This window comes from Streptomyces sp. NPDC050856 (assembly GCF_040653855.1).
Taxonomy (GTDB): Bacteria; Actinomycetota; Actinomycetes; order Streptomycetales; family Streptomycetaceae; genus Streptomyces.
In genome coordinates this window covers 56,702-167,365 of sequence record NZ_JBFAGV010000005.1, presented here as the reverse complement: position 1 = coordinate 167,365, position 110,664 = coordinate 56,702, and the positions used below count along the sequence as shown (strand labels likewise).

At 74.7% G+C, this 110,664-nt stretch carries 107 protein-coding genes, 1 tRNA gene and 3 pseudogenes (2 of these 111 only partly in view); 54 read left to right on the top strand and 57 right to left on the bottom strand.

The features are described from left to right. The 5 genes from AB0H53_RS07045 to AB0H53_RS07025 all read right to left on the bottom strand — a co-directional run. Window positions 1–12 carry the beginning of a condensation domain-containing protein gene (locus AB0H53_RS07045; protein WP_362108343.1) on the bottom strand. Its footprint begins 1,344 nt before the window's first position, so only the first 12 of its 1,356 coding nucleotides appear in the window; the start codon lies at window positions 10–12; its stop codon lies off the left edge, out of view. Window positions 13–19: 7 nt separating this feature from the next. Then, window positions 20–715 (bottom strand): alpha/beta fold hydrolase, encoded by a 696-nt coding sequence (locus AB0H53_RS07040; protein WP_362108341.1) that lies wholly within the window; start codon window positions 713–715, stop codon window positions 20–22. A 73-nt stretch (window positions 716–788) separates the two neighbouring features. Continuing rightward, a complete protein-coding gene (gene asnB, locus AB0H53_RS07035; protein ID WP_362108339.1) occupies window positions 789–2,618 on the bottom strand; it encodes an asparagine synthase (glutamine-hydrolyzing) in 1,830 nt (609 codons plus the stop codon). Further along, the gene (locus AB0H53_RS07030) at window positions 2,618–4,084 is read right to left on the bottom strand and encodes a hypothetical protein (RefSeq protein ID WP_362108337.1); all 1,467 of its coding nucleotides are present in this window, start codon (window positions 4,082–4,084) and stop codon (window positions 2,618–2,620) included. Before AB0H53_RS07030 ends, asnB begins: the two co-directional genes overlap by 1 nt. Further along, window positions 4,068–5,738 (bottom strand): aromatic amino acid ammonia-lyase, encoded by a 1,671-nt coding sequence (locus AB0H53_RS07025; protein WP_362108335.1) that lies wholly within the window; start codon window positions 5,736–5,738, stop codon window positions 4,068–4,070. The genes AB0H53_RS07030 and AB0H53_RS07025 overlap by 17 nt, the downstream gene beginning before the upstream one ends. A gap of 183 nt (window positions 5,739–5,921) precedes the next feature. Here AB0H53_RS07025 and AB0H53_RS07020 point away from each other — a divergent pair, with 183 nt between their 5' ends. Further along, window positions 5,922–6,179, top strand: coding sequence for a phosphopantetheine-binding protein (locus AB0H53_RS07020; RefSeq protein WP_362108333.1), 258 nt, complete (start codon window positions 5,922–5,924; stop codon window positions 6,177–6,179). 7 nt (window positions 6,180–6,186) lie between these two features. Then, window positions 6,187–6,999, top strand: a complete 813-nt coding sequence (locus AB0H53_RS07015) for an alpha/beta fold hydrolase (protein WP_362108331.1) — start codon at window positions 6,187–6,189, stop codon at window positions 6,997–6,999. Window positions 7,000–7,038: 39 nt separating this feature from the next. Here the strand turns inward: AB0H53_RS07015 and AB0H53_RS07010 are convergent, their stop codons facing one another. The 11 genes from AB0H53_RS07010 to AB0H53_RS06960 all read right to left on the bottom strand — a co-directional run bounded on the left by AB0H53_RS07010 (window position 7,039) and on the right by AB0H53_RS06960 (window position 17,568). Then, window positions 7,039–8,271 (bottom strand): ATP-grasp domain-containing protein, encoded by a 1,233-nt coding sequence (locus AB0H53_RS07010; protein ID WP_362108329.1) that lies wholly within the window; start codon window positions 8,269–8,271, stop codon window positions 7,039–7,041. Between the two features lie 115 nt (window positions 8,272–8,386). Next, window positions 8,387–9,772 (bottom strand): methylaspartate mutase, encoded by a 1,386-nt coding sequence (locus AB0H53_RS07005; RefSeq protein WP_362108327.1) that lies wholly within the window; start codon window positions 9,770–9,772, stop codon window positions 8,387–8,389. Next, window positions 9,769–10,260 (bottom strand): cobalamin-dependent protein, encoded by a 492-nt coding sequence (locus AB0H53_RS07000; RefSeq protein ID WP_362108325.1) that lies wholly within the window; start codon window positions 10,258–10,260, stop codon window positions 9,769–9,771. The genes AB0H53_RS07005 and AB0H53_RS07000 overlap by 4 nt, the downstream gene beginning before the upstream one ends. Window positions 10,261–10,301: 41 nt before the next feature. Beyond that, window positions 10,302–10,820, bottom strand: a complete 519-nt coding sequence (locus AB0H53_RS06995) for a hypothetical protein (RefSeq protein WP_362108323.1) — start codon at window positions 10,818–10,820, stop codon at window positions 10,302–10,304. Window positions 10,821–10,852: 32 nt separating this feature from the next. Further along, on the bottom strand, window positions 10,853–12,118 hold the full coding sequence (locus AB0H53_RS06990; protein ID WP_362108321.1) for an ATP-grasp domain-containing protein: 1,266 nt from the start codon (window positions 12,116–12,118) through the stop codon (window positions 10,853–10,855). Beyond that, the gene (locus AB0H53_RS06985) at window positions 12,115–13,491 is read right to left on the bottom strand and encodes a TrpB-like pyridoxal phosphate-dependent enzyme (protein ID WP_362108319.1); all 1,377 of its coding nucleotides are present in this window, start codon (window positions 13,489–13,491) and stop codon (window positions 12,115–12,117) included. The genes AB0H53_RS06990 and AB0H53_RS06985 overlap by 4 nt, the downstream gene beginning before the upstream one ends. Window positions 13,492–13,508: 17 nt before the next feature. Then, complete coding sequence (locus tag AB0H53_RS06980; protein ID WP_362108317.1) at window positions 13,509–14,216, bottom strand: transglutaminase-like domain-containing protein; 708 nt, start codon at window positions 14,214–14,216, stop codon at window positions 13,509–13,511. Between the two features lie 12 nt (window positions 14,217–14,228). Further along, the gene (locus AB0H53_RS06975) at window positions 14,229–15,389 is read right to left on the bottom strand and encodes an acyl-CoA dehydrogenase family protein (protein WP_362108315.1); all 1,161 of its coding nucleotides are present in this window, start codon (window positions 15,387–15,389) and stop codon (window positions 14,229–14,231) included. Between the two features lie 9 nt (window positions 15,390–15,398). Further along, window positions 15,399–15,776, bottom strand: coding sequence for an ectoine synthase (locus AB0H53_RS06970; protein WP_362108313.1), 378 nt, complete (start codon window positions 15,774–15,776; stop codon window positions 15,399–15,401). Window positions 15,777–15,814: 38 nt separating this feature from the next. Next, a complete protein-coding gene (locus tag AB0H53_RS06965) occupies window positions 15,815–16,072 on the bottom strand; it encodes an acyl carrier protein (protein ID WP_362108311.1) in 258 nt (85 codons plus the stop codon). Continuing rightward, complete coding sequence (locus AB0H53_RS06960; protein ID WP_362108309.1) at window positions 16,069–17,568, bottom strand: AMP-binding protein; 1,500 nt, start codon at window positions 17,566–17,568, stop codon at window positions 16,069–16,071. The genes AB0H53_RS06965 and AB0H53_RS06960 overlap by 4 nt, the downstream gene beginning before the upstream one ends. A 283-nt stretch (window positions 17,569–17,851) precedes the next feature. Here AB0H53_RS06960 and AB0H53_RS06955 point away from each other — a divergent pair, with 283 nt between their 5' ends. From AB0H53_RS06955 to AB0H53_RS06925, 7 genes are all read left to right on the top strand, one after another. Further along, on the top strand, window positions 17,852–19,057 hold the full coding sequence (locus AB0H53_RS06955) for a cytochrome P450 (protein ID WP_362108307.1): 1,206 nt from the start codon (window positions 17,852–17,854) through the stop codon (window positions 19,055–19,057). 142 nt (window positions 19,058–19,199) lie between these two features. Beyond that, window positions 19,200–19,430, top strand: coding sequence for a hypothetical protein (locus AB0H53_RS06950; RefSeq protein WP_362108305.1), 231 nt, complete (start codon window positions 19,200–19,202; stop codon window positions 19,428–19,430). A 23-nt stretch (window positions 19,431–19,453) separates the two neighbouring features. Further along, a complete protein-coding gene (gene pabB, locus AB0H53_RS06945; RefSeq protein ID WP_362108303.1) occupies window positions 19,454–21,592 on the top strand; it encodes an aminodeoxychorismate synthase component I in 2,139 nt (712 codons plus the stop codon). Window positions 21,593–21,897: 305 nt separating this feature from the next. Further along, window positions 21,898–22,731, top strand: coding sequence for a M55 family metallopeptidase (locus tag AB0H53_RS06940; RefSeq protein WP_362108301.1), 834 nt, complete (start codon window positions 21,898–21,900; stop codon window positions 22,729–22,731). Continuing rightward, window positions 22,724–24,061, top strand: coding sequence for a M20/M25/M40 family metallo-hydrolase (locus AB0H53_RS06935; protein ID WP_362108299.1), 1,338 nt, complete (start codon window positions 22,724–22,726; stop codon window positions 24,059–24,061). The genes AB0H53_RS06940 and AB0H53_RS06935 overlap by 8 nt, the downstream gene beginning before the upstream one ends. Before the next feature lie 11 nt (window positions 24,062–24,072). Further along, entirely contained in the window at window positions 24,073–26,064 is a 1,992-nt protein-coding gene (locus AB0H53_RS06930) for a prolyl oligopeptidase family serine peptidase (RefSeq protein WP_362108297.1), read from the top strand. Next, window positions 26,061–26,996, top strand: a complete 936-nt coding sequence (locus AB0H53_RS06925; RefSeq protein WP_362108295.1) for an LD-carboxypeptidase — start codon at window positions 26,061–26,063, stop codon at window positions 26,994–26,996. Before AB0H53_RS06930 ends, AB0H53_RS06925 begins: the two co-directional genes overlap by 4 nt. Before the next feature lie 60 nt (window positions 26,997–27,056). Here AB0H53_RS06925 and AB0H53_RS06920 read toward each other — a convergent pair whose 3' ends face one another. Both AB0H53_RS06920 and AB0H53_RS06915 read right to left on the bottom strand, forming a co-directional pair. Next, on the bottom strand, window positions 27,057–28,151 hold the full coding sequence (locus AB0H53_RS06920) for an adenosine deaminase (RefSeq protein ID WP_362108293.1): 1,095 nt from the start codon (window positions 28,149–28,151) through the stop codon (window positions 27,057–27,059). Between the two features lie 126 nt (window positions 28,152–28,277). Then, window positions 28,278–29,030, bottom strand: coding sequence for a GntR family transcriptional regulator (locus tag AB0H53_RS06915; protein WP_362108291.1), 753 nt, complete (start codon window positions 29,028–29,030; stop codon window positions 28,278–28,280). Window positions 29,031–29,292: 262 nt separating this feature from the next. Between AB0H53_RS06915 and AB0H53_RS06910 the strand changes: the two genes are divergently transcribed. The 3 genes and pseudogenes from AB0H53_RS06910 to AB0H53_RS06900 all read left to right on the top strand — a co-directional run bounded on the left by AB0H53_RS06910 (window position 29,293) and on the right by AB0H53_RS06900 (window position 32,076). After that, a complete protein-coding gene (locus AB0H53_RS06910; protein WP_362108289.1) occupies window positions 29,293–30,753 on the top strand; it encodes an MFS transporter in 1,461 nt (486 codons plus the stop codon). Window positions 30,754–30,880: 127 nt separating this feature from the next. Next, a complete protein-coding gene (locus AB0H53_RS06905; RefSeq protein WP_362108287.1) occupies window positions 30,881–31,441 on the top strand; it encodes a GNAT family protein in 561 nt (186 codons plus the stop codon). 91 nt (window positions 31,442–31,532) lie between these two features. After that, window positions 31,533–32,076, top strand: a pseudogene (locus AB0H53_RS06900) (arginase family protein). Window positions 32,077–32,144: 68 nt separating this feature from the next. On the opposite strand, the gene AB0H53_RS06895 reads toward AB0H53_RS06900, so the two are convergent. After that, a complete protein-coding gene (locus AB0H53_RS06895) occupies window positions 32,145–32,492 on the bottom strand; it encodes a VOC family protein (protein WP_362108285.1) in 348 nt (115 codons plus the stop codon). Window positions 32,493–33,190: 698 nt separating this feature from the next. Between AB0H53_RS06895 and AB0H53_RS06890 the strand changes: the two genes are divergently transcribed. The 11 genes and pseudogenes from AB0H53_RS06890 (at window position 33,191) to AB0H53_RS06840 (ending at window position 40,776) form a co-directional block, all read left to right on the top strand. Next, on the top strand, window positions 33,191–34,597 hold the full coding sequence (locus tag AB0H53_RS06890; RefSeq protein WP_362108283.1) for an NAD(P)/FAD-dependent oxidoreductase: 1,407 nt from the start codon (window positions 33,191–33,193) through the stop codon (window positions 34,595–34,597). A 1-nt stretch (window position 34,598) separates the two neighbouring features. Beyond that, window positions 34,599–36,449, top strand: coding sequence for a transketolase (locus AB0H53_RS06885; RefSeq protein ID WP_362108281.1), 1,851 nt, complete (start codon window positions 34,599–34,601; stop codon window positions 36,447–36,449). 222 nt (window positions 36,450–36,671) lie between these two features. Beyond that, window positions 36,672–37,332: pseudogene (locus AB0H53_RS06880) on the top strand (hypothetical protein). A gap of 63 nt (window positions 37,333–37,395) precedes the next feature. Next, a complete protein-coding gene (locus tag AB0H53_RS06875; protein ID WP_362108279.1) occupies window positions 37,396–37,725 on the top strand; it encodes a gas vesicle protein in 330 nt (109 codons plus the stop codon). A gap of 50 nt (window positions 37,726–37,775) precedes the next feature. Next, a complete protein-coding gene (locus AB0H53_RS06870) occupies window positions 37,776–38,198 on the top strand; it encodes a gas vesicle structural protein GvpA (protein ID WP_362108277.1) in 423 nt (140 codons plus the stop codon). Continuing rightward, a complete protein-coding gene (locus AB0H53_RS06865; RefSeq protein WP_362108275.1) occupies window positions 38,195–38,911 on the top strand; it encodes a GvpL/GvpF family gas vesicle protein in 717 nt (238 codons plus the stop codon). The genes AB0H53_RS06870 and AB0H53_RS06865 overlap by 4 nt, the downstream gene beginning before the upstream one ends. A 6-nt stretch (window positions 38,912–38,917) precedes the next feature. Next, window positions 38,918–39,154: a gas vesicle protein GvpG gene (locus AB0H53_RS06860; RefSeq protein WP_362108273.1), complete on the top strand. Its 237-nt coding sequence runs from the start codon at window positions 38,918–38,920 to the stop codon at window positions 39,152–39,154. Next, window positions 39,151–39,465 carry a gas vesicle protein gene (locus AB0H53_RS06855; protein ID WP_362108271.1) on the top strand — a complete coding sequence of 105 codons (315 nt, stop codon included), beginning with the start codon at window positions 39,151–39,153 and terminating at the stop codon, window positions 39,463–39,465. Before AB0H53_RS06860 ends, AB0H53_RS06855 begins: the two co-directional genes overlap by 4 nt. Continuing rightward, a complete protein-coding gene (locus AB0H53_RS06850) occupies window positions 39,462–40,304 on the top strand; it encodes a GvpL/GvpF family gas vesicle protein (protein ID WP_362108269.1) in 843 nt (280 codons plus the stop codon). The genes AB0H53_RS06855 and AB0H53_RS06850 overlap by 4 nt, the downstream gene beginning before the upstream one ends. Continuing rightward, window positions 40,301–40,501 (top strand): gas vesicle protein, encoded by a 201-nt coding sequence (locus tag AB0H53_RS06845; protein ID WP_362108267.1) that lies wholly within the window; start codon window positions 40,301–40,303, stop codon window positions 40,499–40,501. The genes AB0H53_RS06850 and AB0H53_RS06845 overlap by 4 nt, the downstream gene beginning before the upstream one ends. After that, a complete protein-coding gene (locus AB0H53_RS06840; RefSeq protein WP_362108265.1) occupies window positions 40,498–40,776 on the top strand; it encodes a gas vesicle protein K in 279 nt (92 codons plus the stop codon). The genes AB0H53_RS06845 and AB0H53_RS06840 overlap by 4 nt, the downstream gene beginning before the upstream one ends. A gap of 93 nt (window positions 40,777–40,869) precedes the next feature. Here the strand turns inward: AB0H53_RS06840 and AB0H53_RS06835 are convergent, their stop codons facing one another. Both AB0H53_RS06835 and AB0H53_RS06830 read right to left on the bottom strand, forming a co-directional pair. After that, window positions 40,870–41,016, bottom strand: a complete 147-nt coding sequence (locus AB0H53_RS06835; protein ID WP_362108263.1) for a hypothetical protein — start codon at window positions 41,014–41,016, stop codon at window positions 40,870–40,872. Between the two features lie 75 nt (window positions 41,017–41,091). Continuing rightward, window positions 41,092–41,625 (bottom strand): hypothetical protein, encoded by a 534-nt coding sequence (locus AB0H53_RS06830; RefSeq protein WP_362108261.1) that lies wholly within the window; start codon window positions 41,623–41,625, stop codon window positions 41,092–41,094. Window positions 41,626–42,721: 1,096 nt separating this feature from the next. Here AB0H53_RS06830 and AB0H53_RS06825 point away from each other — a divergent pair. Beyond that, window positions 42,722–43,516: a L,D-transpeptidase family protein gene (locus AB0H53_RS06825; protein ID WP_362108259.1), complete on the top strand. Its 795-nt coding sequence runs from the start codon at window positions 42,722–42,724 to the stop codon at window positions 43,514–43,516. A gap of 124 nt (window positions 43,517–43,640) precedes the next feature. Here the strand turns inward: AB0H53_RS06825 and AB0H53_RS06820 are convergent, their stop codons facing one another. Both AB0H53_RS06820 and AB0H53_RS06815 read right to left on the bottom strand, forming a co-directional pair. Continuing rightward, on the bottom strand, window positions 43,641–45,140 hold the full coding sequence (locus tag AB0H53_RS06820) for a phosphatase PAP2 family protein (RefSeq protein WP_362108257.1): 1,500 nt from the start codon (window positions 45,138–45,140) through the stop codon (window positions 43,641–43,643). A gap of 54 nt (window positions 45,141–45,194) precedes the next feature. Next, window positions 45,195–46,343, bottom strand: coding sequence for a Vms1/Ankzf1 family peptidyl-tRNA hydrolase (locus AB0H53_RS06815; RefSeq protein WP_362108255.1), 1,149 nt, complete (start codon window positions 46,341–46,343; stop codon window positions 45,195–45,197). A 226-nt stretch (window positions 46,344–46,569) separates the two neighbouring features. Here AB0H53_RS06815 and AB0H53_RS06810 point away from each other — a divergent pair, with 226 nt between their 5' ends. Further along, window positions 46,570–47,142 (top strand): TIGR03086 family metal-binding protein, encoded by a 573-nt coding sequence (locus tag AB0H53_RS06810; protein ID WP_362108253.1) that lies wholly within the window; start codon window positions 46,570–46,572, stop codon window positions 47,140–47,142. A gap of 124 nt (window positions 47,143–47,266) precedes the next feature. On the opposite strand, the gene AB0H53_RS06805 is transcribed toward AB0H53_RS06810, so the two are convergent. From AB0H53_RS06805 to AB0H53_RS06795, 3 genes are all read right to left on the bottom strand, one after another. Next, window positions 47,267–47,812, bottom strand: a complete 546-nt coding sequence (locus tag AB0H53_RS06805) for a type 1 glutamine amidotransferase domain-containing protein (RefSeq protein WP_362108251.1) — start codon at window positions 47,810–47,812, stop codon at window positions 47,267–47,269. A gap of 49 nt (window positions 47,813–47,861) precedes the next feature. Then, entirely contained in the window at window positions 47,862–48,314 is a 453-nt protein-coding gene (locus tag AB0H53_RS06800; RefSeq protein ID WP_362108249.1) for a CBS domain-containing protein, read from the bottom strand. 75 nt (window positions 48,315–48,389) lie between these two features. Continuing rightward, window positions 48,390–48,755: a DUF2795 domain-containing protein gene (locus tag AB0H53_RS06795; RefSeq protein WP_362108247.1), complete on the bottom strand. Its 366-nt coding sequence runs from the start codon at window positions 48,753–48,755 to the stop codon at window positions 48,390–48,392. A 233-nt stretch (window positions 48,756–48,988) separates the two neighbouring features. On the opposite strand from AB0H53_RS06795, the gene AB0H53_RS06790 reads away from it, so the two are divergent. After that, window positions 48,989–49,207 (top strand): hypothetical protein, encoded by a 219-nt coding sequence (locus tag AB0H53_RS06790; RefSeq protein ID WP_362108245.1) that lies wholly within the window; start codon window positions 48,989–48,991, stop codon window positions 49,205–49,207. Window positions 49,208–49,353: 146 nt separating this feature from the next. On the opposite strand, the gene AB0H53_RS06785 is transcribed toward AB0H53_RS06790, so the two are convergent. Together AB0H53_RS06785 and AB0H53_RS06780 are read right to left on the bottom strand one after the other, a co-directional pair. Beyond that, a complete protein-coding gene (locus AB0H53_RS06785) occupies window positions 49,354–49,872 on the bottom strand; it encodes a hypothetical protein (RefSeq protein ID WP_362108243.1) in 519 nt (172 codons plus the stop codon). 150 nt (window positions 49,873–50,022) lie between these two features. Continuing rightward, the gene (locus AB0H53_RS06780; RefSeq protein WP_362108241.1) at window positions 50,023–50,802 is read right to left on the bottom strand and encodes an SDR family oxidoreductase; all 780 of its coding nucleotides are present in this window, start codon (window positions 50,800–50,802) and stop codon (window positions 50,023–50,025) included. 475 nt (window positions 50,803–51,277) lie between these two features. Here AB0H53_RS06780 and AB0H53_RS06775 point away from each other — a divergent pair, with 475 nt between their 5' ends. Beyond that, window positions 51,278–52,069: an RNA polymerase sigma factor SigF gene (locus tag AB0H53_RS06775; protein WP_362108239.1), complete on the top strand. Its 792-nt coding sequence runs from the start codon at window positions 51,278–51,280 to the stop codon at window positions 52,067–52,069. Here the strand turns inward: AB0H53_RS06775 and AB0H53_RS06770 are convergent. Further along, the gene (locus AB0H53_RS06770) at window positions 52,050–53,204 is read right to left on the bottom strand and encodes a PAS domain-containing protein (RefSeq protein WP_362108237.1); all 1,155 of its coding nucleotides are present in this window, start codon (window positions 53,202–53,204) and stop codon (window positions 52,050–52,052) included. The genes AB0H53_RS06775 and AB0H53_RS06770 overlap by 20 nt on opposite strands. A gap of 91 nt (window positions 53,205–53,295) precedes the next feature. On the opposite strand from AB0H53_RS06770, the gene AB0H53_RS06765 reads away from it, so the two are divergent. The 3 genes from AB0H53_RS06765 to AB0H53_RS06755 all read left to right on the top strand — a co-directional run bounded on the left by AB0H53_RS06765 (window position 53,296) and on the right by AB0H53_RS06755 (window position 56,684). Further along, window positions 53,296–54,006 carry an ANTAR domain-containing protein gene (locus AB0H53_RS06765; RefSeq protein ID WP_362108235.1) on the top strand — a complete coding sequence of 237 codons (711 nt, stop codon included), beginning with the start codon at window positions 53,296–53,298 and terminating at the stop codon, window positions 54,004–54,006. 499 nt (window positions 54,007–54,505) lie between these two features. Then, window positions 54,506–55,666 (top strand): aminotransferase class I/II-fold pyridoxal phosphate-dependent enzyme, encoded by a 1,161-nt coding sequence (locus tag AB0H53_RS06760; protein ID WP_362108561.1) that lies wholly within the window; start codon window positions 54,506–54,508, stop codon window positions 55,664–55,666. Between the two features lie 13 nt (window positions 55,667–55,679). Continuing rightward, window positions 55,680–56,684, top strand: a complete 1,005-nt coding sequence (locus AB0H53_RS06755) for an MBL fold metallo-hydrolase (protein WP_362108233.1) — start codon at window positions 55,680–55,682, stop codon at window positions 56,682–56,684. On the opposite strand, the gene AB0H53_RS06750 is transcribed toward AB0H53_RS06755, so the two are convergent. Then, window positions 56,655–57,293: a VTT domain-containing protein gene (locus AB0H53_RS06750; RefSeq protein WP_362108231.1), complete on the bottom strand. Its 639-nt coding sequence runs from the start codon at window positions 57,291–57,293 to the stop codon at window positions 56,655–56,657. The genes AB0H53_RS06755 and AB0H53_RS06750 overlap by 30 nt on opposite strands. Beyond that, on the bottom strand, window positions 57,293–58,066 hold the full coding sequence (locus AB0H53_RS06745) for an MBL fold metallo-hydrolase (RefSeq protein ID WP_362108229.1): 774 nt from the start codon (window positions 58,064–58,066) through the stop codon (window positions 57,293–57,295). The genes AB0H53_RS06750 and AB0H53_RS06745 overlap by 1 nt, the downstream gene beginning before the upstream one ends. 91 nt (window positions 58,067–58,157) lie before the next feature. Here AB0H53_RS06745 and AB0H53_RS06740 point away from each other — a divergent pair, with 91 nt between their 5' ends. From AB0H53_RS06740 to AB0H53_RS06730, 3 genes are all read left to right on the top strand, one after another. Beyond that, on the top strand, window positions 58,158–58,562 hold the full coding sequence (locus tag AB0H53_RS06740) for a hypothetical protein (RefSeq protein ID WP_362108227.1): 405 nt from the start codon (window positions 58,158–58,160) through the stop codon (window positions 58,560–58,562). A gap of 165 nt (window positions 58,563–58,727) precedes the next feature. Next, the gene (locus AB0H53_RS06735) at window positions 58,728–60,797 is read left to right on the top strand and encodes a phage holin family protein (protein ID WP_362108559.1); all 2,070 of its coding nucleotides are present in this window, start codon (window positions 58,728–58,730) and stop codon (window positions 60,795–60,797) included. 65 nt (window positions 60,798–60,862) lie between these two features. Further along, on the top strand, window positions 60,863–62,209 hold the full coding sequence (locus AB0H53_RS06730; RefSeq protein ID WP_362108225.1) for an amino acid permease: 1,347 nt from the start codon (window positions 60,863–60,865) through the stop codon (window positions 62,207–62,209). A 10-nt stretch (window positions 62,210–62,219) separates the two neighbouring features. Here AB0H53_RS06730 and AB0H53_RS06725 read toward each other — a convergent pair whose 3' ends face one another. The 4 genes from AB0H53_RS06725 to tdh form a co-directional block, all read right to left on the bottom strand. Beyond that, window positions 62,220–62,657, bottom strand: a complete 438-nt coding sequence (locus AB0H53_RS06725; RefSeq protein WP_362108223.1) for a VOC family protein — start codon at window positions 62,655–62,657, stop codon at window positions 62,220–62,222. A 71-nt stretch (window positions 62,658–62,728) separates the two neighbouring features. After that, on the bottom strand, window positions 62,729–63,634 hold the full coding sequence (locus AB0H53_RS06720; protein WP_362108221.1) for a LysR family transcriptional regulator: 906 nt from the start codon (window positions 63,632–63,634) through the stop codon (window positions 62,729–62,731). Further along, window positions 63,631–64,812 (bottom strand): glycine C-acetyltransferase, encoded by a 1,182-nt coding sequence (locus AB0H53_RS06715; protein WP_362108219.1) that lies wholly within the window; start codon window positions 64,810–64,812, stop codon window positions 63,631–63,633. The genes AB0H53_RS06720 and AB0H53_RS06715 overlap by 4 nt, the downstream gene beginning before the upstream one ends. Before the next feature lie 23 nt (window positions 64,813–64,835). Continuing rightward, a complete protein-coding gene (gene tdh / locus AB0H53_RS06710; RefSeq protein WP_362108217.1) occupies window positions 64,836–65,864 on the bottom strand; it encodes an L-threonine 3-dehydrogenase in 1,029 nt (342 codons plus the stop codon). Window positions 65,865–66,026: 162 nt separating this feature from the next. Between tdh and AB0H53_RS06705 the strand changes: the two genes are divergently transcribed. The 3 genes from AB0H53_RS06705 (at window position 66,027) to AB0H53_RS06695 (ending at window position 68,251) form a co-directional block, all read left to right on the top strand. Then, complete coding sequence (locus AB0H53_RS06705) at window positions 66,027–66,941, top strand: alpha/beta hydrolase (protein WP_362108215.1); 915 nt, start codon at window positions 66,027–66,029, stop codon at window positions 66,939–66,941. Beyond that, window positions 66,938–67,678, top strand: a complete 741-nt coding sequence (locus AB0H53_RS06700; RefSeq protein ID WP_362108213.1) for a histone deacetylase — start codon at window positions 66,938–66,940, stop codon at window positions 67,676–67,678. The genes AB0H53_RS06705 and AB0H53_RS06700 overlap by 4 nt, the downstream gene beginning before the upstream one ends. 153 nt (window positions 67,679–67,831) lie before the next feature. Continuing rightward, window positions 67,832–68,251, top strand: a complete 420-nt coding sequence (locus AB0H53_RS06695) for a hypothetical protein (protein ID WP_362108211.1) — start codon at window positions 67,832–67,834, stop codon at window positions 68,249–68,251. On the opposite strand, the gene AB0H53_RS06690 is transcribed toward AB0H53_RS06695, so the two are convergent. Continuing rightward, window positions 68,248–69,048, bottom strand: a complete 801-nt coding sequence (locus tag AB0H53_RS06690) for a helix-turn-helix transcriptional regulator (RefSeq protein ID WP_362108209.1) — start codon at window positions 69,046–69,048, stop codon at window positions 68,248–68,250. The two genes, AB0H53_RS06695 and AB0H53_RS06690, sit on opposite strands and share 4 nt — an antisense overlap. Before the next feature lie 153 nt (window positions 69,049–69,201). Between AB0H53_RS06690 and AB0H53_RS06685 the strand changes: the two genes are divergently transcribed. Together AB0H53_RS06685 and AB0H53_RS06680 are read left to right on the top strand one after the other, a co-directional pair. Next, window positions 69,202–69,507: a 4a-hydroxytetrahydrobiopterin dehydratase gene (locus tag AB0H53_RS06685; protein ID WP_362108207.1), complete on the top strand. Its 306-nt coding sequence runs from the start codon at window positions 69,202–69,204 to the stop codon at window positions 69,505–69,507. Window positions 69,508–69,633: 126 nt separating this feature from the next. Then, window positions 69,634–70,530: a class I SAM-dependent methyltransferase gene (locus tag AB0H53_RS06680; protein ID WP_362108205.1), complete on the top strand. Its 897-nt coding sequence runs from the start codon at window positions 69,634–69,636 to the stop codon at window positions 70,528–70,530. 18 nt (window positions 70,531–70,548) lie between these two features. Here the strand turns inward: AB0H53_RS06680 and AB0H53_RS06675 are convergent, their stop codons facing one another. Continuing rightward, window positions 70,549–71,025, bottom strand: a complete 477-nt coding sequence (locus tag AB0H53_RS06675; RefSeq protein ID WP_362108203.1) for an RICIN domain-containing protein — start codon at window positions 71,023–71,025, stop codon at window positions 70,549–70,551. 86 nt (window positions 71,026–71,111) lie between these two features. Continuing rightward, window positions 71,112–71,672, bottom strand: coding sequence for a phosphatase PAP2 family protein (locus tag AB0H53_RS06670; RefSeq protein WP_362108201.1), 561 nt, complete (start codon window positions 71,670–71,672; stop codon window positions 71,112–71,114). A 120-nt stretch (window positions 71,673–71,792) separates the two neighbouring features. Here AB0H53_RS06670 and AB0H53_RS06665 point away from each other — a divergent pair, with 120 nt between their 5' ends. From AB0H53_RS06665 to AB0H53_RS06655, 3 genes are read left to right on the top strand one after another with little or no spacing between them, the layout of a single operon-like run. Beyond that, a complete protein-coding gene (locus AB0H53_RS06665) occupies window positions 71,793–72,599 on the top strand; it encodes a hypothetical protein (RefSeq protein ID WP_362108199.1) in 807 nt (268 codons plus the stop codon). A 3-nt stretch (window positions 72,600–72,602) separates the two neighbouring features. After that, a complete protein-coding gene (locus AB0H53_RS06660; RefSeq protein ID WP_362108197.1) occupies window positions 72,603–73,085 on the top strand; it encodes a phage holin family protein in 483 nt (160 codons plus the stop codon). Continuing rightward, window positions 73,061–73,747 carry a DUF3618 domain-containing protein gene (locus AB0H53_RS06655; RefSeq protein WP_362108195.1) on the top strand — a complete coding sequence of 229 codons (687 nt, stop codon included), beginning with the start codon at window positions 73,061–73,063 and terminating at the stop codon, window positions 73,745–73,747. Before AB0H53_RS06660 ends, AB0H53_RS06655 begins: the two co-directional genes overlap by 25 nt. A gap of 155 nt (window positions 73,748–73,902) precedes the next feature. Here the strand turns inward: AB0H53_RS06655 and AB0H53_RS06650 are convergent, their stop codons facing one another. Beyond that, window positions 73,903–77,100: an amidohydrolase family protein gene (locus AB0H53_RS06650; RefSeq protein WP_362108193.1), complete on the bottom strand. Its 3,198-nt coding sequence runs from the start codon at window positions 77,098–77,100 to the stop codon at window positions 73,903–73,905. A 303-nt stretch (window positions 77,101–77,403) separates the two neighbouring features. Between AB0H53_RS06650 and AB0H53_RS06645 the strand changes: the two genes are divergently transcribed. Then, window positions 77,404–77,910, top strand: coding sequence for a GNAT family N-acetyltransferase (locus AB0H53_RS06645; RefSeq protein WP_362108191.1), 507 nt, complete (start codon window positions 77,404–77,406; stop codon window positions 77,908–77,910). 95 nt (window positions 77,911–78,005) lie between these two features. Here AB0H53_RS06645 and AB0H53_RS06640 read toward each other — a convergent pair whose 3' ends face one another. Next, window positions 78,006–78,839 carry an aldo/keto reductase gene (locus AB0H53_RS06640; RefSeq protein WP_362108189.1) on the bottom strand — a complete coding sequence of 278 codons (834 nt, stop codon included), beginning with the start codon at window positions 78,837–78,839 and terminating at the stop codon, window positions 78,006–78,008. A gap of 549 nt (window positions 78,840–79,388) precedes the next feature. On the opposite strand from AB0H53_RS06640, the gene AB0H53_RS06635 reads away from it, so the two are divergent. Next, the gene (locus AB0H53_RS06635) at window positions 79,389–80,009 is read left to right on the top strand and encodes a hypothetical protein (protein WP_362108187.1); all 621 of its coding nucleotides are present in this window, start codon (window positions 79,389–79,391) and stop codon (window positions 80,007–80,009) included. A 12-nt stretch (window positions 80,010–80,021) separates the two neighbouring features. Here the strand turns inward: AB0H53_RS06635 and AB0H53_RS06630 are convergent, their stop codons facing one another. Together AB0H53_RS06630 and AB0H53_RS06625 are read right to left on the bottom strand one after the other, a co-directional pair. Then, window positions 80,022–80,249, bottom strand: coding sequence for a DUF5133 domain-containing protein (locus AB0H53_RS06630; protein ID WP_362108185.1), 228 nt, complete (start codon window positions 80,247–80,249; stop codon window positions 80,022–80,024). An 86-nt stretch (window positions 80,250–80,335) separates the two neighbouring features. Beyond that, entirely contained in the window at window positions 80,336–82,135 is a 1,800-nt protein-coding gene (locus AB0H53_RS06625) for an AMP-binding protein (protein WP_362108184.1), read from the bottom strand. 491 nt (window positions 82,136–82,626) lie between these two features. Here AB0H53_RS06625 and AB0H53_RS06620 point away from each other — a divergent pair, with 491 nt between their 5' ends. Continuing rightward, window positions 82,627–83,013 carry a (2Fe-2S) ferredoxin domain-containing protein gene (locus AB0H53_RS06620; RefSeq protein ID WP_362108182.1) on the top strand — a complete coding sequence of 129 codons (387 nt, stop codon included), beginning with the start codon at window positions 82,627–82,629 and terminating at the stop codon, window positions 83,011–83,013. A gap of 12 nt (window positions 83,014–83,025) precedes the next feature. Here AB0H53_RS06620 and fdhD read toward each other — a convergent pair whose 3' ends face one another. Further along, the gene (fdhD, locus tag AB0H53_RS06615) at window positions 83,026–83,874 is read right to left on the bottom strand and encodes a formate dehydrogenase accessory sulfurtransferase FdhD (protein WP_362108180.1); all 849 of its coding nucleotides are present in this window, start codon (window positions 83,872–83,874) and stop codon (window positions 83,026–83,028) included. A 258-nt stretch (window positions 83,875–84,132) separates the two neighbouring features. Between fdhD and AB0H53_RS06610 the strand changes: the two genes are divergently transcribed. Then, window positions 84,133–85,071: a beta-ketoacyl-ACP synthase III gene (locus tag AB0H53_RS06610; RefSeq protein ID WP_362108178.1), complete on the top strand. Its 939-nt coding sequence runs from the start codon at window positions 84,133–84,135 to the stop codon at window positions 85,069–85,071. A gap of 286 nt (window positions 85,072–85,357) precedes the next feature. Continuing rightward, window positions 85,358–85,445: transfer RNA gene (locus AB0H53_RS06605), tRNA-Leu, on the top strand. Between the two features lie 366 nt (window positions 85,446–85,811). On the opposite strand, the gene trxA is transcribed toward AB0H53_RS06605, so the two are convergent. From trxA to AB0H53_RS06550, 11 genes are all read right to left on the bottom strand, one after another. Then, on the bottom strand, window positions 85,812–86,138 hold the full coding sequence (gene trxA / locus AB0H53_RS06600) for a thioredoxin (RefSeq protein ID WP_362108176.1): 327 nt from the start codon (window positions 86,136–86,138) through the stop codon (window positions 85,812–85,814). Window positions 86,139–86,206: 68 nt separating this feature from the next. Continuing rightward, window positions 86,207–86,872 carry a metalloregulator ArsR/SmtB family transcription factor gene (locus AB0H53_RS06595; RefSeq protein ID WP_362108174.1) on the bottom strand — a complete coding sequence of 222 codons (666 nt, stop codon included), beginning with the start codon at window positions 86,870–86,872 and terminating at the stop codon, window positions 86,207–86,209. Window positions 86,873–87,206: 334 nt separating this feature from the next. Continuing rightward, the gene (locus tag AB0H53_RS06590) at window positions 87,207–87,434 is read right to left on the bottom strand and encodes a hypothetical protein (protein ID WP_362108172.1); all 228 of its coding nucleotides are present in this window, start codon (window positions 87,432–87,434) and stop codon (window positions 87,207–87,209) included. A gap of 120 nt (window positions 87,435–87,554) precedes the next feature. Continuing rightward, complete coding sequence (locus AB0H53_RS06585) at window positions 87,555–90,410, bottom strand: NHLP bacteriocin export ABC transporter permease/ATPase subunit (RefSeq protein ID WP_362108170.1); 2,856 nt, start codon at window positions 90,408–90,410, stop codon at window positions 87,555–87,557. Between the two features lies 1 nt (window position 90,411). Continuing rightward, complete coding sequence (locus tag AB0H53_RS06580; RefSeq protein ID WP_362108168.1) at window positions 90,412–92,709, bottom strand: NHLP family bacteriocin export ABC transporter peptidase/permease/ATPase subunit; 2,298 nt, start codon at window positions 92,707–92,709, stop codon at window positions 90,412–90,414. Continuing rightward, on the bottom strand, window positions 92,706–93,512 hold the full coding sequence (locus AB0H53_RS06575) for an HlyD family efflux transporter periplasmic adaptor subunit (protein WP_362108166.1): 807 nt from the start codon (window positions 93,510–93,512) through the stop codon (window positions 92,706–92,708). Before AB0H53_RS06575 ends, AB0H53_RS06580 begins: the two co-directional genes overlap by 4 nt. Before the next feature lie 133 nt (window positions 93,513–93,645). Next, window positions 93,646–93,870, bottom strand: coding sequence for a type A2 lantipeptide (locus AB0H53_RS06570; RefSeq protein ID WP_362108164.1), 225 nt, complete (start codon window positions 93,868–93,870; stop codon window positions 93,646–93,648). A gap of 492 nt (window positions 93,871–94,362) precedes the next feature. Beyond that, window positions 94,363–95,004 carry an LUD domain-containing protein gene (locus AB0H53_RS06565; RefSeq protein WP_362108162.1) on the bottom strand — a complete coding sequence of 214 codons (642 nt, stop codon included), beginning with the start codon at window positions 95,002–95,004 and terminating at the stop codon, window positions 94,363–94,365. After that, a complete protein-coding gene (locus AB0H53_RS06560; RefSeq protein WP_362108160.1) occupies window positions 95,001–96,416 on the bottom strand; it encodes a lactate utilization protein B in 1,416 nt (471 codons plus the stop codon). The genes AB0H53_RS06565 and AB0H53_RS06560 overlap by 4 nt, the downstream gene beginning before the upstream one ends. Further along, window positions 96,413–97,123, bottom strand: coding sequence for a (Fe-S)-binding protein (locus AB0H53_RS06555; RefSeq protein ID WP_362108158.1), 711 nt, complete (start codon window positions 97,121–97,123; stop codon window positions 96,413–96,415). The genes AB0H53_RS06560 and AB0H53_RS06555 overlap by 4 nt, the downstream gene beginning before the upstream one ends. Window positions 97,124–97,183: 60 nt before the next feature. Continuing rightward, window positions 97,184–97,675: a MarR family transcriptional regulator gene (locus tag AB0H53_RS06550; RefSeq protein WP_362108156.1), complete on the bottom strand. Its 492-nt coding sequence runs from the start codon at window positions 97,673–97,675 to the stop codon at window positions 97,184–97,186. Window positions 97,676–97,851: 176 nt separating this feature from the next. On the opposite strand from AB0H53_RS06550, the gene AB0H53_RS06545 reads away from it, so the two are divergent. From AB0H53_RS06545 to pcaB, 5 genes and pseudogenes are all read left to right on the top strand, one after another. Next, window positions 97,852–98,607: a CoA transferase subunit A gene (locus AB0H53_RS06545; RefSeq protein ID WP_362108154.1), complete on the top strand. Its 756-nt coding sequence runs from the start codon at window positions 97,852–97,854 to the stop codon at window positions 98,605–98,607. Further along, window positions 98,608–99,231: pseudogene (locus tag AB0H53_RS06540) on the top strand (3-oxoacid CoA-transferase subunit B); the annotation flags it as partial. Between the two features lie 160 nt (window positions 99,232–99,391). Then, window positions 99,392–100,171 (top strand): protocatechuate 3,4-dioxygenase subunit beta, encoded by a 780-nt coding sequence (gene pcaH, locus AB0H53_RS06535; RefSeq protein ID WP_362108152.1) that lies wholly within the window; start codon window positions 99,392–99,394, stop codon window positions 100,169–100,171. Further along, window positions 100,168–100,749 (top strand): protocatechuate 3,4-dioxygenase subunit alpha, encoded by a 582-nt coding sequence (gene pcaG, locus AB0H53_RS06530; RefSeq protein WP_362108150.1) that lies wholly within the window; start codon window positions 100,168–100,170, stop codon window positions 100,747–100,749. Before pcaH ends, pcaG begins: the two co-directional genes overlap by 4 nt. Then, window positions 100,746–102,002, top strand: coding sequence for a 3-carboxy-cis,cis-muconate cycloisomerase (gene pcaB, locus AB0H53_RS06525; RefSeq protein ID WP_362108148.1), 1,257 nt, complete (start codon window positions 100,746–100,748; stop codon window positions 102,000–102,002). Before pcaG ends, pcaB begins: the two co-directional genes overlap by 4 nt. A gap of 130 nt (window positions 102,003–102,132) precedes the next feature. Here the strand turns inward: pcaB and AB0H53_RS06520 are convergent, their stop codons facing one another. Then, the gene (locus tag AB0H53_RS06520) at window positions 102,133–102,576 is read right to left on the bottom strand and encodes a hypothetical protein (RefSeq protein ID WP_362108146.1); all 444 of its coding nucleotides are present in this window, start codon (window positions 102,574–102,576) and stop codon (window positions 102,133–102,135) included. A 175-nt stretch (window positions 102,577–102,751) separates the two neighbouring features. Between AB0H53_RS06520 and AB0H53_RS06515 the strand changes: the two genes are divergently transcribed. Continuing rightward, window positions 102,752–107,329, top strand: a complete 4,578-nt coding sequence (locus tag AB0H53_RS06515) for a cation-translocating P-type ATPase (RefSeq protein WP_362108144.1) — start codon at window positions 102,752–102,754, stop codon at window positions 107,327–107,329. Between the two features lie 66 nt (window positions 107,330–107,395). Next, complete coding sequence (locus AB0H53_RS06510; protein ID WP_362108557.1) at window positions 107,396–107,794, top strand: protein-tyrosine phosphatase family protein; 399 nt, start codon at window positions 107,396–107,398, stop codon at window positions 107,792–107,794. A gap of 373 nt (window positions 107,795–108,167) precedes the next feature. Here AB0H53_RS06510 and AB0H53_RS06505 read toward each other — a convergent pair whose 3' ends face one another. Both AB0H53_RS06505 and AB0H53_RS06500 read right to left on the bottom strand, forming a co-directional pair. Continuing rightward, window positions 108,168–109,373 carry an ABC transporter substrate-binding protein gene (locus tag AB0H53_RS06505; protein WP_362108142.1) on the bottom strand — a complete coding sequence of 402 codons (1,206 nt, stop codon included), beginning with the start codon at window positions 109,371–109,373 and terminating at the stop codon, window positions 108,168–108,170. Between the two features lie 158 nt (window positions 109,374–109,531). After that, window positions 109,532–110,482, bottom strand: coding sequence for an NADP-dependent oxidoreductase (locus AB0H53_RS06500; RefSeq protein WP_362108140.1), 951 nt, complete (start codon window positions 110,480–110,482; stop codon window positions 109,532–109,534). Window positions 110,483–110,552: 70 nt separating this feature from the next. On the opposite strand from AB0H53_RS06500, the gene AB0H53_RS06495 reads away from it, so the two are divergent. Beyond that, window positions 110,553–110,664: the start of a helix-turn-helix domain-containing protein gene (locus AB0H53_RS06495; protein WP_362108138.1), read on the top strand. Its footprint extends 857 nt past the window's final position; 112 of the gene's 969 nt are visible here — the first part of the coding sequence; its start codon is at window positions 110,553–110,555; its stop codon lies off the right edge, out of view.

The window sequence follows — 110,664 nt, the reverse complement described above, 5'->3', positions numbered from 1 at the left end:
GTCACGTCCCATGCCGCCGTCAGTACCAGCCCTTCAGCGCCGCCTTGAACCCGTCGAAGTCCTCGTTGTGCACCACGTGCCCGGTGCCCGGCACCGTCCGCACCTCGAACCCCTCGCCGCGCAGCCGCTCCGCCCGCCGCGGCGGGATGTTGTGGCTGGGATCGGCCAGGACCAGCAGGGCCGGAGCGGTGGGGCCGGGGGGCTCGTACCCGGCGAACCCCTCGAAGGAGGACACCGTCTCGGGGTCCCAGCGGTCCAGCGCGGCGCGCTTGTACCGCCGCGCCTCCGGTTCCCACCGGGGGAGCGCCGCCGTGATCTGCTCCATGTCCCAGTCCTTCTGGGCGCGCAGTGCCCGGGCCATGGCGCCGCCGTCGGCGGGCGGCGCCGCCCAGGCCGGGTCGACGTACACCACCCGCCCCGGCTCCAGCCGCTCGCAGGCCCGCGCCAGCAGCAGCGCCCCGAGCGAGTGCCCCACCGCCAGGGCCGGCCGCCGGGGCAGCGCCTCGACGAGCGCGTCGGTCATGGCGTCCAGCGAGTACGTCTCCCAGCGCGGGCTGCGCCCGTGGCCGGGCAGGTCGGGGGCCAGGACGTGGAACCCCCTGCCCGCCAGCTCCGGGCCGGTGCGCCACCAGCTGCTGGAGTCGGCCGTGATGCCGTGCACCAGTACGGCCGTACGGTCGCCGCTGCCCCACTGCTCCACGTGCAACTGTGTCATCGCCGTTCTCCTCCTGGGTGTTGCGACGGAATGCGTGACATCGGTCTGTCGGGCCCGTGGCCGGGCCGCCGGGTCACAGGACGACCGCGACCCGGTACTCGCGCAGCCACTGGTCGAGCTGGATGACGCGCGGCAGCCAGGGTGGCGGCGTGAACGTACCGCTGAACCAGGCGTCGCTGTCCACCATGGAGCGCACCGCGCGGGCGTCGACGAGCCCGAGCACCGGGGACGACGGATCGTCGACGATCTCCCGGACCGCGCGCCGGACGCCCTCCAGGTACGCCGGGCTCTGCCCGACGGGGAAGCCGCTCTTGGGCCGCTCGACCACCTCCGGGGGCAGCAGGTCGGCCACCGCCGAGCGCAGCAGCCCCTTGTCCCGGCCGCCCGCCCGCTTGAACTCCCAGGGCACGTTCCACAGGTACTCCACCAGCCGGTGGTCGCAGAACGGCAGCCGCACGGCCAGCCCGTTGGCCCGGCTCATCCGGTCCTGGCGGTCCAGCAGGAAGGGCAGGAAGCGGGTGAGCTGGAGGTGGAACACCTCGCGCAGCCGCCGGTCCGCGCCGCTCTCGCCCTCCAGCCGCGGCACCTCCGCGAGCGCGTCGGCATAGGTGTCCGCCACATAGGCGTCCAGGTCGAGGACGGCCCGCAGTTCCGGCGAGAGCTGGGCGTTGCGGTCGGTCACCCCCCGCGACCAGGGGAAGTTGGTGGTCGCCCGCTCCGCCTCGGCACGGAACCAGGGGTATCCGCCGAAGAGGTCGTCGGCGCCCTCGCCCGAGAGAGCCACAGCGGCGTGCTCGCGCACCTCGCGGAAGAGGAGCAACAGGGAGACGTCGAGGTCGCCCACGCCCGGCATGTCCCGGGCGCGCAGGGCGCTGCCCAGCTCGTCCACCAGCGAGGGCGCCGCCACGACGACCTCGGTGTGGTCGGTGCCCACGTGGTCGGTGACGGCGCGGACGAAGGGCGCGTCCCGGCTCGCATGGAGGGCGTCGGGCCTGAAGTCCTCCTCCCCGCCGGCGAAGTCCAGCGAGTAGGTGGCCAGCCTGCCGCCGCCCCGGGCGGCGGCCCGGCGCGCGGCGAGCGCGACGATGGCGCTGGAGTCGATGCCGCCGGACAGCAGCGCGACGAGCGGCACGTCGGAGACCAGTTGCTCACCGATCGCCGCCCCCAGGAGGCGCCGCACCTCGGCGACGGTGGCCGGCAGGTCGTCGGGGTGCGGCTCGGCGCGCAGCCGCCAGTACCGCCGCTGCCGCGCGCCCGCGCGGTCGACGCGCACGACATGGCCGGGCCGCACCTCGGCCAGGTCGCGGTAGACACCGGCGCCCGGAGGCTTGATGGCCACGGTGAACAGCGCGGCCAGGCCCTCCGCGTCCACCTCGGCGGGGAAGAGCGGGTGCGCCAGGACGGCCCTGGGCCGGGACCCGAACAGGACCCGGCCGTCCCGGCGCGTCCAGTACAGCGGTGTGATCCCGAGGCGGTCGCGCACCAGCAGCAGCGCCTGCGAGCGGGTGTCCCAGACGGCGAACGCGTACATCCCGGCGAACCGGTCGAACGCCCCCTCGCCCCAGGTCAGATAGGCCCGCAGCACCAGCTCGGTGTCCGAGGCGCCGCGGAACACGCAGCCGCGCCGCTCCAGTTCCGAGCGGAGCTCACCACCGTTGTGGATCTCGCCGTCGAAGACCACCACGGCCGGCTCCGGGCTGCCGGGGCCCGCTTCCGTCACCGCCCCGTCGCCGCCGCTCCGGCGGCCGGCCGGCCCGCACTCGCCGAGCGCGGCGCGCGGCGACAGCAGGTGGCGGGGGACGTCCGTCCCCGGGCAGGCCATGGTGCCGACCATCGACGCGAGCGTCGCGCCCCGGGCCGTCAGGTCGGCCTCCCAGTCCACCCATCCGGCGATCCCGCACATCAGGCCGCTCCGCCCGCGCCACGCGGGGGCTGCCCGCCGGGCTCAAGCTGCCGCAGCGACTCGGCCACCAGGGCGCGGATCGGCTCGGGCAGCCGGGCCCAGTTGCGTTCGTCGTTCAGGTCCAGCACCCGGGACAGCTTCCACCCGAGGTACTGGCCGAGCGAGGCCAGCGGCGGCAGCGTCCCGACCACGCGGACGGCGACCGTCATACCGGGGAACAGCGGGTCCAGCCGCCCCGACACATGCGCGAACCACTCCGGGCCGGGGTCGCCGTCCGTGGTGACCAGCAGCACCACCCCCCGCTCCCGCACCACCAGCATGTAGTTGAACACCGTGTGGTCCGGCAGCGGCTCCGACCACAGGGCGGCCTCCAGGTCGTTCTGACGGACGCCGTTCGTGGCGAGCGTGACCACGTCCTGCTCCCGGCCGAGGGTGCGCAGCACCGGGGTGCGCACCCCGCACGGGCAGTCGGTGCCGGTGATCTCGACGCGGTCGCCCGTCCGGTACCGCAACAGGGGCCTGGCGGGCAGGTCCAGCGTGGTGACCACCAGCTCGCCCCGGTCGGGCGAGCCGTCGATCCGCCGTGTCCCGGAGTCGTCCGTGAGCTCCAGCAGGTAACTGTGCGTCTGCAGGTGCAGGTTGCGCTCGCGGCACGTCACGGCCGTGGTGCCGGTCTCGGACGACCCGTAGGAGCACACGTACGCGACGCCCCCGGTCAGCCGCTCCAGGTGCCGGACGAAGCTGGGACCGGTCTGCTCGGCCATCAGCAGCAGACGGTCGAACCCGGGTGCCGCCAGGCCCTCGCGGTGCGCGAACTGGATCATCTCCAGCAGCCGGGACGGCGGGCCGACGAACACATTGGCGCGCAGGGACTCGACCAGCCGCAGCACCCTGCCGTAGTCACCGGTGATGTTGTCCACCCAGGGGCGGAAGGACATCACTCCCAGGTACTCCAGCACCTTCTCGAACTGGTAGGCCGCCGGGGCGAAGGGAGCGTTGATCAGGATCAGCGCCACGTCCCGCTCCCGCAGCAGCTGCGCCCACAGCGAGCCGATGTTGATGGTGTTGACCACCAGGTCGTCGGCGGCCTTCGGCGCCGCCACCGGGTCACCGGTGGTCCCCGAAGACTCGTAGTAGTGCAGGAACTCCGCCAGCGGCCTGGTGAACGCCTCGTCGCCGTACGCGGCGAGGTCCTGCTTGTTCAGCAGCGGCAGCCCGGGGAAGATCTCCTCCAGCGCGGTCCGCGGGTCGATTCCCGGCCGCGTGACCGCCTCCCGCAGGGCGTCGTCGTAGATGTGCCGGTAGAGCGAGCTGCGGGCCGCCGCCGCCAGTGTGGTGGCGAGCTTCCCGGCGTGGACGGCGGTGAGGTCCACCTCGCCGCTGTGGACGCTGTGCACCAGGGAGGTGTGGTCGTCCGCGAGCCGGCCGAGGGCCGCGCTCCGCGCACTGTCACGCAGCAGCAACATCCGCCAGCCTCCTTCCTGCGATGAAGTCGGTGTCGGGGAGGCCGGCCGCACGGCGCAGCGCCCCGCTCTCGATCAGTCCCACGACCGCCGCCACGTCGTGGTCGAGCCTGCGGTCGCGCGCCACGAACGCGGAGTGGTCGCGGATGAGGGCGTGCACCGCCCGGACGGCGGGCGCCGCCCGCTCGGTCCCGCGCAGCTCGATCGCCTGGGCCAGCGCCAGCAGATGAATGGCGGCGGCCTCCCGCACCAGGCCGTTGACGGTGCGGGCGTCGCGGGCCGCGATGGTGCCCATGCTGACCTTGTCCTGGTTGTGCGCCTCGGTGGACCGGGAGAACACCGAGGCGGGGCCGGTGTTCTTCAGCGCCTCGGCGGTGACCGCCGAAGCGGCGATCTGCATGCCCTTGAAGCCGTGGTGCAGGCCGGCCTCGGGGTCGACCGGCTCGCGCGGGACGATCAGGTTGGGCGGCAGCCCGTTGTTGAACTTCTCGTCCACGACCAGGGCGAGCTGCCGGTCGAGCAGGTCCGCGAGCCCGGCCACCGCCACCTTCAGGCTGTCCATGGCCTGGCCGACGTGGCCGGCGTAGAAATTGCCCCCCAGGTGCAGGCCCGGCTCCTCGGCATCGAACAGCGGGTTGTCGCTGGAGGAGTTGATCTCGACACCCAGCCAGCGCTCCACCCAGTCCAGCGTGTCGTGCGTGACGCCGATGACCTGCGGGGCACACCGCACCGAGTACCGCTCCTGGACCGGGTCGCCCAGCCGCAGGAATCCCCGCCCGTTCAAACGCTCCCGGCGCAGCAGGACGTCCTCGAAGGACGTCGCCAGCCGGGAGCCCGCCAGCAGCGCCCGTACGGTGGCGGCGCTCCGCACCTGCCCGGGGTGCGGCTTGTTCTCGTGGACGAAGGAGTGCATCGCCGAGGCGTTCCCGCGCAGGGCCTCCAGCGTCATCGCGGTGGCCAGCTCGGCGACGAAGGCCAGTTCCCGCGCGTCCCAGGCGGCGAGCACCCCGTAGGCGGCGGTGAAGGAGGTGCCGTTGATGAGGGCGATGCCCTCCTTGGGCTCCAGGACCAGCGGCGCCAGCCCCTCGTCCCGCAGCGCGTCCGGCGCCGGGCGGACCCGGCCCCGGTGGCTCACGTCGCCCTCGCCGATGAGCGCGGCGGCCAGGTAGCACAGCGGGACCAGGTCGCCGCTGGCGCCGAGCGACCCGCGCTCGGGGATCAGCGGCAGTACGTCCCTGGCCAGCAGCTCCAGCAGGGTGTCCACGACCTCCGGGCGCACCGCGGAGGGGCCCCGGGACAGCGCGTTGGCGCGGATCAGCATGGTCGCCCTGGCCACGTCGGAGGTCGCCGCCGGGCCCACCCCGTTGAGGTGGTACAGGACCAGGTTGCGCTGGAGGGCCGCGGCCTTGTCCGGGGAGATCTGCCGGACGCAGCTGTCGCCGAAACCCGTGGTGACCCCGTAGACGGGGACCTCCCGCTCCAGCAGGGACCACTTCAGCCCGAGGGAGCCCCGCATCCGCTTCCTGGCCTCGTCGGTGATGAACGCCCGTGCCGCGGGGGCGCCGCCGCGCGCGGCCCAGGCCACCTCGTGGGGCGAGAGCGACGCGCCGTCGAGCGCGAGACCGCGGGGGGCGCGTGTGTGGGGTATGCCCGGCACCTCGTGTCCTTTCCAGGAGGGCTGGAGAGAAGGACAGCGTCCCGGACCCGGGCCCTCGCGGGCTTCGGCCCTATGACCTGTTGCCTACCTGTCCGTTGGGCGGGCCCGCGCGGGGCGGGTGGCGGGCTAGCATCCAGCAGCCACCAGCCGGATTTCCGTACCGGCCATGGACCCGGGAGAGGCATGACCGCGGCAGAGCGCACGACCGAGGAAGTCCTGAGGATCCTGCGGGAGATATGGGAGGACGTCCTGGAGACCCCGGTGGAAGGGCCCGACCAGGACTTCTTCGAACTGGGCGGTGACTCCCTGCTCGCCCTCATCGTCGCCAGCCGGGCCGAGGAGGCCGGCCTGTCGATGCCGCCGTCCGGGGTGCTCCGGCAGCCGACGCTGCGGGGACTGGCCGAGGCGGTCGTGGACCCGGCCCGGTTCGAGAGCTGGTAGGGATCCCGTGGCCCGCCCCGCAGACCTGCTCCACCACCGCACGGAGGGCCCGGCGGACGCCCCGCTCCTGGTCCTCGGCCCGTCGCTGGGCACCTCCACGGCCGTCTGGGAGCCCCATGTGGCGCGGCTGGCGGGCCAGTACCGCGTCCTGCGCTTCGACCTGCCGGGGCACGGCGGATCGTCGGCCGCGCCGCTTCCCGACCCCCGGCCCGGCGGCACGTCCATGGCGGACCTGGCCCGGCTCGTGCTGGACCTCGCCGACCACCACGGGCACCACGCCTTCCACTACGCGGGCATCTCGCTGGGCGGGGCGATCGGGGCGCACCTCGCGGTGCACCACCCGGACCGGATCAGCTCCCTCTGCCTGATCAGCAGTTCCGCCCGGTTCGGCGATCCGGCCCACTGGCGCGACCGGGCGGCCGAGGTCCGGCGCCGGGGCACCGCACCGCTCCTGAAGGCCGCTGCCCAGCGGTGGTTCGCCGACCCGGCCACGGCGGCCACCGCCCGGGGCGCCGCCCTGCTGCGCGACCTGGCCGGGGTCGACCCGGCCGGTTACGCGGCCTGCTGCGACGCCATCGCCGGCCACGACCTGCGGGCGGACCTGCCACGGGTGACGGCGCCGGCCCTGGTCGTCGCCGGCGCGCGCGACGTGGCCACACCGCCGAGCCAGGCCGAGGAGCTGGCACGGGGGATGGGACACGCCGCCCTGGTGACCGTCGACTCGGGGCACCTGGCCGCACCCGGGGAGACGGCCGCGGTCACCGACGCGCTGCTGGCCCATCTGGCCGCGGTCGCCGGACAGGGCGCCCGGCGGCCGTAGGCACACCGGGGGCGGCACCGAAGCGCCGCCGGTGGCCGGTCAGTCGGTGAGGATCCGGAGCTCGGCCAGCGACCGCCGGCAGTGCGCGATGGCGGAGGTGGTGTCCTCCGCCCGGCTGGCGACGTGTCCCAGGCCGTCCCACTGGCCGTCGAAGGACCGGACCGTGTCGCCCGGCCCCACCCACAGGTCGACCCCCAGGGTGTCGGGCCGGGCCAGCACCGTGTCCAGGCCCTGGATCTCGCGGACCGTGCCCGGCCGGGCGACGACGAGCCAGCTCGCGGCGGCTCCCCGGGGCGCCGGGCGCTCCCCGGGCGCCTCCGCGAGGCCCAGCGGCCAGCCGAACGCCAGTTCCTGGAGGTCCAGGCCGTAGACCGTCTCCATCAGGTCCCCCAGCAGGGCGCCGCCCACCCTGGTCTGCGACTCGATGACCACCGGCCCCTCGGGCGTCAGCTTGAACTCGGTGTGCGTGGGCCCGTCCCGGAAGCCCATGGCGTCGAGGAAGGCGGCCGTCACCCGCACCACGTCCGCCTCGACACCGGAGTCCACCCGCGCCGGGAGGGCGTGCCCGACGTGCACGTGGTTGCTCTGCTCGGTGATCGCCTCGGTCACCGCCACCACCACGTGGCGCCCGTCGAAGCTGAAGGTCTCGGCGCTGCACAGCGGACCGTCGACGTACTCCTCCATGAGGAACTCGTCCAGGTCGTAGGCGTGGACCAGGGGATGGCCGGAGTCGCGCAGCCGGCCCACCTCCCGCCAGGCCGCCTCCGTCTCCTGCTCCGAGTCGACCTTCAGTACGCCGAAACTCGCCGTCCCGCACGTGGGCTTCACGATGAAGGGGTAGCCGTGGTCGGCGCCGAACCGGGTCAGGCTGTCACGGCCGGCGACCAGCGCGGCGGCCACCGCCCGGACACCGGCGGGCGCGGTCCGGGCCAGGTGGGCGCGCATCCGCGACTTGTCGGTGAACCGGTGGGTCACCTCGTAGCCCGTCCCGCCCAGTCGCAACAGGTCGTTCACCCGTGCCACCGGGTCCAGGCCGGGCTCGGTGAGGGAGACCGCGGCGTCGAAGGGCCGCCGGCCGTGGGCTTCGAGCACCAGCGGGCGCAGCACCTCCCAGTCGGCGTAGTCGGCGCGGACCACCTCCACGCCGCGTTCGTCCTCGGGGTCGGTCTCGTCGGGGAACCGGAACCAGACGATGTCGGCGCCGCTGGCGCGGGCCTTGCGCAGGTGGGTGGTGGAACCGCCCATGAGGAGCAGGCGCTTGGCTGACGTCATGGTGTGCGTCACTTTCTCGCGTACGGATCACCACGGTGCGTGGTGGGTCGGATCGGGTCGGGCCGGGACGGGTGCCCGGGGCCGGGGTCCCGGGGCGGGTCCGGCTCCGGGCGGCTCAGGGCCGCCGCTCCCGGAACAGGTCGGGGAAGTAGTGGATGTCCGCCGTCAGCCCGGCGAGCATCTGCCCCATCGGTGCCGGGACGGGGCCCACCTCGCCCAGCAGTTCGTGGTTGTCCCGCACGGTGCGCCGCGAGAACGGCAGGGAACCGGCGGACAGGTATCGGATGGCGCCCTCCGCGTCCCGCCGGGGGACGATGTCGGACCGGGCGTACCGGCTCGCGCTGAAGGGGATGTCCAGGCTCCCGTCGGCGAACGCCTCGACGATCGCCGCCCGCGGATCGCCGCCCCGGCCCAGGACGGGTGCGACGATCTCGTCCACCTCCCGCAGGATCCGGTCGAGCTCGGCCGTGACCCCCGACTCGTCCACGGTGAGGAAGTCCAGCAGCGGGGAGTTGGCGCGGTCGGCCAGCCGGAGCCCGTCGACGTTGGCCTGGGTGTCGGGGATCCCGGCCGCCTCCTGGTGGGTCTTGCTGATGACCTTGCGGGCCCCGCCGAGCCGCGCCACCAGCGCGCCGTACAGGATCAGGTCCTCGGCGTCGCGGCGGGCCCGGGGGAAGACGCCCATGAACTCGTGCAGCACCGGGGGCACCGCCACCCCGGCCGGGAGGTAGCGCTCGGCGAGCACCGGGACGGCCCGCAGGGCGGCGACGTCCTGGACGAGGTGACCGCCCTGCGGATACGCCACGGAGACGCAGCGCACCCCGGCGCGGGTGGCCAGCACCGCCTCCAGGACGCTGATCGCCAGACTGATCGAGGGCGGCACCAGAACGGCGGTCAGCGTGCCGAACAGCTCCCGGTCGATGACGACGCCCAGCTCCGCCAGCTCCCCGCACCGGCGGTCGACCTCCTCCCAGGCCGCCAGCGACTCGGCCAGCGGGACGGCCTTGGAGTAGGGCAGGTTGTACGAGATGCCGCCGCCCTCGAACGAGGTGATGCCCGAGGCGACGGCCACCTCGAACAGCAGCCGGGCGTCGGGCGACCCGTGCCGCACCTCCAGCGGGGCCGCCACCGCCTCGTTCAGGTCCCTGCCCCGCCGCCAGCCGTGGGTGACCAGCGGATAGCCGTTGAGGTCCCGCGGGTTGTCGGCGAGGGTGCGCCGGGCCTGCTCGAACCGGCGCAGCCGGGTGTGGGAGTCGATGGTCAGCGTGAGGATGTCGGGCGCCGCCTCGGCCTCCAGGGTGCGCAGCAGCCGTTTCATCTCCCGGTGCCCGCCCACTCCGCAGCGCGGCTGGACCGCCACCCGGCCGGACTCCCCGGCCCGGCGCAGTACCGCTTCCGCGGTCGGCTTGCCCAGCGAGATGATGTACGCCGCCGATTCCTGGAGCGAGGGCGGGGCGGGGGCCCGGAACCGGCCGGTGCCCACGGGGGACCGGCCGGTCACGCGGCGCCGAGCCCGGCCCGGCCGGCCGCCGGCGCCGCCCGTCCCGCCGCCTCGCGCAGTTCGTCCAGCACGGCCGGCAGTTCGGAGGGGTCGGTGAGGATCCGGTCGACGCCCAGCGCCAGCAGCCGCTCGTGCGCCGCCTCGTCCTTGTGGCTGCCGACCGACAGATTGCCGCCGACGACGACCGGGCAGCGGATGGCCCCCGCCGCCCGGGCCGCCGGGAGGTCCCTGAGGTCCTCGTGGACATGCCCGTTGAGACTGCCCACCAGCACCGCCTCCGCCTGCGGGTACTCGCGGCAGGCGGCGGCGAACTCGGCCACCGGGGTGCAGGTCCCCAGGTTCACCACGGTGAACCCGAGCTCCCGCAGCCCGTGGGCGATCAGATGGTTGGCGACGGCGTGGCTGTCACTCGCGGCCACGCCGAGGATGACCAGCCGCCGGCCGGGGCCCGCGCCGGTGGGGCGCGGCCGGTGTTCCTGCCCAGTCACGGACACTCCCTTCTCCGCTGTACGGGACGCCGGGCACCGCGTCAGATCAGCTGCCCCGTGCAGGCGTCGTCCAGGTACGCCCGCTTGGCCGCGGCGTCGCGCGACGACCGCAGGTAGCGCGACCAGCCGCGCCGCTCGTGGGAGGTGGCGTCCAGCTCCACCACCTCCTGGGTGGCGCGCAGCGTGCCGGGCGCGGCCCGGTACGGCTGGAAACCGTCCTCGCCGCGGGAGTAGATCGCCTGGCACATCTCGTTCTTGTTGCGCCAGACGCACACGATCATGAAGTACTGCTCGCCGCACCGGTGCAGCAGGACGAAGCCGAACTCCTTGCGCAGCTCCAGCCGGCCCTCCGCGGCCTCGGCGCGCAGGAACTCCCTGGCCTCCTTGGAGACCTCCGGGGCCGCGTCCTGGTCCACGCCGCGGATGTCGTACCACTTCAGGCAGGCTTCCGGCAGGCTCAGGTGCTCGCCGGGGAAGATCCGCTTCTCGGTGTGCGTCCAGTCGGCCGGGTACTCGGCCAGCTCGTCGAGGTTGTCGGGGACGCCGGTGGTCTGGGACATCGTGATACCGCCTTGATCGGTTCGGTTGTTCGTCAGTGGTCGCGCGCGGGCGCGAGGACGGGCGCCTCGTACAGGCCGCCCGCCTCCAGCTCGCGCAGTGTGCGGTAGTCCGCCTCCACCCGGGCCGCGCTCGGCGCGCTCAGGTAGACGTATCCGGGGGAACTGCCCAGGTCCACGGTGGGCCGGACGGGCGAGCCCGCCGGCCCGGCGAGCACCAGCTCGGTGAACGACTCCAGCGCGCGGACCCCGGCCAGGCGTTCGGCGCCGGGGATCACCCCGTGGACCCGGCTGATCAGGGACACGTAGCGCAGCGGGGTGCGCAGCTCGTACCTCGGCAGGGTTGCCCGGCCGATCTCCTCCGGCCGGGCGATCACCCGGGCCAGCAGCTCGATCTGGTCGGTGCCCAGGCAGCGCGACACCACGGCCGGCTGGTGCGCCCCGCCCGGCCGGGCCGCGCACTCGACCAGGACCGGCCCCTCGGCGGTCAGCATCACCTCGGTGTGGGCCGCCCCGTTGCGGATCTCCAGGGCGTCCAGCACGGCCAGGGCGTAGGCCGACACCCGGGCGACGGCCGGGTCGTGCGGCGGGACCGGCTCCTCGTAGTCGTACATCGGGACCCCGCCGGTGACCAGGCCCTTGTGGTAGCGCCACACCTCCACCACGTGGTGCAGGCCGTCCCGGCTGACGGTGTTGACGAAGTACTCCTCGCCGCGCAGGAACTGCTGGGCCAGCACCCGCGTGTTGCGGCTGCCGTACCGGTCGGTGGCGGCGGTGATGGCGGCGAAGGCGGCGCGCAGCTCCGCCGGGGTGTGACAGAAGCGGACGTGGTCCGTCCCGGCGCTGGCCGGCGGCTTGAGGACCACGGGCCACTGCCCGTACCGCTCGGCCCACGCCTCCAGTTCGCTGAGCGAACCGGTGGCGACGGTCGCCGCGGTGGCCAGGCCCCGCGCCCGGACCGCCAGCACCATCTCGTGCTTGTCCCGGCGGGCCGACGGCCTGCTCATCCCGTTGCCCGGGGTGCCCAGCTCGGCCGACAGGGCGTCGGCGAGCAGCACCCCGGACTCGGTGCCCGCGACCACGAACCCGACCCCGAGACGGCGCAGTTCCTCCGCCGTGACCGCCAGGTCCCCCCGGTGCGCCACGTCGGCCGCGGTGTCCGCCGCGCTGCCGGCGAAGCCGCTGTCGGGGGTGTCGGAGCGGACCACGACGCCGCGCAGACCGTGCCGGGCCAGCGCGGCCGGCAGATGGGCGCCGATCCCGTCGGCGTCCACGACCGCCACCGTCAGGTCCCGGCTCATGCCGGCTCCACCCGCGGGATGCCGTCGGCCGCACGGGCCAGCAGCGCCTCGTCCGGCCGGTCGTCGGCCAGCGTGCCGGCGAAGTACTTGTCGTACGCCGCGAGGTCGAAGTGGCCGTGGCCCGACAGGCCGAACAGGATCGTCTTCGGCGTGCCCTCCTCCCGGCAGCGCAGCGCCTCGTCCACCGCGACCCGGATGGCGTGGGTGGACTCGGGGGCCGGCACGATGCCCTCGCTGCGGGCGAACCGCACACCGGCCTCGAAGCAACTGGTCTGCGTCACCGCCCTCGCCTCGATCAGGCCGTCCTCCACGCACCGGCTGACCAGCGGGCCGATGCCGTGGGCGCGCAGACCGCCCGCGTGCACCGCCGGCGGTACGAACCCGTGCCCCAGCGTGTGCATCCGGAACAGCGGGCCGAGCCGGCCGGTGTCGGCGTAGTCGTAGGCGACGGTGCCCCGGGTGAGGGTGGGGCACGCGGCCGGCTCGACCGCGATGAGGCGCACCTTCCGGCCACCGCGCAGCTGCTCGCCGAGGAAGGGGAAGGTCAGCCCGGCCAGGTTGCTGCCGCCGCCCGAACAGCCCACGACGATGTCGGGGTAGTCCTGCGCCAGCTCCATCTGCCGGACGGCCTCCTGGCCGATGACGGTCTGGTGCAGCAGTACGTGGTTGGCGGCGCTGCCCAGCACGTAACCCAGCGACGGGTCCTCGGCGAACGCCTCCAGCGCCTCCGAGGTGGCGATGCCCAGGCTGCCGGGGCAGTCGGGGTCGTCGGCGAGGATCTTGCGCCCGACCTCGGTCTCCCGGCTCGGACTGGGCACGCACCGCGCCCCGTACGTCTCCATCAGCGCGCGGCGGTAGGGCTTCTGCTCGAAGCTCACCTTGACCATGTAGACCTTGGCGGTCATCCCGAAGTAGGCGGCGGCGAGCGCGGTGGCGCTGCCCCACTGGCCCGCGCCGGTCTCGGTGACCAGGCCGGTCTTCCCCGCCAGCTTGTTGTAATAAGCTTGCGGAATGGCCGTGTTGGGCTTGTGGCTGCCGGTGGGGGCGCCGCCCTCGTACTTGTAGTAGATGCGTGCCGGGGTGTCCAGCTCGCGCTCCAGGCGGCGGGCCCGGAAGAGCGGCGAGGGCCGCCACAGCGCGTAGAGCTGCCGCACCGCCTCGGGTATCCCGATCTCCCGCTCGGTGCTGAGCTCCTGCTCGATGAGGGGCTCCGGCATCGTGTGGGCCATCTCCGCCCGGGTCAGCGGCAGCCGGGTCACCGGGTTGAGCGGTGGTGGCAGCGCCGGCCCGGGAAGGTCCGCCGCCAGGTTGTACCAGGTGGTCGGAGCCTCGGTCTCGCTGAGCGAGAACCGTGTTCTCTCCACGTTCCGCATGGGGGAGGCCTTCCTGTTCACAGCGCCCGGCCGGTCGCCTCGGCGACCAGGGACCCGGCAGTGGTGGTGTGCGAGCCGGCGAACAGCCGGGGGTGGGCCTGCTTGATCCCGTCGACCACCAGGTCGTAGGGGACGTCGTCGAACTCGCCGTGGACGTGGAGGAACTCCATGTGCCGGCGGTTCTGTTCGTCGAACGGGTGGTAGAGGCTGTCGCCGCGCCCGTCGAACTCCAGGGGTCTGATGCCGTAGAGCTTGCAGAGCATCTTGTTGAAGACCGGGGTCACCTTGACCCACCGGCCGTCCAGGTGGACCACGGCCAGGCTGTGGAAGCGGAAGACGTCCCCGCCGACCAGCTCCCGCAGCCGCGGGGACGCGAGGTGGTTGCGCACGTCGCCGTAGTACAGACGGCTGGGGATGCCCACCGCCCGGACGGCCGCCGCGTACAGGATGGACTTGTGCACGCAGAATCCCAGGCCGCGCTCCAGGACTCCGCTGGCGCTCAGGCCCCTCCGGGTCAGGTCGGCGCCGTAGACCTCGTAGGGGATGTCGTCCCGGACCGCGTAGTAGAGCGCCACCGCCTTGCGCACGGCGCTGTCGGTGCCGTCCCCGCCGGCCCGCACGGCTCCCGCACGGCCCAGTACCCCCGCCACGAAGTCGCGGACCGCCGGTGAACCGTGGTCGAGGAACTCGGTCGGTGCCCGCAGCGCATCGAAATCGACTGTCATGTGTTCCACTCCCTATGGCCGTACGAGGGGAACGTCGAGCCCCATGAGAGCGGCCAGACGCTGCCGCTGGATCTCCGAGGTGCCGGAGTAGATCGTGCCGGCGACGGCGTCCCGCAGCTCCTTCTCGACGCCGTACTCGCTGGTGTAGCCGTAACCGCCGAAGATCTGCACCGCCGCCAGCGCGGACCGTACGTTCCCCTCGCTGACCACCAGCTTCGTCATGGCGATGTCGGCCGAGACGTCGGCCTTCGACTGGAGCTTCCCGGCGGTGTCGTGGATCCACTTCCGGGCGGTCTCCACATCGATCCGCATCTCCACGATCTTGTGGGAGACGGCCTGGTGGGCGCCGATGGGGACCCCGAACTGGGTGCGGGTGCGCGCGTACTCCACGCACCGCTCCAGCCGGTGGCGCATCTCGCCGGCGTTGATGCCGAACCCGCAGAGGATCTCCCACTGCATCACATGGTCGAAGACGAGGAACCCCGCGCCCACCCCGCCGATCACATGGTCCCGGGGCACCCGCACGTCCTGGAGGAACACCTCCGCGAGCGGCGACGTCCGCAGGCCCATCTTGCCGACCGGGCCGCCGACCGACAGACCGGGAGTGTCACGGCGGACCAGGAAGGCCGAGATGCCGCCGAGGTCCCCGGGCCTGCCGGTGCGGGCGTACACCACGATCAGGTCGGCGATGGGCCCGTTGCTGACGAAGGCCTTGCTGCCGTTGAGGACGAAGTCGTCCCCGTCGGCGACGGCCGTCGTCCGCATGCCCATCACGTCCGAGCCGCCGCTGGGCTCGGTGACCGCATGGGCGCCGATCATGGTGCCCGCGCAGATCTCCGGCAGGTAGCGCGCCTTGAGGAACGCCGATCCGAACCGCTGCAACGGGACACCGGTGCTCACCATGTGGCTGGAGACGGAGAAGCTCAGTCCCGAGTCCCGGCAGCCGTACCCCAGTTCCTCCAGGACGGACACGGTGGTGACCAGGTCCTCGCCCAGACCGCCCCACTCGGTGGCGAACGGCAGGCCGAACAGGCCGATGTCACGCAGACGCCGCCAGCCCTCCCGGTCGAAGGTGCCGGCCGGGTCGCGCTCGATGTGGTCGGCGCCGATCTTCCGGGCCACTTCGCCGATCGCCCGGCGCAGCTCCCGCTGTTGGTCGTTCCCACGCTTCACAGGGTGTCCTCAGTACTGCGAGAAGCTGTCGGAGGCGAGGTTGTGCCGCTCGTCCCCGCGCAGCGGAGGGTTGAAGACGCTGATCAGTTCCAGATCACGGCCGGGGTCGGCGACCAGGTAGTGCGCGTCGTGCTCGTCCAGCGCGTACAGCACTCCGGGCCGGATGTCGTAGCCCACGCTGCCGTCGGCGGCCTCCACCCGCCCCGATCCGGCGATGCAGTAACAGGCTTCGAGGTGGCGGCGGTACTCCAGTTTGGACTTGCTGCCGGCCTCGACGATGGTGTGGCAGACGGTGAACCCCAGCCGGTCGGCGGCCACCAGCATCCGGTAGCTGAGGCCGTTGCCCCACTCGACCGGCTGCGTCTTGTCTCGTTCTCTGATGAACACGCTTACCCCCGTGGCTTGTGAGTGGCGCTGAGGTCGGATCAGACGGGCGAGGACTGCCGGTGCCGGGTGACCAGGTCCGTGATCGCGGCCACCGAACGGAAGTCGTTGGGCGAGATCTCCAGGTCGCCGAAGGGGATGCCGTAGTGCTCGCCCAGCCAGGCGATGAGCCGCAACAGCTGGAGGCTCGACACCACGCCGTTGTCCAGCAGGTCGTAGGAGGCGTCCAGTTCCCCGGCGGGTGTGCCGGGGAGGTACTCCGCCACGATGTGCTGGGTGATCTCTTGGTCAGGGCTCATGCCAGATACTCCTGGAGACGGAGGCGGTCCACCTTGCCGGTCGGTCCCACCGGCAGCGGGTCGGCCACCAGGTGGAAGCGGCCGGGGATGGCCACCCGGGTGAGCCGCCCGGCGCAGTCGGCGCGCAGCCGAAGACCGGTCAGCTCGTCGGTGGTGGGACGGACGAAGGCGTGGAGACAGGCACCGGCCTCCTGGTCGGGGACCGCGATCACGGCCGCCTCGGCGACCTGGTGGTGCCCGGTGAGGACCCGCTCGACCTCCTCCAGGTTGACCCGCACGCCACGGACCTTGACCTGGAAGTCGGTACGGCCGACGAGGGTGAGCCGGCCGTCCGGACCGCGCTCGACCAGGTCACCGGTCCGGTACCAGGTGCGGCCGGCCCGCTGGAGGAACCGGTCGCCCGGGGCGTCGGCCAGGTAGCCGGGTGTCTGGAAGGGCGTCGACACGATCAGCTCCCCGGTGCCCGGACCGGTCACCTCCCGGTCGCCGGCCAGTACCGCCACCGCCGCGCCCGGCAGCGGCCGGCCCAGCGGCAGCGCGTCCGGTCCGGCGCACTCGTCGGCGGTGAAGGTGTGCATCATGCTGTCGTTGGTCTCCGTGCAGCCGTAGACGTTGTGCAGCCGGGCGTGCGGGAACAGGTGGGGGAGCCGGGCGCGTACCGGTCGCGGCGTGTGGTCCCCGGTCACCACGACGTCCCGGACACCGGGGAAGGAGTCCTCCCCGGCGGCCTCGGCGAGCAGCCGGAAGAACAGCGGGACCGCCTGCACCAGGTGCGGACGGGTCCGCCTCACCACCGCAGCGAGGTGCGCCGGGTCGACGGCGCGGGCCGGGTCGACCGGGACGACACAGCCGCCGTGGCGCAGGGTCGCCCACACGTCCAGCAGGCACAGGTCGAAGTTGAGGGGTGCGTAGTTGAGCACCCGGCTGGCGCCGTCCAGCGCGAAGGCGTCGCCCGCCCAGGCGGTGAAGGCGTCCAGCGCGGCGCCCGTCAGCGGTACCAGCTTGGGCACCCCGGTGGAGCCGGAGGTGGTGAGGACCAGGGCGGTGCCGGGCGGCAGCGTGGCCGGCGCCGCGCCGCCCGCCGGGGCGTCGTGGCACACCGGCTCCCCGTCGGCCACGGTGACCACCGCCTGTGCGCCGCAGCGCCCCACCAGGGCCGCCCGGGTGCTCTCCCCGAGGTCCGGCGAGACCAGCAGCAGCGGTCGCCCGGACGCCAGGCAGGACAGGACGACGGCGAAGGAGGCGGCCGACTTGGTGGCCACCAGGGCCAGTGGCCGCCGCCGGTCCGGGCAGCGGGCGTCGAGCCGGGCGCCGGCCCGGCGGGCCAGCTCGGTCAGCCGTGCGTAGGTGAGGGGCGCGTCGGCGCTGCCGCCGCCCGTCATGGCCGGGGCGTCGGGCGTGCGGCCGGCCACGGCGAAGATGTCGCCCGCCAGGGTCCCCGCGGAGGGTGTCGCGGCCGCGGGCCCGGTCACGGACCTCGCCGAAGCTCCCGGCATGTCTCCCCCTTCGCTGTCGGTGCCCGCCCCGGCTCCCGTCGCCGTCGCGGGCCGGCACCCGGCCGGTCCGAACCGCTCACCGGGGCTCGGACGTCCGTTCGTCGTCGGAGAGCAGCTTGTAGCAGCGGGCCGATCCGGGGCTTCCGACCGGCGACGGGGCCGGGACCTGTCCCCAGGTCGGGCACCGGCGGCCACGAGCTGGCCCCAGATCCGAAGACGGCCCGCCGGTGACCACCGCAGACTGAACGCCCACGCGGTCCGGCCCGTTGAGAGGATCACCAGCATGAGCAGTGACGCCGCCCCCGCACCCGGTTTCCCCTTTCCGCCCGGGCCCGTGGGCGAACCCCCGGAGCAGCTCGACGAGCTGCGCGCCAGGTGCCCGGTCAGCCGGGTGTCGCTGCCCAGCGGCGACGAAGCCTGGGCGGTCACCGGGTACGAGGAGGTCGTCGCCGCCCTGTCGGAGGCCCGCCTGTCCCGCGCCGCCCTGCGCGAGCCGGGCGCCGTACGGGTCGTGAAGGGGCCGGACTTCGGTGACAACCCCTACAGTCTGTTCAACCTCGAAGGAGCGGACCACGCCCGGCTGCGCCGGATGATCGCGCCCGCCTTCTCGCCCCGGCGCGCCGAGGTGCTGCGGCCGCGCGTGCAGGAGATCGCCGACGAGCTGGTCGACCGGCTGCTGACGCTGCCGCAGCCGGTCGACATCTACGCCGAGTTCTGCGCGCTGCTCCCGATCTGGGTGGTCTGCGAGATCGTCGGAGCGCCGGTCGCCGACCGGGAGCGGATCAAGGAATGGACCGGGGTCCTCATGAGCGTGGGCTCCGACGAACGGCGGACCGCCGTCCGGGAGGCCTTCACCGCCTACGTCAGGGAGCTGGTGGCCGCCCGCCGCGAGGAGCCCCGCGACGACCTGCTCAGCCTGCTCGTCCAGGCCCGGGACAACGACGACCGCCTCACCGAGGGCGAGTTGACCTGGCTGGGCGCCGAGCTGCTGCTCGCCGGGCACGACACCACGGTGAACACCCTGGGGCGCGGCATCTTCCAGTTGCTCCGCCGGCGCACGCAGTGGGAGCTGCTCACCGCCCGTCCGCACGAGCTGACCGAGCCGGCCACCGAGGAGGTCTTCCGGTACGCCCCGCCCTCGGACGCCGGGCTGCTGCGCATCGCGCTGGAGGACTTCGAACTGGGCGGCGTGACAATCCGCGCGGGCGAGGGCGTCATACCGCTGATGCACGCCTCCTCGCGGGACGAGCGGCAGTTCGCCGACCCCGGCCGGTTCGACATCACTCGCACACCCAACCGGCACCTGGTCTTCGGCTACGGCCCCCACCACTGCCCGGCGGCCGGTGTCGGGCGCATGGAGGTCCAGGTCGCCCTGGGCACCCTGGCCCGCAGGCTGCCCCGGCTGGCACTCGCGGTGGAACCCGAGGCGGTGCGGTGGCGCGGCGGCCACATCACGCTGCGGCCCGAGACGGTCCCGGTCACCTTCTGACCGGCTGACGCCACGTCAAACAGGCTGTTGACAGGCGGATTTGCGGAGAACCGCGAGAGAAGGACAAGATCTCTCGCTGACGGACCGGCCGGTGCGTGATCCTGCGGGGCCGCGACAGCGCGAAGCAGTTGGAGGAATCCCCATGACCCCGTTGGCCGACGGCGAGCCGTTCCCGGACAGGGACCGCCGCCGGCCCCTGCTCGTCGGCGTGGCCGGCACCCCGCACAGGGGACCCGCGACCCTGGCCGCCGAGCTGTACGCCGGCCTCCAGGGCGCGGACCGTGTCCGCACCCACGACGTCGCCGCGCCGCACGACGCCCCGACCGTCTTCCCCGCGGTCGCCGGACAGGCCCCCGTGCCGCGTACCCGATGAGCACGGAAGGCTTCAATGTGGTGATGCGTACGCTCCTCATCGACAACTACGACTCCTTCACCTACAATCTGCACCAGTTGCTGGCCGAGGTGAACGGACGACCGCCGGTCGTGGTCCGCAACGACGCCGACTGGTCCCGGCTGGACGCGGGCGACTTCGACAACGTCGTGATCTCTCCCGGGCCGGGCCGACCCGACCGGCACGAGGACTTCGGCATCAGTGCCCGCGTGATCCGCGAGTGGCGGCTCCCCCTCCTCGGCGTGTGCCTGGGCCACCAGGGGATCTGCCAGGCGTTCGGCGGCCGGGTGGGACACGCGCCCGAGCCGCGGCACGGCCGCCTGTCCCCGGTCAGCCACACCGGGCAGGACATCTTCGCCGGGCTGCCGTCCCCCTTCTCGGTGGTGCGCTACCACTCCCTGGCCGTCACCTCGCTGCCGGACCGGTTGGAGGGCATCGCCTGGTCCGAGGACGGTGTCCTGATGGGCGTGCGCCACCGGAGCCTGCCGATCTGGGGCGTGCAGTTCCACCCCGAGTCCATCAGCACCCAGTACGGCCACCAACTGCTCGCGAACTTCCGGGACCTCACCCCGGGCGGCCCGGCCGCGACCGGCGCCGAGCCCCGGCCGGTCCAGCTCCCGGCGCCCGGTCCGGCCCGCCCGCCCCGCGCCGGCCGGACACGGCACCCGCAGCCGCAGCCGCTCCGGCTGCACGTGCGCCGGCTGGCCCTGGCGCCGGACCCGGAGGCCGCCCACCGGGAGCTGTTCGGCGGCGGTCCGTACAGCTTCTGGCTGGACAGCGCCACCGGCGCCCGGCAGGGGGCGCGCTTCTCGGTCATGGGCGACGGAGGGGGGCCGCTCGGCGAGCTGGTGACCTACCGCGCCGACGAGCGCACCGTGGAGGTGCGGCGGGCCGGCCGGCCGGCGGAGCGGGTCCGCGAGCCGTTCTTCGCCTTCCTCGACCGGCGGCTGCGCGAGCGCGCCGTGCCCGCGGACGCCGGCCTGCCCTTCGACTTCAACCTCGGCTACGTCGGCTACCTCGGCTACGAGCTCAAGGCCGACGCCGGCTCGCTCACCTCCCACCGGGCCCGGACCCCCGACGCGGCGTTCGTCTTCGCCGACCGGGCGCTGGTCGTCGACCACGCCGAGGAGGCCTGCTACCTGCTGCGGCTCAGCACCCGCCGCACCGACCCGGAGGTGGCCGCGTGGTTCGAGGCGACCGCCGCCCGGCTGCTCGCGCTGCCGGAGGACACCGGCCCGGCACCCCGGCCGGAACCGGCCGGGCACGTGGTCCCCACGGACCTGGTGGAGCTGCGCCACCAGCAGGACACCTACCTCAACCTGGTCGGCGAGTGCCTGGAGGAGCTCCGCAACGGTGAGTCGTACGAGATCTGCCTCTCCAACATGGCGGTCGCCCGCACCGGTATCGACCCCTCGGCGACGTACTCCGCCCTGCGCCGTGTCAGCCCCGTCCCCTACGGGGCGCTGCTGGACTTCCCCGGCGTGGCGGTCCTGAGCGCCTCCCCGGAGCGGTTCCTGACCATCGACCCGGCCGGGGCCGTCGAGTCCAAGCCCATCAAGGGCACCCGCCCGCGCGGCGCGACGGCGGCCGAGGACCGCGCGCTGCGCCACTCGCTGGCCACCAGCGAGAAGGACCGCGCCGAGAACCTCATGATCGTGGACCTGGTGCGCAACGACCTCAACATCGTGTGCGAGACGGGTTCGGTCCACGTCCCCGCGCTCTGCGCGGTCGAGAGCTTCCCCCAAGTGCACCATCTGGTGTCCACCGTCCGCGGCAGGCTGCGCGAGGGTGTCTCCGCGGTGGACTGCGTCAGCGCCGCCTTCCCGGGCGGGTCGATGACGGGCGCGCCCAAGCTGCGGACGATGGAGATCATCGACCGGCTCGAGCGGGGCCCCCGGGGCGTCTACGCGGGCGCGCTCGGCTGGTTCTCCCTCAGCGGTGCCTGCGACCTCAGCATCGTCAACCGCACCATCGTCGCCACCCCCGGCACCGTGAGCTACGGGGTCGGCGGTGCCGTGGTCGCGCTGTCCGACCCGGTGGAGGAGTTCAACGAGACCATGGTGAAGGCCAGGGCGATGGCCGCGGCCCTCGCCGCCGGCCGGCCCACGGCGGAGGCGCTCCTGCTCCCACCGTGCCTGAAGTGACCGCGCCAGCCCACCGGCGCGCCCGGGCGTCCGCCGTGCCGCGCCGCGCGCCCGGGCGCGCCGCGCGTTCCGCGAGGGGGCGGCACGGCGGGCGGTGGCAGGGCGGGCGGTGACACGGGACGGCACCGGCCCGAACCGATCAACCGGGCGGCGGACCTTGCGCGCGCCTGCCCGGCGTCGGAGGATCAAGGCACCCGTCCGGCCCACGGCGGACATGCGGCACGGGCCGGGGGGTAAGGCGTGAGGACACCACCGACGCCCGGTGTCACCGAGCGCGGTCCGGCCCCGGGAGCATGGGAGACCCTGTGAAGATCCTCATCAGCGCCGACATGGAAGGCGCCACCGGCGTGACCTGGCCGGCCGATGTGATCCCCGGCAACCCGCAGTGGGAGCGCTGCCGGGCCATGTTCACCTCCGACGTCAACGCGGCCGTCCTGGGCTTCTTCGACGGCGGAGCCGACGAGGTCGTCATCAACGAGGCGCACTGGACCATGCGCAACCTGCTGCTGGAACGGCTCGACGAGCGCGCCGAGATGCTCACCGGCCGCCACAAGTCCCTCTCCATGGTGGAGGGCGTCCAGTACGGCGACGTGGACGGGATCGCCTTCGTCGGCTACCACACCGGCGCGGGCAGCGAAGGGGTCCTCGCCCACACCTACCTCGCCAACTCCATCACCGGCGTCTGGCTCAACGGCGTCCGGGCCGGCGAGGGCCTGCTCAACGCCCATGTCGCCGCCGAGTACGGCGTGCCGGTCGTCCTGGTCACCGGCGACGACCTGACCTGTGACGACGCGCTCGGCTACGCGCCCGAGGCCCGCAAGGTCGCCGTCAAGGACCACGTGTCGCGGTACGCGGCGGTGTGCCGCACCCCCACCCGTACGGCCGCCGCGATCCGCGCCGCGGCCAAGGAGGCGACCTCCCTGGCCGTACGGTACGAACCGGTGCGCGGCGGGCCGTTCACCGTGGAGCTGGAGTTCGACGCGGAGCACCTCGCGGCGGCCGCCACCGTGGTGCCGGGCGTGGCCCCCCGCGGGGAACGGCGCGTGGCCTACACCAGCGAGACGATGTACGACGGCATCCGCACCTTCAAGGCGGTCACCACGATCGTCTCGTCCGCGGTGGAGGAGCAGTATGGCTGACGTGACACTGAGGGAACTGGACGGCCGGGCGCTCGACGAGGTGGTGACCTTCACCTCCGAGCTCATCCGGATCGACACCACCAACCGGGGCAGCGGGGACTGCCGGGAGCGGCCGGCCGCCGAGTACGTCGCCGAGCGGCTCGCCGACACCGGACTCGAACCGGTGCTGCTGGAACGCACCCCCGGGCGCACCAACGTGGTCGCCAGGATCGAGGGCACCGACCCCGGCGCCGACGCGCTGCTCGTCCACGGCCACCTGGACGTGGTGCCCGCCGACCCCGACGACTGGAGCGTGCACCCCTTCTCCGGCGAGGTCCGCGACGGGCTGGTGTGGGGCCGCGGCGCCATCGACATGAAGAACATGGACGCGATGATCCTCGCCGTCGCCCGCGACTGGGCGCGCCAGGGCGTCCGGCCCAGGCGGGACATCGTCATCGCCTACACCGCCGACGAGGAGGCGTCCGCCGCCGACGGCGCCGGGTACCTCGCCAGGCGGCAGCCGCACCTCTTCGAGGGCTGCACCGAAGGCATCGGCGAGTCGGGCGCCTTCACCTTCCACGCCGGGCCCGACCTGGAGATCTACCCGATCGGGGCGGGGGAGCGGGGCACCGCCTGGCTCAAGCTCACCGCCGAGGGCAGGGCGGGGCACGGCTCCAAGGTCAACCGCGAGAACGCGGTCACCCGGCTCGCCGAGGCCGTCGCCCGCATCGGCCGCCACCAGTGGCCGGTACGGCTCACCCCGACCGTGCGGGCCGCGCTGAGCGAACTGTCCGCGCTCTACGGCGTGGAACCCGGCTTCGACTCAGCCGACTTCGACGCCGACGCGCTGCTGGCCCGGCTCGGCCACGCCGCGGCCCTGGTCGAGCCGACCATCCGCAACAGCGCCAACCCGACCATGCTCCAGGCCGGTTACAAGGTCAATGTGATCCCGGGCGTGGCCACCGCCCACGTCGACGGGCGGATGGTGCCCGAGGGCGAGGAGGAGTTCACCGCGACCATGGACCGGCTGACCGGCCCGGACGTCGAATGGGAGTTCCAGCACCGGGAGATCGCGCTGGAGGCGCCGGTGGACTCACCGACGTACGCCAAGCTGCGCGCCGCGCTGGAGCACTTCGAGCCCGACGCCCATGTGGTGCCGTTCTGCATGTCCGGCGGCACCGACGCCAAGCACTTCGCCCGGCTCGGCATCGTCGGCTACGGCTTCTCACCGCTGCGCCTGCCCATCGGTTTCGACTACCAGGCGCTGTTCCACGGCGTCGACGAGCGCGTCCCGGTCGAGGCGCTGCACTTCGGCGTCCGCGTACTCGACCACTACCTGCGAACCGCATAGGGGGATCGCCCATGGTGCCCACCGGGGCCTACGGAACCTGGCCGTCACCGATCGACGCGGCACTCGCCGCCTCGCACGGCGGCCGGCCCGAGTACGTCGGCATGGTCGGCGACGAGGTGTGGTGGACCGAGCCGCGCCCCACCGAGGGCGGCCGGCGGGCCCTGGTGCGCCGGCGCGCCGACGGCACCGAGGAACCGGTGCTGCCCGCGCCGTGGAACGTCCGCAGCCGGGTCGTCGAATACGGCGGGCAGCCCTGGGCCGGTACGGTGCGCGCCGGCACCGGGCCACTGGTCGTCTTCAGCCACTTCCCCGACCAGCGGCTGTACGCCTACGAGCCGGACGGCGGGGCCCCGCCCCGGCCCCTCACCCCCCTGTCCGGCACCGGCGGCGGGCTGCGCTGGGCGGACCCGGTGATCCGTCCGGAGCGGGACGAGGTCTGGTGCGTGCTGGAGGAGTTCACCGGGGAGGCGCCGGGCGATGTGCGCCGGCTCGTGGCGGCGGTACCGCTGGACGGCTCGGCGGCCGGTGACCGCGGCGCCGTACGGGAGCTGACCGACGACCGGCACCGGTTCGTCACCGGGCCCCGGCTCTCGCCCGACGGACGCCGTGCCGCCTGGCTGGCGTGGGACCACCCGCGGATGCCCTGGGACGGTACGACGGTGATGACCGGCGAGGTCACCGGCGACGGCCCGTTCACCGCCGTACGGGCGGTCGCCGGGGGCACCCACGAGTCGGTCTGCCAGGTCGACTGGGCGCCCGACGGCTCGCTGCTGTTCGTCTCGGACGCCGACGGCTGGTGGGAGCCGCGCCGGATCCGGCCCGGCGCCGCCGACGGCAGCGCCGACACGCCGCTGTGCCCCGGGCGCGGCGAGGAATTCGGCGGACCCCTGTGGCAGATCGGGCTCAAGTGGTTCCAGCCGCTGGACGACGGGACGATCGCCGTCGTCCACGGCAAGGGCGCCACCAGCCTCGGCATACTCGACCCCGAGACCGGGGAGCTGGTCGACGCCGTCGGACCGTGGACCGAGTGGGCGCCCACCCTCACCGCGCACGGCACCCGGGTCTTCGGCGTCGCGGCCAGTCCGCGCAGCGCCCACGAGGTGGTGGAGCTGGACACCCGGACCGGGCGGGCGCGGGTCGTCGGCCGCCCCCACGACGACCCGGTCGACCCGGCGTACTACCCCGAGCCGCAGATCCGCGCCTTCACCGGACCCGACGACCGCGAGATCCACGCCCATGTCCACCCGCCCCACAACCCCGACCGCAGCGCGCCGGACGACGAACTGCCGCCGTACGTGGTGTGGGCGCACGGCGGACCCACCGGGCGCTCCCCGCTCGTGCTGGACCTGGAGATCGCCTACTTCACCTCACGCGGCATCGGCGTCGCCGAGGTGAACTACGGCGGCTCCACCGGGTACGGCCGTGAGTACCGCGAGCGGCTGCGCGGGCAGTGGGGCGTCGTCGACGTCGAGGACTGCGCGGCCGTCGCCCGGGCACTCGCCGCCGAGGGCACCGCCGACCCGGCCCGGCTGGCGGTCCGGGGCGGCAGCGCGGGCGGCTGGACCGCCGCCGCCTCCCTCGCCACCACCCAGGTCTACGCCTGCGGCACGATCCTGTACCCGGTCCTGGACCTGAGCGGCTGGGCGACCGAGACCCACGACTTCGAGTCGCGGTACATGGAGTCGCTGATCGGGCCCGCCGCCGAGGTCCCGGCGCGCCACCGGGAGCGTTCGCCGCTGACCCACGCGGACCGGATCACCGCGCCGTTCCTGCTGCTGCAGGGGCTCGACGACGTCATCTGCCCGCCCGCGCAGAGCGAGCGACTCCTGGCGCTGATGCGGGGACGCGGCGTACCGCACGCCTACATCGCCTTCGAGGGGGAGGGGCACGGCTTCCGCCGCGCCGACACCCTGGTGCGGGCGCTGGAGGCCGAACTCGCCCTCTACACGCGGGCCTTCGGGATCGAGCGCCCCGACGTGCCGCCACTGGAGCTGCGGAAGTGACATCCGTGGCGCCCCTGGAGCGGCCCGGGCGGCTGCGGCCCGGTGACCGGGTCGCCGTGGTGGCGCCCAGTGGCCCGGTGTCGGGGGAACGGCTCGCGGCCGGCCTCGGTGTCCTGCGCGGCTGGGGCCTGGACCCCGTCGTCATGCCGCACGTGCGGGACACGCACGGCGAGCTGGGGTACCTGGCCGGGACGGACGCCGACCGGGCCCGCGACCTCACCCGGGCGTGGTGCGACCCGGCCGTCTCGGCGGTGTTCTGCGCCCGCGGCGGATACGGCGCGCAGCGCGTGGTCGACCTGCTCGACTGGCCGGCCGTCCGGGCGGCCGGGCCCAAGGTGTTCGTCGGCCACAGCGATGTGACCGCGCTGCACGAGGCGTTCGCGGTGCGGACGGGCCTGGCGACGCTGCACGGGCCGATGACCGGGACAGCCGTGTTCACCGAGGACCCCGCCACCCAGGAGGCGCTGCGGGCCACCCTCTTCGAACCCGAGTCGGTCCGCACGCTGGGGTCGGGCACCGCGCGGGCGCTGGTGCCCGGGCGGGCCCGGGGCGTCACCCTGGGCGGCTGCCTCTCGCTGCTCGCCGGGGACCTCGGCACCCCGGCGGCCCGCCCCGGCCACCGGGACGGGCTGCTGCTGCTGGAGGACACCGGCGAGGAGCCGTACCGCCTGGACCGGATGCTCACCCAGCTCCGGCGCGCCGGCCGGCTGGACGGCGTGGCCGGCATCGCGCTGGGGTCCTGGGCCGGGTGCGGCCCCTACGAGAAGGTGCGGGCCACCCTGCTGGACCGGCTGGGCGGCCTGGGCGTGCCGGTGGTCGAGGAGCTCGGCTTCGGGCACGGCCCGACGGCGCTGACGATTCCGCTGGGGCTGCCGGCCACCCTGGACGCGGAGGCGGGCACGCTCACGCTGGACGTGCCGGCGCTGCGCTGAGCCCCGGCCGGTCCCCGGAGCCGTACGGCGTCCGGGCGGACCGGCCGGGATCCCCGCGCGCTACGCGGCGGCGAGCGCCGCGTACCCCGGGCGGACGATCTGCTCGATGATGCGGCGGCGCTCCGGCAGCGGCAGGAACGCGGCCTCGACGGCGGCCACCGTGAACTGCTCGAAGACCTCCGGGCCGTACCCGAAGGCGTCCACCATGTGCTGGAACTCCTGGCTCATGGTGGTGCCGGAGACCAGCCGGTTGTCGGTGTTCAGGGTGATCCGGAAGCCCAGGCGGCGCAGCAGGTCGATCGGGTGGGACGCGTAGTCCTTGGCGGCACCGGTCTGGAGGTTGGAGGTCGGGCAGACCTCCAGGGCGATGCGGTTGTCCCGGACATACGCGGCGAGGTGGCCGAGCGTGCCGTCCTCGGCGATGTCGTCGGTGATCCGCACCCCGTGCCCGATCCGCTCGGCGCCGCACACCTGCACCGCCTCGTGGATCGACTCGGCGCCGACGGCCTCGCCCGCGTGGATGGTGAAGTGGCAGTTGTGCCGCTTGAGGTGCTGGAAGGCGGGCAGGTGGCGGGCCGGCGGGTTGCCGATCTCGCCGCCCGCGATGTCGAAGCCGGCCACCCCGCGCCCGCGGTGCGCCACGGTCAGCTCGGCTATCTCCAGCGAGCGGTCGGTGTGGCGCATGCCGGTCAGCAGCGTGCCGACGGTGATCCGCCCACCGGAGCGGCGCTCGCCCTCCCGGAAGCCCTCGTTCACCGCCTCGACGACCTCGTCGAGGGTGAGCCCGCGCTCCAGGTGCTGCTCGGGGGCGTAGCGCACCTCGGCGTACACGACGCCGTCCGCGGCCAGGTCCTCGGCGCACTCTGCCGCGACGCGGAACAGTGCCTCGCGGGTCTGCATCACCGCGCAGGTGTGGGCGAACGTCTCCAGGTACCGCTCCAGCGAACCGGAGTCGGCGGCGTCCCGGAACCACACCGCCAGCGCGGCCGGGTCCTCGGTCGGCAGGCCGTCGTAGCCGCACTCGCGGGCCAGCTCGATGATCGTGGCGGGGCGCAGGCCGCCGTCCAGGTGGTCGTGGAGGACCGCCTTCGGGGCGCGGCGGATCCAGTCGGCGGGAGCGACGGCAGCGGAGGCAGAGTTGTCAGACAAGTGCATGGGGCGCGAGTGTACGGCACCCTCGCGGCCCGCGCCGTGACCCAGCCGACACCCGGGCCCCGGCCCCGCCGGTCCGGCCGGAACCGTGCCGCGCCGCGGCCCCACCGGCCGCCCGACCCGGCGGCGTCAGTTCGACTGGAGGACCGGCAGGGCCGCCGCGCCGGTCGGCAGCATGTGCTTGGCGGCCAGGACGGGCACCTCCCCGGCGCGCACCACCTGGGTGATCAGTACGGCGGGGGTGTCGGCCGGCCGGCCGAGCTGGTCACCGCGCCGCTGGCCGACGAGCGTCGCCGTCACGCTGCTGTGCGCGCTCAGCGGCACACCGCGCGAGGCCGCCGCCAGGACGGCCAGCATCGAGGTGCGCCCGGCGGCCGGTCCGGCGGCGTCCAGGGCGCGGGCGAAGGCCGGGTGGGCGCGCTCCAGTACGTCGTCGGTGGCCGCCCACTCCTGGCTGAGCGCCGCCGCCGTGCCGTCCGAGGCCAGCAGCGACTCCCAGAACCGCAGCCGGGCGCGGGCGGGTGCGAGCAGGTGCTGGGTGGTGAAGTCGGTCGGCTCCTCGACGGTGCGCAGCAGCGCGCGCACCCGCACCGGGGCGCCGGCGCCGATCAGCTCCTCCAGCGGCTGGATGTGCTCGAAGCCGCGCCGGGGCGGACCGTCGGCGACGGTGCGGCCCACCCCCCGGCGCACCGAGAGCAGGCCGTCCTCCTGGAGCAGGAGCAGTGCCTCGCGCAGCGCGGGGCGGCTCACCCCGAGTTCGGCGGCCAGTTTGGGTTCGGACGGGAGGGTCGAGCCGGGCGGGTAGGTGCCGGCGTGGATGGCGTCCACGATCCGCTCGTACAGCACCACCACCGGTCTGCGTTGTTCTCCGCTGACCACCACTGCCCCTCCTCGGCCGACTTGTCAGCAAGTTATGCCGTGGCCGACCGCCCCGGCAACGGCCACCTGGTCTCGATTGAGCTGCGCAGACGCCGGTGTGAGGAGAAAGGTGAAATTCATCCCCCGGAGGGTCTTGACGTTTTACGCGCGTAGATCTCAATCTGTCTCAGCGGCACTTGTCTGACAAGAGGTGGAGAGACTCTTGCAGGGCCGGAGGTCGCGTATCGCTCGTTCCCGACATGACATCCAAGGCAAAGGGGCCGACATGTCTTCCACGCTCGGCCGGACGCGTTCCGGAGCCGAATCCGATCTGGCGGGCCGCGGCCCCATGCTGCTGGCGATGGTGCTCGCCGTCCTCGGCTACCAGATCAACGCGACGATGCTCAGCCCGGCGCTGCCCGACGTCATCGAGCGGCTCGGTACCACCACGGCCGCCGCCGGTCTCTCCCAGACGCTCTTCTTCCTGATGGCGGCCATCGGCCAGGTCACGCTGGCCCGCCTCAGCGACCAGCGCGGCCGCAAGCCGATGATGATCCTGTGCGCGATCGTCCTGATCGCCGGAAACCTCCTCTGCGTCTTCGCGCCGAACATCGAGATCTTCATCGCCGGCCGGATCCTCCAGGGCGTCTCCGCCGCGATGTTCACCCTCGCCTTCCTCACCCTGAACCAGGTGCTGACCCCGGCCGGCTTCGGCAAGGCCGCCGGCATCATCACCGCCGTCAACGGCGGCCTCGCCGGTGTCGACGCCATCGCGGGCGGTCACATCGCCGACACCATCGGCTTCCGCGGCATCTTCGTCTGCTCCACCCTGATCGCCGTCGCCGGCCTGCTCGGTGTGCGCCGCTACGTCCCCGACGTCCCGCCCACCACCGAGCCCGACGCGCGCTTCGACTCGCGCGGCATCGCCGCCCTCGCCCTCGGCCTCACCGGCGTCCTGGTGGGTCTCTCCCAGGGCTCCGCCTGGGGCTGGGGCTCCGCCCTCACCCTGGGCTTCCTGCTCGGCGGCGTCGCCGCGCTCGCCTTCTTCGTCGTCTCGCAGAAGAGCGCCGCCAACCCGGTCATCGACCTCGACGTCCTCGCCTCCCGCCGCGCCTGGCCGCTGCTGCTGACCACCATCTGCACCCTCGGCGGGGCCTTCGGCGCCATCGCCCTGACCATCCCGCTGTTCTCCCAGGACACCCGGGTGGGCCTCGGCCTGTCCGCCGTCACCGCCGCGGTCCTCTTCCTCACCCCCATCCAGCTGATCGGCGTCATCTCCGCGCCGCTGACCGGCCGCCTCGGCCCGCGGGTCGGCTGGCGCGCCATCGTGGTCACCGGCGCCGTCACCAACTTCGCGATCTTCGTCTTCGCCACTCTCTTCCTGCACAACGAGTGGATCCTGGTGGCCTCGCTCGCCGCGCTCGGTGTGACCTACGGCGGGTTCATGCTCACCGGCCTCAACGGCCTGGCCGTCACCACCGCGCCCAAGGACAAGCCCGGCTCGCTCTCCGGCCTGAACGGCGCCTGCTTCGGCATCGGGGCCTCCCTCGGCATCGCCCTCGCCTCCGCCATGATCACCGCGGGGAGCGACGCCAAGGGGGTGACCGAGGCCGGGTACCAGCACGCCATGTACGCGGCGCTCGCCCTGCTCGCCGTCGGTGTCGTCACCGCGCTGCTCATCCAGCGCCCCGACCCGGCCGGTACGGACGAGGCCGACGAGCCGCGGCTCGTCGTCGCGCACCACTGAGCCGACCCCGTGGCCCGGGACCACATCGCCCCGGCCCCGGGGCGGCGGGCGCGCGAGCCGGTGGGGCGCGGCGCGCGGGCCCACCCGGGCGTGGCCGCGCCGGCGGCGGGATGGCTAATCTGAACGGATGTCCGGCACCAGCACATCCCGCCCGTATCAGGCCGAGGGCCCGCGCGTGGGCATCCGGCACCTCACGTACGACGACGCCGACGAGTTCATCGCACGCGCCGCAGAGAGCAAGGACCTGCACCGGCCGTGGCTGTTCCCGCCCGACAGCCCCGAGGCGTACGCCGGCTACGCGCGGGCCCTCATCGAGGACCCGGCCCGGGAGTCCTTCCTGGTCTGCGAACCGGCCGAGGGCGGCGGGATCGCCGGGTTCATCAACATCAACAACATCGTGCGCGGCGGCTTCCTCAGCGGTGCCCTGGGCTACGGAGCCTTCGCCCACGCCGCCGGCCGGGGCCTGATGAGCGAGGGGCTCGCCCTGGTGCTGCGGTACGCCTTCGGGCCGCTGGGCCTGCACCGGCTGGAGGCCAACATCCAGCCGCTGAACACCGCCTCGCTCGCGCTGGTACGCCGTGCCGGGTTCCGCCTGGAGGGCTTCTCACCCGCGATGATCCGCATTGACGGAGCCTGGCGCGACCACGAGCGCTGGGCCATCACCAAGGAGATGACCCGGGACCGCTGACGGCCGGAGCGCCGCCGGGCCGGCCGCCCGGGGCGTTCGCCCCCCGCCGAACACCTCGCCGGTCCGCCCGGCGGGGCCGACGATGATCCACATGAGGAACATCGTCATCGTCGACGCCCCGTCCAACCTGGGTCTGCGGCCTCCCGCCCCGGGCACGGTCCCCGGCTGCTACAAGCTGGCCGGCGCCCTGCGTGAGAACCGGATCCTCCAGCGGCGGCTGAAGCCCTACCTGCGCGACGAGGACGTACGGCTCTTGGGCATCCGGGACGAGGACGAGGAGCGGATCGAGCTCGCCGCGCTCGGCGCCCCCACCGTCACCGTCGGCGAGATCCGCGAGCGGGGCGCCGCCGACCTCGCGCAAACGGCCGTGCGGAGCTTCGACACCCCGTTCCTCGGCGGGTTTCCGGGTCCATCCGGACGCGGACGTACTGGACCCGTCCGTCATGCCGGCGGTCGACAGCCCCGCCCCGGACGGGCTGCTGGCGGAGGAACTCGCCCCGCTGCCGCGGACACTGCTGGCGTCGCCGCGGTGCGTCGGTCTCCACGTGACCATCCACGACCCCGACCTCGACCCGGACGGCACGGCGGGGGCGCTGCTCACCGACCTCGTCGTGGACGCCTGCTCCGCGCGGTGACAGCGGCCCGGGGGCGGTCCGAGGGCTCCCGCGACGGCCCGCCCGGGCCTCCCGGGATCCGTCCCGCGTCAGTGGCGCCGGTCGACGTACTCGAAGACCGATCCGTCGGGGTGGACCGCGATCAGGTTGCGGCCCGCCGGGGTCGGTACCGGTCCCGCCACGACCCGCGCCCCCACCCCGGTGAGAGTGGCGTGCGCGGTGTCCACGTCGTCGACCGCGATGGTCGCCGTCACCTTGCGCAGCACCTCCAGCTCCGACTCGGGGCCGCTCATCAGCAGGAAGCAGCCCACTGCCGCCACCGACACGCCGCCGCGCTCGAACCGGAGCGCGCGGCTGCCGGTGAGCCGTTCGTAGAAGGCCACCGAGGTCTCCAGGTCGTCGACGCAGATGCGCAAGGTCGCTCCGAGGATCTCCATACCGGAAGGGTAATGGGCGGCGACGCGCCAGGTGATCGCTTCCAACTCTCGGGCCCGGCAACGCAGTTCCCCGCGTGGACCATGCGCCACCCGCCCTCCAGCGCGAGCCCGGCGTACCGGGAGGCGGTCGTACGGTCGCCCCGGAACCCGCTCCGCCAGGTCCGCCCGGCCGGCCCGGTGCGGTACGGCGGTGGCCGCGGCCCGGGTGCCGGTGAACCACGCCCGCCGCGCCCGGGGGAGCGGCCGGCGACGGCCCGCCTCCGGCTCGCCGCCGTCGGGCGCCGCCCGCCGGTGGAGCCGGCGCCACTCCTCCAGGACCGGTACGCGCCGCGTCCGCTCGGCCGCGCCGTGGGCGCCGGTGGTGCGGGCGTCGGGCTTGGCGGTGGCCGGTACCCCGGCCGGATCTTTGGGCGGCCACCGGCCCGATCAGGGCGGAAGTGGTCCAGGCGGAGGAGAGCTGTCCGGGTACCTCCCGGTCACGCCCCCGCTCGCCGCGGGTGTCGGGATCGTGTCCACCGCGGTGGCGACTTCACCGGAGCGGCGACCGTCGGGGCCCCGCCGGCCCGGGCCGGGGGAGTACCGGTTCGGGCGCGTTTGGGTGCCGGGCTCAGGGGCACCGGGAAGGTCCGTCCGGCGCGCCGGCCCGCCGCCGGCAGGGAACCCGGTGACGTACGCGGACGGACGCCACGCACGCAGACATGACGTACGACATGACGCTGGAGGCGCCCGTGACCCCGCCCATCAGTTCGTCCACCGGCCCGGCCGGCCCGGCCGGCGGTTTCCGCACCCGGCCGCGCGTCGTGATCGTCGGAGCCGGGTTCGCCGGCTACCAGACCGCCCGCGGCCTCGCCGGGACCCTGCGCGGGCGGGCCGAGATCGTGCTGCTCAACCCCACCGACTACTTCCTGTACCTGCCGCTGCTGCCGCAGGTCACGGCCGGCATCCTGGAGCCGCGCCGGGTGACGGTGTCGCTGCCCGGCACCCTGCCGCGGGTGCGCCTGGTCCTCGGCCAGGCCGACCGGGTCGACCTCGACGGGCACACCGTCCACTACACCGACCCGGAGGGCACCGAGGGCGAGCTGCGTTACGACCGGCTGGTCCTCGCCGTGGGCAGCGTGAGCAAGCTGCTGCCCATCCCCGGCGTCGCCGAGCACGCGACCGGCTTCCGTGGCCTCCCCGAGGCGCTCTACCTGCGCGACCACATCACCCGTCAGACGGAACTGGCCTCGGCCGCCACAAACCCCGCCGAGTGCGCCTCGCGCGGCACGTTCGTCGTGGTGGGCGCCGGCTATACCGGCACCGAACTGGCCGCGCACGGGCAGATGTTCACCGACGCCCTGGTGCGCAGGCAGCCCGCCTGGCCCTCGGGCTCGCGGCCCCGGTGGCTGCTCCTGGACGTGGCGCCGCGCGTCCTGCCGGGACTGGACGAGCGGCTGTCGCGCACCGCCGACGAGGTGCTGCGCGCCCGCGGCGTGGACGTGCGGACCGGGACGTCGGTCAAGGAGTCCACCCCCGACGGCGTCCTGCTGGACGACGGGGAGTTCGTGGAGACCCGCACCCTCATCTGGTGTGTCGGTGTGCGCCCCGACCCCCTGGTCTCCGAACTCGGCCTGCCCGTCGAGCGCGGCCGGCTGGTGGTCACCCCGCAGCTCGGGGTGCCCGGCCACCCCGACGTCTTCGCCTGCGGCGACGCCGCCGCCGTACCGGACCTGACCCGGCCCGGCGAGTTCACCCCGATGACGGCTCAGCACGCCTCCCGCCAGGGCAAGGTCGCCGCCCGCAACGTGGCCGCCTCGCTCGGGCTGGGCGACCCCGTGCCCTACAAGCACAGCGACCTGGGCTTCGCCGTCGACCTCGGCGGCGTCAAGGCGGCCGCCAACCCGCTCGGCGTGCCGCTGTCGGGCCCGGTCGCCGGAGCGGTCACCCGCGGCTACCACCTGGCGGCCATGCCCGGCAACCGGGTACGGGTCGCCGCCGACTGGCTGCTGGACGCGGTGCTGCCCCGCCAGTCCGTCCAGCTGGGGCTGCTCCGCTCCTGGCAGGTGCCGCTCGACACGGCCTCGCCCGAACTCGCCCGGATCCCGGGCGGACCCAGCAAGGAGTGACATGCGCTACGAAGAACTGGCCGATCTGGCCCAGCAGTTGCGGGTCGACGCGGTGCGCGCCGCCGACGCCGCCGGCTCGGGCCACCCCACCTCCTCCATGTCGGCCGCCGACCTCGCGGCCGTCCTCCTCGCCCACCACCTGCGTTACGACTTCGACCGGCCCGACCACCCCGGCAACGACCGGTTCGTGCTGTCCAAGGGCCACGCCTCACCACTGCTCTACGCCATGTACAAGGCCGCCGGGGCGGTGGACGACGACGAGCTGCTCACCTTCCGCGAGCTGGGCAGCCGCCTGGAGGGGCACCCCACGCCCCGGCTGCCCTGGGTGGACGTCGCCACCGGCTCCCTCGGGCAGGGCCTGCCGGTCGGCGTCGGCATGGCCCTGGCGGGCAAGCGGCTGGACCGGCTCCCGTACCGGGTGTACGTGCTCTGCGGTGACAGCGAGATGGCGGAGGGATCCGTGTGGGAAGCCGTGGAGCACGCCGCGTACAACCACCTGGACAACCTGACGCTGGTCGTCGACGTCAACCGGCTGGGGCAGCGCGGGCCCACCCGGCACGAGCACGACCTGACCGCGTACGCCCGCCGGCTGGACGCCTTCGGATGGCACACCGTCGAGGTCGACGGGCACGACGTGGAGGCCGTCGACCGGGCCTTCGCCGAGGCCCGTTCCACCGTCCGGCAGCCCACCGCCATCCTCGCCGCCACGCGCAAGGGACGCGGCGTCGCCGCGGTGGAGGACCTGGAGGGCTTCCACGGCAAGCCGCTCAAGGACGCCGAGGACGCCGTCATGGAGCTGGGCGGCCCCCGTTCGCTCCACGTCGACGTGCGGCGCCCGCCGGACGACGCGCCGGCGCGGCGCCCGGCCCGTGCCGGGGCACCGGAGCTGCCCCGGTTCGAGCAGGGCGACTCGGTCGCCACCCGCACCGCGTACGGGCACGCCCTGGAGGCGCTCGGCTCGGCGCGCGGCGACGTGGTCGCACTGGACGCGGAGGTCGGCGACTCCACCCGTACGGAGTTCTTCGCCAAGGCCCACCCCGACCGGTACTTCGAGTGCTACATCGCCGAGCAGCAGCTCGTCGCGGCGGCCGTGGGGCTCCAGACCCGCGGCTATGTGCCGTACGCGTCGACGTTCGCGGCGTTCCTGACCCGCGCGCACGACTTCGTCCGGATGGCCGCGGTCAGCCAGGCCGGGATCAATGTGATCGGCTCCCACTCCGGAGTCTCCATCGGTCAGGACGGGCCCTCCCAAATGGGTTTGGAGGACCTGGCCATGTTCCGCTCGGTGCACGGCAGCACCGTGCTCCACCCGTGCGACGCCAACCAGACCGCCAAGCTGGTGGCGGCGATGGCCGACCTGGAGGGCGTGCGCTACCTGCGCACCTCGCGCGGTGACGCGCCCGTCATCTACGGTCCCGACGAGGAGTTCCCGGTCGGCGGCAGCAAGGTGCTGCGCAGCCACGGCGACGACGACCGGGCGACGATCGTCGCCGCCGGCGTCACCGTCCACGAGGCCCTGAAGGCCGCGGACGCGCTGGCGGACCACGGCATCCCGGTGCGGGTGATCGACCTGTACTCGCTCAAGCCGGTGGACGCCGACACCTTGGACGACGCGGCCGGTGCCACCGGGTGCCTGCTCACCGTCGAGGACCACCACCCGGAGGGCGGTCTGGGGGACGCGGTCGCCGAGGCCTTCTCCGACGGCCGCCCGGCGCCCCGGCTGGCCCGGCTGGCGGTACGCGGCATGCCGGCGTCGGCCACCCCGGAGGAGCAACTGCGCAAGGCCGGTATCGACGCCCAGTCGATCACCGCGGCGGTCCAGCTGCTGGTGGAACGGGTCGTCACGCCCTGATGACCCGGCCCCGGCGGTGGCGCGCGGCGCCCGCGGCGCGCCCCCCTGGGCGGAGCACCCCGCACCGCCCGCCACCACCTCGCGCCGGATGTCCGGTGCCTCCGCGTGGCCGGGCGCGGCCCCGGCCGGGCCGCGCGCCGCAGCCCGCCGGGACATGACCCTTCGCACCCCCGTCCGGCCGCACCACGGGTTTCGGCCCGCCCGCCCGGGTACGCGCACCCCATGAGTGCGACCACCCGCGCCGTACGAGCCGGCCGCCGGACCGTCCGGGTCCACCGCCCCGACAAGGTCCTCTTCCCCGAGGACGGACTGACCAAGGCGGACCCGGTCGCGTACCACCGGTCCGTCGCCCCCTTTCTGCTGCCGCGGTCGCGCGGCCGGCCGCTGATGCCGGAACGCCACCCCGACGGGATCGGCGGTCGCCGCTTCACGCGGAAGGGCACGCCCGGCAGCTACCCCGACTGGGTGCACCGGGCCGAACTGGCCAAGGGGGGCGGCACCGTCACCCACACCGTGTGCGACGACACCGCCACCCTCGTCCACCTGGCCGACCAGGCCGCCGTGACCCCGCACCGCCGGCAGGCGAAGGCCGCCCGGCCGCACCACCCGGACCGCCTGGTCTTCGCTCTGGACCCGGTGGACGACGACTTCGCTCCCGTACGCCGGGCGGCGGACGGGCGCGCCCTACTCCGTACGAGCCAGGCCCGGAGCGCCCGTCGCCACACCGACGCGCTGGGCCCAGCTGGACGAACCGGCCACGCACGCCCGCCGCTGGACGGTCCGTGACGTACGCGAACAGGCGCGCAGCGCCCCCTGGAACGGCGACGTGACCCGTCCCCGGGCCCTCCGCCCCGCCCGGCGGCGGCTCGACTCCCCGCGCTGAGGAAAGGCCACGGGTTTGCGGACTTGCGGTCACGGCAACCCGCAGTGACGAGACGAGGCTGATATGGCGAACACATCCAAGAGCACCCAGACCACCAACGACGACAAGCAGCAGCCGGAGGAATCGGCGGACCAACTGCCCGGCACCATGCAGGTGTTGCGAGCGGCACGCGCCCAGCTCGCGGAACTCACCGGCATGGACCCCGAGTCCGTGTCGTCCTTCGAACAGACCGAGGACGGCTGGACCTTGAACATCGAGGTCCTGGAACTCGAACGTGTCCCCGACACGATGAGCCTGCTCGCCACGTACGAGGTCCAACTCGACCCGCACGGCGAGCTCACCGGCTACCGGCGTGTCCGCCGCTACGAACGCGGCAGGGCCGACCGTTCCTGAAGCGGCCGACCCGTCACACACAGCGACCCCCTGAGGGAGGCAGCAGAACAATGACAGTAGTCCCGGCACAGCAGAGTGGTGGCGGTTCCAGCGGCCTGTACGACGTCCTGGAACTCGTTCTGGACCGAGGCCTGGTGATCGACGCGTTCGTCCGGGTCTCCCTGGTCGGCATCGAGATCCTGAAGATCGACGTCCGGGTCGTGGTCGCCAGCGTCGACACCTATCTGCGCTTCGCCGAGGCCTGCAACCGCCTCGACCTGGAGTCCGGCCCGCGCAAGGACCCCGGACTGCCCGACCTCGTCGGCGAGATCACCGAGTCCGGCGCGCGCGGCAAGTCCAAGGGCGCGCTGAGCGGCGCCGCCCAGACCATATCCAACGCCTTCACCCAGGCGCGTGACGACGTCAAGGAAGGCGTCAAGAGCGATTCCGGCAGCAGCCGCGGTCGCACCACCAAGAAGGAGGAGCAGGAGTGAGCACGTACGTCTACGGGATCGCGCGCGGCTCGCAGCCGGGGCTCCCCGAGGAGATGGGCGGTGTCGGCGACCCGGCCCGGCCGGTCCGCCTGCTGCACCAGGGCGAACTCTGCGCACTGGTGAGCGACGCCCCGGAGGACCTCAGGCCCAAGCGTCGCGACCTGCTGGCCCATCAGAACGTCCTGACCGAGGCGGGCGCCGGCGGCGTGGTGCTGCCGATCCGGTTCGGCAGTGTCTCCACCGACGACGACGCCGTGCGTGCCGTCCTCGACGAGCGCCAGGACCACTACCTGGAGCGCCTCAAGGCCCTCGACAACAAGGTCGAGTACAACGTGAAGGCCAGCCACGACGAGCAGGCGGTACTGCACCGGGTGCTCGCCGACGACCCGGACCTGCGCGCCCTCAGCGAGGCCAACCGCGCGGCCGGCGGCGGCAGCTACGAGCAGAAGCTGGCCCTGGGCGAACGCGTCGTGGCCGCGGTGAAGCAGCGCGAGGCGCGCGACGGGGTGCTCATCCAGCAGTCGCTGGAGGACGCCGCCGTCGAGGTGTGCCCGGGCCCCGAGAGCAGCGGCTGGCTGGCCAACATATCGTTCCTGGTGGAACGCGACCGCGCGGACGAGTTCGTCGCCGCCGTCGACGCCCTGGGGCGGGCCCAGCAGCACATCTCCCTCCAGGTGAACGGCCCCCTGCCGCCCTACAGTTTCGTGGAGTGACACCCCATGGGCCTGCTGGGAGAGCTGCTGCTCCTGCCCGTCGCCCCTGTGCGCGGCACCGCCTGGGTGCTGCGCCAGGTGGTGACGGAGGCGGAACGGCAGTACTACGACCCCGCCGCCGTGCGCCGTGAACTGGCCCGCCTCGAGGAACGGCTCGAAGCGGGCGAGATCGACGAGGCGGAATTCGACCGCCAGGAGGACGAACTCCTCGACCGCCTGGAGAAGGGCACCAGACAGCCATGACCACCCCCGGCCGCCTGCCCAGTCCGTACGCCCCCGACAGTGGCGGCGCCAACCTCGCCGACATCCTCGAACGCGTCCTGGACAAGGGCGTCGTCATCGCCGGCGACATTCGCATCAACCTGCTCGACATCGAACTGCTCACCATCAAGCTCCGTCTCGTCGTCGCCTCCGTAGACCGCGCGAAGGAGATGGGCATCGACTGGTGGGAGTCCGACCCCGACCTCTCCTCCGGCGCCCGCCACCGCGAACTCGCCCGCGAGAACGAGGAACTGCAACGCCGTATCGCCGAACTCGAGGAGCGCACCACATGACCGGCACGCAGCGACTGCGCTATGTGTACGCCGTCAGCCGCCCCTTCGACGGCGTACTGCCCGAAGGCGCGCGCGGCATCGGCGGCGAGCCGCCCCGGCTGCTGCGCCACGGTGACCTCGTCGCCGTGGTGGACGCCGTCCCGGCCGAGGACTTCGACGAGGCCCCGCTGCGCGAGCGCCTGGAGGACCTGGACTGGCTGGCCGCCACCGCCCGTGCCCACGACGCGGTCATCGCGTCCCTGTCCACCGTCACCTGCCCGCTCCCGCTGCGGCTCGCGACGGTCTGCCGGGACGACAGCGGGGTCCGGCGCCTGCTGGAGGACGGCCACGACCGGTTCGTACGGGCACTGGAACGGCTGGACGGCCGGGTGGAGTGGGGCGTGAAGGTGTACGCGCAGCCCGCGCCAGAGTCGGCCCCGGCTCCGGCCGCCGCCGCGCCCACCGGCGGGGGCGGCCGCGACTACCTGCGGCGCCGGCTGGAGGCCCGCCGCAGCCGGGACGTGGACTGGCAGCGCGCCGACGCGCTCTGCCGGGAACTGCACGCCGAGCTGTCCGGTTACGCCGAGGCGGCGGCGCTGCACCGGCCCCAGGACGCCAGGCTGTCCGGCGCCGACGGGGTCAATGTGCTCAACGCCGCGTACCTGGTCGACCGCGAGCGCAGTGAGGAGTTCGTCGAACGGGCCGGCCGGACGTCGGTCCCCGGCCTGCGGGTGGAACTGACCGGTCCGTGGGCGCCCTACTCCTTCGCGGGGATCGCCGAGGACGAGCCGGACGCCGGGGCCGCGCCCGGCGGAGCGCCGGACGGGGCGCGTGGCGTGCCCGAGGGGGCCGGGCTGTGAGCACCGCGCCCAACCCCCTGGCCCAGCGCCGGGTCGCGCTGGTCGACCTGCTCGACCGGCTGCTGGCCGGCGGGGTGGTCATCACCGGTGACCTGACCCTGCGCATCGCGGACGTCGACCTCGTACGGGTCGACCTCAGGGCACTGATCAGCTCGGTGAACGAGGACGTGCCGTCGCCGTGGGAGGGGTACCGATGAGCGGGCCGGGAGGGCGCCGGGTCGAACTCGACCCGGACACCGTCGAACGCGACCTCGCCCGGCTGGTGCTGACCGTCATCGAACTGCTGCGGCAGCTCATGGAGCGCCAGGCACTGCGCCGGGTGGAGGGCGGAGAGCTCACCGAGGAGCAGGAGGAGCGCATCGGTATGACGCTGATGCTGCTGGAGGACCGCATGGAGGTCCTCCGGACGCGCTTCGGGCTCACGCCGGAGGACCTCAACATCGACCTGGGGCCGCTGGGGCCCCTGCTGTGACCGCCGGCCGGCGGCCGGGTGCGCCCGCCGGCCGCTCCCGGGCCCGGCCGGACGGCCGGACCACCGTGGGGCGGCCGGGACGCGGGTGGCCGGTCAGCGACGCCCGCGCAGCCGGCCCAGGAGCTGCCGCGCCTGGGAGCGCTTGCGGGGGTCGGCGGCGGCCTGCCGTGCCGACGAGATGGCCCGCTGTCCCTGCGGGGACCGGGTGAACTGCTTGATCCGTGCGATCAGACCGGGCATGACGCCTCCTTGTGGACCGTCCGTTACGGAAATCGTCTACCCCCGGCACGCACGGGTATGACGCCACCGACCCGTTCAGCGGTGGTCGCCGCCCAGCCGGCGGCGCGCGCGCATGGCGCCGACACCCAGCGCCGTGGCGACGAGGACCGCGCCCACCACGATCTCGGTGGTGTTGCCGTCTTCGGTGGAACCGCCCACCCCGCCGCGGGCCGGGCCCGGTGGGCGGGTCGGCACGCTCGTTCCGGTGCCGGGACGCGCGGCCTGGGTGCCCAGGAACCGGCCGGTGCGCGCGTCCCAGACGGAGTAGGGCGTGTTGCCGCCCTGCGTCCGGGTGTACAGGCGCTTCCCGTCGTAGTGGATGAAGATCCCGCTGTCGACCGTCTGGCCGGGCCGCAGGGGCGCTCCGCTGTAGTACGGGACGCCGTTGACGATCGCGATGGTCACACCGGCACCGATGTCGATGGTGACGGTCGCGGCGGCCGGCGCGACAGCGGTGCCGGTGGCGGCGGGCACGTGGCCGGACGTGGTGGCGGCGGTGGCCGCGGTGGCCGGCAGGCCGCAGGCGACTGTGATGACAGCCGCGGCGGCCACGGCGCGGGGGAGACGCATGGCAAGTCCTCCGGATGTTGCGCCTGCGCTCTCGAGGGTTCGCACAGGGCTGGCTGACCCCACCTCACCCGGGACCGGGCGGGCCCGCACCCCGGCCGAGCACGCCACCGGAGTGAGCCACCCGCCGTACCGCCCGTGTATCCGCAGGTCAGCGGCGTGTCATCGAGCGCCGCGCCGGGCCGGCGGGAGTGCTCCGCCCGGGCGGCGGGCCTCCGGGCGGCGCACCCCGGGCGGCCGGGGCCGCGCCCGCGCCGATCAGGACCGTCAAGGAGGCCGGCCCGGCGGCAGGACGGCGGTCACGCGCCGGCCGCCGTCCGGGTACGGCCGATCCCGACCCCTCTGGCGCGGCACCGTGTCCGGCGTCGCCGATCCGCGCCTCCGGCTCGCCGCCGCCCGCGCGGCGCGGCACGACCCGTACGGTGCCGGCGTCGGCCGTGTGCTGGCGCACCTTGGTCAGGGCCTCCCACGCCCGGTGCGGGCCGGCCGGGATGCCGGGAGGCGGTGCGGGATGTCCGCTCCAGGGCCGGATCGACGCGGAGCAGTACCGGCGGCCCGGTGCGCGGCAAGGACTTCGCCCGGGGTCCGTACGCCCCGCGCCCCGGTGCCCCGGTGCCCCGGTGCCCCGGTGCCCCGGTGCCCGGCGCCCGCCGCGCTCGCCGTCCTCAAGCTCACCCCGCCGCATCACCGACACCGGCCGGCGCATGGTGCTCAGCGCCTCGATGCCGTCGGCGTGGTGGGCGATGACGCCGCGGAGCTCACGGGCCGGCTCTGCGCCGAAGACGGCCGCCGGCACCCCGGTGCCCGGGCGGCTTCCCCGGTTCATCCGCGGGCCCGCCCGGACCGGGTCCTGGTCGTCGGCGGTGACCACGCTGACGGAGATGCCCCCCGCACAACTGGATCACTCGGACTGGCCCGATGTGTGAATTGCCCGTTTGATTACCACATGGTCGTTCCTTCCGGCCGCCCGGCGTGGGTGGACCGGGGGAACCCCACGCGCGTCGCGCCGTCACCCGGCGCGACGGCGGACCGAGCGAACGATCAGCACACTCCGTGGGCGCGTAGGTCACGAGCGCCGCGACGAAGGAAAGGCCCAGACATGCCCGTCGCCAACAGTGCCCGACGTTTCGCACTGCTCCCCGCGGTGTGCGCCGGACTCATCCTCGCCGGGTGCGCCGAACCGGGGTCCGCGCCCGCGCCCAGGGGCGCCCCGGCGGCGGACCGGGCGGCCCCGGCCGCATCCGGTGCCCCGGCGACCCCGGCGTCCGGCCCCACCGGGGCCCGCTCGCCGGTCGCGCGGGTCGCGCGGATCCCCGGCCTGGGTCCGGCCTTCCAGGCGCGGATCCCGGCCACGACCGGGCAGGCGTTCGTCGTGACCGGGGAGGCGCGGAACTCCAGCATCGCCACCGCCGTCCTGTACGAGCGCGACCCGGTCACCGGCTGGCGCGCCGTCAAGGGGCCCTGGCCCGCCCACAACGCGCTGCGCGGGTGGACCCCCGACCACCGGGCCGGCGACCTGCGCACCCCCATCGGGGTGTACCGGCTGGGCGACGCGGGCGGCCGGCTGCCCGACCCCGGCACCCGCCTCCCGTACGACCAGAGCGAGGAGTTCAACATGCCGGGCACCGGATTCCTCGGCGAACCGCTGGAGGGGTCCTTCGACCACGTCCTGGCCATCGACTACAACCGCGTCCCCGGCACCACGCCCCTGAACAAGACCCGCCCCCAGGGCACGGCCAAGGGGGGCGGTGTCTGGATCCACGTCGACCACGGCGGTCCCACCCGCGCCTGTGTCGCGCTGTCGGAGGAGCGGCTGCGGGAGCTGCTGGTGGCGCTGGACCCGGCGAAGAAACCGGTGATCGTCATGGGCGACGTGGGCGCGCTCGCCCGCTGACCCGGGGGCCGACCAGGGGACGGTACGTCCCGGGGCCCCGGAACCGCGCGAACGGCCCCGCCCCGAGTCCGGAACCGGACCGGGGACGACACACACCCCCGTTCGTCGCGCCCCGGCCGTGCCGTCACAGCACCTGCGGGCGGTACACCGTGAGTGCCTCGTCCATCTTGTCCACCACCAGGTCCGACGGGGCCCGCGTCACCTCACCGTCGTAGGCCAGCGGTGTGCCCGGCGCCAGGCCCGCTATCCGCAGGCGCCGCAGCTTCTCCGCCGCGTGCACCGGCGACCGGCTCAACGGGCCGGCCAGGGCCGCCGCCAGCAGCCGCACCCCCGGCAGCCGGCCGCCCTGCACCACACGGACGTCCAGCAGGCCGTCCGCCAGGTCGGCGCGGTGGCCGGGTGTGGGACCCATCCTCCGGTAGATGCAGTTGCCCGCGAACAGCAGCCACAGCGCGTGCCGTTCGCCGCGCAGCTCCGCCTCCAGCGGGTGCTCGCCGCGGAGCACCCGCAGCGCCGCCAGCACACCGGCGGGCCAGCCGCCGATCCGGGGCGACCAGCGCTCCCGCAGCCGGACCAGCTCGGGGTACACCCCGAGGCTGAAGGTGTTCAGGAAGTACCCCTCGGCCCTGCCGTGCGGCCCGGGCCGGAAACGTCCCAGATCGACCCGTACCGCGTCACCCGCGGCCAGCGCCCGGCAGGTGTCGTGGACCGACTCGATCCCCAGGTCGTAGGCGAAGTGGTTGAGCGTGCCGCCGGGGAAGACCGCCAGCGGCAGCCCGTGCCGGACGGCGACCCCCGCCGCGCGGTTGACCGTGCCGTCACCGCCGAGCACCCCCAGCGCCCGGCACCGTTCCGCCGCCTTCTCCAGCTCGCCCGCCACCTGGTCCGGCTCGCACTCCAGCACCTCGGCGGCCGGCAGCACGTCCCGTACCACCGTGGCGGCGTCCGCCGAACCCGAGCCCTTGTTGACCACGACGACCAGCCCCTCGCCGCCGGGCAGCGCGGGCGCGGTGGCGTGCGGCCGGCCCGGCGCCGGGAGCTGCGAACGGGTCGGCACGAAGCCGCGTACCGCGAACGCCGCGCCCACGCCGAGTGCCGCACCGGCCAGCACGTCGCCCGGATAGTGGGCACCGGTGTAGACCCGGGACAGCGCGACGGCCGCCGCCAGGGGCGCCACCGCCGCGCCCCAGCCCTTCGACTCCAGCAGGACTCCCGTGGCGAAGGCCGCCGCCGAGGCCGAGTGCCCCGAGGGGAACGACGTGGTGATCGGCTGCCGCTTGAGCTGGCGCACCAGCGGGACCGCGTCCCGTACCGGCCTGGGCCGGCGCACCGACCGCTTGCCCACCGTGTTGATGGTCGCGGACGCCAGCGCCAGGGACGCGACCCCGCGCAGGGCCGCCCGCCGGGAGCGGGCGCCGCGCCCCAGGGTGGCGATGGCCGCCGCCGCGCCGAACCACAGCAGGCCGTGGTTGGCACTGTGGCTGAGGCGGGGCAGCACCGGGTCGGCGCCCGGCCAGTGGCGGGTCGCCACCCGGTCGAAGACCTCCCGGTCCCAGGCGCTGAGCAGCGCCACCACCCGGGCCCGGACCGGATCGGCCTGCTGCGTGACATTCGCGTCCGACATGGCACGCACGTACCCCGAGGCGGGCCGGGCCACGCCCCCGCGCCACCACCGGGCTCAGGCCGGCCGCGTCTCCTTCTCCTGGTACGGCCAGCGCAGCAGCGCCCCCAGTCCGCCGACCGGCACGTCGTCGTCGATCTCCGGCCGCACCCGCAGCACGTCGGCGCCGTTCATCACCGCCGAGCGCAGCAGCGCGTCGTCGGCGCGGGCCGGCAGCGGGTCACGTTCACCGAGGTAGTGGGCGTCGCTGCGGCGCACGGCGATCTGGTCGGGCTCGGCGCCCACCCACACCTCGCGGTGCGTGTCCGGCCCCTCGGAGCGGATGAGCAGCTCGGCGATCCGGTGCTCCCTGGCCGCCTCGATCAACGCCGGCACCCCCTCGGCCGCGGCCGGGCGGCCGTCACCGGGGGAGCGGGCGGACCGGAAGCGGTCCAGCTCCTCCTCGGTGGAGCGCCGCAGGTGCTCCTGCCGGGCGCGTTCCACGTCCTCGTCGAGCAGCCGGGTGCTCGACCCGGCGGCCCGGCCGCCGTGGTCGCTCTCCACGGCCAGCGGTCGTACCTCGGCCGGCAGCCGTTCGTGCACCGAGTGCCGCTCGCGGGGATCACCCGCCAGCACGATGAGGTCGGCACGGGTGTCGTGCTCGCAGGCGGCGACCGCCTCGGCGATCTCCTCGGCGTTGCGCTCCCAGGTGTTCTCCACGCTCAGCTGGAAGTGGCGCTCGGACCAGTCGGCCGACGCGGTGCGGTGCACCGGCCAGTCCCGGCCCTCGACATGGCCGGCCGACCGCTCGCCGAGCGGGGTGCGCAGCTCCAGGTCGGCACCGGTCCGGTCGATGTAGCAGACCAGGCAGACGGGCTGCCGCGCCGCCAGGTCCAGCAGCGGAGTGAGATGGGGGAGCGCCGCCCAGGTGACCAGGTACGGCGCGGGCGGCGGGACGGCCAGCGGCGGGTCCAGGACGACGTCGCCGTGCGCCGCGAACACCGCCCGCCCGGCCTCACCGGGCGGGCGGGGGCCGTCGGCGAGCGCCTCGTACACGGCCCGCTGGGTCGCCTCGTCGGCGCCCTGGGCGGCCAGCTCCCGGCAGACCTCCCGGGCCTGGAGCTCCCGTCGTTTCGCGGCGGACTCGTCGACGTGGGAGGTGTCGACGTAGACGCTGGCCCAGGGCCCCGGGCGTTCGTAAAGGCTGGTCAGGAATGCGAGTCGCATGGCTCCCTCCCTGGGAGGAGAGGACGGTCGGACGTCGCGGACGAGTACCCGGGGCCCCAGTGGCCACACAGGTCCCGCGCTCCTCGTGCGCCCCACGCTTCCTCGTGCCGCGCCTGTCCCGCCATCCCTCTCCTTCCTCGCGCTGGAACCGGGACGAGGAGGGACAGTGGACGAGCAGCGACGATGTCTCCCGGACGGATGACGGATCTCCCCGGAGGTGGGCCGCATGGCCACAACCCTTCTCGCCCGGCACGCCGAGGCGCTCACCCTGTTCACCGAACGGGTGCACGCCGTCGGCGCGGACCAGTGGGACGCCCCCACGCCCTGCGCCGAGTGGTCCGTGCGCGACCTGGTCAACCACCTCACCGGCGAACAGCTCTGGGTGGTACCGCTGGTACGGGAAGGCCGGACCATCGAGGAGGTGGGCGACGCCTTCGACGGGGATGTGCTGGGCGACGACCCGGCCGGCGCCTGGGACCGGGCGGCGGCGGCCGCCCGCGCCGCCTTCACCGAGAGGGGCGCCCTGGCGCGCACGGTGCGCCTCTCCTACGGCGACACGCCCGCCACGGCCTACTGCTCCCAGATGGTCGCGGACGCCGTGCTGCACGCCTGGGACCTGTCACGGGCCATCGGCGCGCCGGAACGGCTGCCCGACGACCTGGTCGAGTTCACCTGGGCGGAGGTGTCCCCGTACGCCTCCGAGCTGGCCGGCAGCGGGCTGTTCGCCCCGCCGCTGACGCCACCGCCCGGCGCCGACGCGCAGACGCGGCTGTTGACCCTGGTGGGGCGGCGGGCCTGACACACGGTGGGCCGGCACCCGACCGGCCGCACACACGGCGAGGCTCCTCGTCCGCCGCGCGGGACGAGGAGCCGGCCCAAGGGCCCGGAGTGGCCGGTTCGGGGCAGCCGGTTCGGCCGTACGCTCAGCCCTCCGACGCCTTGGCGAACTCGGCGGTGAACGTCTCGCAGAAGGCCTTCAGGTCGTCCGGCTTACGGCTGGTGACGAGCGTGTTGGGCCCGCCCGTGCAGACCTTCACCTGCTCGTCGACCCACTCGCCGCCCGCGTTGCCGATGTCCGTGCGCAGGCTGGGCCAGGAGGTGAGGGTCCGGCCGCGCACCACGTCGGCCTCCACCAGCGTCCACGGCGCGTGGCAGATGGCCGCGACCGGCTTCCCGGCGTCGAAGAACCCCCGGACGAACGCCACCGCCGCCTCGTCCATCCGCAGGAAGTCCGGGTTGGCGACGCCACCGGGCAGCACCAGGCCGCCGTAGTCCGCCACCGACGCCTCGGAGACCGTCTCGTCCACGGGGAACGTGTCGGCCTTGTCGAGGTGGTTGAACGCCTGGACCTTCCCCGTGTCGGTCGACACCAGCCGGGGGGTGTGACCGGCGTCGATCGCGGCCTGCCACGGGTCGGTCAGCTCCACCTGCTCGACGCCCTCCGGCGCCACGAGAAACGCGATCTGCACAGTCTTTCCTCTCTCTTCCCTGTCTCTTGCCGAGGTGTCCCCGGGCCGATCAGCCCGGCCCGGCGCCCGGTACGGTGCGTGGCCCGGTGTCCGGCTCGGCCCGGCTGATGTCGGCGAGCGCCGACTCAGGCTCCCGGGCCACCGCCACGTCGCCGATGCTCACCACGCCGAGCGGCCGGCCGTCCTCCACCACCGGCAGCCGCCGTACGGCGTTGCTCCGCATCAGGCCGACGGCGGTCGTGACCTCGTCGTCCGGGGCGACGCACACCGGATCGGGCGTGCACACGGACCCGGCGCTCACGGTGAGCGGATCGATGCCGTCCGCGACGGCTCGCAGGGTGATGTCGCGATCGGTGACCACCCCGACGACCCGGTCCCCGTCGGCCACCAGCACATCCCCGATGCCCTGGGCGCGCATCAGCTGGGCGGCCTCCACGAGCGACGCGTCGGGCCGCACCGCCGCGGCACCCGCCGTCATGACTTCTCTCACGAGTCGAGCCATCGCCGTCGACCCCGCCTTTCCCGGGCCCTGCTCCGGCGGGACGCCGGGGCAGCCGCGCCGGTGGTGTGATGTGGGTCAGCCGCCGTGGTGCAGCGCCACGGCCACGTCCTGCACGCTGCGGTAGGTGGTGTCCTGCGGGAGCTGCGCCACCCGGTCGGCCAGCGGGTCGGGGGCGTGCCGCTCCCGCAGCACCCGCAGCAGATCACGCCGGTGCGCCGGGAACGGCGTACGCGCCAGGTGCCGGCCCAGCTCCAGGCGCAGCGTCTCGAACGGGTCGGCCGGTACCGGGTGCCGCGCCACCTCCGGGTCGTCGTCGGCGACCGGCTCCGGGTCGTGCCACTCCTCGGTCCTGGTCGGGTGGCCGGACCGGAGCAACCCCCTGAGCTGGTGCTTCATCTCGTCGTCCTGGCGGCGGCTGAGCCGGTCGCTGCCTCGTTGCATGGCACTCTCCGGGATCTGTCGCGATGGTGCGTCTGTCGGTGCCGGGCGGGTACCCGAAGGGACCGACGCAAACCCGTGGTTTCGGCCTCCCGGTCCGGGGGACTCGCTGCCGAGGCCGAGCGGCCACGGGGTGGCAGGGGACGAGGAAGGTTCCCGGACGCGGACGGCGGTCCGTGCCCGGGGACGGGGCTCCGGGGCCGGGGCCGGGGCCCCCATACGGAAGGACCGGGTCCATGGGACTGCTGTCCGCGCTGGTCACCCTGTTGCTGCCGCCCGCCCTGCTCGGGGTCGTGCTGGCCATGGGCCGCTACGAGGAGAGAATGCTCTCCGAGCCGCCACCCGAGGGGGACACCGCACCGGCCACCTCCCGCCCGGCCGACCGGGCCGGAAGGTCCGCTCCCGCGGGCCCGGCCCACGCGGCCGGACCCCGCCACGCGCGCCGCCGCCGCTGAGCCGCCGCACCACCGTCGGTGTTCGCCGACCCCGGGACCCACCAGCGGCTCCGGCCGGCCGGTGCCCGTCCGTTCGACTGCGGGATCACCGCGCTGCTGCGAGCCGCGGCGGGCCTGAGCCGCGCCCCGGCGCGGGTGACCCGCCGTCAGCGGCCGTACGCGCCACGGCAGAGCGCGGTGACGTCCGGGTCGGTGACGCCGGCGGAAGCCCGGCACAGGTCCGCCATGCCGTAGCCCTGCCCGGGACGGGGAACGGCCGCCGGCGCCGGCTGGGCGGGCCGCGCCGGCCGTGCGGGCCGCACGGGCCGTGCGGGCGCAACCGGGTTCCTCCGCTCGCGCGCCGGGTCGGCGGCCCGCCGCGCGGGCGACCGCGGGGCCCGCCGGGCGGACGGGCCGACCCCGGCGCCCGGCCGCTGTCCCGCCGCCCGGACCCGCTGCTTCACCCGCCCGGTGGGAGCCGGGGGCTTCCCCGGCCCGGCCCGCTCCTCGACCGCCACGAGCTGCTCACGGGCCGGGGGCGGGGCCGGCGGCCGCCACTCGACCGGTGCGGACGCCCGCCCGCCGGCCGGTGCCAGCCGTCGCGGCGGCGCGGATTCGGGCACCGAGACACAGCCGGCGGTGCCGAGGAGTACGGCCAGGGCGAGGGGCACGAGGGTCCGGCGCATCCGGCCACCCTCCCGCAGCGGGCCCCGGTACGGGAGGGCCAGGGCACCACGACCACCGGCACGGGTGACGGACGGGCCGTCGAGCGCGCCCCACCGGCGCGGACGGGCCGGCGCACGCCCCCGGACGGCGCGGGGCGCCACTGGGGGCACTCAGTGCACGGAGAAGCCGCCGTCGACGAAGATCGCCTGTCCGGTGACGTACGCGGAGGCGCGGCTCGCCAGGAACACCGCAGCGCCCGCGAAGTCCTCGGCCACGCCGTTGCGCCCGACCAGCGTCCGCGCGGCCAGCGCCGCCACCTGCTCGGGATCGGACGACAGCCGCGTGTTCAGCGCGGTCATCACGAACCCCGGCACCAGCGTGTTGCAGGTGACGCCGTACGGGGACCAGGCCTCGGCCTGGGAACGCGCCAGCGACTCCAGCGCGCCCTTGGAGACACCGTAGGCGCCGCTCCGGACGAACGCCCGGTGCGCCTGCTGGGAGGTGATGTGGATGATCCGGCCGAAACCCCGCTCGGCCATGCCGGGCCCGAACCGCTGCCCCAGCAGGAAGGGGGCCTCCAGGTTCACGGCCATCGTCGCGTCCCAGACGTCCTCGCCCAACTCGCCCATCGGCGGGCGGTGGTTGACGCCGGCGCAGTTGACGAGGATGTCCGGCTCCCCGAACCTCCCGGCCGCTTCCTCGGCGGCCGCCCGCACGCCGTCGCGGGTCCCCAGGTCGGCGCTCACCCAGGCCGCCCGGCAGCCCTCGTCCGTCAACTCGCCGACCGTGGCCCGCAGTCGCTCCTCCTGCCGTGCCACGACCACGACACCTGCCCCGGCACGGGCGAGGGCCCCGGCGACGGCCCGGCCTATGCCGGAGCTGCCACCGGTCACCACGGCGGTCCGGCCGTCCAGCGAAAACAGTTCGGAGAGGTATGCCTGCGGGATCATGTCCGAACACTAGAGGCACCACCCGGCCGGACGGCGCCCGGGTCCGGCACCCGCCGCGCACCGCCGGGACGGCCCGTCCACGCCGGACGGCCCGTCCACGCCGGCGGCCGGCCGCCGGTGACCGGCACCGGCCGCTGTCACCCGAACGGCCCAACGCCGCCGGGCACCCCTCCGCCCGCGCGTCCCCCCGCGCTCCCGGCGTACCGCCGATCCCCGGGCCGGGCGGCACCGGCCACCGCCTCCTGGCCCGCCGACGCCTCCGCCGCGGGCACCGGGCGCCGAACCCGGGAAACGCGCGCACCATGGAATGGGGCGTTTGTCCGGTCCGACCCCGGGCAAGCGCATCTCGTGCTTCGGACCGGAGGCACGTCCGAGGGAGCGGCCACCCGTTCCGGGCGTGTCCGCGCCCGGAAGCAGGAGGCTCTCCTCGGGGTGACAGCCAACCGTCAGCGCCGCTCAGGGAGCTGAAAGCATCATGCCGACCCTCGCTCACACGAAGCATCCGCACGACGACGCCCCCGACACCACCGCGTCCTTCAAGCGTCTGGCGACGCTGCCCGACGGTGAGGAGCGCGAAGCCCTGCGGCAGGACATCGTCCGCGCCTGGCTGCCCATGGCCGACCGGCTGGCCGGCCGCTTCCGCAACCGCGGTGAGTCCCTGGAGGACCTCAGGCAGGTCGCCGCCCTGGGACTGGTCAAAGCGGTCGACCGGTACGACCCCGAGCGCGGTGCCGCGTTCGAGAGCTTCGCCGTACCGACCATCACCGGCGAGATCAAGCGCCACTTCCGCGACCACATGTGGACCCTGCACGTACCGCGCCGGGTCCAGGACCTCCGGGGCCGCGTCCGCGCCGCCTACCAGGAGCTCTCGCACACGGTGGGGGGCCGCGCCCCCACCGTGTCCGAGATCGCGGAGAAGGCCGGGATGACCGAGGAGGAGGCCCTCGCCGGCCTGGAGGCCCTCGACAGCTTCACCGCTCTCTCGCTGGACGCCGAACTGCCCGGCACCGAGGACGGGTACACACTCGTCGACGCCCTCGGGGGCCCCGACCCGGCCCTGGACGTGGTGATCGACCGCGAATCGGTCAAGCCGAGGCTGCGCAGCCTGCCCGAACGCGAGCAGAGGATCCTCTACATGCGGTTCTTCCGCGACATGACGCAGAGCCGGATAGCGGAGGACCTCGGCATCTCGCAGATGCACGTGTCCCGGCTGATCAGCCGCTGCTGCAGCCGGCTGCGGGAGGACATCATGCGGGACGCCGCATAGCCAGCGCCACGTGGCGGGACATCACATCGGCGGCCTGTCCCTCGGCCATGGAGAAGGCCCGCCTTGCGCCGGTGCGGAAGAGCGTCAGCACGCCCAGCACCCCCTTGTCGTCCCGCAGCAGCGGCAGACACAGCAGGGAGCTGACCTCGGCCCGTACCAGCACGGCCGCGCCCGAGGCGTCCTCGCCGAACGCGCGGGTGTCCTCCGGCCGTACCTGGAACGAGGCCGATCCGCCCCGGGCCACCTCCGCCACCAGCGGACAGGCCGCCGGATCCTGCTCCGCCACCGCCGCCACCAGCGGCCGGGCCGCGGCGTCCGGCGGCCCCAGCACCACGGCCCTGCGCAGCGGCCGCGCGCCCGCCGTGTCCGCGATCACCCAGTCCGCGAACCGGCCGTGCAGCACCCCGGCGGCGGCCCGGAGCACCCCGTCCGCGTCCCCCGGCGCCCGGCCCAGCAGGGTGGCCGCCATCGTGTCGACCAGGTCGAGCATCCCGGCGCGCTGGGTGGCCTCCGCGAGGTCGGGCGGCGGCAGCCGGCGCCCCACCGCGGCGCCCGCCCCGGGGCCCGCCGGCTGGGCCGCCCCGTCGACCCCCGGCTGGAGCACCACCAGGACCGTCGGCTGCGGCTCGCCCGGCACCGGCAGCGCGACCAGGGTGGCCCGCACCGGCTCGTGCGGCCGTTGCTGGAGCCGCACGCTGAGGCTGCGGCCGCCCTCCCCGCGCGCCGTCGCCGCCACCTGGCTGCGGAACGGCGCCCGGTCACCGGAGATGAGCAGGCCGGTCAGCGGCCGGCCGGTGGCGTAACCCGCCCGGACGGCGGTCAGGCCCGTCGCGGCGAAGTTCATCCGGCGCACCACCGTGTCCCGGTCGACCAGCGCCACCGGCAGCGGCAACCGCTGGAACAGCGTCCTCAGCAACTGGCGCTCCCGGCGGTCGGCGGACGTACCGCCCGGCGCCCGCGCCGCCAGCCGCTCGTAGCGCGGCCACAGCGTCTCTGCCGCATGCTGGAGTTCGAAGAGCGCGGCGTCCAGCACGCCGCGCTGCTCACCGGGCGGAAGGGCCCGGGCGCTGCGCAGCTCGCCGACCCGTCGCACAAAATCCGCGAGGTCCTCGCCGAACTCGTCCGTCTGCGTCATGCAAGCACCGTAACCGCCCCGCGCGGCCGGTGCGCAGGGGTCGTTTCACTGCACCGGCACGGGGCAGCCGCAGCGGGAGAGGAGGGAACAGATGCAGCCCGAGCAGCGGTACGAAGGCCCCGAACCGGCCTCCACGGTCCGTACGCTGCACCACCTCGCCACCCAGTGCGTGCGCTCCGTCCCGGCCTGCTGCGGCGCCGTCGCCACGCTCAGCGACCGCGCGGAGGACCACCGCACCAGCGCCGCCACCCATCCGGACCTGACGGCCCTCGTGTCGGTCCAGCTCGACTCCGGTGACGGCCCGATCCACACCGCGCTGCGCAGCGGCGCACCCGTCGGCGCGGCGGACCTGCTGACCGAGCGGCGCTGGCCCGACTACCGGGCTGCGGCGCTCGGATCCGGCGTACGCACCAGCGTGACGCTGCCCTTCCACCGGGCCGGCATCGACATCACCCTCAACCTGTACGGCTTCCGCCCCGGCTCGCTGAAGGACGCCGCCCACGGCCCGGCCGCCATCCTGGCCGAGGAGATCACCGCCGGCCTGGTACGCGACCGCCGCTACCGCGCCGCCCTGACCGAGGTGGACCAGCTGGAGACCGCGCTGCGCTCCCGGCCGGTCATCGACCGGGCCGGCGGCATCGTGATGCACGTGCTGTCCTGCGACGCCGACGAGGCGTACGGGGTGCTGCGGCGGATCTCGCAGCTCACCAACCGCAGGCTCGCGGACGTCGCGGCCGGAGTCGTCCACACCAGGGGACGGGGTCTGGAGAGGGAACTCTCCCGCCTCGCGGTGCGCCCCTAGCGGGTGTCCGTTGAAGCGGCGAGTCATCACGAACCTCCGTATAAAGGGCCTTGGGGCCGGGCAGGGTCCCGGGACCACCAGCACCGACGGCGGAGGTGAGGGCATGCGGAAGTCCACTCCGGAAGGACCCGGACCGGCCGCGGGCCCCGCTCCCCGGGAGCGCGCCGGACCGGCCGCCCCCGGCGCCGGGGAACCCGCGCGCGCCTCCGCCACGGACCCCGGCTCCTCCCACCCGGCCCCCGCGCCGCAGCCGGTCCCGGAACCGGCCGGAGGCCCGCCGCGGCGGCGCGGAGCCGCGGGAGTGCCCGGCGCGGAGTCCGAGCGCCGGGCCCGGGGCGGTACCGGCCCGGACCCGGCGCGGCACACCCCTCCCGGCGGGGCCGGCGGACCCGGGCACCGTCCGCCCCTCCCGGGGGCCTCCCCCGCCGCGCCCCCGGCCACGGAACCGGGGGAAGGGCGCGGACGGGTCAGGTACGCGCCGGGCGCCCCCGAGGACGGGCTGCCCGTACTGCCCGAGCTCGCCGCCGTCCTCGCGGCCGCCGCCTCCCGCACCGAGGCCGAACCACCCGGCGGCGGCGCCGTCCTGCGCGACGCGGCCTGCGGCTACTGGTGGCGGCGCGGGCTGCGCTGCCACCCCGGGGACCTGGCCGCCGCCCCCGGCGCCCAGCCCCTGCTGTCCGCGCTGATCGCCGCGCACGGCGGGGACGTCCTGCTGCCCCGGCCCTGCCCCACCTCCTGGACCCCCGAGGCCCGGTTGCTGGGCCACCCCGCCTACCACGTGCCGACCCCCGCCGAGTGCGGCGGCGTGCCCGACCCCTACGCGCTGCTGGAGACCGTACGGCGGGTCCGCGCCGAAGGCGGCCACCCCGCCCTCCTGCTGCTCGCCGTGGCCGACGACCCCACCGGCACCGTCGCCCCGCCCGAGCTGGTGCGCGAGACCTGCGAGGCGGCCGTCGGCGAGGGCCTGCACATCATCAGTGACGAGACCTGGCGCGACACCCTGCACCAGCCGCGCGACACGGTGTTCGTCAGCCCCGCCGAGATGTGCCCCGGGGACGTCACCGTCCTGTGCGACCTGGCCGGCTCCCTCACTCCCACCGCCTGGCCCGCCGCGATCGCCCGCTTCCCCACCACCCCGCGCGGCGCCGTTCGCCGCGCCCGCACCCTGGATCTCCTCACCGCGCTCGGCGCCCGTCTCGCCGCCCCCGTCGCCGCGGCCGCCGCCCACGCCCTCGGCGAGCCCGCACCGGTCACCGAACGCGCCGCCGCCGCGGCGGCGGCACACGCCCAGGTGGCCACGGCGGCCCACCGCGCCGTACTGGCCGCCGGAGCGCTCGCCCTGCCGCCCCGGGCCGGCCGCCACCTGTACGCCGACCTCGGCCCGCTGCGCGGCCCGCTCGCCGAACTCGGCGTCACCGACTCCATGGACCTGGAGGACCACCTCACCGGACGGCTCGGAGCGCCCACCCCCGGCGGACACCGGTTCGGCGACGAACTCGGCGCCCTGCGCGTACGGTTGTCGACCGCGCCCCTGCTGGGAACGGCCCCCCACGAACGCGCGGCAGCGCTCACGGCGGCCCGCCCGCTGGAAACACCGCACGTGGCACGAGCGTTGCACACCTTCGAGTCCGCCCTGCACGAACTGCAGGACCCACGGTGAACGGAGCCCGCAGATGACGGAACCGACGGCACCCCCCGAGCCGGCGGAGGACCGCGCCGGGGGCGACCCGCGCCCCCTCGGCCAGGCGCGCGACTGGCCGAGGTCCTTCGCCGACCGGCTGACCGCGCCGCTGCCCGGCGTCCGCGCGATGGCCAGACTCGCCAGGGAAGGCGCCGTACGACCCAGCCCGGAAGGCCTGCGCGACATCCCCCGCCTGCCGTTCCGGCCCGGCCCACTGCCCGAGGTGGACGCCGACACCCTCTCCGTCACCTGGGCCGGCCACGCCAGCTGGGTCGTCCGCATCGGCGGACTGACCGTGCTCACCGACCCCGTCTGGTCCCGCCGCATCCTCGGCACCCCCGCCCGCATCACCCCCGTCGGCGTGCGCTGGGAGGACCTGCCGCCCGTCGACGCCGTCGTCATCAGCCACAACCACTACGACCACCTCGACGCCCCCACCCTCAAACGCCTGCGCCCCGACACCCCCGTCTTCGTCCCGGCCGGCCTCGGCCGCTGGTTCCGGCGCCGCCGCTTCACCGACGTCACCGAACTCGACTGGTGGGAGACCGCCGAACTGCGCGGCGTGCGCTTCGACTTCGTGCCGTCCCACCACTGGTCCAAGCGCACCCTCACCGACACCTGCCGCTCCCTGTGGGGCGGCTGGGTGCTGCGCGACAGCGACGGGCAGCGCGTCTACTTCGCGGGCGACACCGGCTACGGCCACTGGTTCACGGAGATCGGCCGCCGCCACCCCGGCATCGACGTGGCACTGCTCCCCATCGGCGCGTACGCCCCGCGCTGGTGGCTGCGCGACGTCCACACCGACCCCGAGGAAGCGGTCCAGGCCTTCCAGGACCTCGGCGCGCGCCACATGGCGCCCATGCACTGGGCGACGTTCGTGCTCTCCTCGGAACCCGTCATGGAACCCCACACCCGGCTGATGGCCGCCTGGCAGGACACCGGGCTGCCCCGTGACCGGCTGTGGGACCTACCGATCGGCGGAACGGCCGTTCTCTGAGGAGTGGCCGCGGGTGCGGCGCCATGCCGCCGGGGCCGCGGCCACCAGGACGGTCAGCGTGACCGCGGCCAGCACGCCCTGCCAGGGGCGGGCGAACAGGGAGCCGCCGAGTACGCCGATCAGCTGGTAGGTCGCGGCCCAGGCCAGGCACGCCGGGATGTCACCGCGCAGGAACCGGCGCAGCGGCATTCCGTCCAGGAGGCACGCCAGCATCACCGGGATCCGGCCGGCCGGCACCAGCCGTGACAGGACGAGCACCGACACCCGGTGCGTGCGCAGCCGGGCCCGGGCGTGCTCCAGCCGGTCCGGCGCCGCCCGCGCGCGCAGCTTCGCCAGCAGGCGCGATCCGTTCGTCGACCGCACCCCGCGCTGCCCCAGCCAGTACAGCGACACATCGCCCAGCAGCGCCGCGCCCGCCGCCAGCGCGAAGACGACCAGCAGCGCGAAGGGCAGCGTCTGGTGGAACGCCACCACCGCCGCCGAACTCACGATCGCCCCCGTGGGCACCACCGGCACCAGCGCGCCCAGCGCCACCAGCAGGAACAGCGCCGGGTAGCCGACCGCCTGCTGGGTCGACTCGGACGGCAGCCGGGCGGCCAGCTCGCCCATCACCGGCCCACCTCCGGCCGGACGCTCTCGCCCTGGGCCAGCCGGTGCACCGCGACGCCCGGCGCCAGCCGCGCCGCCTGCCGGACGAACTCGTCGCCCGGGGCGTGGAATTCGTGCGGGCGCACCCCGTCCAGCCCGATCGGCCAGTACGTGCCGTAGTGCACCGGCACGGCGGCGCGCGGCGCCAGCGCGGCGAGGACCTGCGCGGCACGGCCCGCGTCCAGGTGCCCGTGGCCCAGGTAGGGGCCCCAGCCACCGACCGGCAGCAACGCCACCTCGACCGGGCCCACGGCGTCCGCCATCCCGTCGAACAGGCCGGTGTCACCGGCGAAGTACGTCCGTACCGCGCCCTCGATCACATAGCCGAGCGCGGGGGAGCGGCGCGGACCCACCGGCAGCCGCCGGCCGTCGTGCGACGCCGGTACCGCCCGTACCACCAGCTCCTCCACGCGCACCTCGTCACCGGGACCGACCTCGGTGATCCGCAGTCCGTGGAGGCGGCGCAACCCCGGCACCGCTCGCGTCGCGCCGCGTGGCACGATCAGCCGGGTGCCGGGCGCGAGACGGGCCAGCGACGGCAGGTGCAGGTGGTCGGAGTGCAGGTGCGAGATCACCACCGCCTCGGCGCGCGCCGCCTCCGGGGGTGGCAGCAGACCGCGCCGCCGGCGCAGATGGGCGAGCCGGCGCACGAACAGAGGGTCGGTCAGCACCCGCACGCCGGAGTCCTCGACGGTGCACGTCGCATGCCCCCACCAGGTGATTTCCACCGGCATGCCCGCCCTTCTCGATCCGGGGGTCCAAGCTGCCGACGAGCCTAATCGCGCGCCCCCTCGGGCGGGGCCGTTCCGAGTAGGGTCGGGGCCCATGGACGACGTGCGCGTGGCGGCGATCGCCAGTCTGACACCGCTCGAGGAGCTCGACGCGGACCCCTTCCTGGTCGACACGCGCAGCCAGCACGCGATGTGCGAGCGGTGGGCGGCGGACAAGGGTTACGTCGTCAGCCGGCACTTGCTGTGCTACCGGCTGCCGCCCGATCACCCGATGCTGTGGGCGGACGTCGAGGCGGGCGCGGTGGACCTGTTCGTCGCCCCCAACGAACGCGTGCTGGACCGGGCGCTGTCCTCGGCCCGGGACTTCACGGCGGAGTGCGAGCGGCGCGGGGTGCGGCTGGAGACGGCGGGGCTGGACGAGCCGGCGTACGACGCGGCCGCCAAGGCCCATGTGCACCGCAGGCTGTCGATGCCGACCGCGGGCTACGACGGCCGCTGACCCGCCCGCCGACGGCTGCCGCCCGCCGTCGGCCGCCGGAGCGTGTGCCACGCTGGAGGCCAGGTGGGGGCCCGGCCGAGGGGAGAGACGAGCGGCGTGGTGGAAGGGCGAGGGCGCGTCGAGGCGCGCTGGCGCACGGCCGGCGGAGCCCTGCTGCGGATCGTCGTGGTGTGGGCGGTCTCCACGCTCACCATGCTGGCGCTGGCCGGCCTGCTGCCGGATTTCCAGCTCCAGTCCGACGACGGCGACAGCATCACCAGGACAGCGCTCACCGCCGCCTGGGCGGCCGGCGCGTTCGGGCTGCTCAGCGCCCTGGTGTGGCCGCTGGCGGTGCGGGCGCTGCTGCTGGTGCCGGCACTGGTGCTGGGCCTGCTGGGGTTCTTCCTCAACGGCTCGCTGCTGCTGGTGGCGCTCTGGCTGATCCCCGACGGGCGCGGCGAGGCCGACCCGCAGAACGCGGTCGTGGTGGCCGCCGTGATGTCCGCCCTAGCCTCGGCCACCTCGACCGCCCTCGCCGTGGGCGACGACAACGCCTACCGCCGCAGGCTCTCGCGGCTCGCCGGACGGCGCGGCAGGGGCGCCGTCGCCGGTCCCGACAGCCCGCCCGGCACGGTCTTCCTCCAGCTGGACGGCGTCGGCCACCGGGTGCTGCGGGACGCCGTCGCCGCCGGCCTGATGCCGACGGTGGCCGGCTGGCTGGGCACCACCCACCGCCTCACCGCCTGGCGCACCGACTGGTCCAGCCAGACGGGCGCCAGCCAGCTCGGCATCCTGCACGGCACCAACCACGACGTGCCCGCCTTCCGCTGGTACGAGAAGGACACCGGCCGGCTGATGGTCAGCAGCCGGCCCGCGAGCGCGGTCGAACTCCAGCGCCGCGCCGTCGCCCGCACGGGCGACCCCGGGCTGCTCGGCGCGGACGGGGCGAGCCGGGGCAACCTGTTCAGCGGTGGCGCGGACCAGGTGGCCCTGGTGCTGTCGGTGGCGGCCCGCCGCGGCCGGCACAACCGTTCCCGGGCGGGCTACTTCGCGTACTTCCGCGACCCCGCCAACGCCGTCCGGACGGCGGTCTCCTTCGTCGCCGAGGCGGCCCGGGAGATCGGCCAGTCCACCCGGGCCCGCCTCCGGGGGGACCGCCCCCGGGTCGGCCGGGGCGGGCTCTACCCCCTCATCCGTGCCTTCGCCACCGTGGTGGAGCGGGACGTCGTGGTGGCGGCCGTCATCGGGGACCTGCTGGCCGGCCGCACCACCGTGTACGCCGACCTGGTGGCGTACGACGAGGTCGCCCACCACTCGGGACCGCACAGCCGGGACGCGGCCAAGGTGCTCCAGCGGCTCGACCGCTCGATCGCGCTGATCGCCGAGGTCGCCGAGCACGCACCGCGCCCCTACCGGATCGTGCTGCTCTCCGATCACGGCCAGAGCCCGGGGGAGACCTTCGAGAGCGCGTACGGGCTGACGCTCAAGGACCTGGTGCGCGCGGGGTGCGGGCTTCCGGTGCCGCGCCGGGCCGGGCACGCCCCGAGCGGGGCGGAGGCCCGCGACGCGCTGCGCGGCGCCCTGCACCGCTCGGGGGAGGAGGGGCGCCTGGAGCGGCCCGCCCGTGGTTCGGAACCGATGGTGCTGGCCTCGGGCAACCTCGGCCTGGTCCACTTCCCCGACGTGCCCCACCGGATGTCGCGCGAGGAGATCGACCGCCGCCACCCCGCGCTGCTGGGCACCCTGGCCGGCCACCCGGGCATCGGCTTCCTGCTGGTGCGCAGCGAGCAGCACGGCTCGCTGGTGCTCGGCCCGCGCGGCCGGGAGGTTCCCGTCGACGAGCTGACCGACGGCGGGCCGCTCGCCGTCTTCGGGCCGGGTGCCGCCGACGCGGTACGGCGCACGGACTCCTTTCCGCACGCCGCCGACATCATGGTGAACTCCCGGTACGACCCGGCGACCGGCGAGGTGCACGCCTTCGAGGAGCAGGTGGGCTCCCACGGCGGCCTCGGCGGTGAGCAGTCGCGGCCCTTCCTGCTCTCCCCGCTCACCTTCTCGCCGCCGGTGGCCGACGGCCGTGACCTGGTGGGGGCCGAGGAAGTGCACCGGGTGCTACGGCGCTGGCTGCGCGAGTGCCAGGGGCCCCAGGTGCCCATCGGTCCGGCGGCCGGCCCGGCGCAGAAATCCCCGCCACAGCGGCAAGCGGAAGAAGCTTTTCCGGTTACTGACGGTGTCGTGCCGGACAAACGCGGGTGATTTGGAACAGCGTTCTCCGTACCCGACCATGTTCGGGTTTGTACGGAGAAAGGCGCGCCACCCCCATGATCACCGATCCCACCCCCGACGAGCAGAGCAAGCACGCCCGCAGTTTCGGACTGCCGGTCGCCACCGCGCTGGTCATGGGCAACATCATCGGCGGCGGGATCTTCCTGCTCCCGGCGTCCGTCGCCCCCTACGGCACCATCAGCCTGCTCGCCTTCGGTGTCCTCACCGCCGGCGCGATCGCCCTGGCCCTGGTCTTCGGGCGGCTCGCCGCCCGGCACCCGCGGACCGGCGGACCCTACGTCTACGCCCGTGAGGCGTTCGGTGACTTCGCCGGCTTCCTCGCCGCCTGGTCCTACTGGATCACCACCTGGGTCTCCAACGCCGCGCTCGCCGTCGCGGCCGTCGGCTACCTCGACGTACTCGTCCCCGTGCACGGCTCGACGGCCGCGACGCTCACCGCCGCCCTGGCCCTGCAGTGGCTGCCCGCCCTGGCCAACCTGGCCGGTACGCGCTACGTCGGCGCCGTCCAGTTCGTCTCCACCGTGCTGAAGTTCGTGCCGCTGCTGCTGGTCGCCGTCGGCGGGCTGTTCTTCTTCGACGCCGGCAACCTGGGCCCGTTCCAGGCCGGTGACTCCGGTGCCCTGGGCGCGATCTCGGCGTCGGCCGCGATCCTGCTCTTCAGCTACCTGGGCGTGGAGTCGGCCGCGGTCAGCGCCGGCGAGGTGCGCGACCCCGAGCGCAACGTGGGCCGCGCCACCATCCTGGGGACGCTCGGTGCCGCCGTCATCTACCTGCTGGGCACCCTGTCCGTCTTCGGTCTGGTGGCCCACGACCGGCTGGTGGGTTCCACCGCGCCCTTCTCCGCCGCCGTCAACGCCATGTTCGGCGGCTCCTGGGGCGGTGTCGCCGTCGCCTGCATGGCCCTGGTCTCCATGGTCGGCGCGCTGAACGGCTGGACGCTGCTCAGCGCCCAGACCCCGTACGCGGCGGCCCGGGACGGCCTGTTCCCCCGCCTGTTCACCCACAAGCGGCGCGGCGTACCGACGTACGGTGTCCTCGTCACGGTCGTCCTGGCGTCCCTGCTGACCGTCTACAACTACACGGCCGGCACCAAGGGCGTCTTCGAGGTCCTGGTCCTCGTCACGACCTTCACCGCCACCGTGCCCTACCTGCTGTCGACCGCCGCGCAGATCTACTTCCTGGTCTCCGGCCAGTCGCAGCGGGTCCACCGGGGCCGGCTGGTCCGCGACGCGGTGCTCGCCGTGACCGCCTTCGCCTTCTCCATGTGGCTGGTGGCGGGCGCCGGTTACGCGGCCGTCTACCAGGGCGTGCTGTTCCTCTTCGCCGGCGTCCTCGTGTACGCGTGGATGTCGGCCCGCAGGCAGCACGCCCCGAAGCCCTGACGGCTGCCGGCTAGCCCCAGGTGCGCGAGCACAGCACGAGCCGGTAGCCGTCCGGGTCGGCCACCGTCACCCCGTGCTCGTCCCAGTAGGGGTTGTGCGCGGGGACCCGGGTGCCGCCGGCGGCCACCAGCCGCTCCACCAGGCTCTCCGCCACGGGAGCGCCCAGGTGGACCACGAACAGGTCGTCCACGGTGGGCGCCGGCTCCAGCGGGTGCTCGGGGTCGCGGGTCAGCTCGAAGTGCCACGACCCGCCGCGAGGGCCGACCATCAGCAGGTCGTGCTCGCCCGGGACGCGCTCGGTGGTCCGCCACAGCACCTCCAGCCCGAGGCCGTCCACGTGGAAGCGCTCGGCGGCACCGAGGTCGCGGGAGGGCCGGGCCAGACGTACGTGCGTCGTGGAGTCGATCACGCCGAGCCCACGGCGCCCTCGGCGAAGCCGCTCATTCATGAGCATGACCCTAGGGCCTGGCACACCTCGTGACCACGCCTTTCCACGACCGAGCCCCGGAGGGGGCCGCCCTAGGAATACTCCTCCGGTGCGGCCAGGGCGTCCAGGACCGGCCGGATCAGGGGGTGGGTCCCGGCGCCTCGGCGTACCGCGGCGAAGACGCGGCGGTACGCGGCCGGCCCGGTCACGGGGCGGACGACCACGTCCTTGAGTTCGATGCCCCGCAGGGCGGAGCGGGGGACCAGGGCGACCCCGGCGCCCGCGCTGGCCAGCGCGACGACGGCGCGGAAGTCGTCGGACGAGTGCACCAGGCGCGGGTCGAACCCGGCCAGTTCGCAGGCGAGCAGCACCACGTCGTGGCAGGGATTGCCGGGGTAGGGGCCGATCCAGTCGTCGTCGGCGAGTCCGGCGAGCGCCACTTCGGGGTGCTGGGCCAGCGGGTGGCCGGCGTGCAGGACGGCGTCGAAGGGTTCGGCGTACAGCGGTACGCGGGTGAGCCGCCGGTCGCCGTCGCGGGGCGCGCCGCGGTACTCGACGGCGAGCGCGAGGTCGGCCTCGCCGTCGAGGACGAGGGGCAGGGATTCGTCGCCCTCGGCGTCCCGGACGCGTATGCGGATGCCGGGGTGCCGTTCGGCGAGGCGGACGATCGCGGGGGCGAGCACCTCGGCGATGCCGGTGGCGAACGCGGCGACCGTCACCTCGCCGGCGGTGCCGCCGGCGTACGCGGCGAGTTCCGCCTCGGCCCGTTCGAGCTGGGCGAGGACCTCGTTGGCGTGTTCGAGCAGGATCTCGCCGGCCGCGGTGAGCCGTACTCCCCGGCCGCTGCGGGTGAGCAGCGTGTGTCCGGTCTCCTGCTCCAGCGCGGCGAGCTGCTGGGAGACGGCGGACGGGGTCAGGTACAGCGCGGCGGCCGCGGCGGTCACCGTCCGGTGGTCCGCCGCGGCCCGCAGTATGCGCAGACGCCGGGGGTCGATCACCCCGCCATTGTCGCTCGCGCGTCGGTGAACGCGGCCACGGCCCGCTCGACGTCCGCGGTCGAGTGCGCGGCGGACAGCTGGACCCGGATGCGTGCCTGGCCCAGGGGGACGACCGGGTAGGAGAAGCCGATCACGTACACGCCGCGTTCCAGGAGCAGTTCGGCCATCCTGGCCGCCTCCGCCGCGTCACCGATCATCACGGGGGCGATGGGGTGGTCGCCGGGCAGGATCTCGAAGCCCGCCTCCCCCATGCCGGTACGGAAGAGCTTGGTGTTCTCGGCGAGCTTGTTCCGCAGGTCACCGGCGGACTCCAACAGGTCGAGGACCTTGAGGGACGCCGCGGCGATCACCGGGGCGAGGGAGTTGGAGAAGAGGTACGGCCGGGAGCGCTGGCGCAGCAGCTCCACGATCTCGGCCCGGGCCGCGACGTACCCGCCGGAGGCGCCGCCCAGTGCCTTGCCGAGGGTGCCGGTGATGATGTCGACCCGGTCCATCACGCCGTGCAGCTCGGGGGTGCCGCGCCCGCCGGGGCCGACGAACCCGACGGCGTGCGAGTCGTCGACCATGACCATGGCGTCGTAGCGGTCGGCGAGGTCGCAGATCTCCGGCAGCGGCGCCACGTAGCCGTCCATGGAGAACACGCCGTCGGTGACGATGAGCCGACGCCGGGCGTCCCGCGTCTGCTGGAGCTGCCGCTCCAGGTCGGCCATGTCGCGGTTGGCGTACCGGTGCCGGCGCGCCTTGGACAGCCGGATGCCGTCGATGATGGACGCGTGGTTGAGGGCGTCGGAGATGACCGCGTCCTCGGGGCCGAGCAGCGTCTCGAAGACGCCGCCGTTGGCGTCGAAGCAGGAGGAGTACAGGATGGTGTCCTCCTGGCCGAGGAACGCCGACAGGCGCCGCTCCAGGTCCTTGTGGACGTCCTGGGTGCCGCAGATGAAGCGGACGGAGGCCATGCCGTAGCCCCAGCGGTCCAGCGCCTCCTTGGCGGCGCTGACGACCTCGGGGTGGTCGGCGAGGCCGAGGTAGTTGTTGGCGCAGAAGTTGAGCACGTCGCCGGACGCGACGGACACGGTGGCGCTCTGCGGGGTGGCGATGACCCGCTCCGGCTTGTAGAGGCCGGCGTCGCGGATCTCGTCGAGGGTGGCGCGCAGCTCGTCGCGGACGGACGCGTACATAGGTCGGGCTCCTAGGGAGGGAATCAGGCGGTCCAGTCGAGGATGATCTTGCCGCTGCGGGCGGTGGCGGCCTCGTCGAAGGCGGCGTCGAAGTCCTGGTAGGGGTAGCTGCCGGTGATCACCGGGCTCAGGTCGAGGCCGCCTTCCAGCAGCACCGTCATCGCGTACCAGGTCTCGAACATCTCACGGCCGTAGATGCCCTTGACCGTGATCATGGAGGTGACGATCTTCGACCAGTCGACGGCGAACTCCTCGGCCGGCAGGCCCAGCATCGCGATCCGGCCGCCGTGCGTCATATTGGCGACCATGTCCCGCATGGCCTCGGGGCGTCCCGACATCTCCAGGCCGATGTCGAAGCCCTCCCGCAGCCCCAACTGCCGCTGGGCCTCGCCGATGGTCGTCCCGGAGACATTGACGGCCAGGGTCGCGCCGGCCTTGCGGGCCAGCTCCAGCCGGGGTTCGCTCACGTCGGTGATCACCACATTGCGGGCCCCGGCGTGCTTGGCGACCGCCGCGGCCATGATGCCGATCGGCCCGGCGCCGGTGATCAGGACGTCCTCGCCGACGAGCGGGAAGGACAGGGCGGTGTGCACGGCGTTGCCGAACGGGTCGAAGATCGCGGCGACGTCCAGGTCCACCTTGGTGCGGTGCACCCAGACGTTGGACGCGGGCAGCGCCACGTACTCGGCGAACGCGCCGTCCCGCCCCACTCCCAGTCCGACGGTGGCCCGGCACAGGTGGCGGCGGCCGGCCAGGCAGTTGCGGCACTTCCCGCACACCAGGTGCCCCTCGCCGCTGACCAGGTCGCCGACCGCGACATCGCGCACGTCGGCGCCGACGCCCGCGACCTCCCCGACGAACTCGTGCCCCAGCACCAGGGGGGTGCGCACCGCCTGCTGCGCCCAGCCGTCCCAGGACCGGATGTGCAGGTCCGTACCGCAGATGCCGGTGCGCAGCACCCGGATCAGGACGTCGCCGGGCCCGGTCTCGGGCTCGGGCACGTCCATGAGCCACAGGCCGGACTCGGCCTTCTGCTTGACAAGGGCCTTCATCGGGGCGGCTCCAGGCTGGGCGAAGTGCGGGGCGGGCGCCCGGAGGGCGCGCGGGTGATCGACGCGCACCAATCTGCCCAGTGGCGTCCGCCGCGTCCATCGAGGATTTCTTAAGCCGGGCAACAGTCCTGCTTCACGCGCCCGGCGCTCTACGGTCGAGGCATGACGCGACGACACCACGACCGCATCGACCTGGCCGCCCGCGAGTACGGCGGAGACGGCCCGCCGCTCGTCCTGCTGCACGGCGCCGGGCGCACCCTCGCCGACTGGTCGGGTGTCGCGCCCCTGCTCACCGGCCACCACCGGGTCCTCGCCGTGGACCTGCGCAGCCACGGCCTGAGCCCGTCGGGCCACTGGAGCTTCCCCGCCGTCATCGGCGACCTGGAGGCGGTGCTGGACGCGTACGGCATGCCCGGCGCGCTGCCGGTCGGTCATTCGCTCGGCGGCATGCTCGCCGCCCGGTACGCCCGCGAACACCCGGACACCACCCCGGGCGCCGTCAACCTGGACGGCTTCGGGTGGGGCCGGCCCGACCAGTACGTGGGTGCCGATCCGGTGCAGGTCACCGAGCGCCTCGCCCAACTGCGGGAGCTGGCCCAGGCGGCGGCGGTGCGGGTGCTCCCGGCGGGCGGTCTGGCGGACCTGCTCGCCGAGCAGCGCAAGACCTCCGACCAGCTCGGCATCCCCTACGAACGGCTGGAGGCGTCCGCCCGCCGCGCCGTGCGCGAACGGCCCGACGGCCGGCTGGAGCTGCGGCCGGAACGCGAGCACGCGCTGGAGATGCTGGCGGCGATCGACGCGCTGGACGTCTTCGCCCTGTTCCGCGCGGTCCGCCAGCCGCTGCTGCTGGGACGCGCGCTGCGCCCCGTACCCCCCATACCGGGCATGGACTGGTTCGGCGGCCTGATGGCCGCCTACAGCCGAGGGCTCGCCCGCGACCTCGCCGAACTGGCCGCCGGGCGGTCCACGGTGACGGTCGCGGGCATCGACGGCACGCACGCGATGCTGCTGGAGAACCCGCGCGCCGTGGCGGACGCGGTACTGGCGTTCACCACGGCCCTGGAACCGCACCGGTGAACGGCGCCGCGTCCGACCGGGTCTGGTACGCCGCCTACGGCTCCAACACGCACGCCGATCGCCTGGCCCACTACCTGCGGGGCGGCCGGCCGCCGGGCGCCGGCCGGGCCTGTCCCGGGTGCCGCGACCCGCGCCCGCCGATGGCCTCCGTTCCGGTGGAACTGGAGGGCACCCTCTACTTCACCACCGAATCAGTGGTGTGGACCGGCGGCCGGGCCTTCTACGACCCGGACACACCCGGCCGGGTCCTCGCCCGGGCGTACCTGCTCACCACCGCGCAGTTCTCCGACATCGCCGCCCAGGAGATGTACCGCGAGCCGGGCACCGACCTGGAACTCACCGGGGTGCTGCGCGACGGCCGGGCGACCCTGGGGCCGGGCCGGTACGAGACCCTGGTCCGCCCCGGCACCCTGGACGGCGTCCCGGTCCTCACCCTCACCGCCCCGTGGCGGGCCGCCGACGTCACCCCGCGCGCCCCGTCCGCCGGATACGTCCGCCACGTGGCGACGGGCCTGCTCGAAGCAGGCCGGTGGGACCCGGCCACCGTCGCCGGCTACCTGGCCGCCTGCCCCGGCGCCGCCGGCCACTGGACCGCCCGCCGGATCGAGGCGCTGATCACCGGCCGCCCCGCCGGCCCGGACCACCCCCGCGGCCCGGACCACCCCTGCGGCCCTGGCGACCCGGGCGACGCGGATGGTGCGGACGGCGCGGACGGCCGGGGCGTCGCCGGTCCCTGACGCCGCCCGCCGCCGGGTCCATTACCTCCCGGGTAATCGACCCGCCCCCGGCCGCCCGGCAAGGTGGCGGCAACCGGGCCCCGGGCGGCGCACTCCGCCCGGGCCCCGGCCCGCCCGGCCCTCACACCCGACCTCGATGGAGGCTGATCCGTCATGTCACCGGCCCTGCTCAACGGACTCGCCCGCACCACCGAGCCGCGCATCGCGCTGCGCCGTTTCCTCGCCCTCGACGCGCTGGTCACCGCGGCCAACGGGCTGGCGTACGCCGCTGCGTCCGGCCCGCTCGGGCGGTCGCTGGGCGTCGACCCCGCGCTGCTGCTGGGCGTCGGTGTCTTCCTCACGCTGTTCGCGGCCGGGGTCGGACACCTCGCCTCCCGGCGCGAGCCGCCCGCCGCGGCCGTCGGGCTGGTCGTCGGCGCCAACGCGGCCTGGGCCGTGCTGAGCGTGGCCGCGCCGTTCGTGTGGCTGACGCCCACCATCGCCGGCGCGATCTGGATCCCGGCCCAGGCGGCGGTCGTCGCCGGCTTCGCCGGGCTCCAGTGGTCGGCGCTGCGCGCGGTGGGCGGGGTCTAGAGCGACGTGCGGAGCCGGGCGGCGGTCTCCGGGTCGGCCGGGAGGAAGGTCTCGATCGCCAGCTCGGCGACCGTCACGTCCATCGGGGTGTTGAAGGTCGAGATGGACGAGACGAAGGACAGCACGTGACCGCCGTGCTCGATCCGCAGCGGCAGGGCGAAGTACGGCGGTGCCTCGGAGCCGGCGGTCTCGTCGCCGCCCGTCTCCGGCAGGGGATAGGCCGCCACCTCCTCGTACACCTCGCGCAGCGCCGCGGAGCGGGCCAGCGCGAGCCGGCGTTCCATCTGGGCCAGCAGATGCCCGCGCCACTCCGGCAGGTTGCGGATCCTCGGCGCCAGCCCGAGCGGGTGCAGGGTGATCCGCATGGCGTTCATCGGCGGTGTCAGCAGGTGCGCGGGCAGCCCGGCCAGCAGCGCCGCGATGCCCCGGTTCGCGGCCAGCACCGTGTACGCGCCGTCCACGACGAGCGCCGGATACGGGTCGTACCCGGCCAGCAGGGTCTCGATGCCCTCGCGCAGCGTCCCCAGGGAAGGGGCGTCGAGGGGTGTCTCGGAGTAGTGGGGCGCGTAACCGGCCGCCAGCAGAAGGGCGTTGCGGTCCCGCACCGGCACCTCCAAGTGCTCCGCCAGGCGCAGGACCATCTCCTCGCTGGGCCGGGACCTGCCCGTCTCGACGAACGATATGTGCCGGGCCGACGAGCCGGCGCGCAGCGCCAGCTCCAGCTGGCTCAGCCGCCGCCGTTCCCGCCAGTCGCGCAGCAGCGGCCCCGCTCCCGTACCGCTCACCACAGTTGCCATACGGTCGACGGTAACCCGGCTCACCTGTCCGGAGGGACGCCGCACGTGTTGACCGCCACCCCCGCGCCGTCGGACCGTATCGTCACCGTCACCGTCACCGTCACCGTCACCGTCACGCCCGCCGCATCGCGCCCGACCGGGAGGAGCACGGACATGCCCACTGAGCCGCTGTCGCAGAAGGAGATCGAGGACCGCCTGCGGGAACTCCCCGGCTGGTCCCTGGACGGCGACCGGATCGCCCGTACGTACCGCCTCGGCACGCACTTCGCCGCGACCGCGCTGGTCGTCCATGTCGCCCAGATCCAGGAGGAGTTGAACCACCACTCCGATCTCACGCTGGGCTACGACACGGTCGCCCTGTCCGTGCACACCCACTCCGCGGGCGGCGCGCTCACCGAGCTGGACTTCGAGCTCGCCACCCGGGTCGACCGGATCGCGCCCACGCACGGCGCCGCCTGACGCCGCGCGGACCGCCGCCGGACCGCGCGGGTGACCCGGTACGCCGACCCCTCGTAAGCATGTCTGAATTGCCGGAATGGCAAGAAATGTCGCTACAGAACGCCTGGTCGCTGCACGCTGCCCCCCATGAACGATCACCACCAGCGCCGGCACCCCGCTCCCGGCGCCCCGCACCCGCACGACCACACCCACATGGACTGGAACGAGCTGGCCCCGCTGCTGGAACGGGGGGCCGAGCTCCAGACGCCGCTGTACCGCGAGGCGGCGGCCTGGCTCGGCGATCTGCTCCCGGCGGCCGGCGTGCGCCGGATCATCGACGTCGGCAGCGGGCCCGGCGTGCCGGCGTGCCTGCTCGCTCAGGCGTTCCCGCACGCGGAGGTCGTCGCCGTCGACTTCACGCCCGAACTGCTGGAGCGGACCGAGGAGCGGGCCCGGGCCGCCGGCCTGCGGGTCACCACGCGCCGGGCCGAACTCCCCGGCGACATCCCCGACCTGGGGCCGGCCGACCTGGTCTGGGCCGCCGACTCCCTGCACCACCTGGGCGACCAGCGGGCCGCGCTGGTGGACCTGGCGGGACTGCTCCGGCCCGGTGGTCTGCTGGCCGTCGTGGAGGGCGGCCTGCCCACCCGCCACCTGCCGCAGCACGCCGGTATCGGCCGCCCGGGGCTGGAGGCCCGGATCGACGCGGTGATGGCCGACTGGTTCGTGGAGATGCGGGCGGCGCTGCCCGGGGCCAAGGACGAGCCGGAGGACTGGCGGGCCCTGCTGAGCGGCGCGGGACTCACGCCGAGCGGAACCCGCTCGTTCCTCCAGGACATCCCGGCGCCGGTCACCGACACCGTACGCGAACAGGTCGTCGCCGCCTTCACCCGGCGCCGGGCAGTCGTCGGCGAACGCCTGCCCCGCGACGACCGCGCCGCCCTGGACCGGCTGCTGGACCCGGCCGACCCGCAGAGCCTCCACGGCCGCCCGGACGTGTTCGTGCTCAGCGCCCGCACGGTGCACACCGCCCGCCGCGGCTGAAAGTCCGGGGACCGGAGATCAGGACACCGGCTCCAGCCGCCACCACTGCGACGGCGAGTCGGTGTCCTCCCACTGCCGGACGCCGGCGCCCGCCTCCAGCGAGCCGTCGGCGACCTCCAGCAGCAGCCCGCTGATGAAGCTGACCAGTGTCACCGTCCCCGGGTCGGCCAGGTCCTGCTCGATCGCCCACTCCTGGGCGCCGAAGTTGTTCGCCCGCCACTGCTGCACCCGGGCGCCGTTCTCGGTCGACGCCCCGGCCACGTCGAGCCGCTTGCCGCTCGCCGCGTTGACCAGGTGGTGCAGCCCGCCGCCGTTGGGTACCGGGGTGATGTGCCACCGCTGCCCGGCGGAGCCGGTCTCCCGGCCCTGCCGCACCACGGCGCCGCTGCCGCGCGCGCCGTCGCGGACCTCCAGCACCAGCCCGCTGGCGACATTGCGCACCAGGTAGAGCCCCTCCTCGACCGGCGGCGGCCCCGGTTCGCGCACTGCGCTCACTGCCCCGCACCCCTCTTTCGCTGATCATCGTCAGCGACAGCGTAGGCAACGCCGTTCCGCCCGGCGCCGGCCGGGCGGAATCGGGCTCAGCGCAGCAGACGCGGCAGCCGGAACGGAAGCCGGCGGCCCCCGCGTACGACCAGCCAGGCGGTGCCCAGGCCGATGGCGGCGCCGGCGGCCACGTCGCTGGGGTAGTGCGCGCCCGAGTGCACCCGTTCCACGGCCACCAGCGCGGCCGGGACGGCGCAGACGGCGCCGATCGGGGGCGCCGTGGCGGCGACCGCCGCCGTGAAGGCCAACGCGGCGGCCGTGTGACCGGAGGGGAAGGACGAGCTGTCGGGCCGGTCGTGCACGTCGTCGTGAGGTATCAGCTCCTTGGGCGGCCGGCGCCGCTCGTAGAGCTGTTTGCACACTCCGTTGGAGATCAGCTCGGCCAGGCCCATGCTCACCAGGCCCTTCACCGCCGCCTCACGACCCCTGGGGCCGCCCGCCGCGGACATCGCCGCGGCGGCGCCCCACCACAGCTTGGTGCGCTGGGCGGCGGATTCGACGGCGGGCAGCAACTGGCGCGCCCACCCGGACCTCCAGTGCGCCACGCGCCGGGTCAGACGCCGGTCGCCTTCTCTCACGTCGGCAAGGCTGGTCATGATCGTCTGTTTCCCGGTCGACGGCTGTTCACACAAGTACGAAATCGGTCTCATGGCTCGGGCGGATGGGGGTACTCAGAGCGCAGACCGAGATCCGCACGTCTGACGCAGGAGGAGCCTGTGAGCGACATCGAAGGCCCTGGCCGCAGGGACCCGAACAAGGCGGCCGCAGTGGCGGGCACAGTGCAGGACAAGGCCGCGCAGGGCGCCGGGCTGGTCGGCGAGAAGGCCGCGGACGTGGCCGGCACCGCGAAGGAACAGGCCGGCAACGTGGCTGGCGAGGCCACCGCCCAGGTGCGGGACCTGGCTGGTGAGGTGCGCTCCCAGCTACAGGAACAGGCCCGGTCGCAGACCCGGAACCTGGCCGAAAATGTACGTCGGCTGGCGGACGAGCTGCGCGAGATGAGTGACAACGGCAAGCCGGGCTCCACGGCGGCCGGGGTCGTACGGCAGATCGCGGACGGCGGTCACCAGGTGGCCTCCCGGGTGGAGAGCCGGGGGCCCGACGGCCTCCTGGACGACCTGCGCGGGTTCGCCCGGCGCCGACCGGGGATGTTCCTGGCCGGCGCGGCACTGGCGGGGTTCGCCGTGGCGCGTGCCGGCAAGGGCGTGAGCGCGGCCGGTTCGGGCGACGGCGGTGACGGCGGCGAGCGCCGCGACACCGACCGGCCCGTGCCCGCCACCGGCGCGATCCCCGCCGGCGGAGAGCCGACGACACCGGGCAGCGGGTACGTGGAGCCCGACCCGCTCGACGTGTACGGCCAGTCGCAGCCGCCCCACTACACCCCCGGCGGTCAGGGGCTGGGCACCCCGCCGCCCACCGCGCCACCGCCGCCACCCACCTCCCCGCCGTCCGCCTATCCGCCGCCCGCCGCCCCGTCCCCGGCGACGGAGCGGTACCCGCAGCAGCCGCCGCAGGGGAGCTGAACCATGGCCCTGTCCTCGGAACACGCGGGCACCGGTACCGGCGTACCGGCCGGACCCGCACCGACCCCGCCGCCCTCGTACGCGGCGAGCACCGCCCCACCACCGGCCGGTGAACCGTCGATCGGCGACCTGATCGGCGAGATCGGCAAGGACGTCTCCCAGCTGGTCCGTGACGAGATCGAGCTGGCCAAGGCGGAGCTCAAGCAGGAGTCCACCAAGGCGGGCAAGGCCGCCGGCATGGTCGCCGGTGCCGGTTACGCCGGTCACCTGGTGCTGCTGCTGGGCAGCCTGACCGTCATCTTCGCGCTCTCCAACGTCATGGACCCGGCGTGGGCCGCCCTGATCGTGACCGTCGTGTGGGCGGTGGTGGGCGCGGTCCTCTACGTGAACGGCCGCAAGCGGCTGCGGACCGTGAACCTCAAGCCCGAGCAGACAGTGGAAACCCTGAAGGAGGACGCCCGATGGGCACGGAACCCGACCAGCTGAGGACCGATGTGGAACAGACGCGGGCACACCTGGCCCGCAACGTGGACCTCCTGGCGGAGAGGGTGACCCCACGCAGGATCGCCCGCCGCAAGGTCGGCAGCGCACAGCACCGACTCCACGGAATCAGGGAGCGGGTCATGGGCTCGGCACAGAACACCACCAGCAGCCTCTCCGAGAGCGCGCAGAGCGCCAAGGACAGTGCCGCGCAGACGGCCGGACGCGTCGGCGAGAAGGCCAAGGACACCGCCGGACAGATCGGCGAGGCCGCCCAGCAGGCGCCGGCCCGCGCCCTTGAGCAGACCCAGGGCAGCCCCCTGGCGGCCGGGCTCATCGCGTTCGGCGCCGGCATGCTCGCCGCGGCCCTGCTGCCCGCCTCCAAGGCCGAGGAGCGCCTCGGCGAGCAGCTTCGCTCGCACTCCGACGAGCTGCTCGAACCCGTCAAGCAGACCGCCCAGGAAGCGGTCCAGGACGTGAAGGAGGGCCTGCGCGAGCCGGCCACCCAGGCCATGGAGGCCGTCAAGGACACGGCCCGTGACGCCGCGGACACCACCAAGCAGCAGGCGCAGGGCGCCGGCCAGGAGACGACCGAGGGCCTGCGGGGCATCGGCCAGGACGGCGCCCGTGAGGTACGCGACCAGTCCGGTGGTGGCCCGGCCCGCTGACCCCGGCGCCGCCGCCCCACTCCCGACCGACGACCGGCCGCCGCCCCCCGGGGCGGCGGCCGGTCCGCTGCGCGGTGCCGGGTCCGGTGGGGCCGGCCGCGGGCGGCGGTGGCCCGTCGGCACCAACGGGTACGACACCCGCCGGTGACCGGGGCTCAGTCCTCCGACGGGTCGCCGCAGCAGCTGTCGCCGCGCAGCGCGCGGCCGTACGCCAGCCAGTACGCGTGCCCCGGTGGCCCGCCCGGCTCCCGGGAGCCCCTGTCCCGGGGGACGGCGGCGACCAGGTCGCCCTGGCGGTGCGGCACACCGCCGACCACCACCATGCTCGTCGAGACCAGACTGGCGAAGTCGGTGAAGGGATCGCCGTCGACGACGGTGAGGTCGGCGATCTTCCCGGGCTCGACGGTCCCGAGATCCTCGTCCAGGCCGAACAGCCGGGCGGGCACCGTGGTGACGGTGCGCAGCACCTGGTCGGCCGTGAACCCGTGGGCCCGCAGGGCGCGCAGCGCCAGGTGCAGGTGGAGGCCGACGGGGACCAGCGGCGCGTCGGTGCCCAGGGCGAGGACCACCCCCCGGGAGACGGCCTCGCGGTAGCCGGCCGCCTCGGCCGCCAGCATCTCCAGCTGCCTCGGCGTGGGCGCGGTCCCGGCCGTCTCCCGGACCAGGGCGGTGTCCCAGGGCGGCATCAGCGCGGTCACCCTGGGGTCCTCGGCCAGCCGCGGGTCCGCGCCCAGCAGCGGCAGCGCGGTGAACGGCGTGGCGATCAGGGCGAAGGCGCCGGCACCGTACTGCGCGAACACGTCCTGGTGGATGCGGCCCAGGAGACTGGTGGCGTGCCCGTGTTCGAGGCGCTGCGTCGCCTGGAGATGGGTGGTCAGGTCCTGCCCGGCGTTGCGCCCGGGGGAACACAGGTGGCTGCCGGAGGGCACCCCGAGCCGGTGGGCGGTACGGGCGGCCTCGGCCATGATCCGGCCAGGGGCGCGGACGTAGGTCTTGACGAAGTCGGCGTCCAGCGCGGTCACCCGCTCCAGGGAACGGCGCACCCCGGCCCCGGTGGTGTGGGCCCGGTCCTCGCTGTAGGCGACCCGCGAGCCGTCGATGAACTCCGTGCAGGCCAGCAGCCGGGGCCCGAGCGCCTGCCCGGTCGCCAGGGCCTCCCGCATCCGCACGGAGGCGTAGGCGGGGCCGCCCATGGAGGCCGTGGTGGTGATGCCGTACGCGAGCGCCAGGAGGTTCTGCCGGCCGCCGTAGGGGGCGGGACGGGGGTGGACGTGGCTGTCGAACAGACCGGGCAGGACCGTGCGGTCGGAGGCGTCGACGGTCCGGTGCCCCCGGCGGCGGGGCCGGTGCGGCTCCACACCGGTGACGCGGTTTCCGGCCAGCAGGATGTCCACGTCCTGCCGCGGCCGGTCCGCGACGCCGTCCCAGAGCTGACCGGCGTGGATACGGACGATGTCGCCGCGGGGCGGCGCACCGCGCCGGGCGGAGAGCCGGACGGGCACGGTACGCGTGCCGGTGCCGTCCGGGCCGGTCAGGCGCAGCCGGCCGTTGGACAGGTACAGCAGGGCGCGGGAGTCGGCGGACCAGCTCGGGTGGTCGGCCGGCTCGTCGGTGAGCCGCCGGGGTGGTCCGGTGGGGCCGCCGGTGGCGGAGACGGGCAGCAGCCACAGGGCGGACTCCACGACCAGGGCCATCCAGCGGCCGTCGGGCGACCAGACCGGGCCGGAGGAGCAGCGGTCGGACAGCGACTGGTGGTCGGCGGCCAGGTGCCGGGTGTCGGCGCCGGTCACGGTGTCGATGACGCGGATCAGGTTGTAGCCCTCGCGGAAGCGGCCGTTGAGCCGGTTGCGGTCGCAGAAGGCCACCCGGCGGCCGTCGGGCGACCAACTGGGCGCCCCGGGCAGGCCGCCTCCGCCCAGCGGCTCGGCCAGTACCCGGTGGGTGCCGGTGGCCAGGTCGTGCACCAGCAGCTTGCCGAAGCTGTCCAGGCAGGCCAGCCGGGTGCCGTCCGGTGACAGGGCCGGACTGAAGCGGCCCTCCCCGCCCGCCAGCAGCGTGTCCGTGCCCCCGTCCAGGTCGTGGCGGTACACGGCGGTGAGCCCGTCGCGGTCCGAGCAGTAGACGACGCTCCGCCCGTCCGGGGCCCAGGACGGCATCTGCACGTACTGGGCGGGGGCGGCCCGCACCAGGCGCCGGGGCGCGGCCCCGGGGGCCAGCAGCCACAGCGCGTTCAGAGCGGCGAAGGCGACGCGCCGCCCGTCCGGGGCGAGGACGGGCGTGTCGACGCCCCGCACCGGGGCGGGGGCGGTGGAGTCCGGCTCGCGCCGTTTGCGGCGGCGGGCGGGGGAGGGGAGCGGCAGCCGGGCGGTGAAGGGGATCTCCGTCACGGTCCCGGAGGCCAGGGCGCGGATCCGGATCCGACCGTCCCCCAGGTGGAGCAACCGGTCCTCGCCGATCCACGACACCGGCGCCGCGGCGACGTCCTCACCGCTGACCACCGGCCGCCCGTCGACCACCACCGTGACCGCGGCCGCCGGGGGCCGGGACGCGGACGAGGAGGTACCGGTCAGGTGGAGGTGGGCGACGCGGCCGGCCGGGGAGACGGAGGGGCACAGCACACGGCCCTCGGCCACCGTGCGGATGACGACCGCCTCCCCTCCGGAGGCCGGGACCCGCGCCAGGCTCCGGCCCCCGTCGTTGCCGCCGTCCGGGGTCCTGGCGGCGCGCACGAACACCACGTGCCGGCCGTCCGGCGTCCACGTCGGGTCGTAGTCCTCGAAGGGGCCGCCCGGCGCCCCGTCGCCGGTCAGCCGGTCCAGCCGGCCGTCGGCCAGGCGGAGGGTCCAGATCCCGCAGGAGCTGCCCGCCACCGGATCGCCGCCGCGGTCGGAGGAGAACGCCAGTCTCGTCCCGTCCGGGGACCAGGCCACGCCCCGGTCGTCCCACGGGCCGTCCGTGAGCTGCCGCAGGCCGGTGCCGTCCGGTCGCATGGTCCACAGGTGGAACCCGCCGCCCGCGTAGGCGCACAGCGCCACCGCCGAACCGTCGGGCGAGATGGCCGGCCGGGTCGGCTCCAGTTCCCACTCCGTCAGCCGCAGCGCCTCGCCGCCGCGTTCGGGGATCCGCCACAGGATGCCCTGCACCTCGGCGATCAGCAGGTCCCCGGCCGGCGAGGCGGTGACCGAGCCACCGGTCACCGCCCGGTAGGTCACCGTCGCGGTTTCCGCGCGGTCACGGTCGTCGCCGCCGGCCGTCGGCGCCCCGTGCGCCGGCGTGTGCTCGATCGCTCCGGCGAGTCCCGCCGCCGAGGCACTCCGGAGGAAGAGTCGCCGACTGACCGGGTTGAACCTCACCGGGGCCTCCATGCGTCCATGTGTCCACGTGTCCGTGTCCGTGTCCGACGTGCCGGCCGCCACCGGCCGCGCGCTGTCGCGGCGTGCCCCAGCAGCGTCGCACGGCGGGACCGCGGCGGCAGGCGGTAGCGGCGCGAAACGCTCGTCCGACGGCCCGTCACACGCTGCTAGGGTCGACCGACGCACCAGGACGAGGGAGGTCGATGAATATGGCCCGCCGGACGCTTCATCAGCATGCCCACGTCCGGGTCGCGCGAGGTTGACAGCGACCCGGGTCTCCCTTCCGAAGACCAGGAGTGTCGCGTGTCCCCTTACTCATCGACCGGTACGGATCCGACCACTGACCGCCTCGTGCTGAGGCCGTGGTCCGCCGCCGATCTCACCGCCGTCCTCGACGGTGCGAGGCTGCCGCACTGGGCGGAGGACTTCCCCGCCGAGGGCGACCGCGTCATCGCCGGCATCCTCGGCGAGAACCCGCAGGGGCCGGCCGGGTTCGGCCACCGCCTCGTCGTCGAACGGTCCAGCGGCCTGGTGGTCGGCTCCATCGGCCTGTTCTGGCCGCCCACTGACGGCCGCGTCGAGGTCGGCTACGGCATCGTCCCCTCCCGGCGGGGCCGCGGCTACGCCCCCGAGGCCACCCGGGCGCTCGCGGAGTACGCCCTGACCGCGCCGGGCGTGCACACGGTGCACGCCCGGGTGGAACTGTCGAACCGGGCCTCGGTCCGGGTGCTGGAGAAGGCCGGCCTGCGCCGCTGGAGCCAGGACGCGACCACGGCCGGTTTCCGCCTGACGGCGACCGCCGAGCGGTAGTCCCGGCGCGGCCAGCGGGCCGCTGAGCCGGCGCCGACACGACGGCGCGGCCCCCGTCCGTCGACGGTGGCCGCGCCGTTCGCCGGGCCGGGCGGTCAGCTGTAGTCGAAGGTGGCCGGGTCCGGGCCCAGGCGCTTGCCCTCGTCCAGGGCCCCGAGGGCGGCCATGTCGTCGGTGTCCAGCTCGAAGTCGAAGACGTCGATGTTCTCCTGGATCCGGGACGGGGTGACCGACTTGGGGATCACCACGTTGCCGAGCTGGAGGTGCCAGCGCAGTACGACCTGGGCCGGGGTGCGACCGTGCTTGCGGGCGATCGCGACGATGGTCGGTACGTCGAGCAGGCCCTTGCCCTGGCCCAGCGGCGACCACGCCTCGGTGGCGATGTCGTGCTGGGCGTGGAAGGAGCGGGCGTGCGCCTGCTGGAGCTGCGGGTGCAGCTCGATCTGGTTGAGCGCCGGCACCACGGACGTCTCCTCCAGGAGGCGCTCCAGGTGGGCGGGGAGGAAGTTGGAGACACCGATCGCCCTGGCGCGGCCGTCCGCGTGGATCTTCTCCAGCGCCTTGTAGGTGTCGACGTACAGGTCCCGGTCGGGCAGCGGCCAGTGGATCAGGTACAGGTCGACGTGGTCGAGCCCCAGCTTGCCCAGGGACGCGTCGAAGGCCCGCAGCGTGGAGTCGTAACCCTGCTCGCTGTTCCACACCTTGGTGGTGACGAAGAGTTCGTCGCGGGCGATCCCGGAGGCGGCGATGGCCTGGCCGGTGCCCTTCTCGTTCTCGTAGATCGCTGCGGTGTCGATGCTGCGGTAACCGGCCTCCAGGGCCGTGCCCACCGCCTTCGCCGCCTCGTCGTCGGGCACCTGCCAGACGCCGTAGCCGAGCTGCGGCATGGAGACGCCGTTGTTGAGGGTGATGGAGGGGACCTTGCTCACGAGCGGTCGATCCTTACGTCGTCGGTTCGGTACTTCGATGGTCAACGATCACATACCCGTACGCATTCCCGGACAATGCCCATATCGCGCACCATCCAGCGAGTCCCGACCCCACCTCTCAGGGAAGCAGGCCCCGTCCTGCGGGACACCACCACGGCCCAGGACGGCGCACCGGAGCGGCCCGCCCGCGGACCGACGTCCGGCAGAGCCCCGACCACACGGTCGTCGAGACTCCGCTGGAGGTCACCGGCTACCTCCTCGTCGACCGGTAGACCCCCGCCATGCTGCTGCGGGTGCTCGGCACCGCGGCGGGCGGGGGGGGGGCTGTTCCCAGTGGCAGCGGCTGGACGGCCTGGTGGCGGCCGGGTTCCGCGGCGTTCAGCTCGATGTGCGGCACACGGACCCGGCGGCGGCCGAACACCTCGCCGGGGCGCGGGCGTTCGCCGCCAAGGAGCGCGCCGCCCGTCTCGTACGGGAGGCGCGGCTGCCGCTCGGCCTCAACGCCGTTCCGCACCGGACCACGCCAGCCTGGACGCCGTCGACGGCCTCGTGGAACTCGCCCTGGCCCGGGGCGCCGAACGGATCGAGCCGGCCAACGTCCAGTTCCATGGCCGGGCGTGGCGCGACCGCGACGCGCTGCTGCCCGACCGGACGCAGGTCGCCCGCGCGCGGGCCGCCGTGGAACGGTGGCGCCAATGGCTGGCCGGACGCCGGGAAGTGGTGTGGGTGGTGCCCGACCACGTGGACTGGACGGCCAGGCCCTGCGTGGGCGGCTGGGGCGCGCGCTCCCTCACCGTCGCACCGGACGGCACGGCGCTGCCGTGTCCGGCCGCCGCCACCCTGCCCGGGCTCGGCGCGCCGAACGTCAAGGACCACACACTGGAGTGGGATCCGGCGGGATTCGGCCGCGTTCCACGCCTACCGGGGGCCAGGAGTGGAGGCGCGAACCGTGGCGACTGCGCGCCGCGCACCGCCGACTTCGCCGGCTGCCGCTGCCAGGCCCACGCGCTGACGGGTGACGCCACCCGTGCCGATCCGGCCTGCCGCGCGTCCCCGGACCACGGGCTGGTCGAGGCGCTGGTCGACCGACCGCACGGGTGGACGGAGACCCCGGCGCCGTACATCTACCGTGCCCGGCCGCCCCACGACCCGGGGGAGAGGGGGCCGTGACACCGGCCGGGATCAGGCGGTGAGAAGGGAGTCGTCCTCGGGCCGGGCACCGGGCAGCCGGTGACGGGCGGCGATGAGGGCGGCGTCCACGTCCTTGGTGCCGGTGGACACGCACAGGGTGTAGGCGATGTCGTTCATCCGCTGCCGCACCTCGGGGGAACCCTCTTCGGCGTGCAGCACCCGGAGCGTCTCGTACTGCTCGACCAGGTTCTTCAGCACCGCCGGGTGAGCCATCAGCACAACGGGTCTCCTTCCACACCGTGAGGCGTCACTCGCCTCGCACGTCGCACCTGCTACCCCCGCACTCCGAGGTCATTCCCTACGGCTCACCGGTACAGGGCGTCCACCTCCGCCGCGTACGCCACCTCGATCGCCTTGCGCTTGAGTTTCAGCGACGGCGTCAGCAGCCCGTACTCCTCGGTGAAGGGGAAGGCCAGGATCCGGAAGGTCCGGATCGCCTCCGCCTGGGACACCAGGCTGTTGGCGGCGATCACCGCGCGGCGGATCTCGGCCTCCAGGTCCGGGTCGCGCACCAGCTCGGCCGGTGGCAGGGAGGGCCGGTTCTGCATCGCCAGCCAGTGCTCCACCGCCTCCTGATCCAGGGTGACCAGCGCCGCGATGTACGGGCGGTCGTTGCCGACGGCGATGCACTGCGCCACCAGCGGATGGGCCCGTACCCGCTCCTCCAGGCCCACCGGGGAGACGCTCTTGCCGCCGGAGGTGACGATGATCTCCTTCTTGCGCCCGGTGATGGTCAGATAGCCGTCCTCGTCCAGCCGGCCGAGGTCACCGGTGGCCAGCCAGCCGTCGCGCAGGACCGACCCGGTGGCCGCCGGGTCGCCCAGGTAGCCGGAGAAGACGTGTGGGCCGCGCAGCCACACCTCGCCGTCCTCCGCGATGTGCACGGACGTCCCCGGGACGGGCTGGCCGACCGTGCCGTACCGGGTCCGCTCGGGCGGGTTGGCGGTGGCGGCGGCGGCCGACTCGGTCAGCCCGTACCCCTCGTACACGGTGATACCGGCGCCGGCGAAGAACAGCCCCAGGCGCCGGTCCATGCTCGATCCGCCGCTCATGGCGTGCCGCATCCGCCCGCCCAGCGCGTCCCGCACCCTGCCGTACACGGCCCTGTCGAAGAACTGGTGCTGCACCCGCAGCGCCGCCGACGGGCCGGGGCCCAGGCCGAACGCCTTGTGCTCCAGCGCCTCCGCGTACCGGACGGCCACCTCGACGGCCTTGTCGAACGCGCCCGCCCTGCCGTCCGTCTCCGCCGAGCGCCGCGCCGCCCGCAGGATCCGCTCGAAGATGTACGGGACGGCCAGGACCAGGGTGGGCCGGAAGGCGGCCAGGTCGGGCAGGAGCGCGCTGGCCGACAGCACCGGCTGGTGGCCCAGCTTGACCCGGGCGCGTACGGCCGCGATCTGCACCATCCGCCCGAAGACGTGCGCGAGCGGCAGGAACAGCAGCGTCGAGGCGTCGTCACCCGGCCGGGAACGGAACACCGGCTCCCAGCGGCTGGTCAGGGTGTCCGCCTCGAACATGAAGTTGGCGTGGGTCAGCACGCACCCCTTGGGCCGGCCGGTCGTCCCGGAGGTGTAGATGACCGTCGCCACCGATTCCGGGGTCACCGCCCGCCGGTGCCGCTGCACCACCTCCTCGTCGATCCGCGCCCCGGCCTCCACCAGCTCGGTGACGGCACCGGCGTCCAACTGCCACAGCCGTTTCAGCAGCGGCAGCCGGTCGACCACCGAGCCGACGGTCATGGCGTGGTCCTCGTGCTCCACCAGACAGGCCGTCACCCCGGCGTCGTGCAGCATCCAGTGGACCTGGTCGGCGGAGGAGGTGGGATAGACCGGCACCGGCTGCGCGCCGACCGTCCACAGCGCGAAGTCGAACAGCGTCCACTCGTAGCGCGTCCGCGACATGATCGCGACCCGGTCGCCGAACCGTACGCCGTGCGCGATCAGCCCCCGGGCCAGCGCCAGCACCTCGTCACGGAACTCCCGCGCCGTGACGTCCCGCCACCGGCCGGTCGCGTCCTTGCGGCCGAGCGCCACGCGGTGCGGGTCGCTGCGGGCGTGCTCGAACACGGAATCGGCCAGCCCGCCGACCAGGGGAGCCGTCGCCATGGGTGGGACAGTGAACTCGCGCAATGGCCTGCTCCTTGTGGCGCTCCGCACAGCGGTGGGTGACGGTACCCCACGCGCCAGGCCCGCGCGGTGGTCTCCACGAAGTCTGGACGTATGGCATCGCCACAGGTCAGACGGCGGAGACCTGGCCACAGGGGCAGGTACCTGCGCAGTCGTACCGGCGGTACTGACTCCCGAGTAAGCAGCGGGTCGCCGATCTCCACGAAATCCGTACACGGCGCTCACCGCTGGGCTACGGCTCCTCCCGGTGACGCCGCCCGGCCGGGTGGCGCCGGACCGCCGGGCGCGTCCCGCACCGCCGACGGGGCCGAACCCGCGCCGTTCGCCCGCCTGTCGGGGCGGATCGCCGACCCGAACGAAGGCGTGGATCATCCCGGCCGCTAACGTGGCGCCATGCCCGAACTCGACGTCCGCCGTACCGTCCGCGCCCTGGTGCTCCCCGGCCCGGCCCGCACCACGGGTGCCGCGCGGTGACCCCCACCTGGATACGGCCCGGGGCGAGCCGGCCCTGCTCGCTCGTGGTGTGCCGGGGCTGCTGCTGCGGCGACGCCCGCAAGCACCCCGGCACCGACCACGCCGGACAGCTCCAGCGCCTGCGCCGGGCCGCCGCCGACTCCGGTGGCCGGCTCGCCGTGCGCACCAGCGACTGCCTCGGCCCGTGCGGGCAGGCCAACGTCGTGGTGGTCCAGCCCTCCACGGAGGGCCGCCGCCGGGGCGCCCGCGCGGCCTGGATCGGCTGGACGCTCGACGACGACTGTCTGGACGACATCCTCGCCTGGGTGGCGGCGGGCGGCCCGGGCATCGCCGAACCGCCGGCGACGCTCGTGCTCCAGATGATCGATCCGCCGGCCCGGTGAGCGAGGCCCGGGTCAGCTCCGGGACGCCGCGTCCGCCAGGGTGATGCGGTGCTCGCCCGTGTACACGTTCATGTCCGGGCCGCGCAGGAAGCCGACCAGAGTCAGACCGGCCTCGGCGGCCAGGTCCACGGCCAGCGAGGACGGCGCCGAGACCGCCGCCAGGACCGGAATGCCGGCCATCACCGCCTTCTGGGCCAGCTCGAACGACGCCCGCCCCGACACCAGCAGGACCGCCCGGTCCAGCGGGAGCAGATCCTCGCGCAGGGCGCGCCCGATGAGCTTGTCCACCGCGTTGTGGCGGCCGACGTCCTCCCGTACGTCCAGCAGCTCGCCGTGTTCCGAGAAGAGCGCGGCGGCGTGCAGGCCGCCCGTCCGGTCGAACACCCGCTGCGCCGCCCGCAGTCGGCCGGGCAGGTCGGCCAGCAGTCCCGGGCTGAGGGTCAGCGGGGGCGTGTCGGCGATCGGGAAGCGGGCGGTGGTGCGTACCGCGTCGAGGCTCGCCTTGCCGCACAGACCGCACGACGACGTGGTGTAGACGTTCCGCTCCAGCGTGATGTCCGGGACGGGGACGCCCGGTGCCAGTCGCACGTCCACCACGTTGTACGTGTTGGTGCCGTCGTCCTGGGCCCCGGCGCAGTACACGACGTTGCGCACGTCGGCCGCCGACGCCAGTACGCCCTCGCTGACCAGGAACCCGGTTGCCAACGCGAAGTCGTCGCCCGGTGTGCGCATGGTGATGGCCAGCGGCTTGCCGTTCAGCCGGATCTCCAGCGGCTCCTCGGCGACGAGCGTGTCGGGGCGGGCGGTGACGGCCCCGTCGCGGATGCGGATGACGCGGCGGCGCTCGGTGACCCGTCCCATGTCTCACCAGTCCTGAAATAGGGGTGTTCGCGCGGATTCGGCGCGGCAAGCGGGGCGGCCGGACGGCCCCGCCGCCCATTCTCCCGCACCCGCGCCGGGCCGGACGGAGGGCGCCGTCCCCGGGCGGGGACCGGCCATGTTGCGGAGTCTCCAAGGGAACGGCGTGAATCCTGTCGGTTCACCTCACCGGTTACCCGCCAGTCGCTGGCAACACTGGGGGGCTCCTGCAGTCACCAGCACACCAAGGGGGTCCCGGGCATGACGGGCACTCGTATCGCCGCGCTCGGGCATTACCAGCCCGCCAAGATCCTCACCAACGACGACCTCGCCGCGCTGGTCGACACCAGCGACGAGTGGATCCGCAGCCGGGTGGGGATCAGGACCCGGCACATGGCGGGCCCCGACGAGCCGGTGGACGAGATGGCCGCGCACGCCGCCGGCAAGGCGCTCGCCGCCGCCGGGCTGGCCCCGGCCGACGTCGACCTGGTCCTGGTGGCCACCTCCACCGCGATCGACCGTTCCCCGAACACCGCCGCCCGGGTCGCCGCCCGGCTCGGTATGGCGTCCCCGGCGACCATGGACCTCAACGTGGTGTGCGCCGGCTTCACCCACGCGCTGGCCACCGCCGACCACGCCGTACGGGCCGGCTCGGCGACCCGTGCCCTGGTCATCGGGGCGGACAAGATGACCGGGATCGCCGACTGGACCGACCGCAGCACCTGTGTGCTCGTCGGTGACGGCGCGGGCGCGGCGGTCGTCGAGGCCGCGCCGGACGCCGGTGTCGGGCCCGTCCTGTGGGGCTCCGTCCCCGAGATGGGGCACGCCGTCCGGATCGAGGGCACCCCGCCGCGCTTCGCCCAGGAGGGCCAGGCGGTCTACCGCTGGGCGACCACCACGCTGCCGCCCATCGCCCGCCGGGTGTGCGAGCGGGCCGGTGTCGCGCCCGAGGACCTGGCCGCGGTGGTCCTGCACCAGGCGAACCTGCGCATCATCGAGCCGCTCGCGCGGCGGATCGGCGCCGTCAACGCGGTGATCGCGCGCGATGTGACCGAGTCCGGCAACACCTCGGCCGCCTCCATCCCCATGGCCCTGTCCAAGCTGGTCGAGCGCGGCGAGGTGGCGTCGGGCGCGCCCGCCCTGCTGTTCGGCTTCGGCGGGAACCTCTCCTACGCGGGGCAGGTCGTACGCTGCCCCTAGGGGGTGTCTCGCCGATCTTGCCGGGCTCGCGTCCCGGGCCGAGGAGGGCGGCGTCCCGTGGCGTCGCGGCGGCCGGGGTGGGACGCGTCCCGGGCCCGGCGTCCGCCGCGGGCTCCCCGGCCATCCCGTCCCATACCGTCCGTACCGGTGCGGCGACGCTCCGCACCGCCTCTCCATTGCCCTCCCGCACCCGCCTGACCACGGGATATACGAGTGAAGGGCACCTGGAACCCCTGGTAGAGTTGTCCATGTCGCCGCGGGGAACACCCGGGGCGGAAGACACCTGGTCCGGGTGGCGGAATGGCAGACGCGCTAGCTTGAGGTGCTAGTGCCCTTTATCGGGCGTGGGGGTTCAAGTCCCCCCTCGGACACCAGCGAAGACCCCAGTTCATCTGGGGTCTTTCTGTTTTCCGGGCAACCGGCCGAAGGCGGGCGGTCGGGCCGGCGCCCACCTGTCCCACCCACCCGACCGGTCGGTCCGCCGCGGGACCGGAGGTGCGAGGCGGGCCGGCGGCGGACACGCGCGGCGCACCGCGCGTGCCGCACCGCGTGGGGCGTGGCGGCGGCGGTGTGCGCGGGGACGGCACACCGGCGCGAACCACACCGACTTCGATCTGACCGACCTCATCGGATTCCACGAGGCGCGCGCCGCGTCCGCTCGGCGCCGGGGGACGGATCCTGGGCGGCCAGGGGGCGCGCCACGGTTCGGTTCCGGCCGTCCTGCGGGCGGGCCGGCGCCGCTACCCGAGGAACTGCGACAACTCGCGGACCAGTGCGTTCTTGGGCCGCGCGCCGACCATCTGCTTGACCGGCTTGCCGTCGCGGAACACGATCGTCGTCGGCACACCCATCACGTGGTAGTTGATCGCCGAACGGGGGTTGGCGTCGATGTCCACGCGGGCGACGGTGATGGTGTCCTTGTTCTCGCCGGCGACCTCGTCGAGTATCGGCGCGAACATCCTGCACGGGCCGCACCACGTGGCCCAGAATGCCACGACGACCGTCTTGTCGCTCTTGAGCACATCCTGTTCGAAGGTGTCGTCGGTAACGTTCACGGTGTTGGGCAACGATCCCTCTTCCTGTTGTGCGTCCAGCCGTCGCCGGCCGTCCGGGTGCGGGTGGTTCCGGGTCTGGTCTATGCCGCCGACGCCAGGAGCGGTTGCCCGGACTGGCGCCATTCGAGGACACCGTCGCTGAGGCGGACGGCACGGCGCCCGGCGGCGGTCAGGATGCGCACGGCGTCGTGCGAGAACACGCAGTAACTGCTCCGGCAGTACGCGACGATGTCGGTGTCGGTGGGCAGTTCGTCGAGGCGGGCGGGCAGCTCGTCCAAGGGGATGGAGATGGCGCCCGGGATGTGGCCGACGGCGTACTCGTGGGGCGGGCGGACGTCCAGGACGACGACATCGCCGGCGGAGGCGCGGTGGAGCAGTTCCTCCCGGCCGATGTGCTCGGTGTCGTCGGGTCCGAGGTGGCGCCGGGCGACGGTCTCGAAGTCGGCGAGGTGGCTGGCGGCGACATGGCGGAGCTGCCCGAAGAGCGCCATCACGTCGGTGTCGGCCAGGCGGTAGCGGATGGTGGTGCCGGAGCGGCTGGTGGCGACCAGGCCGGCGCGCTTGAGGGTCTGGAGGTGCGCCGACGCGGTGGTGAGGTTCAGCCCCGCCGCCTCGGCGAGTTCGATCACGCCGCGGGGGCCCTGGGCGAGGAGCTCGATCAGCCGCAGCCGGGTGCCGTTGCCCAGGGCCTTGCCGACGCGGGCGAGCAGCTCGAACAGCTCGTCGTTGGTCCCGTCACCACTCACAGGGTCTTCCTCCTCAGTTCCATGGAACAACGTAGCACGGGCGCGGACGGCTCCTCGGTGGTGCCGTGGGAGACCTCCGGCCGGGGCCAGTATCCCGCCCGGCGCCGGCCGGCACCCGCCTCGCCGCCCCTCCGGCCGCCGGGACGCTCCCGGTGCGTCCGGCCCCTGGCCGCCTCGCCCATGCCCCGTCCCGGCCCACCCGCGTCAGCGCGTGTCCGGTGCCGAACGCGACGAGCCCGGTGAGCGGGCATGCCGCTCACCGGGCCGGGTGGTACGCGCGGGAGCCGTCAGGGGCGAGGTGGTTCGCTCCTGACGGCTCCCGAGGTGGTGCGCCCTACCAGGACGCGCCGACGACGCCGCCCTGGTTGTACGCGTTGCTCGCGATGAACGAGCCGCCGTCCTGCTCCAGCCTGAAGGACTTGCCCTTGTTCCAGTCGGTCGCGTGGAACTTGCCGTGGTCGCAGCCGCACATGTCGTCCTTGCTGTCCGCGGCGGCCGGGGCGATGCCGAGAGCCGTGGCGGCCGCGATCAGAGCCGCGCAGGCGAGGGCCTTCTTGAGCATGTGTTCCTCCGGGGAAGCGCCGCCCGGTCCTTCCGGGCGGTGTCCGCAGACAGGGGTTCCACGTCGGCCGGTCGCACAGTGCCTCGTACGGCGAAGGCCACCCTTTCGAGCGGTACCTCATCAGTGCATTTGGCGGCGTACCAGCTCATGGAGGTGCCCCGAGGGGTCGGCGAGCAGGGCGGCCGGGGGGCCCTGCTCCACGACGCGGCCGGCCGACATGACGATCACCCGGTCGGCGTCCAGCACGGTGGACAGGCGGTGGGCGATCACCAGGCGGCTGGCGTCGAGTGCGCGGGTGGAATCGATGACGGTGCGCTGCGTCTCGTTGTCCAGGGCGCTGGTGGCCTCGTCGAGGAAGAGGATCCGGGGCCGCCGGACGAGCGCCTGGGCGATCATGAGGCGCTGCCGCTGGCCGCCCGAGATCGCGCCGCCGCCGGAGATCATCGTGTGCAGGCCCATCGGCATGCGTCTGATGTCCTCGGCAAGACCGGCCATCTCCACCGCCGCCCAGACCTCCTCCTCGGAGCGGGGCTCGGCGCCGCGGACGCACTCCAGGATCGAACCGGTGAGCGGCCGCGCGTTCTGCAGCACCACTCCGCACTGCCGGCGGACGGCGGCCTGGTCCAGCGCTGCCAGGTCCTGGCCGTCGTACAGGACGCTGCCCGCCACCGGCCGGTCGAAGCCGATCAACAGCCGCAGCAGCGTCGACTTGCCGCAGCCGCTCGGCCCCACGACCGCCACGAACTCGCCCGGACGGATCTCGAAGGAGACGTCGTCCAGGACCAGGGGACCGTCATCGGTGTACCGGAAGGACAGGTTCCGGGCCTCGACCGCGCCCGACAGGGCGCCGGGCGGCGTGCCGGTGGCGCGCACCTCCGGGGACTCGTCCAGCACCGGCCTGATCTGCTCGAACAGCGGCAGCGCGGCGGCGGCCGAGACCAGCGCCCCGGTGAGCTGGGTGACCGAGGTCAGCAGCATCGTCACGGACGTCGAGAAGGTCAGGAACGCCCCGGCCGACATGCTGCCCCGGGCGGGCCCCGCCAGGAGCACGAACATGATGAGCGAGCAGAGCGGCAGGTACACGGCGTCCAGCACGGTGGTCGCGTTGCGGATGCGGCCCGCCCGCCGCTGGAGTTCCCGGGAGCGGGCGAACTCCCGGGCCCAGGCCGCGTACGCGAAGCTCTCCGCCGCCGCGACCCGCAGCTTGGGCAGCCCGCGCAAGGTCTGGAACGCCTGGTTGTTGAGCTTGTTGCCGAGCTCGACCAGCCGCCGCTGCCAGCGCACCTGCCACAGGCCGAGCCCCAGGAACACGGCGGACACGACGGCCAGCACGGCGATCGCGGCGAGTGCCAGCGGCACGCTGTGGCAGAACAGCAGGACGACGTTCACCGCCCCGACCGTGGCCGCCTGTACGGCGACCGGGCCCACCCCGGTCAGCAGCCGGCGGATCGCGCTGACCCCCATCGCGGCACTGGCCAGCTCCCCGGTGGAACGCTCGGCGAAGAAACTCGTCGGCAGTCGCAGCAGCCGGTCCCACACGGCGGGTTGCAGCACGCCCTCGATCCTCCCCTCCATCCGCAGCACGGTGAGGTTCTGCGTCAGCATGAACGCGGCCGACACGACGCCGGTGACCACCACGGCCAGCGACACCTGTGTGATGAGGCTCCGCTCGGCCGCCGGCACGTACTCGCCGAGCACCTTCCCGGTCGCGATCGGCACCAGCGCGCCCAGACAGACCGTCACCAGGCCGGCCAGGAGCAACCGCCGCACGTCACCGGCGGAGCCGCGCAGACCGAAGCGCAGCAGCCGCCACGGGGACATGGGCCCCTCGGGCAGTGGGCGGTAGAACATCACGCCACGCGGCTCCAGTTCGGCGGCGGTCCGCGCGCCGATCCGGAGCCGCAGCCCCGACGCGGGATTCACCGCCTCGTACCGGCCCCGGCGCCACAGCAGCGCCACCGGCGCCCCCGACTTGGCCCAGTGCCCCACCAGCGGCCCGGTGTCGGTGCGCCACCACCGCCCGTCGAGCCGCACCGCGCGGGTACGGACCCGCGAGGCCAGCGCGATCCGTTCGACCGCGTCGAGTCGTTCGTCACCGGCGCCGGTGACGGCGCTCGTGGCGCTCCCGGCGCTTCCGGCGGCGGCTCCGGGCGGCCCGGTGAGGGTGATCCCGGCCGCCCGGGCGACCTGCCGGCAGACCGCGAACGTGGCGTCGGCGTCCACCGCGGGGGCGCGCGTCGCGGACCCGCCCCGCGCCGACCCGCCGGAACCCGGGCCGCCGGTGCCGATGGAGGCGAGGAGTGCCCGGTCGGCCCGGGCGCGGACCGCCTCGCCCGCCCGGATACCGGCCGCCGCCCGGTCCTGGTGCACCCGCTCCAGCCGCTCGATCCACCGGTCGACGGCGGTCAGCAGCCGGTACTGCTGGTCGACCAGCTCCTGCCAGAGCGCGCCGTCGACCAGCAGGTCCGCCGCCTCCGGGCCATGCGCGGGGCCGTACCGGACGCTGCCGGGGGGTACCCGCATCCACAGCATGTCGTCGTCGGCCACCACCCCGCCGGTGGCCGCCCGGCCGTCCAGCGGAGCCTCGAACAGCACCCCCAGGCTGCGCGCCGTACCGAGCGCGAAGGCCCGCTCCAGGGCTGGTGCCTCCTGGTGGGCGGGGCCGTACGGCTCGCGCAGCCCGATCCGGCGCAGCCGGCAGTCCCGCGTCGGCCTGCCCACCAGGGTGTGCCGCGGCCCCTCCACCGGGCCCAGCAGCAGGCTGCCCGCGTCCAGGCGTCCCAGGAAGTGCCAGTGCCCCTGTTCGGCGGCGTCCACCGCGAACAGGTCCAGGCCGCCGGCCGCCACCAGCCAGAGCACCTGCGGCCCCTCCAGCGCCACGCTGCTCGGACCGGCGCAGTCGACGGGCGTTCCCAGGCCGCCCAGGGCGTGGGCCACCGCGTCCGGCCCGCCCTGTTCCACCACCGGATGCGCCACCTCAGCGCTCCCTGACCAGCGCGGCGTACGCGCCGCCGGCGGCGACCAGGTCCTCGTGCCGGCCGCGTTCGACCACCGAGCCGTGGTCCAGGACGACGATCTCGTCGCTGTCGCGCACCGTGGAGAGCCGGTGGGCGATGACGACGCACGCGCAGCCGCGCCGCCGCAGGCCGTCCATGACGACCTGCTCGGTGCGCGCGTCCAGCGCGCTCGTCACCTCGTCGAGGACGAGGACGCTGGGCCGCCGTACCAGCGCCCGCGCGATCTCCAGCCGCTGCCGCTGCCCGCCCGAGAAGTTCCGGCCGTCCTGTTCCACCCGGCTGTGGATGCCGCCCGGCCGCCGGGCGACGACGTCCTCGTGGAGCGCGGCGTCCCTCAGGGCGTCGACGACCGCCTCGTCGGGTATGGAGGGGTCCCACAGCGTCACGTTGTCCCGGACCGTGCCCTCGAAGAGGAAGATGTCCTGGTCCACGAAGGAGACGGAGGCGGCCAGAGTGGCGCGCGGGATGTCCGCCAGGCGTTGCCCGTCGACGCGGATCGAGCCCTCCCACGGGGTGTACAGACCGGCGACCAGCCGGGAGACGGTGGACTTGCCGCTGCCCGAGCCGCCGACCAGCGCCACCTGCCGGCCCGGGCCCACCGTCAGTGAGAAGCCCTTGAGCAGCGGCTCGTCCAGCGGGCTGTAACCGAACGTGACGTCCACGAGCTCCACATGGCCCTTGAGTCGGCGGGTGCCCGGGTCGTGCTCCGGGCGGGCGTACAGCGAGTCGGCGGGGAAGTTCTCGACGTCCCGCAACCGGGCGACGTCGGCGGCGAAGTCCTGGATCCGGCCCGCCACCGCGTTCAGCCGGGTGATGGGCGAGGTGAAGCGGGTCACCAGGGCCTGGAAGGCCACGAGCAGGCCGATGGAGATGTGGCCCTCGACCGCGCGCAGTCCGCCGATCCACAGGATCAGCGCGCTGTTCAGCGTCGCCAGCGTCGGTGCCACGACCGCCAGGGCGGCGCTGGGCACACCCAGGCGCTGCTGGTCCTCGAGCGTCGCCGCGTGCTGGCCGGCCCAGCGGCGGAAGTACCCGTTCTCGCCGCCGGTGGCCTTCATGGTCTCGATCAGCTGGAGGCCGGTGTACGACGTGTTCGTCAGCCGGGCGGAGTCCGCCCGGAGCTTCTGGGTGTGGGTCGCCCGCAGGCGGACGACCAGCCGCATCGCCACCACGTTGAGCAGCGCGATCCCCACGCCCACGACCGTCAGTTGCGGGTCGTACGTCCACAGCAGCAGCGCGTACAGGACGACGACGACGCCGTCCACGCCAGCGGCGGCCAGGTCGCGCGCGAGGGTCTCGGCCACCGCGTCGTTGGACTGGAGCCGCTGGACCAGGTCGGCGGGACTGCGCTGGGCGAAGAACGTCACCGGCAGCCGCATCAGATGGCGCAGGAAGCGGGCACTGGACAGGGTGGACGAGATCAGCCGTCCGTGCAGCAGGTTCGCCTGTTGCAGGCCGGTCAGCACGGCGGTGAGGACGACCATCGCGGCCATGGCGGCGAACAGCGGGCCCAGCACCGAGGACTGGCCGCCGATCAGGAACATGTCGATGAACGTGCGGCTCAGCGCCGGTACCGCCGCGCCGACCGCGACCAGCAGCAGACTGGCGAGCAGTGCCACCAGCAGGGTGCCGGTGGTGCCGCGCAGCCGCGCGGGCACGGCGCCGAGGACGCCCGGCCTGCGGCCGCCCCGGTGGAAGGCGGCGGTGGGTTCGAACAGCAGGGCGACACCGGTGAAGCTGGTGTCGAAGTCCTCCATCGGTACGAAACGCCGCCCGGCGGCCGGGTCGTTGATGTGGACGCCACGGCGGCCCAGCCGCCGTCCCATGCCGTCGTGCACGACGTAGTGGTTGAACTCCCAGAAGAGGACGGCCGGCGGCTGCACCCCGGCGAGTGCGGCCGGTTCCATCTGCATGCCCCTGGCGCGCAGGCCGTAACTCCGCGCCGCCCGCAGCAGGTTGCCGGCCCGCGAACCGTCGCGGGAGACTCCGCAGGCGATGCGCAGCTCCTCCAGCGGCACATGGCGTCCGTAGTGGGCCAGCACCATGGCCAGGCAGGCGGCGCCGCACTCCACCGCCTCCATCTGGAGGACGGTGGGGGTACGGACGGCCTTGCGCCGCTTGGGCCCGGGGGCCTTCCGGGAGCGCGGGGCCCTTTGGGGGTCCGGGGCCTGCGAGGCCCTCTGGGCCTTCGGGGCCCTGCGGGAGCCCGGCGCGCGCCGCTGGGTCCGGCGCCGGCCGCTGGTCACGGTCACGGTCACGGGAACAGCCAATCGATCGGGTGCTGGTCGGCGAGGTGGACGGAGGCGGTGACGGGAGTCATCGAGTCGAGCCGGTACGGCGGGCCGTCCGAGGCGGACCAGGCGTACCCGGTCCGGCCTCCCGGCGCGGGTTCGAGCCGCACCAGGACGGCGACCGGCTGGCCCTGCCGCGAGAACTGCTCGGCCAGATGGTCGCTGCCGAGGAAGGCGGCGATGTGCCGGCGGGTCTGCGCGGTGCGGCCGACGGCCTGCACCCGGCCGCGCAGCACGCCGTACCGCCGCACCGGTACGGACTGGACGGTGAGGTCCACCGGGGCGCCCACGGGCACGGCCGGGCCGCGGTCGGCCGGCACGTACACCACGGCCATCAGCGGGTCGTCCTTCTCACCGACCCGCTCCACGGCCGCCACGTCCGCACCGGGGGTGACCACCGAACCGGTGGCGGCGGCCAGGGCGGTCAGGCGGCCGGCGGACAGGGCGCGCAGGAGGGTGGGGCCCTTCGCGGTGCGGACCGTCACCAGGGGCGCGCCGGCGGCCACCCGGTCGCCCTCCTCGGCGAGCACGCCGGTGACCTGGCCGGCGACCGGGCTCTGCAGCACGTAGCTGCCCTGGGCGTGGGTGAGGACGCCGGGCGCGCCCAGCGTGGAGGAGACGGTGCCGGTCACGGCCCAGACGGCGGCGGCGGCCATGGCGACGACGGTGACGGCCAGTACGAGCGGACCCCGCGGCCGGGCGAGGCGCACCGGCAGGTCGATCTCCTCGGGCGATCGCAGCTTGGAGAGGGCCTTCTGGCGGAACTGCACGTCACTCTTCCCTCGACTGCGCCTGTCCGGATCGGGGAGCGAACGGGACCGGCACGGTGACCACTACGGCGAACGGCGCGCTCGGCGCGGAGCCCCGGAACAGGGGAGGTCCCGGGGCTCACGCGCGGAGGTCTCAGAGACCGGCGACGAAGCCGGTGACGGCCGACGTGTTGAGGCCGGCGAACGACTCGACGGCGCCGACGGCGGAGGTGGCCACGCCGGAGACCGGGGCGACGGAGTCCAGGGTGGCGGTCGCGCCGGCGGCCACGCCGCCCACGACGGCGCTGTGCAGGCCGCCGGAGACGTTGTCGAGGTCGGCGTCGGAGATTTCCTGGGTCTGGATCTGGGCGGCGTTCATGAGGTGGTTCCCTTCCACACGGACAACTCGAAATGACCGCGCAACAAGCCTTTGTGCGGCTCGATGCGGTGCGAAGGATCAAAACACGCGGGCGTGTTGCTCAGCCAATCCGGCGACCACCGGTCCGGCCGGACCCGGGTGTCCGGCCACGTCGATGTGCATACGCGTCCATGACTTGGTGCCAGGTCCTTCACACGCCCCGGCGCCCGCATTCCGGCGACTCGGTCACCGATCGATGCGGAAGGGGGCATTCCTCTAGTAACGCCCAGGTGGGAGAGGGTGGCGGAGAGGGAACCGGAGGAGACGCTGTGAGGCCTGTACCGGCGATGTGCAGATTCACCGCACGGATTCGGTGAATGGTGCGCCGACCGCGAAAGGGCTGTGGCGCGACGTCATGGCGGCCGTGCCGGAAAATACGCTCTTTCCGCGCCATGACCGATTTCACCGGAAGCGGCGCCATGAAATGCCCCAGGGAATGCCCGCCGCGCCGGATCACCGTTCTTCCGGCCCGGTCACCAGCACCACTTCGAGGGTCCGCGGGCCGTGGACGCCCTCGACGCGGTCGAGTTCGATGTCACTGGTCGCCGACGGCCCCGAGATCCACGTCAGGGGACGGGTGGGGTCCAGGCGCGGCAGGGCGTACGGCAGTGACGCCACCACCTGCTCGGGCGCCCGCACCACACAGATGTGCAGGTCCGGTACGAGGGTGAGGGCGCGCCGTCCCTGCCCGGGGCCGGCGTCCAGGACGATCGTGCCGGTCTCGGCGACGGCCAGGGCGCACCCGGTGACCACGGCGCCGGCGGCGTCCAGCCGGTGGGGGGAGAGGTCACCGTCGTCGTGGCACGGCTCGGCACCGGTGGCCGGCAGCCAGGCGGCCGGCAGACCGGGCGGCACCACGACGCCGCGCGCGCCGTGCCGGTCGAGCAACGCGGCGATCAGCGCCGGCACTCGCCGCTCCGCGGCGCGGTGGACGCGGGCCCGGTGGTCGGCCAGGTTGCGGTGGAGGAGGTCCAGCAGGGCGGCCGGGTCGTCGGGCGCGTGGGCGGCACGGTAGCCGCGGGAGGGTTCTGGGGCCTCGGGGGCGGTCGCGACCGCCCCGCGGATCCTGGCGAGGATCAGGTCACGGGACGTCATGTGCGGTGCTCCGCCCACCAGTCGCGGAAGGACCGCTCGGGCAGCTCCGGCAGATCCCGGCCCCCGGTCCACGCGCCGCTGCCCGGCGGCCTGGCCGGGTGGGCCCGCCGGGTCCGGACGGCGAGACGCTCGGCGGCGGCCAGCGCCCGGGGATGGTCCAGCAGCCAGGTGGCCGCCCTGACGGCCGCGCTCTCGCGCCGGTGTCCGCCCTGGCCGGCGACCCGCTCGCGGAGGTGCACGAGGACCTCGGGAATGTCGATGGCCACCGGGCACACCTCGTAACACGCCCCGCACAGCGAGGAGGCGTACGGCAGCGAGGCGTCGAGGGCGCTGGTGGTGCCGCGCAGCAGTGGGGTGAGGATCGCGCCGATGGGGCCGGGGTACACCGAGCCGTAGGCGTGACCGCCGGCCCGCTCGTACACCGGACAGACGTTCAGGCACGCCGAGCAGCGGATGCAGCGCAGCGCCTGCCGGCCCACCTCGTCGGCGAGCGCGGCCGTGCGTCCGTTGTCCAGCAGCACGAGGTGGAAGGCGCTCGGCCCGTCCGCGTCCGTGGTCCCGGTCCACATCGAGGTGTACGGGTTCATCCGCTCGGCGGTGGACGACCGGGGGAGTGTCTGGAGGAACACCTCCAGGTCCCGCCAGGACGGCACCACCTTCTCGATGCCGACGACCGAGATCAGCGTCTCCGGGAGGGTCAGGCACATCCGCCCGTTGCCCTCCGACTCGACCACCACGAGCGTGCCGGTCTCGGCCACCATGAAGTTGGCCCCCGAGACGCCCACCTTCGCCCGCAGGAACTTCTCCCGCAGGTGCAGCCGGGCCGCCTCGGCCAGCTCGGCGGGCGAGTCGGTCAGGCCGTCGGGCGCCGGGCGGCCCCAGTCGGCCATGCGGGCACGGAAGATGTCCCGGATCTCGCCCCGGTTGCGGTGGATGGCCGGGACGAGGATGTGCGACGGGCGGTCCTCGCCCAGCTGCACGATCAGTTCCGCGAGATCCGTCTCGTACGCGGTGATGCCCTCGGCCGCCAGGGCCTCGTTGAGGCCGATCTCCTGCGTCGCCATCGACTTGACCTTCACGACCTCCCGTTCACCGGTCGCCCGCACCAGCCCGGTGACGACGCGGTTGGCCTCCGCGGCGTCGACGGCCCAGTGCACCACGCCGCCCGCCGCCGTGACCCGCTCCTCCAACCGGAGCAGGTAGGTGTCCAGATGGCGCAGCGCACGGTCCTTGATCTCCTTGCCCGCCCGCCTGAGCAGCGCCCAGTCGTCCAGCTCGGCCACCGCGGCGGCCCGCTTGTCGCGGATGGTGCGGGTGGCGTGCCGCAGATTCGCCCGCAGCCGCTCGTCGCCCACCGCGCGGGCGGCGGCCTCCGGGAAGGCCGGCATCCCGATGAATGTCCGCCCGCTCATCGCAGGGGTTCCTCCCTCGTGCTCGCCAGGATCTCGGCGATGTGCGCCACCCGCGTCCCGGCCCCCTGCCGCCGCAGGACACCGCCGATGTGCATCAGGCAGGAGTTGTCCGCCGCGCACAGCACCTCGGCACCGGTCCGGGCCGCGGCGTGCGCCTTGTCGCGGCCCATCGCCACGGACACCGCCGCGTTCTTCACCGCGAAGGTCCCCCCGAAGCCGCAGCACTCCCGCGCACCGGGCAGCTCCACCAGCTCCAGGCCCTCGACGGCCGCCAGCAGCCTGCGCGGCCGGTCGCCCAGGCCCAGCACCCGCAGGCCGTGGCACGAGGGGTGGTAGGTGACGGTGTGGGGGTAGTACGCGCCCACGTCCGTCACGCCCAGGACGTCGACCAGGAACTCGGTCAGCTCGTACACCCGCGGGCCCAGCGCCCGTTCACCGAGCCGCGGATAGCCGTCCCGCACCATCGCCGCGCACGAGGCCGAGGGGGTCACGACGCAGGAGTGGCCCTCGAAGGCCTGTGCCGTCCGGCGTACCAGGGTCCGTGCCTCCCGCCGGTAGCCGGTGTTGTACTGCGGCTGGCCGCAACAGGTCTGCCCGGCCGGGAAGTCCACCTCGACGCCCAGGCGTTCGAGGAGGGTGACGGTGGCGACACCGGTGGCGGGGTACACGGCGTCGTTGACGCAGGTGACGAACAGCGCGACGCGCATCGCGGCTCCTTCCGTGCGGGGAGACGTCCGCCGAGTGGCCGAGCGGGGCGGCGACCCGGATCAGGCCGCGCCGGTGCGCCGGTGGCCGAGGGCGTCCGGCGGACCGTGCCGGGCCGGTTCGCGCAGCTCCTCGGCGGCGTTCGCCACCCGGCGCAGCAGCTCCAGGAAGACGGTCCGCTCCGCCGGATCCAGCGGGGTGAGGAAGACCCGGTTCATCCGGGCCGTGCGGACCGCGAGCCCGTGGTGCACGCGTCTGCCCTCGTCGGTGATGCGCAGGGCGGAGCGGCGGCCGTCCCGGGGGTCGCGCACCTTGTCGACCAGACCCCGGCCGGCCAGGCGGCTGACCACCTCGGCGACGGTGGAGCGGTCGAGCCGGACCCGCTCGCCGACGGTGCGCTGGTCGAGTCCCTCCTCGTCGACCAGCGCGTTGAGCACGGCGAACTGCGGGGAGGTGACCTCCTCCGAGACGATCGTGTGCCACAGCAGGGTGTGCGCCTGCTGGAGGCGCCGGGCCAGATGGCCCGGGTGGCCGCTGAGGTCGAGCGCGGGCACGGCGGTTCCCCTTTCCCGGTGGTCCGGTGCCGGTCGTGCCGGGCCAGTCTCGCACGGTACGTCCCCGGCCCGGAGGGTCTTGACCGGTCCCGGACCCGCTGCCACGCTGGCGACTCGAGGCGATTCCGTCAGTGCACTGAGCGATGTGCCGGGCAGCGGGAGAGGCGGGGCCGGCGATGGACAAGGTGGTGCCCACGGCCGCGCGGGCGGTGGCCGACGTGCACGACGGCGCCTCGTTCGCGGTCGGCGGCTTCGGACTCAGCGGCGTGCCCGACACGCTCGTCCGGGCCGTGCACGCCACCGGGGTCCGTGGCATCAGCGTGGTCTCCAACAACTGCGGGGCACTGGGCTCCGGCCTCGTCGTCCTGCTCGCCGCCGGCCGGATCGCCCGCGTCACCGGCTCGTACATCGGCGCGAACGAGGAGTTCGCCCGCCAGTACCTCGCCGGGCACCTGGAGGTCGAGCTGATCCCGCAGGGCACCCTCGCCGAACGGCTGCGCGCGGGCGGCTCCGGCATCCCCGCCTTCTACACCCCGGCCGGTGTCGGCACGCAGGTCGCCGACGGCGGCCTGCCCTGGCGGTACGACGGGAACGGCGGGGTGGCCGTCGCCTCTCCGCCCAAGGAGATCCGGGACTTCGACGGCGTACCGCACGTCCTGGAACACGGCATCCGCACCGACTTCGCACTGGTACGGGCCGCGCGGGGAGACCGCCACGGCAACCTGGTCTTCAGCCGGTCCGCCCGCAACTTCAACCCGCTCGCCGCCATGGCCGGACGCGTCACCGTCGCCGAGGTCGAGGAGCTCGTCGAGCCGGGCGGGATCGACCCCGACCACGTCCACCTGCCGGGAGTCTTCGTCCAGCGCGTGGTGCCCCTCACCCCGCAGCAGGCGGCCGACAAGGGGATCGAGAACAGGACGGTGCGCGGCTAGATGGCCTGGACCCGCGACGAACTGGCCGCCCGCGCGGCGGCCGAACTCCACGACGGCCAGTACGTCAATCTCGGCATCGGCCTGCCCACCCTCGTCCCCGGCCACCTCCCCGCCGGCGCCCGGGTCGTGCTCCACTCCGAGAACGGCATCCTGGGCACCGGCCCCTACCCGTACGAGGACGAGGTCGACCCCGATCTGATCAACGCGGGCAAGGAGACCGTCACGGTCCTGCCCGGCGCCGCCTTCTTCGACTCGGCCCTCTCCTTCGGCATGATCCGCGGCGGCCACATCGACGTCGCCGTCCTCGGCGCCATGCAGGTCTCCGCCACCGGCGACCTCGCCAACTGGGCCGTCCCCGGCAAGCTCATCACCGGCATCGGCGGAGCCATGGACCTGGCGCACGGCGCCCGCCGGGTCGTCGTCACCATGACCCACACCACCAGGGACGGCTCCCCGAAGATCGTCGAGGAGTGCACCCTGCCGCTCACCGGCCGGGCCTGTGTCCACCGGATCATCACCGACCTCGGCGTGCTCGACGTGACGGGGACCGGCCTGGTGCTGGTCGAGACGGCGCCCGGCGTGTCCGCCGGCGAGGTCGCCGCGAAGACCGCCGCGCGGGTCCGCACACCGGAGCGGCCCTCCGGCGCGGCGCGTCCAGGACCGGATCCGGCCCACCCGCTCCCCGTCGACCACCCCGCCACCCGTACGCCCGGACGGACCGGCGCCACGCGTCCCACCGCACCGCCCCCAGCCCGCGCCGCGACCGAGGGAGCCCGCCGTCCCCATGGCACCGACCCAGCCCCCGACCCAGCCCGACATCGACCGCCGGATCGCCGAGGCCCGTGACGCCTACGAGCGGGCCGTCGCCGCCGGCGCGCCGCGCACCCACCAGCCGCTGCGCGACTACCCGCCGTACCGCTCCACCCGGCTGCGCCACCCCCGCCAGCCGCTCGTCGCCGTGGACATCGGCCGGGACCCGGAGGCCGTCGAGCTCACCGCGCCCGTCTTCGGCGAGAGCGGCCCGGCCGGACTCGGCAACGACCTCACGCGCCGGCACGGCGGCGAACCGCTGGGCGAGCGTGTCACCGTCACCGGCCGCCTCCTGGACCGCCGCGGCCGCCCCGTATCCGGCCAGCTCGTCGAGCTCTGGCAGGCCAACGCGGCGGGCCGCTACGCCCACCGCGACGACCGGCACCCGGCCCCCCTGGACCCCAACTTCACCGGCACGGGCCGCACCCTGACCGGCGACGACGGCGGCTGGACCTTCACCACCATCAGGCCCGGCGCCTACCCGTGGCGCAATCACATCAACGCCTGGCGCCCCGCCCACCTGCACTTCTCGGTCTTCGGCAGCGCGTTCACCCAGCGGCTGGTGACGCAGATGTACTTCCCCGGCGACCCGCTGCTGCGGTACGACCCGGTCCTGCACTCCGTCCCCGACGACACCGCGCGCCGGCGCCTGATCGCCGCGTACGACCCCGGCCTGTCGGCGCCCGGGTGGTCCCTCGGCTACCGCTGGGACATCGTCCTCGACGGTCCCGCCGCCACCTGGACCGGGCGATGAGCGGCCCGGGGCCCACACCGTCCCAGACGATAGGGCCCTTCCACGGGTACGCGCTGCCCTTCCCCGGCGGCGGGGACGTCGCGCCGGCCGGCCACCCCGACACCATCACCGTCCACGGCCGGGTGCTCGACGGCGCGGGCGAGCCCGTCCCCGACGCCCTGGTCGAGGTGTGGGGCCCGGGGCCGGACGGCTCACCGCCCACCGCCGGCGGCCCGCCGTGCCCGGACCCCCGGGCCGGCGGCCCGACCGGGTGCTTCACCGGCTTCGGCCGCGTGCCGACCGACGCCGACGGCCACTGGTCGGTGCGCACCCTGCGCCCGGGCCGGCGCGGCGAGAACGCCCCCTACCTGAGCCTGTGCGTGTTCGCCCGCGGCCTGACCCGCCACCTCTTCACCCGCGTGTACCTGCCGGAGCCCGCCGGCGCGACGGCCGCCGACCCGCTCCTCGCCTCGCTGCCGGCCGCGCGCGGTGCGACGCTGATCGCGCGGGCCGAGCCGCCCACCGGGCCCCACCCCGGCTACCGGTTCGACATCCGGCTCCAGGGCGAGGGGGAGACCGTCTTCCTGGAGTTCACATGACGTACGACGACGCCGGGCTGCTGGCCCCCGGACGCGCCGGCTCACCGGCCGAGGCCGCCACGTCCGACGCGGCGTTCCTCCGCGCGATGCTCGACGCGGAGGCCGCCCTGGCCCGTGTCCAGGCCCCCCGGGAGGCGGCTCAGGCGATCACCGCCGCCTGCGCCGGCACCTTCGACGTGCGCGACCTCGCGCTGCGGGCCCGCCCGAGCGGGAACCCGGTCGTCCCGCTGGTCGCCGACCTCACGGCCGCGGTGCCCGAGGCGGCCCGTCCGTATGTCCACCGGGGCGCCACCAGCCAGGACACCTTGGACACGGCCGCCATGCTCGTCGCCTCCCGCACCCTGGCCGCCGTCCTGGGCGACCTGGAGAGCGCCGCCGGGGCGCTGCGGGCCCTGGCGGCGGCCCACCGGGACACGGTGATGCCCGGCCGCACCCTCACCCAGCACGCCGTACCGACCACCTTCGGCCTGAAGGCGGCGGGCTGGCGCACCCTGCTGCTGGACGCCCGCGACCGGATCGCCGCCGTGCGCGACCGGCTGCCCGCCCAACTGGGCGGCGCGGCGGGGACCCTGGCGGCCTTCCGGACGTACGGCCTCGACCCCGCCGCGCTCGTCACCGGCTACGCCCGGGAACTGGGGCTGGCCGCGCCCCTGTTGCCGTGGCACACCCTGCGCACCCCGCTCGCCGACCTGGCCGGGGCGCTGGCGTTCACCGCCGGGGCCCTGGGGAAGCTGGCCGCCGACGTGCTCACCCTGTCGCGCACCGAGATCGGCGAGGTCGGTGAGGACGCCGGCGGGGGCTCCTCCGCCATGCCGCACAAGGCCAACCCGGTGCGGGCCACCCTGATCGCCGCCGCGGCCCGCCGCGCGCCGGCCCTGGCCGCCGTGCTGTACGGCTCCGTCGTCGCCCAGGACGAGCGGCCGGCGGGCGCCTGGCACGCCGAGTGGGAACCGCTGCGCGACCTGCTGCGCCTGGTGGGCGGCGCGGCCCACACGGCCGCCGGGCTCGCCGGGGGGCTGCGCGCGGACCCGGGGCGGATGCGCGCCAACCTCGGTCTCACCGAGGGGCTGATCGTCTCCGAGCGGCTGGTCGCCCGGTTCGGCAGGCAGCGGCTCGCCCGCGCCGCCGAGGAGGTCCGCGCCACCGGTGCGCCGCTGGCCGAGGTGCTGGGCGTGGACCCCGCCCTCACCGACCCCGCCCGCTACACCGGTGCGGCCGGCGAGCTCACCGACCGCGCCCTGGAGCGGAACTGACCACCGGTCGGCCACGCGCGCACCGGCCGGCCGCGGGCCCGCCGAGCCCCGCTCCTGGCGGCCCGGAGCGGCCCGCAGCGGCACCGCGCCGCGCCACCGCGCGGTCCCGGCGAGTGATCGGCGTGCGGCGTCACGCCGCCGGGCGGGCCGACGGGCCGCCGCGGCGCCGGAGCATCGCGTAACCGACGCCGAAGCCGATGGCCACCGGCCATTCGAGGACGTCGACCGCGCCCAGGACGCCCAGGCCCAGGTAGACGGGCAGCCCGCCCTTGGCGGGCAGGACCTGGCGGGCGACGGCCACCGGCAGCATCGCCGCGTTCGCCGCGCCGGCGGCGACTTCGTCCAGGGACGGCACGCGGAAGCCACCCGCGCTCCGGTCACCGTTCCGGGAGGGCGTGGCCGCGTCCGTGTCCCCGGCGGGTTGCGCGGACGGGGTGCCGGCCGGCTCCGCGGGTGGCGTCGCGGACCGCTCCTCGGTCCCTGTCTTCGGCTCTTCCCCGGTCTGCCGCTCGGGCTGCCGCTTGGTCCGCTCCTTGGGTGCGGAGCGCTTGCGAGGTGACGCGGAGGTGGTCACGGCTCTCACATCCACCGATGAGTATGGCGGGCAGAATGTCTGAATTTCAGGGTAGTGGACGGCCCTCGGCCGTGTCCCGTGAGGCGTACGGGATTCATGAGGTTGAAGCGGTCCGAAGGGGCTACTCGGGCTTCAGTTCGCTGCTCTCGGACGGACCGGAGGCGAGGCGGAGCCCATGTCACCGCTGCCAGGTGTGCGCCTGTGGGCGCCTTCGCTGCTCGGGCCGGTCGCGTCCGGCGTGACCTACGGAGTCGCGGCCGGGGTGCGCGGCGCCGCCGAGCTGGCCGGACAGCTCGTGGGACGGCCGCGGCGCGATGTGTGGTGGCGGCCCGGCCGCTGCCACATCGAGGTCCACGGCGTGCACGGAGTGGGCGGGGAACGGCTCGCCCGGCGGGTGGAACGCGCCCTCGAAGGGCACCCCGGGGTGCTCTGGGCGCGGGTGAACGCGCCGTCCGAGCGCGTGGTGGCCGCGGTGACCGCGCCGCCGCCCGCCGAACGGGAACTGGTCGCGCTGGTCGACCACGCCGAGGGCCACCTGACCCCGGGCGTCGACGAGTCGGACGACTGGTGCCCCGAACCGCACCACCCGTGCGAGGGCCCCAGGACCCGCCAGTCGGTGTCCGCGCTGACCGCCGACGCCCTGGGCCTGGGGATCGCCACCGTCCGGCGGCTGGCGCCCTGGCTCGGACTGCCGCCGGAGACCGGCGGGTTCGCGAGCGCCCTCCAGTACCACCCCCGGCTCCGGCACCTGGCCGCCGCCCTCGGCGGCACCGAACAGGCCGAGTCGCTGCTGCCCGTGATCAGCGCGCTGGCCCAGGGCGTCGCCACCCGGGGCGGCGGGATCGGCGTCGACGTACTGGAACGGCTCGCCCAGTGGCGGGAGGCCGGCGCGGAACGCCGGAGCTGGGAGGAGGCCGAGCCCCGGCTCGTACGGGGCCCGGACGACGCCGCGGCCGAACCGCTCACCATCGGCCGGGCGGGCCCGGCGCCCGAGGACGCCACCGACCGCTACGCCGAGCGCGCCATGGCGGCCGGCCTGGCGGCCGGTGTCCTCGCGGCACCGCCCGCGGGGCCCCGCAGGGGACTGGCAGTGGCGCTGGCCGCCGTGTCGAAGGCGCCCGACGCCGGACGCGAGGGCTTCGCCACCAGCTTCGGCAGATCCCTGGCGCTGCGCGGTGTGGTCACCATGGACCGGGGCGCGCTGCGGCGGCTCGGACAGGTGGACACCGTCGTCCTGGACGAGAGCACCCTGCGCAGCGACCGCTACGAGCCGGCCGACCTGGAACCGCTCAGCGGCGCCGACCCGGAGCGGACCGCGGAACGGCTCTTCGCCCTCTTCGACGCCGACCGGCCCCTGCGGGTCGTCCGCGGCGACGGCTGGACCCTGGGGCCGCTCGGCGAACTGGACCTGACGGGGCGCACCGGCCGGCAGGCCGAGGCACGGCTGCGGCGCCGGGGCAGCGAACGGACCCTGGGCCTGGCCCAGGGGCGGCGGCTCCAGGCCGTGGCCGGGCTCACCATGCGGACCGCGCCGGGCGCCGAGGCCGTCGCGGCGGCGGCGCGCCGGGCGGGCGCCCGGGTGGTGCTGGCCACCGACCGGCCCTCCCCGGCGTTCTCGTTCGCCGACGCGGTGGTACCCGCCGGCGGCCGGCTGGTGGCCTCGGTACGGGGCCTGCAGGCCGGCGGCGCGGTCGTCCTGCTGGTGTCCGGCAACCGCCGCGCGCTGGGCGCCGCCGACTGCGGCGTCGGCGTCCACCGCGAGGACGACCCGCCGGCCTGGGGCGCCCACCTACTGGTCGGCGCCGACCTGGAAGCGGCCGGGCTGATCGTGGACGCCGTGGGTGCGGCGGCCCGGGTCGACCGGGACAGCGCGGTGCTGGCCGCGGGCGGCAGCGGCGTCGGCGCGGTCGCCGCGCTCCACGCCCCGTCCCGGCAGGCCGCCGCCCGCGCGATGGCGTCCGGCAACACCGCGGCCACCGTGGCGTTCTGCCTGGGCAACTGGCGCGCCCGGCAGCTGCTCGCCCGGCCGCTCGCCCCGCCCGTCAGCACCGTGCCCTGGCACCTGATGCCCACCGACCGGGCCCTGGAGCGCCTGCGGACCGGCCCCGACGGCCTGTCGGCCGAGGAGGCCGCGGCCCGCGCGGGAACCGGAGGGGCCGACGGCGGGACCGGGCCGGCCCGGCTGACGCTGCCGGCCGCGTTCATCGAGGAACTGGCCAACCCGCTGACCCCGGTCCTCGCCGGGGGTGCCGCCCTGGCCACCGCCGTCGGCTCCCGCACCGACGCCGCCCTGGTCGCCGCCATCACCGGGACCTCCGCCCTGATCGGCGGCTTCCAGCGGGTGCGCACCGAACGCGCCCTCGCCGAACTCTTCGCCCGCTCCGCCGTCGGCGCCCGGGTGCGCAGGGGCGGACGGGAACGGCTGGTCACCGCGGGCGAGCTGGTGGCGGGCGACATCGTGCTGCTGCGGCCCGAGGACGTCGTACCGGCCGACTGCCGGCTGCTGGAGACCGAGGGACTGGAGGTGGACGAGTCGTCACTGACCGGCGAGTCGCTGGCCGTCGGCAAGGACCCCGCCCCGGTGGTCGCCACCCACCTCACGGGCCGCCGTTCGATGGTCTACGAGGGCACCACGGTCTCCGCCGGCCGGGCCGTCGCCGTGGTGGTGGCGACCGGGTCGGGCACCGAGGTGGGGCGGAGCATGGCCACCGCCCGGCAGGCCGCGCCCGAGACCGGGGTGGAGGCCCGGCTGGCCTCGCTCACCCGCACCAGCCTGCCCATCGCGCTCGGCTCGGCCGGCGCGGTCACCGCCGCCGGACTCCTGCACGGCCGCCCCCTCGCCGACAACCTGGCCTCGGCGGTCAACCTCGCCGTCGCCTCCGTACCGGAAGGGCTCCCCTTCCTGGTCAACGCCGCCCAACTGGCCGCCGCCCGGCGGCTGGCCGACGTGGGCGCGCTGGTCCGCAACCCGCGCACCATCGAGGCCCTCGGCCGGGCCGACGTGCTCTGCTTCGACAAGACCGGGACGCTCACCGAGGGCAGGCTCCAGCTCGCCGCGGTGAGCGACGGGGAGACCGCGCTGCCGGCCGACCGGCTGGACACCCCGCGCAGGGAGGTGCTCGCCGCCGCACTGCGGGCCACGCCCCCCGCCCGGCAGGCCGAGCCCATGGCCCACCAGACCGACCGCGCCGTCGCCGCCGGCGCGCGCGGCGCCCGGACCGGCGCACGGCAGGGCGCCCCGCGCTGGCGGCGCCTGGACGCCCTGCCCTTCGAACCGTCCCGGGCCTACCACGCCACCTCCGGGCGCACCACGCACGGACCGCTGCTCAGCGTGAAGGGCGCCCCCGAGAACGTACTGGAGCGCTGCGACCGGCTCCGGCGGCCGGACGGCACGGCGACCGCCCTCGACGGCCCGGCCCTGGCCCGGTTGACCGGCGAGGCGGAACAGCTCGCCGGCGCCGGCCGCCGGGTGCTCGCGGTCGCCGAACGCCCCATGCGCCCGGACGAGGAACTCACCGACGACGGGGTGCGGGGCCTGGTGTTCCTGGGCTTCCTCACGCTGGCCGACCCGGTCCGTACCAGCGCCGCGCCCGCGACCGCGCGGCTGCGGGAGGCGGGCGTCCACACCGTGATGCTCACCGGCGACCACCCGGCCACCGCCGACGCCATCGCGTCCACCATCAGCGAGATCACCGAGCCGAGGGTCTGCACCGGCCCCGAGCTGGACGAGCTGGACGACGACGAACTCGACGCGCTGCTGCCGGCCGTGGACGTGATCGCCCGGTGCAGCCCCCACCACAAGGTCCGTATCGTGCAGGCGTACCAGCGCGTCGGCCGGGTCGTGGCCATGACCGGCGACGGCGCCAACGACGCCCCCGCCATCCGGCTCGCCGACATCGGCATCGCCCTCGGCCGCCGCGGCACGCCCGCCGCCACCGCCGCCGCCGACCTGGTCGTCAGCGACGACCGGCTGGAGACGATCGTCTCCGCGCTGATGGAGGGCCGGGCCATGTGGGCCTCGGTACGGGCGGCCCTGGGCATCCTCATCGGCGGCAACCTGGGAGAGGTCGCCTTCAGCGTCCTGATCTCTGCGATCACCGGCAGCACCCCGCTCAACGCCCGCCAGATCATGCTGGTCAACCTGCTCACCGATCTGGCGCCGTCGCTGGCCATCGCCGTACGCGAACCGAGCGGGCAGGTCGGACGGCGCCTCCTGGCGGAGGGCCCGCACCGCTCCCTCGGCGCCGCGCTCACCCACGAGATGCTGCTGCGCGGCGCCGTCACGGCCACCGGCGCGGGCCTGGCCTGGGGCGCGGCCCGGCTGACCGGCCGGCAGCGCCGGGCCGGCACGGTCGCGCTGGCGGCGGTGGTCGGCACGCAGCTCGCGCAGACGCTGGCCACCGGTGGCCTGGACCGCAACGTCCTGGCCGCCGGCCTCGGTTCCGCCGCCGTCCTCGCCGCCGTCATCCAGACCCCGGGGGTCAGCCAGTTCTTCGGCTGCACCCCGCTGGGCCCGGTCGCGTGGTCCATCGCCCTCGGCGCGGTGGCCGCCGCGACCCTGCTGGGGACGGCCCTGTCCCCGCTGGTCCGCTCCCTCGCCGAGCAGGCCGAGCGGGCCGAGCGGGCCGAGCAGGCCGAGCAGGCCGAGCGGGGGGAGGACCGGGAGGAGGCGGGTGGGCCCGCCGGGGACGGCCGGGAGGGTCCGAGGCGGGCTCACCGCGACCACGGGCCGGCCGGGCGCCGGCGTGGCTAGGCTGCCGGTATGACCTAGACGTGGAACCCGGCGGACGCCGGGGTCGTACGGCTTCCCTCCGGCGTCCTGGTGCGCGGCCGGGGCCTGCGCCGCCCGCTGCCCGCCGGACCCGCGCCGTCCTTCGCGGTGCACCTGCTGGGCAGGCGGCCGCCGCCGACGGCGTGGGACGCGCACTGGCTGCGCTGGCCCGACTTCGGGCTCCCCGAGGACCGCGCGGACGCCCGGGCCGTCCTGCGGGAGGCACTGGCCCGGGCGGCGCACGAACGCGTCGAGGTGGCGTGCGGCGGCGGCCGCGGACGCACCGGAACGGCCCTGGCCTGCATGGCGGTTCTGGACGGGGTCCCGGCGGACCGGGCCGTGGCGTACATCCGCCTGCACTACCACCGCCGTGCCGTGGAGACCCCGTGGCAGCGGGGCTTCGTACGGCGCTTCCCGGCGGCCCGCCGGCCGGCCGCACCGCCGTGAACGCCGCGACCGTCCGGCTGAACCGGCTGAACCGGCTGAACCGCACCGGGTCGTCCGTCCACGGGAAGTGCCCGACGCCCGGCTGCGCGACCAGCTCGGCAGGTGGCAGCAGCTCCACGACGGCGGCGGGGACCCGGGGCAGCGGGCCGCTGTCCGCCTCCCCGGCGAGTACCTGATCCCGCGCGTCCGACACGTCCGTCGCGGCCCGGGTGGCGACCGGGTCGACGGCGCCGGGAGCCGCGTACGCCGCCGCGGCCCGCTCGTCCGTCCGGCCGGGCTCGGCAGCCGGGCAGGCCTCGTGGGCGGGCGCGGACCACGGCTCGGCCGCGCGCGGCCGGCGCGACCACGGGGCGGGCGGACGGGGCCGGCCGGCTCACCCCGTCAGGATCAGGTCACCCCCGGCCGGCAGGCCCTCCGGCCGCCGGCTGTCCACCACGACCAGTTCGTACGGGTACCTGCGGCCCGGCTGCCACTGGCCGCCCGCCAGCCGCACGGTGGCGATGTTCGGCACCGGGCCGGACGTCCAGTCCAGCGGTCCCGCGATGGTCTCCAGACGCGTTCCGCCCAGGGCCGCGGCGATTGACGCCGGGTCCGTCGGGTCGTCGGCGTTCGCCAGGGCGTGCGCGGCCACCTCGAACAGCGCGTACGCCAGCCCGAGCGGCTGGAGCCACTGCCGGCCGGTGTCCCGCTCGTACGCCTCGGCCAGCTCCGCCGCGCGCATGCCGTCGATGGACGAGCGGTAGGGGTGGTCGGGCGTCCAGTAGACGAGCGTCGCCACACCGGCCTGCGGCGGGCGCCGGCCGTCGGTGGGCACCGGTGGGTAGGCCAGCCACCGGGAGCAGGTGATCAGCCGGGGCGAGACACCGTGTTCGGTGGCCCGCGCCCGGAACAGTCCCAGGTCCGCGCCGGTCGCCGCGCTGGTGACGATCTCCGCGCCGCACTCCCGGAACGCCGAGAAGTGCCCGTCGAAGCCGGCGGCCGGTTCCCGGTAGCCGCCCGGGTCGACCAGGTGGTGTCCCCGGGCCCGGGCGACGGGCAGGAAGCCCCGTTCGGCGTGGCGCGACCAGGCGCCCTGCGGACCGTCGTTCCACAGGCAGCCCACCGTGCGCCCCGGCCCGCCGGCCAGCTCCCACAGGTCGGCGAAGGTGTCGGCGATGTCGTCGAGGCCCCAGCAGAAGTGGTACGTCCAGCGGAACGGGGCGCGGTCCGTGGCACCGCGCCCGTAGTAGTAGACCTGCCACGGAAAGGTGCTGGACACGCACGGTACGCCCGCCGCCTCGCACGCGTCCGCAACCGCCGGCAGCACCTCCGTACCGGCGAGCGTCAGCACGATCCGCGCCCGCTCGTCCTCCACCAGCTCCCGCACCGCCCGGCGCGCGCCGTCGGCACTGGAGCGGCTGTCCCGGCCCACCAGGCGCACGGCGTGGGAGCGCCCGCCGCGGGTGACGCGGCGGAGCTTCGGCCGGAGCAGCGACATGGCGTACGCCAGCGGCTCGCCGAGTCCGGCCAGCCGGCCCGTCTCGGCGACCACCACGCCCACCGTCAGTTCCTCTTCGCCCGCGCCGTTCGCCTGTGCCATGGTTCACGCTCTCCTTCGACCGGTTGTGCCGTGGTGGATAACTCCGCCGCGGCTCCGGTGTCACGCGGGGCGCCGAGGAACGTGCGGGCGTACGCCCCGGCGGCCGGGCGAGGAGCGCCCGGGACCGGTGGAGCCGGTGGCCGCCGGGGGCCGGGCCGTCAGCCCATGGTGAGCACCAGCTTGCCGGCGGTGCGGCCGGTCTCGCCGAGCTCGTGCGCCCTGGCGGCGTCCGCCAGGGGGAACGTCCCGGCGACGGCCGCGCGCAGCGAGCCCGCCTCCACCAGGCCGGCGATGGCGTTCATGCCCGCGTGGTCGGCCTCGACGAGCAGCAGCGTGGCGCGCACCCCGAGCCGTTCGGCCCGGGCGGTGAGCTCCGCGCCGCCGACGGGGAGGAGCGACACCAGCAGACCGCCCGGGCGCAGGGTGCGCAGCGAGCGTTCGCGGTAGTCGTCGGTGCCGATGGTGTCGAGGACCAGGTCGACCTCCCCGGCGGCCTCGGCGAAGTCGGCCTCCCGGTAGTCGATCAGCTCGTCGGCGCCCAGGCCGCGCAGGAAGGCGTGCTTGTCCGCGCGGGCCGTACCGATCACGTACGCGCCGCGGGCCTTGGCCATCTGCACCGCCAGGTGGCCCACGCCGCCCGCCGCCGCGTGGATCAGCACGCGCTGCCCGGCCGTCACATCGGCGGTGTCCACCAGCGCCTGCCACGCGGTCAGCGCGGCGAGCGGCAGCGCGCCCGCCTGCACGTGGTCGACGCCGGCCGGCTTGCGGGCGAAGGCGCGCGCGGGCCCGGTCACGTACTCGGCGTGGGACCCGACGCCGTGCGGGTAGGGCAGCATCCCGAATACCTCGTCGCCCGGTGCGAACAGGGTGACCCCGTCCGCGGCCTCCTCCACCACTCCGGAGACGTCCCAGCCCAGGACGAACGGCGGTTCGCCGAGGTAGAAGGAGTGGGCGCGGTGCTTCCAGTCGGTCGGGTTGACCCCGGCCGCGTGCACCCGGACCAGCAGTTCGCCCGGCCCGGGGGCCGGCCGCTCCCGCTCCACTTCCTTCAGCACCTCGGGGCCGCCCAGGACGTCCTGGCTGATCGCACGCATCGTTGTCGTCGTCATGGGTCCCAGCCTGCCGCCGGCCGGCGCCCCGGGAAATGGCACGATTGCCATTGTCCGATAGGATCCTGCCATGCATCGTGTCGTGGTCCTCGCCCTGGACGGGGCCTACCCCTTCGAACTGGGCATCCCCCACCGCGTCTTCGGGGCGGCCGAGGGGCGGTACGAGGTGGTGACCTGTTCCG

What these genes read in the sequence shown, in the direction of transcription:
- AB0H53_RS07040 (WP_362108341.1), bottom strand. Translation starts at nt 715, where the DNA reads ATGACACAGTTGCACGTGGAGCAGTGGGGCAGCGGCGACCGTACGGCC.
- asnB (WP_362108339.1), bottom strand. Translation starts at nt 2,618, where the DNA reads ATGTGCGGGATCGCCGGATGGGTGGACTGGGAGGCCGACCTGACGGCC.
- AB0H53_RS07030 (WP_362108337.1), bottom strand. Translation starts at nt 4,084, where the DNA reads ATGTTGCTGCTGCGTGACAGTGCGCGGAGCGCGGCCCTCGGCCGGCTC.
- AB0H53_RS07020 (WP_362108333.1), top strand. Translation starts at nt 5,922, where the DNA reads ATGACCGCGGCAGAGCGCACGACCGAGGAAGTCCTGAGGATCCTGCGG.
- AB0H53_RS07010 (WP_362108329.1), bottom strand. Translation starts at nt 8,271, where the DNA reads ATGACGTCAGCCAAGCGCCTGCTCCTCATGGGCGGTTCCACCACCCAC.
- AB0H53_RS06995 (WP_362108323.1), bottom strand. Translation starts at nt 10,820, where the DNA reads ATGTCCCAGACCACCGGCGTCCCCGACAACCTCGACGAGCTGGCCGAG.
- AB0H53_RS06990 (WP_362108321.1), bottom strand. Translation starts at nt 12,118, where the DNA reads ATGAGCCGGGACCTGACGGTGGCGGTCGTGGACGCCGACGGGATCGGC.
- AB0H53_RS06985 (WP_362108319.1), bottom strand. Translation starts at nt 13,491, where the DNA reads ATGCGGAACGTGGAGAGAACACGGTTCTCGCTCAGCGAGACCGAGGCT.
- AB0H53_RS06980 (WP_362108317.1), bottom strand. Translation starts at nt 14,216, where the DNA reads ATGACAGTCGATTTCGATGCGCTGCGGGCACCGACCGAGTTCCTCGAC.
- AB0H53_RS06965 (WP_362108311.1), bottom strand. Translation starts at nt 16,072, where the DNA reads ATGAGCCCTGACCAAGAGATCACCCAGCACATCGTGGCGGAGTACCTC.
- AB0H53_RS06960 (WP_362108309.1), bottom strand. Translation starts at nt 17,568, where the DNA reads ATGCCGGGAGCTTCGGCGAGGTCCGTGACCGGGCCCGCGGCCGCGACA.
- AB0H53_RS06955 (WP_362108307.1), top strand. Translation starts at nt 17,852, where the DNA reads ATGAGCAGTGACGCCGCCCCCGCACCCGGTTTCCCCTTTCCGCCCGGG.
- AB0H53_RS06950 (WP_362108305.1), top strand. Translation starts at nt 19,200, where the DNA reads ATGACCCCGTTGGCCGACGGCGAGCCGTTCCCGGACAGGGACCGCCGC.
- pabB (WP_362108303.1), top strand. Translation starts at nt 19,454, where the DNA reads ATGCGTACGCTCCTCATCGACAACTACGACTCCTTCACCTACAATCTG.
- AB0H53_RS06935 (WP_362108299.1), top strand. Translation starts at nt 22,724, where the DNA reads ATGGCTGACGTGACACTGAGGGAACTGGACGGCCGGGCGCTCGACGAG.
- AB0H53_RS06930 (WP_362108297.1), top strand. Translation starts at nt 24,073, where the DNA reads ATGGTGCCCACCGGGGCCTACGGAACCTGGCCGTCACCGATCGACGCG.
- AB0H53_RS06920 (WP_362108293.1), bottom strand. Translation starts at nt 28,151, where the DNA reads ATGCACTTGTCTGACAACTCTGCCTCCGCTGCCGTCGCTCCCGCCGAC.
- AB0H53_RS06910 (WP_362108289.1), top strand. Translation starts at nt 29,293, where the DNA reads ATGTCTTCCACGCTCGGCCGGACGCGTTCCGGAGCCGAATCCGATCTG.
- AB0H53_RS06905 (WP_362108287.1), top strand. Translation starts at nt 30,881, where the DNA reads ATGTCCGGCACCAGCACATCCCGCCCGTATCAGGCCGAGGGCCCGCGC.
- AB0H53_RS06895 (WP_362108285.1), bottom strand. Translation starts at nt 32,492, where the DNA reads ATGGAGATCCTCGGAGCGACCTTGCGCATCTGCGTCGACGACCTGGAG.
- AB0H53_RS06890 (WP_362108283.1), top strand. Translation starts at nt 33,191, where the DNA reads ATGACGTACGACATGACGCTGGAGGCGCCCGTGACCCCGCCCATCAGT.
- AB0H53_RS06885 (WP_362108281.1), top strand. Translation starts at nt 34,599, where the DNA reads ATGCGCTACGAAGAACTGGCCGATCTGGCCCAGCAGTTGCGGGTCGAC.
- AB0H53_RS06875 (WP_362108279.1), top strand. Translation starts at nt 37,396, where the DNA reads ATGGCGAACACATCCAAGAGCACCCAGACCACCAACGACGACAAGCAG.
- AB0H53_RS06870 (WP_362108277.1), top strand. Translation starts at nt 37,776, where the DNA reads ATGACAGTAGTCCCGGCACAGCAGAGTGGTGGCGGTTCCAGCGGCCTG.
- AB0H53_RS06860 (WP_362108273.1), top strand. Translation starts at nt 38,918, where the DNA reads ATGGGCCTGCTGGGAGAGCTGCTGCTCCTGCCCGTCGCCCCTGTGCGC.
- AB0H53_RS06855 (WP_362108271.1), top strand. Translation starts at nt 39,151, where the DNA reads ATGACCACCCCCGGCCGCCTGCCCAGTCCGTACGCCCCCGACAGTGGC.
- AB0H53_RS06850 (WP_362108269.1), top strand. Translation starts at nt 39,462, where the DNA reads ATGACCGGCACGCAGCGACTGCGCTATGTGTACGCCGTCAGCCGCCCC.
- AB0H53_RS06840 (WP_362108265.1), top strand. Translation starts at nt 40,498, where the DNA reads ATGAGCGGGCCGGGAGGGCGCCGGGTCGAACTCGACCCGGACACCGTC.
- AB0H53_RS06835 (WP_362108263.1), bottom strand. Translation starts at nt 41,016, where the DNA reads ATGCCCGGTCTGATCGCACGGATCAAGCAGTTCACCCGGTCCCCGCAG.
- AB0H53_RS06830 (WP_362108261.1), bottom strand. Translation starts at nt 41,625, where the DNA reads ATGCGTCTCCCCCGCGCCGTGGCCGCCGCGGCTGTCATCACAGTCGCC.
- AB0H53_RS06825 (WP_362108259.1), top strand. Translation starts at nt 42,722, where the DNA reads ATGCCCGTCGCCAACAGTGCCCGACGTTTCGCACTGCTCCCCGCGGTG.
- AB0H53_RS06820 (WP_362108257.1), bottom strand. Translation starts at nt 45,140, where the DNA reads ATGTCGGACGCGAATGTCACGCAGCAGGCCGATCCGGTCCGGGCCCGG.
- AB0H53_RS06815 (WP_362108255.1), bottom strand. Translation starts at nt 46,343, where the DNA reads ATGCGACTCGCATTCCTGACCAGCCTTTACGAACGCCCGGGGCCCTGG.
- AB0H53_RS06810 (WP_362108253.1), top strand. Translation starts at nt 46,570, where the DNA reads ATGGCCACAACCCTTCTCGCCCGGCACGCCGAGGCGCTCACCCTGTTC.
- AB0H53_RS06800 (WP_362108249.1), bottom strand. Translation starts at nt 48,314, where the DNA reads ATGGCTCGACTCGTGAGAGAAGTCATGACGGCGGGTGCCGCGGCGGTG.
- AB0H53_RS06795 (WP_362108247.1), bottom strand. Translation starts at nt 48,755, where the DNA reads ATGCAACGAGGCAGCGACCGGCTCAGCCGCCGCCAGGACGACGAGATG.
- AB0H53_RS06790 (WP_362108245.1), top strand. Translation starts at nt 48,989, where the DNA reads ATGGGACTGCTGTCCGCGCTGGTCACCCTGTTGCTGCCGCCCGCCCTG.
- AB0H53_RS06785 (WP_362108243.1), bottom strand. Translation starts at nt 49,872, where the DNA reads ATGCGCCGGACCCTCGTGCCCCTCGCCCTGGCCGTACTCCTCGGCACC.
- AB0H53_RS06780 (WP_362108241.1), bottom strand. Translation starts at nt 50,802, where the DNA reads ATGATCCCGCAGGCATACCTCTCCGAACTGTTTTCGCTGGACGGCCGG.
- AB0H53_RS06775 (WP_362108239.1), top strand. Translation starts at nt 51,278, where the DNA reads ATGCCGACCCTCGCTCACACGAAGCATCCGCACGACGACGCCCCCGAC.
- AB0H53_RS06770 (WP_362108237.1), bottom strand. Translation starts at nt 53,204, where the DNA reads ATGACGCAGACGGACGAGTTCGGCGAGGACCTCGCGGATTTTGTGCGA.
- AB0H53_RS06765 (WP_362108235.1), top strand. Translation starts at nt 53,296, where the DNA reads ATGCAGCCCGAGCAGCGGTACGAAGGCCCCGAACCGGCCTCCACGGTC.
- AB0H53_RS06755 (WP_362108233.1), top strand. Translation starts at nt 55,680, where the DNA reads ATGACGGAACCGACGGCACCCCCCGAGCCGGCGGAGGACCGCGCCGGG.
- AB0H53_RS06750 (WP_362108231.1), bottom strand. Translation starts at nt 57,293, where the DNA reads ATGGGCGAGCTGGCCGCCCGGCTGCCGTCCGAGTCGACCCAGCAGGCG.
- AB0H53_RS06745 (WP_362108229.1), bottom strand. Translation starts at nt 58,066, where the DNA reads ATGCCGGTGGAAATCACCTGGTGGGGGCATGCGACGTGCACCGTCGAG.
- AB0H53_RS06740 (WP_362108227.1), top strand. Translation starts at nt 58,158, where the DNA reads ATGGACGACGTGCGCGTGGCGGCGATCGCCAGTCTGACACCGCTCGAG.
- AB0H53_RS06730 (WP_362108225.1), top strand. Translation starts at nt 60,863, where the DNA reads ATGATCACCGATCCCACCCCCGACGAGCAGAGCAAGCACGCCCGCAGT.
- AB0H53_RS06725 (WP_362108223.1), bottom strand. Translation starts at nt 62,657, where the DNA reads ATGAATGAGCGGCTTCGCCGAGGGCGCCGTGGGCTCGGCGTGATCGAC.
- AB0H53_RS06715 (WP_362108219.1), bottom strand. Translation starts at nt 64,812, where the DNA reads ATGTACGCGTCCGTCCGCGACGAGCTGCGCGCCACCCTCGACGAGATC.
- tdh (WP_362108217.1), bottom strand. Translation starts at nt 65,864, where the DNA reads ATGAAGGCCCTTGTCAAGCAGAAGGCCGAGTCCGGCCTGTGGCTCATG.
- AB0H53_RS06705 (WP_362108215.1), top strand. Translation starts at nt 66,027, where the DNA reads ATGACGCGACGACACCACGACCGCATCGACCTGGCCGCCCGCGAGTAC.
- AB0H53_RS06695 (WP_362108211.1), top strand. Translation starts at nt 67,832, where the DNA reads ATGTCACCGGCCCTGCTCAACGGACTCGCCCGCACCACCGAGCCGCGC.
- AB0H53_RS06690 (WP_362108209.1), bottom strand. Translation starts at nt 69,048, where the DNA reads ATGGCAACTGTGGTGAGCGGTACGGGAGCGGGGCCGCTGCTGCGCGAC.
- AB0H53_RS06685 (WP_362108207.1), top strand. Translation starts at nt 69,202, where the DNA reads ATGCCCACTGAGCCGCTGTCGCAGAAGGAGATCGAGGACCGCCTGCGG.
- AB0H53_RS06680 (WP_362108205.1), top strand. Translation starts at nt 69,634, where the DNA reads ATGAACGATCACCACCAGCGCCGGCACCCCGCTCCCGGCGCCCCGCAC.
- AB0H53_RS06670 (WP_362108201.1), bottom strand. Translation starts at nt 71,672, where the DNA reads ATGACCAGCCTTGCCGACGTGAGAGAAGGCGACCGGCGTCTGACCCGG.
- AB0H53_RS06660 (WP_362108197.1), top strand. Translation starts at nt 72,603, where the DNA reads ATGGCCCTGTCCTCGGAACACGCGGGCACCGGTACCGGCGTACCGGCC.
- AB0H53_RS06655 (WP_362108195.1), top strand. Translation starts at nt 73,061, where the DNA reads ATGGGCACGGAACCCGACCAGCTGAGGACCGATGTGGAACAGACGCGG.
- AB0H53_RS06625 (WP_362108184.1), bottom strand. Translation starts at nt 82,135, where the DNA reads ATGGCGACGGCTCCCCTGGTCGGCGGGCTGGCCGATTCCGTGTTCGAG.
- fdhD (WP_362108180.1), bottom strand. Translation starts at nt 83,874, where the DNA reads ATGGGACGGGTCACCGAGCGCCGCCGCGTCATCCGCATCCGCGACGGG.
- AB0H53_RS06610 (WP_362108178.1), top strand. Translation starts at nt 84,133, where the DNA reads ATGACGGGCACTCGTATCGCCGCGCTCGGGCATTACCAGCCCGCCAAG.
- AB0H53_RS06590 (WP_362108172.1), bottom strand. Translation starts at nt 87,434, where the DNA reads ATGCTCAAGAAGGCCCTCGCCTGCGCGGCTCTGATCGCGGCCGCCACG.
- AB0H53_RS06570 (WP_362108164.1), bottom strand. Translation starts at nt 93,870, where the DNA reads ATGAACGCCGCCCAGATCCAGACCCAGGAAATCTCCGACGCCGACCTC.
- AB0H53_RS06565 (WP_362108162.1), bottom strand. Translation starts at nt 95,004, where the DNA reads ATGACGTCCCGTGACCTGATCCTCGCCAGGATCCGCGGGGCGGTCGCG.
- AB0H53_RS06560 (WP_362108160.1), bottom strand. Translation starts at nt 96,416, where the DNA reads ATGAGCGGGCGGACATTCATCGGGATGCCGGCCTTCCCGGAGGCCGCC.
- AB0H53_RS06555 (WP_362108158.1), bottom strand. Translation starts at nt 97,123, where the DNA reads ATGCGCGTCGCGCTGTTCGTCACCTGCGTCAACGACGCCGTGTACCCC.
- AB0H53_RS06545 (WP_362108154.1), top strand. Translation starts at nt 97,852, where the DNA reads ATGGACAAGGTGGTGCCCACGGCCGCGCGGGCGGTGGCCGACGTGCAC.
- pcaH (WP_362108152.1), top strand. Translation starts at nt 99,392, where the DNA reads ATGGCACCGACCCAGCCCCCGACCCAGCCCGACATCGACCGCCGGATC.
- pcaG (WP_362108150.1), top strand. Translation starts at nt 100,168, where the DNA reads ATGAGCGGCCCGGGGCCCACACCGTCCCAGACGATAGGGCCCTTCCAC.
- pcaB (WP_362108148.1), top strand. Translation starts at nt 100,746, where the DNA reads ATGACGTACGACGACGCCGGGCTGCTGGCCCCCGGACGCGCCGGCTCA.
- AB0H53_RS06515 (WP_362108144.1), top strand. Translation starts at nt 102,752, where the DNA reads ATGTCACCGCTGCCAGGTGTGCGCCTGTGGGCGCCTTCGCTGCTCGGG.
- AB0H53_RS06505 (WP_362108142.1), bottom strand. Translation starts at nt 109,373, where the DNA reads ATGGCACAGGCGAACGGCGCGGGCGAAGAGGAACTGACGGTGGGCGTG.
- AB0H53_RS06500 (WP_362108140.1), bottom strand. Translation starts at nt 110,482, where the DNA reads ATGACGACGACAACGATGCGTGCGATCAGCCAGGACGTCCTGGGCGGC.